Here is a 115343-nt window from a genome sequence, read left to right as displayed (position 1 = left end):
GTCTTAATGAAGTTTGAATTTTCATTGACTATTTCCATAAAAAACACCTCGCTAAAATCCAAAACTATTGCAATGACTGCGCCTTTTTATATTAATAAAAATCTATTTTTAGATTATATCATAACTATAGAATACATAGTAACATTATTCCACTATTTCCAATGAAAAATTCGTCATTTGTCCAAATCGTGTAAATAAGTCTTTAGCTAATTTCACATCCTGTAATAATCCATCTACTCCGTTAAAAGAAGTAATAAAGACTAAAATATTTTTTGTCGTTTCCGTAATTCTTGTACGAGGGGTATCTGATGTAGGTGTCCCAAATGGACCTACTTCATCACAATAAACAGGTATATTTTCAATATTAATATTACCTCGACCGATTCCTTCGTACAGCTCATCTTTACCAATACGAATTAAAATATCTCCCTCGATTTTATCTTCATCAAGTACTGCAACACTACGTTGTGTTTGTGCTGATAAAATATTTCCAATATCGACTGCATTATTAACATAATAAAGTCCATTTCCTTTGATTAGTCGTCGAAGTAACGCCTCTGTTGATAAACGATAACGTGAAGGATCCTTTCCTAATGATTTATATCCTGCACGAGCTGCTGCAATACGAGGTTCTTTCAATAGAGTTTCTAGTGTTAATTGCTTCATCACTCGCTGTTCTAATAGAGCCATTTCTTCTTTCAAAGAATCCGATGTCGGTTTTACAATCATTTCAAAAGACATGACCGCTAAACAATAACCGGGAACTTTTTCTTTTAACTGTTCGTCAAGTGTAATATGTTTCATATAAAACCCTCCAAATCTACTATTTAATTTATTATACAATTAAAAAAAGATAGTTTTAAACTATCTTTTACTCTTTTTCCAACAATTCATCTTGCCGATCTTGCTCTTCTTTTTTTAATAAAGCGTAAGCAATAGCTAGTTCTTTCAATTTATTTTCTCGCTCTCTTTCAATACAATACTGATGAACGTAGATCATCATTCCAAAAGAGATGATGATTAGAATACTTAAATTAACCGCATCAAGCATAAATGAACTTGCACGTTCAAAGTAGTATTGATTTGAGGATAAGACATAATAAAGAACTAAGCAAAGCGCATACCACTTTAACCATGAATATAAGTGTGTTGGAGAAATTTGCGTGATACGTAGCTGATTAATAAAAAATAAAAATAAAATAGATATAGATATTAGTAAAAATAAAATAACAACCACATTCATCACCTCAAACACCGACCAATTAATGATAGTATAGGTTAATTTTTATTTTTTTATTCTTTAACTATAAAATTTTCTAATTCCTCAATCGGTAAAGGTTTGGAGTAGTAATAACCTTGAATATAAAGATGTGAATAGTCATAATTTTTTATCGCTTCTTTTTGCTCCTGTCTCTCGACACCTTCTATAATCATAACCTTTTCAAGATTAGCCGTTAATTGAGCAAGAAAGTCAATCATCTGACTAACGATACTTGAATTTTTCATTTCGTCCACAAAATACTTATCCAGCTTCAACAAGTCAAAATCTAAAACTTCAAGAACTTTTAAGTTAGAGTAATCCACCCCAAAATCATCAATTGCCACCTTAAATCCACTTTTTTTCAAGCGAGAAATACCAGCTTTCATTTTATTAATATCACTAATTCCAAAGCGCTCGATTATTTCTAAACAGATAGATTCCCTCGGAAGATTTGATGCTTTCAATTGTTTAATTAATGTCTCCACTACTTTTTCATCTTCAACCTCTTTTGAAGAAATGTTTAGTGAAATATAAATAGGATTAGACTGTGCAAAACTAAAATCCTAAATCTTCCTATAATCTTTCAAAACTTGACAAAACAAAGACAGGGTAACCTCTTGAAGCATATCATATGTTTCAAGCTGATTCATAAAAAAGTATGGACTTAGTAGAGGCCACTGAAAATCTATTCTGATTTTTAGTACTCAGGTAATCCCAAATAAAAAAGTTAGAAAATCAGGATTTAAATTCCTATATTTTCTAACTTTTTTTATGTGTTATGACTTAAGAGCGAAATCCTTACGCTTTTTCATGGATTAATTTTAGAATTCTTTTTAAATTAACTCCAAATAATGTTGTGGCTGCTTGCAGCTGCATACCAAAAAGACCTGATGACGTCGCTCGATCGTAACCATGTCTACACTTTAACTCACTATTTTTCGCTTCAATCATATAGCGATACTTTGCTTCTTCTTTAAAAGCGTCCGTCTCTTGAAACTCAGCTTGTGCTTGATGTGTGTTGGATTTGATGGAAACCGAATATGACTTTGTTTTCGCACCCTCTTTGTAACACCCATCTCTTAATGGACACACCTGACACTTCTCTACATCAAACCCATAAGACTCAACAGTTCCTTCACCCTCTTCTTCATGTTTTTTAGGTCGTGTACTTGTCTTTTTAATGCTCATGTGGCCTGCAGAACAAACATACATCTGTGCATCTTTGTTGAACTCAAACTTTTCTGCATTTTTTCGATTGCCATGTGTGACTGTTTTACTTAAACGTGAAACTAACTGTATCTTTTCTTTCGATGTAAACTTTAAATTATCTTTTTCCGAATAGGCTGCATCACCGATAATTGTTTCAACTTTCATTCCTGCAGTTCTTGATTTTTCTACTAATTCTTGTAGTTGTTTTCCATCATGTTTCTCCCCTGTTGTCACAATAGCCCCCACCATGATTCGTTCCTTTGTCATGGCAAGATGTGTTTTATATCCAAAATAATGACTATCCGCTGTCTTATGTCCCACGCGTGCATCTTTATCGTGCATGGATTGGATATGTTCTAAATCATCCTCGATGACTTCTTTTAATAAATTAAGTGTTGATTTAACAGCAGGCATATTTGAGACAATTTCATTTCTTTCAATGACTTCAACGACACTTTGAGCATCATTTAATTCTTCTTCTAAATTATTATCAGGATTTTTATCAGGCATTAATTCTTTCATTGTTTCATCAACTTCATAAACCTGACGACGAAGCTTTTTAGATAACTCAACTAAGTAATCCTTAGGTGATTTTTGATGGTAACGACTTTGAGTGTGGGTGGAATCCACAATAATAGCTTTACTTTTAATTAAGTCATGTTCAATCGCAATCTCTACCGATTTCTTCATTAATAAATCTAATAGTTCAACATCCTTTAAACGTAACTTTCTAAACTTCGTTAATGAACTGGGATGAATAACATCTTCTTCTGGTGCCATTCCTAAAAAATACTTAAATGACAGATCATAACGCGAACGCTCCACCACATCTACATCAGATAGTTCATAAATGACTTTTAATAATAGATATTTAAATAAGCGAATGGGATCAATTGCATTTCGACCATTATCCACACAATATTTTTCTTTTAACTCATCGTAAATAAATGAAAAATCAACCACTTCATTCATTCGTCTTAATAAATTATCTTTTGGAACCACCATATCATATAATCCTGCGTATGCGCTAAGTGGTAAAGCATTTTGTTTAACTAACATAAGCACCTCTCGACAAAGTTTGACGTTAGTTCAATTTTACCGTAAATCAAAAAAACATCCAACACTTCTATTGAAATGTTAGATGTTTTCAGATAGAGGACTTTTTCAGTGGCCTCGACTTAGTACTCCTTTTTTATGATGTCGAAAACGTAATAACGCTTCAACCCCTACAATAGCTCCTGTCATTGGATTAATAATTGGTTGATAATAAGGTAAGTACTGACCATTAATCATTTGACGACGGATTAGATTCCTAAAATACTTACGTTTTAAAGTTGGGTGCAATAAACAATAAAATAAAGACAAACTAAAAGTACCAAATAAAATAATAGTTAAATTATTTTTAGTTGAACTACTGTCTGGTAAATAATCATTATAAATTTCATTAATTGGATTTACTTTTAAGTACTCGTACTCTTTAAGTTGATTGCTAATTTTATTCATTAATTCTACATTTTTTGAACTTCCTCCGATGTAAACACTACCTGAAGAATAACGATAAAGTTGTTGATCAGGCGAAAAAATATGATTATAAACTGTTGCGATAGTTGCATCAACCTGTCCTAATAATAGAGTTTGAATGGCTTCACTATACGTATTCACATAAACAACTGAATCAAATTCAATTCCCTTTCGAGTTAAAAAATTTTCAATCCATTTTGAGTTTTCTTCATTTCTGATTAAAGCAATTTTTGCTCCATTTAACGATTCTATGTCACCATAACCTAACTTAGAGGTCGTATAAATAGCTACTTCTTCTGAACCAATACTCGTATCACTATAAATTAAGTTATTTTGTCGATCTTTAGTAAAGTGTAAGCCTATAATTAAATCTAATTCATTATTTTTTAATCGCTCAACAGCATCATTCACACTAATCATTTGATAGTCTACTGAAAAACCTAAATCTTTGGCAATGAGTTGAATAATATCATGATAAATTCCAGATACATTCCCTTTACTATCTAACTGAAAATATGGCTCATAATCATAATATCCTACTGTAACAACCGGCCGATTACTTTGTGCACAACTTGAGGATTGATTTCCTAATAAAAGAAGCGTTAGTCCAATGACTAATAAGCCTATTCTCTTCATTTACTCTAGTCCCTCCATAGAAAATATTCATTCTTATTATAACATATCAAATAAAGGAATTCCCAAACTTAGCACTCAGATAAAACTTGTTTAGTTATCAATTAACGATAAAAAATATTTAGCAACGCTCTTAAATTAGAATCAGTGTACTAGTTTATTTTTAATTAATGAAATCACGTCTATTAAAATAAAAAATGATCAGTTAATTCCCGATCATTTTAATAACATTTATTTGAATATGTTCTATTTTCAGTAATCATCTAATCTATCAAAAATCATCCAAATCAAGACTTCCTATTAATTTTATTAAGTTCTTTAAAATGTTAAAGTCTATATCTAATGGCTACATAACTATAAGTTAAGTTTTCAAACTCTTTAGTTTTTAGTAAGGCGATTAGTAAAAATTTATCAATAATAAATAGATTAGTTTAAGAAATTACGGCTTTAAAGATAAAATCTGCGCTCTTCTTTGAAGACTTTTGATTTTGACACTCCTCATAATTCCACCATCTTCACCGTCGAGTGTCCACTTCACATCTTGTTCGCTTTCAACAGTCATACGATCGGTTTTGAAAGTAACAACATATTCTGGATCGTACTGAGTATTTAAGAAATCATTGAGTATTCGATGGATATCAATTAAATTTTTTGGTGCACGAATTAATGTCACTTCAAATAATCCATCACTTAAATCCGCGTGATTTCCAAATGCATTTTTAATTCCAGCAACTGAATCTGAATTAGAAATCATTCCAAAAATATAATCACCTTCTAAAAATCCATCACGATATGTAATTTTACATTTATAAGATTGAATGGTTGGTAACTTTAGTAACCCTTCAATTAAATAAGCTAATCCACCTAACATATTTTTTCTTGGTTGTGGTGTTTCATAAGCCACATCTGTAAATGCTCCAAAAGCTGCAACATAAGTAAAATATCGATTCCCAAATTGACCAATATCGATAGACATTGGTTTTCCTTGAATACATAACTCTAAAGCCTTGGGAATATTTTTAGGAATCCCGAGCGTCATCGCAAAATCGTTAGTTGTGCCTGTTGGAATATAACCAATTGGTGTTGTTGCGTTTGCTTCAATCAACCCAGTAATTACTTCATTTAATGTTCCATCTCCACCACTGGCAATAACTAAATCATATCCTCTAGCTTCCTTCATCTTCTCAACCGCGTCATACTTAGCTTTCGTTGGATAAACAACGACTTCGTAATCGGCTGCACTTAATTGACTGACGATGAGAAGTAAATAATCCTTAATCATTCCACGTCCAGAAGTTGGATTAATAATCAACAATACCTTCTTACGCACAGAGGCACTTCCTTTCAAATACTAAAACTTCATTTTACATTATATTATATCATCTAATCTAAAAAAAATGTTGTTTATCACCGAATATCTTTTTTCATAGTAATGGAAAACAAAAATATCTTTAGTTACTGTGGATAAATCTTAATTAATCCCTTGGTTTCATACGAACATAAATGTTGATAAGTTACCTGCGATTAGTAACGAAGCACCTATTCCTTGATCACTAGCGAAAGAACGAACTAAAAATATATCATTCTCAGTTATATAAAAAACCTGATTCACTAAATGAATCAGGTTTTTTATATTAAAGTTGAGCTTTTAACACTTCAACTTTATCTAAACGTTCCCATGGTAAGTCTACATCTGTACGTCCAAAATGTCCATACGCAGCAGTTTGTTTATAAATTGGGCGACGTAAATCTAACATTTGAATAATTCCTGCTGGACGTAAATCAAAGTTTTGACGAATCACTTCTACAATTTTAGTATCCGATACTTTTCCAGTTCCAAATGTATCAACCATAATCGAAGTTGGTTGCGCTACTCCAATAGCATAAGATAATTGAATTTCAATTTTATCAGCATATCCCGCTGCAACTAAATTTTTAGCCACATATCGTGCGGCATAAGCCGCTGAACGATCGACCTTAGTTGCATCTTTTCCAGAGAAAGCTCCACCACCATGTCGGGCGTATCCTCCATATGTATCAACAATAATCTTACGTCCTGTTAATCCTGCATCTCCATGTGGTCCACCAATCACAAAACGACCTGTTGGATTTACTAAATAACGTGTATTTTCTGTGATAAGCTCTTGTGGTAAAACAACGTCAAACACATGCTTTTTAATGTCAGCTTCAATTTCTTCGTGACTAACTTCTGGTGAATGTTGAGTCGAAATAAGGACAGTATCAATAGAAACTGGTTTTCCTGCTTCATCATATTCTACTGTCACTTGTGTTTTACCATCTGGACGTAAATAACTTAATGTTCCGTTTTTACGAACTTCTGTTAAACGACGTGATAATTGGTGTGCTAATGAAATAGGTAATGGCATATATTCTTTTGTTTCATTAGTAGCAAACCCAAACATTAATCCTTGATCACCAGCTCCGATTGCTTCAATTTCTTCATCTGACATTGTTCCAGTACGTGCCTCTAATGCTTGGTCAACTCCCATGGCAATATCAGCTGATTGTTCATCGATTGCTGTTAATACTGCGCAAGTATCCGCGTCAAATCCATACTTCGCACGATCATAACCAATTTCACGAATCGTTTCACGAACAACTTTTTGAATATCAACATATGAAGAAGTAGTAATCTCCCCAAATACTAAAACTAATCCTGTCGTAACAGATGTTTCACAAGCTACACGAGCCATAGGATCTTTAGCTAAAATAGCATCTAAAATTGAATCAGAAATTTGATCTGCAATTTTATCTGGATGCCCCTCTGTTACAGATTCTGATGTAAATAAACGACGTTCTGTCATAATTGTCCTCCTTCTATTACACTAAGGGATACTCTATATTTTTAATGAACTATTTAAAGATAACGCTAGGGTCGGTTAATTTTTTATTAACAAAATCAATCATTCTTCCTTTATATTGTACACTTCAAGAAACATTATCCAAATGATCAGATAAAATTCACAACTGGCAAGTTAAGTATTAATCAATGATACGTCAATAGTTTAATAATCAAGTCTAATTAACGCTTTAATGATAACAACTCCCATAAGCCAAATATAATAAAAAAGTCCGCTATAAGCGGACTTGAATAACTGATTCAAACCCTCTTATTGCTCGAGTTAAACTCGCTTGGGTTGGCACCTTCCCGTCAAAGGGAGGTTGCCGCGACTTCACAGGCCCCTATGCCTCCATCGCTCTTAATAAGAGTATATTATTGTATTTATTTTTTAGCTTTCCTCTTTATTATAAAAATAAACGTTTTATTTGTCAATTACTAACACTTATTCTTTGAAATCTAGTTCGACATTTGAGATAGCATCAAATCTTGTTCCAATTTTCTCAGTTGTAATATGGATCTCTTTGACATCTTTTGAAACACTGTCTATATGTCGACTTAGCTTATCCCAGCGATCTTTATATCGTCTAAACTCTTCTCCGAGTTTATTTAATTCTTGTTGAATCACTAAAGCATGTCGATCTCGTTCTAAGTTATTTAAAATCACTTGAATCGTTGTTAAAGTAGACATCAACGTTGTCGGTGAAACTAGCCAAACTCTTCTATGCTGAGCATATTCAATTAAATCCACATGATACGCATTAATCTCTGCAAAGATTGCCTCAGCGGGTAAAAACAAAATCGCTTGATCGGATGTTTCCTTTGGTGTAATGTACTTACTGGCAATGTCATCAATATGTTTCTTGACATCTTGTTTAAACTGTTTAGTTGCAATCTGTCGTTCCACTTCCATTAATGTTTTATCCATCATTCGTTGATAATTTTCTAACGGGAATTTTGAATCGATCGGTAAATTTCCAAGCGGTTCTGGTGCGAATAAAATGGCATCTACCATTGTCGCATTAGAAAGCTTATACTGCGTTTGATATAAGCGATCATTTTTTTCTCCGAACACGGATGCTAAGATTTGATATAACTGAACTTCTCCATAGGTTCCACGACTTTTTTTATCTGTTAATAAAGTCTGCAACGAAACAATATCGGTTGATAAATTTTCAATCTTTTTTTGTGCCTCATCAATTTTAGCTAAACGAACTAAAATATTTTGAAATGTTTCATTTGTCTTACTGAATGACTGATCTAAACGTTCATTCACTTTATCATTAATTCGCATTAAGTTAACTTCGATTCGTCCATTTAACTTCTCAAAATCACGTTGTAACTCCTCTGTCACTAATGTACTATGTTGATGAAGTTGCTGACGAATCGTTCGCTCAAACTGACTGTAGCGCTCTAAAACACGCTCATTATTTTGACTGACCGTATCTAACATTTGAAAGTTGGACTGTTGTAATCTTTTTTCCATTCGCTGTTGCTCATCAATCACGTGTTTGACTTGTTGTTCAAGCAATGAATACTGACGTGTTTCTCTATTTGGCGTTTCTTTAATTAGTACTAATATGACTAAAATAATTAATACAATCAATAATAAATATATACCTATCATCTTATCCCCTCTTTCAATACTTCTTTATTTTACCATAATCATAAAAGGTTCTATAATATTTGGTGTTGCTAATGGAGCAGCGCCTTTTTTCATGGCATAAAAAAGAGACATCTCGTCTCTGTCCTGTTACAATGTTATCGGCTAAGAAAAAATTGAAAGGATTGAGTTTGATGTCCCACTCATATTTTACTAGAAAACTCTTAAACATTAAAGACAAACATATCACATTTGAGAAAGATTATTTAGAAGAAGTTAAGATGAAGGGTGTCACTAGCTTTATTTTTAAGGGCATTCTATCCTATCAACCGACTCATTGCGAGCACTGCGGCACTCTTTTTGATTCTAAATTTAAAAAGCATGGATTCAAAACCTCTCGAATCGTCATTCCAAAAGTTTCACTTCATGATACTTATCTAGAATTAAAGAAGCAACGTTATTACTGTGGGCATTGTCAGTCCACGTTTACCCTAAAAACAACGATCGTTGAAAAGAACTGCTACATCTCTTACCACACGAAACATGCCATTGCTTTAGAGGCTCAAAATAAAATATCTGAGTCTGATATTGCTCGTCGCCATCAAGTCTCTCATTCAACGGTTAATCGTGTCATTCATAGCTTCTATGAATCTCAAACCTTAAATCTTAATTATTTACCTGAAAATCTTTGTTTTGATGAGTTTAAGTCTGTTAAGTCTGCCCAAGGACATATGTCTTTTATCTTTTGTGATGCTGACTCCAAACAAATCATCGACATCATTGAAGATCGCCGTTTAAGCTCCCTTCAGACTTATTTTAAACGCTATACAAAAGAAGCACGTTCTCGTGTAAAACACATTGTGATTGATATGTATGCCCCTTATATCAGTTTAATTAAGGAGCTGTTTCCTCATGCCAAAATTGTGATTGATAAATTTCATCTCGTTCAACATCTCTCTCGAGCACTCAATAAAACCCGTATTCGATTCATGAAAAAGTTTAAAAAACATTCTCGAAAATTTAAACGTTACTGGCGCTTGTTACTTAAATCTCATTCCTTGCTTAACACCACCACTTATCACTCCGTTCACTGTTTCAAACAACAGATGCGTGAAATCGACATCTTAAACTTTTTACTTGATTTAGACCCTGAATTAAAAGCCACCTATGATCTGTATCAAGACCTACTTTTCGCTCTTCAAACCAAAAACTTAGAACGATTCAATCACTTACTTCAAGAAACCCCCTCTCTGATTTCTCTTGAATTCCAAACCGCTTTTCAAACGTTTAAAACGTATCAATCTTATATTCAAAACACAATGACCACCTCATATACGAATGGTCCTATTGAAGGAATTAACAATAAGATTAAAGTCATTAAGCGTATTGCCTTTGGGTACCGTAGTTTCTACCACTTTAAATCACGTATTCTCATGGTTCAAAACCTAACCAAACCAAAAGTAAAAATCCTAGCAGCATAGCTACTAGGATTTCACTTCGGCTATTCATTGTAAACAGGTTACAAATTAATTAGCAATATTATTTGACAAAGAACCTCATAAAAAAGAGAACTTGAAGATTAGTTCTTCAAATTCTCTTTTTACTATTCAGCTTCTGATTCTTCTAAATCAGCAATCTCAATTTTAACACGTTTAATGCGTCGATCCTCAACTTCAATAATCGTAAAAATGAGATTATGGTATTGATACATATCACCTATTGTTGGAATATCTTCAATTTTTGAATACATCCAACTTCCTAATGAGTAAGCATCTTCTGGAATATCTAAATCAAGATTCATGACATCAAATAACTCATCTAATTCAATGTCAGCTTTAACTTCATATAGTGTATCACTTTTTTTTGTAAAAAATTGCTCTTCTTCATCGTGCTCATCGTAAATTTCACCAACAAGTTCTTCAAGCACATCTTCCATTGTGACAAGACCAGCTGTTCCACCATACTCATCAGCAACAATAGCTAAGTGTTGCTTTTCAAGTTGTAAACGGGTTAGTAAATCAGACACACGCATCGTATATGAGACATACATTGGTTCTCGCATAACTTCAGAAATAATAATTTCTTTAGCTGATCCTTTTTCGATGATGGCAGAAAATAAATCTCGTTCGTATAAAATCCCTACAATATTATCTCGTGATTCATCATAAACAGGGATTCTTGAATACTTCTCTTCTAAAAAGACGTTTTTTATTTGTTCAGTAGAATCGTGAACATCTACAGCAACAACATCAACTCGAGGTGTCATAATGTCCTTAACAAACGTTTCACTTAAATCAAGAACACTTTGAAGCATCTCAACTTCATCTTGCTGTAAGACCCCCTCTTCTTCCATTGTATCAATGATTACGTTCAGTTCATCTTCAGTTACCGATGGTTCATCTTCTTTTTTACGATATAATTTGGCCACTGATTCTTTTAAAATCATAAAGATTTTAATTAATGGCTTCATAATAATAATCATATAATAATAAATCGAACCGATAGATAAGGCTAGTGATTCAGAATTTTCTTTTGCATATGACTTAGGTAAGATTTCACCAAAGATAATAATTAAAACTGTCATTACAGCTGTTGCAATGGGTGCACTAGACGCTCCTAAATGTAAGACCTCTGTTGCGACTACCGTTGCAAGTGAAGCTGAAGCTAAATTAACAATATTATTCCCAATTAAAATGGCTAATAAAACTTCATCAAATCGCTCAGCAACACTTAGTGCTTTTTTTGCACCTGGTCGATCATCTTCTGCGTATTGACGCAAGCGAATTAAATTCACACTTGAAAACGCCGTTTCTGACGCACTGAAGAATGCCGATAAAATAATCATGACAGTAAGTATTATGTAATACATGGACGGGTCCAAAACAATTCACACTCCTATAATTTTCAAAATTTACTATTTTTGTATGTAATTTACTATATCAAGTTCAACATTATTTGTCAATAAACTAGCTAGGTTTATACACTTTCATTACAAATCAAATAAAGCTCATTTGTACATAAAAACCTCTAGCCTAATATACTTTATAGTATGTTCTTAGCTAGAGGTTTAATCCGTAAAATTAATAAAAATCTAATGGATTTGGTGCATAGCTTGGCTGACTACCTGTATTTGTTCGAATCTCAAAATGTAAGTGTGGTCCAGTTGAATTTCCAGTATTCCCTGCTAATCCAATCGTTTGTCCAGCTTCAACCGTTTGTCCACTTGATACGTTTAAAGAACTTAAATGCGCATAACGTGTATAATATCCATTTTTATGATTAATTAGAATATTATATCCATATCCACTACTATAACCCGCACTAACAATGACACCACTATCTGCAGCATAAACAGGTTGTCCAACATATGCAGATATATCGATGGCGTAGTGACCACTATAGCATAAATATCCACAAGTGACATTACGAGTTGTTGTTGGCCAAACCCAATTTCCACTACCTACACCAGAAACAACCTTTGTCCCACGAATGATGATCTCATTCACAGGTTCTGATACCGTTGTTTCCTCTACAAGTTCAGAGGAAACTTTTGTTCCATTTTCATAAAAAACTTGAGTACGCTCTAAATGCTCTCCATCTTTTCCCTCTTGCTTGATTGTTGTTTGTCCCTTTAGCATCGTATCATCATCGATGTATTCTGTCTCATAAGCAATCGCTGAAACATTAACCGTTTCTTTTTCGGTTTCAACCGTGACAATAGGGTTTAATGGCGTAACATCTAGTTCCATTCCTAATAAATCCGCCCATTTTAATCCTTCGACCTCAGGATTTAATAAAATTAGTTCCTCTTCTGTCAATCCATGATCATTGGCAATATACCAAAGTGATGAATCCTCATCAAAGATAACTGTTTCTTTTGGTTCAGCTTGTCCATATAGCATCATGCGTCTTGTTTGTTCAGGCGTTAAAATCTGTTCAGGTGAAACATATGTCGTTTCTACTTTAACAGGTTCCACAATTTTAGCTCCAACGTACTGAGATCCTGATTCCATCAACGGTACAATCGATGTTTCAACATTCATAATTTTCTTTAAATCTTCTTCACCTGTATAATAAGTCATTAACTCTAACATCGTATTTGAAACAACATTTGCATCTTCTACAGAAAAAGTTTTATCCCCGATTGTTACTTGTTGTGTCGAGGCTTCAAAATTTGCTTTTTGTTCAATAGTTTTTAATACAGATTCACTATCTATTGTTTCAATAGGTAATAATGTAACTTCTTCTTCAATACGTACATTCGTTGGAGCTTTAATTTCCTGATTAGGATATTGTTTAGACAACACTTCGGTACGTTTTTCAATCAATTTTTCATAATCTGATTCGTCTGTGATCAGTCCGATAACTTCATCGTTTATATATACTCGATAAACAACATTAGGCGATATTAATGTCGAGGCTTCTGCTACTTTTATATGATTCCCTGTAAACATAAGGGTAGCAAGAACAGCTCCTATAATATTTTTCTTCATATCATTACGACCTCCATACTTTATTACTTACCGCAATAAAGTTTCTCTCTAGTCTTGGTGACTGTTTAGAATGTTTCAATTTTTTTCATTCTCTCTGTTTCTTCTCTAATTCTTTCATATTAATATGTCCAAGTTGTGTCCTTTTGCTGAAATTCTGTCCAAAATACACATAAATATATGATTTTATCAGATTTTATACGCTTTTTCCATTAATTTGTTTCAAAAAAATAATTTTTTATCCGCTTCTTTTTGTATTCGCTTACAGCACATTTGATTGATAACTAATAAAAAAAGATACCGCTTTAAAAGTTAACGGTATCTCTTCTTATTAAATTATTTATTTAATTCAAAGACAATCGCTTCATATGGTCTAAGTTCTAAGTTTGATAAATCTAAATTTGTCTCATCGTAATTTGAAAGAATGACGTCCTTAACCTCACCTTCAAGCGTTCTCACGATTTGTTCTTCGCTAAAATTAGCGACGACTAATAATCTATGTTGTTGATCCTCTCTAATATAGGCAAATACTTGTTGATCCTCTGGTAGTAATAACTGATAATCTCCATAAATAATTGTCTCACTATACTGACTATTTTTACGTAATTCAATTAATGATTTGTAATGATAAAAAATTGATTGTTTATCTTTTAATGCATTTTGAACATTAATCGTTTTATAGTTTGGATTAACTTTTAACCAAGGCATTCCCGTTGTAAATCCAGCATTTTTAGATTCATCCCATTGCATCGGTGTTCTTGCATTATCGCGCCCATTTTTCCAAATAGCTTCCATCATCTGTTCATGTGTATAACCTTTTTTTAAATTATCATGATAGAATTGATGAATTTCAATATCATTATACTCTTCTAGTGATTCAAACTGAACATTGGTCATTCCAATCTCTTCACCTTGAAAAATATATGGTGTTCCTTGCATTAAATGTAAAACAGAAGCAAACATTTTAGCGGTTTGAACACGATATTGTTGATCATTTCCCCATCTTGAAACAATACGAGGTAAATCATGATTATTCCAAAATAACGAATTCCATCCTTCTCCTTTTAATGAAGTTTGCCACTTACTCATAATCTCTTTAAATTTAATAAAATCAAATGTAGTTGGTCGCCACTTTCCTTCCTGTGGATGCCAATCAATTGAGACATGTTCAAATTGAAAAACCATCGATAATTCATGACGGCTTGGATCAGAGTATAACTTTGCGATTTCAGGTGTTGCCCCCCATGTTTCACCTACTGTTAAAACATCATAATTTCCAAATGACGCTTGATTCATCTCCTGAAGATATGGATGTAATTGAGGACCATTTCCTGTAATTAATTGATCAATCTCTTTTCCTATTAAATCAATAACATCCATACGGAATCCACCGATTCCTTTTTCAAGCCAAAAATTCATCATTTGATAAATTTCTTCTCTTAACTTTTGATTTCCCCAATTTAAATCTGGTTGTTTTTTACTAAATAAATGTAAGTAATACTGTTGTGTGGTTTCATCGTACTGCCATGCCGTTCCAGAAAACGTTGAATTTAACTCATTTGGAACTCCATCATCTTCTGATGCATCTCGCCAAATATAATAATCACGATATGGATTATTTTTTGATTTTTTTGCTTCTAAAAACCAGGGATGTTCATCACTTGTATGATTAACGACTAAGTCCATTAAAATACGAATTCCTCGTTGATTCGCTTGCTCGATTAACTCGTCCATATCTGCCATTGTTCCAAACTCGGGTGCTATCCCCTGATAATTTGAAATATCATATCCGTTATCATCCATTGGTGATTGATAAACAGGAGATAACCAAATAACGTCAATTCCTAATTCTTTTAAGTAATCTAACTTTTCGATGACTCCTCTTAAGTCACCAATTCCATTCCCACTTGTATCTTTAAAACTTCTTGGATAAATTTGATATACTACTGATCGATGCCACCACTTTTTCTCCATAAAGCTATCCCCCTTTTATTAAAACCCTCAAAATCACTATAATTATATCTACCTCTTATTTTAAAAACAATAAAGAACTTTCTAAAACCGATTACCTATTTTCAATAAAAAAGTAGGACGATAAGTCCTACCCTTATTTCATTATATTTTCTAATTCTTCATTAATTTGATTCACCGTATCGTCCATAATCTTTTGAATTTGGTTTGGAACAACTAAAAAATGCGTGGCAGCTTCAGCAAATGGTCGATATAAATAACTAAACTCAGCTTGATTAGGTAACGGTACGGAGCGATGTAATTGTTTTTTAACAACCCCATAGTAAGCATCCTGTGAAATGATATTTTCATAATCAACAGGAGCAATCGATTGATTTTTTTCATAACGCAAAGCTGCTACATCTTCAGTTAATAAAAATCTTAAATACTCGATCGCTAATTCTTTATTTTGACTTAATTTTGTCACTTGGTAAGTATCAATCTTCATATAAGTATACGGCAAAAGATCGTCTTTGAAATTAGGAATAGCTTGGTATCCTAAGCTAGGATACACCTGTTCTAGTGATGTAATTAATGAGGCTGGAGCAATCATTAAATTAGCTTCTTTATTAATAAACGATTGATAGATATCAAATTCATCATCATAAATCACTGTTTTATTAAGCAGCCCAAGCATTGTACTCAATCCTTGTACAGATTCTTCTTTGTTAATTCCAATATCATAAAAATTAGTGTCACCAAAATTATCAACCCCAATTGTATATCCACCAAAACCAGTGATAAACGGATTAATATGATAAATATTTTGATAATCCATCACTAAAGACATCTCGCTATCTTCATCAAAATCATAAAACGAACTAATGCCTTCAGGATAAACCTCTTGATCATAAAATAAAATATCAGTTTGAGCATTATAAGGAATTCCATAATATTCTCCCTTTACTTTAAACCCTGACATAACAATTGGCAAAATATTAAAGGTTTCAAAGACTTCACTGATAGGACTAATCGCATTTTTAGAGACTAATTCTGAAATCAACGTATGAGATGCGGTAATCACATCTGGATATTCTAAAGATGCGGTATATAACGGGAGCGTTGAAATAACTTGTTCAGAACTAACGATTTGCATCTTTATCTGGGCCTGATGCAACGATTCGAAGATAGGATTGACTTCTTTTAATACGTCATATTCTTCGCGACTTACCCAAATATGTAAGACTTTATCTTTAGAGTCTGACAGCCTGTTCATATTTTCATATACTCCAATAACTATTAAGATAAATCCTATGATATAGATTATCTTCTTCATAAAATCCCCTCTATCCCCATTATCTTACCTTCTTTTCATTAACTCTATTTTTTCCTTTATTTATTATATCAAAAAAAGAGAAGGCCATCACCTTCTCATCAAATTACATCATCATTTATTTTATTTTGACACGATTAATCTTGTTTTATTGATTTTTACAATCTTTTGAATGGCTTCTAACAAGCGGGGTGCAATTAATTCATAAACGCCTAAGACTAATAATCCTTTAATCATGTTAAACGGAATATAAGTAAATAATACAGCTGCTCCATATCCTAGATTAAATGGAAGTCCTGGAATGAATTGATTTAGTGTCACCCAATCTCTAACATCTAAAAATGTTAACTCACCAAAATAAATAGGCGTAATAAACAAATAATTACAAAGTGTTAAAACAGCCGTAAACCCAAAAATAATCATTAAAATACGAAAAAATTTATAAGACGATTGCTTCGTTAAATAATATAAACATGCAATAGTAGAAGAAGCGATAAACGCCGTAATAGAACCAATATGCATAGGGGTTGCACTCATTCCTAACATAATATTGACAAGTGATTTAAACAAAGCAACTATAATCGCTGGAATTAATCCAAAAACCTCTACCGTTAACAGAACAATTAATTCACTTAAATCAAACTTTAAAAACGGTGCAATTGGATACGGAATCTCAATGAGCATTAAGATTGTTCCTAGGGCAATGAAAACACCTAAAATAACTAAGTTTTTTGTGCTACTAAATAAATGTTTAGAGTTTTTCATATACTCTCCTCCTTAATTAGATAAATTTTGTGAAATGCAAAAAGATCTCACGTAATAAATCTTCGTGAGATATATCTAAAAAAGAGTATATCAAAAACGAATCTTCTCCCATCCAGACTCTAACTGTCGGCTCTGGAATTTAACCAGATCAACCATACGGCTTGCGGGCTATACCGCCGGTAGGGACTTTCACCCTGCCTCGAAGATTTATTAAATGGATTCAATTTACAGTTATATTTTAGCTTCTTAGTCATCATCTGTCAACTCTATCTTATATGAAACGCATTTCATTATTTATAATGATTTAACTAATCTTACTTTTTAACGAAGGGTAACTCTCTTTTGTAGTATTAAAAACATATTTAAACTACATCTCTAGCATTAACGACTTACCACTTACGCCTAGAATGAATCATGACTTTATAGTTTTGAGGATTTGCATAGGTCTCAACAAATTCTAAAACTTGTCCATTCATTAAAACTGACGTTAATTCAAGATAAATCAACGGATCATGAAGCGGAACTTCCAGTAATTCTGAAATCTGTTCATCTGCCTTAATCGCAGATACCATCTGTGAACCTGATGCGATTTTAACATTTAGTTCACCATCTAAAAATGCATAAATAGAACGATGAATAACTGACTCAGGTAATTCTTTGACAACAGAAAGCGGAATGTAAGTATGTTCAAGCGTCATTGGGCGATTATCTGCCATACGTAAACGCAATAAACTATGAACACGATCATTCACTTTAATTTCTAAGTGCTTGGCTAATCGTTCATCTGCTTGAATAATTTCATAATTAACTACCTTAGTATGGGGTCTCATTCCTTTACTAATGATTTCAGACGTAAATCCTACTAACTCAGCAACAGGTTCATGTAACTTTCCATCTGCAACAAACGTTCCGACCTTATCTTTACGATACAATTTTCCCTCTTTAATCAGTTCTTCAATGGCTTTTCGAGCTGTCATTCTTGAAACATTATATTTTTCAGCTAAATCACGCTCAGATTGAATCATTGCATTTGAAACTAAGTGTTTAATTTCTTCCTCAATTAATTGTTTTACCCTTAAGTAAACCGGTTGTGCCATAAACAATCTCCTTTTTAAACTCAAAAGGGACTCTTCGAGTCCCCCTTCCTCAATTAATCGTTTGTTTCTTCTTCTAACTGCTCATAGACAGAAGCAATATCGTGATAGTCAAATCCTTTTCTCATTAACGATTGAATAACTTTGACCTTTTTTTCATAGCCTGAAAGGCGCTGATGTTTTCTATAAAGCTTTTCGACTTGTTGGGCTAAAATAGAATTTTCTTCATCTTCGATTAAAACGATTTGATTAACTACTTTCTCAATCACAGAGCGACTAAATCCTTTTAACATTAAAGACTGAGAAATCTTTTGTTTAATAAAATGCGGTCCGTATTTTTTATTCGTTCGAACAAGTTGATCGGCTATTTTGAGCGCATTTTCAACTTGTGTTTCTTCCTCATAGAGATTTAAATATTGATTAATCAAGCGCTCCGCGATTCCCTTTTGTAATAATTCTTGCTTAATTTTATTCGGTCCCTTTTTTCCCATCACGACTTGATGATTCATATAGGAAATCGTGTACTGTTCATCGTTTAATAATCCAACATCAACTAAACGTCTTAGCACGTCTTGAATAATATCCATCTCATATTCTTTTGCTTCTAACTTCTCATAAATTTGAGCTGTCGTATAAGATTTTTTAGATAATAAGTTTAAAGCATATTGATAAGCCCGCCCTAAATCAAGCTTTCCATTTAACTCGGTAACTTGTGATTGATCAAGTTCTTTTCCAACGACTAAACGAAACTTTAAAACTAATTCTTCATGAACAGGTAATAAAACAACTTGTTCAGTTGGTGTTTGAATCGCTACTTCATAATCTTGAGCTTTTAAATGTGTTAATTTTAAAACTTTATAATGGTTGTTTGTAGTATTCATCGCTATCTTTTAGCACATCCTCAACGATAGTTTTAGCTGAATATGGTCGAGATAATTGTTTAATATTGTCCTTCATCTCCTCTAGTAATCCATCTTCATTTAAAATAATTAAAACATGATAAATGAGTTCTGATTCACTTGAAACAATGACAGCTGCTTTTTTATCTGAGAAATACTTGGCATTTTCAAGTTCTTGACCATAAACAGGGTTATACAAAATGACAGGAACTCCTTTAATGGCTGCTTCAGTTAATGAAATTCCACCTGGTTTTGTCACCATTAAATCCGCAATCTCTAATAATTCATGCATTTCCCTGCAATATCCTAAAACTTTTAAATTACTAAATTCTTTCGTTAATTCAATCGTTTGATTATATAACTTTTCATTTTTACCACAAACGACAACGACCTGAATTTCTGGCTGTGCAGCTAAACGTTCAGCAATTTCATCGACACGTGAAACCACACCATGCGTTCCCGCTGCAACAAGCACTGTTCGTTTAGTTGGATCTAAATCATACTTTTTATATAAAGATTCACGATTTAACGATTGATAAAACTTATCATGAACAGGGATACCTGTTAACATAAACTGATTTTGTACTAACCCATTTGCTACTCCCCAAGCAATCATTCGGTTATTAGCCACATAGTGACGACGAGCACCTTTGTATAACCATAAACCACTCGCGTAGTAATCTGTAATAACAGTATAAATCGGAATTTTGAATGCTTTTTCTTCTAAAGTATATAAAGAGGTCACAGGAAAAACACTAATAATCGCATCCGGTTCAAATGAACGAATCTTATTGCGAAGTGAACGAATACCGAATTCTAAATAGGGTTTTAAAATCTTTGCGTGAAATGAATCATAAATGGCATAGTTTGAACCGTAATAAAGCATTCGATAAAGATCTTTTCCAATCGGTTTATATGTTTTTAAATAAGCTTTTTGTAGTGTTTTGGATAAGGTCGGAAATTCTTCAGAATATAAATCATACTCCTCAACAATGACATGATCATGTTTCAAAAATTCCTCTGTTAACGAACTAGAAACTTGTAAATGCCCACTACCAAAAGGAGCTGTTAATATTAATATTTTTTTTGAATGATCCATTATTTCCTCTCCTTTTTAATAAACTACTATTACTATAAAATGTTAAAATTCTAAACAATATGATAACATAAAATATATTTTCTATCTATTATTAAAAATCACTTTTAAAAAACATCCTCTACTGGTCCTACATTAAGTTTGTGCAAATATGATTTTTCTTATGTTATATTTATGGTTTATTTCATGGATTGATTATAAACAAAACTCATTTATCATTGAAACTCAACTTTTGATGGTTGAAAGATTTTCAATTAAAAGATAGTTAATCTTTTAATGAGTGTGTTTTATAGATAAAAAGTAAAAGAGTGGATAACCACTCTTTTACTTTTTATACTCAATTCCTAAATAGTCTACTGTTGCTTTAACAACGGCTTCTCCATAAGATTTCCAATTATTAATCCACTTACTATAGTCATTACTATTATCTAAATAAGCATATTCAATTAAAAGCGTTTCTGATCCGTAGTTAGGAATGTCTTGATATTTGTCGTTATACTCAACTAAAGTGGATGCCTGCGAAACCTTTCCACCCGTTTCTCGAATAATATACAAATAATCCATATAATCACTTGTACATCCATAATCAATATCATAGCTTGTTCCTGTGCATAAATAATATTTCTTATATGAACCTTCTGAGACTCTAAATTCACTTTTTTCCGAGTCACGAGCTTTTTGTCCCGCTTCAATGAGAGCTTGTGAAACTCTTGAAGCCCAATCATTATTGACAAAAACAGAGCTATAGACTTCAAACCCTTCAAGTGAGCCATCAAAAGAATTCAAATGACTCGATAACATATATTTCGTTTGATAACGATAAACCTGCTCGACACGTCCTTCGTCAAAAAATGCTGATTTTCCATAATCAAAATTACCTGGACCAGCTGGATCAACATCTTCTGTTCTTGTTAATTTAACTTTTAATCCGTGTTCCTCTAGACGACTTGCAATATATGTTGATATTTTTAAAACTTCTTCGGCTTCTGTTAAGTCTTTCGCAACCGTTCCCCCATCTAATCCCCCATGTCCGGGATCGATTAAAATATCATAAACATCTTCTGGTAGCTCCTGCACTTTTTCCACTTTTAAAGAGAGCTGTCCATTTTTTGATTGAAGTGTTATTTGGTTAGACTCTTTGTTTCTCGTAACAGTGTACCACACCTCATTTAAAGACTCGGATACATACACTGGAAGTTGATTAAATTGAATAAAATATTGTCCTGGGGATAAGTCTACTAAGTTAATTCCTGAATGATCTTGAGAATTATATCGTTCATCCTTAATTAAATCACCAGATAAATCAGTTAATTGATACGTTGCATTCTCAGTCTCAGAATTCAGATTAACATAAAGCGATTCTGCATAAAAATCATGACTTTTATACTCATAATGTTCGATATTGTCGTTAACCAATAATAGCTGGCTTCCTTCAAATACAACACGATACGATTCTGTCTTCAGTTGATCAACCTCTAAATTCATATCTTTAACAGGTGTTAATAAGATAATATCATTAATCTCTGTTTTCATATTAATTGAAATCGTTGGACTTTCTTCAAATTGACTAAATGGAATAATAACTTTTTGCCTAAGCTTTTCTGAATCCTCTTCAAGAACCTCAATGGTTGCCTCAGAGTGAATATTATTGATGACATCAATAGCTTCATAGGAAATTGATTTTGATTTAAACGAAAGATCTGAATTTTTTTGAATGAGATGCTCAAATGATAATTGATCCTTATCAATTTCAAAATTAGAGACGTCCTGAGAAAGTATTTGATTATCTTCAAACGTCTTTACTACTTTTTTAAGTTGGCGTGAAAAAACTAATCCTTTTTTCTTAGCTTTAAACGTAATTTCATAACTCTGCTCAGGTTCCGTTAGATCGACTTCAAATTGAGTTGAACTTGGTGTTAATTTATATTCCTTTTCATCAACGGTAATTTGAACTTCTTTATAGTCATCTACTTCTAATGGTTCCCAAGAGAGTAACACTCGGTATAAGCTCTCACCTTCAACAGGATTTAAATCATCGGTCATACTAATTGTTAAATCTACACGATCTGTCAGTAATGCTTTAATCCCAAATCCCGCTAAGAAAAGAATAGCTGAACAGCAAAAAATAAAGATTGTAAATCGCACTTTATTAATTCTGATTCGCTTTTTACGTTTTTGTGGACGATGCCTGTAACGGCTATTATTATATCTTTTCATTGCTATCACTCTTTCAAATTAGCATTGCTTTTCGGACATCAAGAATTTTTTCAATAAATCCTTAGCTTTAAATCTGACAGTATTTTACCATATCTATGTAGATAATTTGCTATTTTACAAACTTTTTCTAAAATTTTGTATGCGACGAACGCCTTCTTCTAAAACGTTAAAATCACAACAATAAGATAATCTCACATATCCTGAATCAGTCGCTTCAAAAGCTAAACTTGGTACAACTGCTACTCGTTGTTCTTTTAATAATTCAATGGCAAACTCAGATGAAGTTAAACCATAATTACTTACATCTAAATATAAATAAAAGGCTCCTTCTGGTTTGACCACATGATTAAAATAAGGTTTTAGCTGTTCATAAACATAGTTTCGATTCGCTTGATACAACTCATGAATAGACACTGTTAGTTCAGGGTGCTTTAATGCTTCAAGTGCTGCATACTGAGAAATCGTTGAAGCAGAAGCAACGAAGTTTTGATGAACAACTGCAATAGTTGGCATATATTCTTTTGGTCCTAAAACATATCCAAGTCGCCACCCTGTCATCGCAAATGATTTAGAAAATCCATTTAAAATAAATAGGCGATCTCTTAGATCCTCATACTCAGAAAGAGAAGGACACTCAACTCCATCAAATACAATTTCTCGATAAATTTCGTCCGAAATCACAAAAATCGGATAGTCCTTAATACACTCATAGATAATTTGATTCTCTTCTTTAGAGAAAACTTTTCCCGTTGGATTACATGGTGAGTTGATTAAAATGGCCTTTGTTTTAGAGGTAATTAACTCACTTAGCTTTTCTTTATTAATTTTCATTTCATTTTGAACCATATCATACAAAACGGGCTTTCCACCATACATTTCAATATTTGTATTATATAAAGAGAAAGCTGGTGAAAAAAGAATCACCTCATCATCTTCTTCTAAAATTGTTTTTAAAACAGCACTAATAGATTCAGAAACACCTGTCGTGATAATAATCTCACAACTTGCATCGTACACTTGATGATAATGTTCTTTGCAGTACTGAGTAATAGATTCTCTAAGCTCCATTACACCGTAATGATTTGAGTAACCGATATGATTTTGAATTATTTGCTCATTAAAAGACTCCTTAATTACCTCATACGTTCGATGAAAAACATGAGGTTCTCCTAAGGTAAAATCAACCACATTTTCATATGTATCAGCCAATGCCTTCATTTGGCGGATGATCGATGGCTTTACTAAATTTGCTTTCTCATTAATTTTAATTTTCATATCATAATCCCCCTCTTACAGTTAGTTAATAAAATAGTCATTTGTTTGACACAAATGACTATTTTACTTCCCCTCTATTAAAACGAACAAACAATCTATCTCTAAGATAACAGATAGAAACGCATATTCCTTTTATTCATTATATTAAATTAAATAGATTTTTTGCATTATAAAAAATATTTTAATTAAGAAATATCTTAGAATAAATGCATTTAAATATTTAGAGTTATTCATCAAAATCTGGATCAATGTTTAAGTCAAAATAAAATTTGACTCCTCGATCCGTATTCATCACACCATATTTACTGTGATGCATTTGTAGAATTTTACTTGTTATCAGTAATCCAAGACCTGTTCCCCCACTGTCTCTATTCCTAGATTTTTCAAGGCGATAAAACGGTTCCCAAATTCGATCAATCTCAGCTTCAGGAATAAAAATACCCGTATTTTCAATTTCTAACTTCACCTTATTTCCTTGACGTTTCAGCGTGACATAAATATGATCGCCATCAGGCGTATAACGAATCGCATTTGAATACAAGTTCGTCACCGCCGTCATAATTTGTTCTGAATCAGCTTCTACGTAAACATCATCTAAATCAAGATGAATATGAAGACTTTTTTCTCCCATCAAGTGTTCGACCTTCTTATTTAAATGCTCAATTAACATTTTTAAATTAAAACTACTATACTCTAATACATCTTCTGGATTTTCCATCTTCATATAATTTAAGGTATCATGAACCATCATCGTCATTCGATCGACTTCTTCTATAATAGATTCCAGCTGTCCCTTGACATCTTCTTGCGACATTGGTTTCGACTTTACACGAGTTGCAATTCCCTTAATAATCGTTAAAGGCGTTTTCAGCTCATGAGAAATCGTTGCGAAGAAATTCGAACGCATTTGCTCAAACTCTCGTTCTCTTGCAATATCATCTTGAAGACGTTCGTTTGCATCTTTAAGTTGAGTCAATGTCTTATTTAAGTTATCACTCATCATATTAATATTAGTCGCTAACTCTTTTAATTCATCATCTGATGTCACTTGACATTTCTCCGAGAAATTAATGTTTGCAATATTAGCAGTTACACGCTTCATATGAAGTAATGGTTTTGTGATATGTTCTGTTAACCAAATCGCAAAAAATAAGACTAAGATAGCGAGTACCATAAAAATAAAAATATAATAACTCGTAAACACCGATAACATTTCGCCAAGAACTTGTAATGAATATGAAATCTCAATAATCCATTGTTCTCCACCTTTAAAGGTAATAATCGTGTAATAATGATAAACGGTCACATCTTCTTCACTTGTAGATTCAAAAAAGATATCATTATCCATTAAGACATCCAAGTTTAGCTGCGAAGTATCTGAACTATGAAGTTTATATTGAATTAAATATTCCCCTTTAAGATCATTCATATAAGAAAAAAAGTCATTGGTGTATCTTTCAAAATTCGGAACTTCTTCTTTTATTTCATGCACCAGTTGATAAATTTGATTTTGTTTATAACCAGGATAAGCAAAGTCATAAAAGTAGTATTGAGCTGCAATATCTAAACTAATTGTTGCAAAAAATAAGCCAAAAAGTAATAAGAAAATCTTTGTAGCTAAACGCAACGTTAAATCACCTCAAATTTATACCCAACCCCGAATACTGTATGAATATATTTAGAATAAATTCCTAATTTCTTACGAATCTTTTTAATGTGTGTATCCACAACACGCGTATCACCAAAATAATCAATTCCCCATACCGCATCTAAAATACGATCTCGATCTAAGGCAATACGATGATTTTCGATTAAAAAAACTAATAAATCAAATTCCTTTGGTCTAAAGTCGACTAATTCATTATCAATACGAACCGTTCTTGATAATTTATTCACCACTAATCCATCAAAAGCAAGTTCATATGTTTCAACGTCATCGGCCTCGTTGACACGTGTCAATAAACGATTAATCTTGGCTAATAGCACTTTATTGTCAAATGGTTTAGTCACATAGTCGTCTACCTTTAAGTCATATCCTTTCACTTGATCTTCTACGCTAGAGCGGGCGGTTAGAATCATGATCGGAACTTTAGAAACTGAGCGAATTTCTTTTAAAACAGAAAATCCATCTTTTCCAGGCATCATTAAATCTAATAAAACGAAATCAATCTGTTGTGAATGAAATAAGCGTAGCGTTTCATCCCCATCTTTTGCCTCAATAACGTCATAATAATCCGCTAATAAATCAACTAAAATCTCTCTGATTTTCACTTCATCTTCCGCTACTAATACTTTATATCTTATACTCATCCTAACACTCTCCAATGATGAAAAAATATCTATTTAAAATTTAACATAAATGAATACATTTTGTACACACGAAAAACACAGTTTTTTTATGAATGTCATCTAAGGAACTTCTTTTCATATAAGAGATGTTGTAATGAAAGATATAAGCCTTAGCAAAGTTATGCGATCTGATAGAAGATACTAAAAGTTAAACAATTAATCATCCTTAATAGAATATGTTGTTTTCATGCAATTTATTCTTAAGGAAGAAACTTATCGCCAATAATAACACCAGTAGTGGACAGTATTAGATTTATAGCTTTGTACATAAATATTATAGTAAAAAGACGAGATACACTCTCGTCTTTTTATCAATTATTTTTCTGAAAGGCCAGAAACTGATGCTGCAACTGAAACTAATTCATCTGAATCTAATGTTTCAGAAACGATGAAACATTCAACTCCACCTTCAACCCATGTTAATGAATTGTCGCTTAAAGCTCCAACTGTTCCGTTGATGAATACAGGTTGTCCAGCAACAGGTTCTACACCCATTGATTCATTATATGAAACTGGCTCTTGAATAATCGTGAAGTCTTGATCACCACTAAATGTCATGATGATACGTTGACCTTCTTCAATTTCAATTGCCTGTTTATTTACTAAAGTTGTTCCTTCCGGTAAGTAAGCTGGGTATAATTCATCATCTAATACATTGATCACACCTTCACCCATTGTTTCTTGAGAATATTCCATTGTTTGTTGACAATCGAAATATCCATCTGCTAGTTTTTCATCAAACTTAAATGATGTAAATTTCATTGTAACGCGTGGTTCTCCTTCACTATCCACTACATAAACTTCAGCTGGTGTTAATGATTTTTTATCAAATGTCATTTTTTGTGAAACTAAATCACGATTACCATGATAGTTTGCTTTTGTTTCAAACGTATAAGCATCGTCACCTGCTTCAAATGTAGCTTCTGTGTCATTTAAAATATCAGTTAATAATGACTGATATAAGTAAACTTGTGAACTTGATAATGGCCAATCACTTTGGAATTTAAATTGCTTATTTAATGCTGGTGTTAAAACGAAAACACCTTCATCATTCTTTAGTATGATTTGCTCATTGTTTGTTGTTTCATTTTTCAACGTTACTTTGTAGTTTTCTGGTTGTTGATAAGCTACCTCAACATTATATTGATACACTTGTCCATTATTATCAACTTCCATTACACCCGTTGCATAATAAGACTTTGCACCTTCTAAGTTGCTTGTTAGCTTGTCAACAACATCTTGTTGAGACATTTCTCCGCATGCTGCTAATAGCACGGTAAGCACTACTGCGAACATTAAACATAATTTCTTCATCGCTATCCACCTCTTTTATTAAGTTCAGTTTCAATTAATACTATGAACTGTTTAATTAATTTATGCTTTCTGATGAATAAAACTAGATGATTTATTAAATACTATAGATATCCAAAACAGGAAGGAGCGAAAACTATGTCGTTAATTCAACGTATTGCTTTAATTTTAACAATAATTGGTGCAATTAACTGGGGTCTTATTGGATTCTTCCAATTTGATCTTGTAGCATTCATCTTTGGTGGACAAGGTGCACTTTTATCACGTGTCATCTACGCCTTAGTTGGTATTTCTGGATTAATTAATCTTGGATTACTATTCACACCAGACAGACACTAATCACTAAATAAAAAAATCAGCTATTAATAGGAGGCCACTGAAAATCTATTCTGATTTTTAGTACTCAGGTAATCCAAAATAAAAAAGTTAGAAAATCAGGATTTAAATTCCTATATTTTCTAACTTTTTTTATGTGTTATGACTTAAGAGCCAAATCCTTACGCTTTTTCATGGATTAATTTTAGAATTCTTTTTAAATTAACTCCAAATAATGTTGTGGCTGCTTGCAACTGCATACCAAAAAGACCTGATGACGTCGCTCGATCGTAACCATGTCTACACTTTAACTCACTATTTTTCGCTTCAATCATATAGCGATACTTTGCTTCTTCTTTAAAAGCGTCCGTCTCTTGAAATTCAGCTTGTGCTTGATGTGTGTTGGATTTGATGGAAACCGAATATGACTTTGTTTTCGCACCCTCTTTGTAACACCCATCTCTTAATGGACACACCTGACACTTCTCTACATCAAACCCATAAGACTCAACAGTTCCTTCACCATCTTCTTCATGTTTTTTAGGTCGTGTACTTGTCTTTTTAATGCTCATGTGACCTGCAGAACAAACATACATCTGTGCATCTTTGTTGAACTCAAACTTTTCTGCATTTTTTCGATTGCCATGTGTGACTGTTTTACTTAAACGTGAAACTAACTGTATCTTTTCTTTCGATGTAAACTTTAAATTATCTTTTTCCGAATAGGCTGCATCACCGATAATTGTTTCAACTTTCATCCCTGCAGTTCTTGATTTTTCTACTAATTCTTGTAGTTGTTTTCCATCATGTTTTTCCCCTGTTGTCACAATAGCCCCCACCATGATTCGTTCCTTTGTCATGGCAAGATGTGTTTTATATCCAAAATAATGACTATCCGCTGTCTTATGTCCCACGCGTGCATCTTTATCGTGCATGGATTGGATATGTTCTAAATCATCCTCGATAACTTCTTTTAATAAAAGCTGTGTTAGATAAAATTGTTGTTATATTCATTTATAAAAGAGACTTATCATACAAGTCTCTTTTATTTAGTGTAATATTTGTTATACTTTTCCTGGAACATACTTTTAAACTGAGGTAGTTTTATTGTCATAATAATCGAAATTACTAACCACATAACTAAAGCAGCTAATTTAGCATTTTTAAATCCGATAAAATTAAACCAAAAACAAGATAAAGGAAACATTACTAACATAGATATTAAATAAGAATATAGTAATATTAAATATAATTTACGCCCCTTGTTATCCATCAAACTTTGGTTCCACTCTTCGTTATTTTTTTGTTGTAAATAAGCTTTTTTTTGACTTATAAAAATGCCTGTTAATACAAATAAGGTAAAAATAACCCCTAACACTAAAATTAATAAAATATAGGAACCCCCGAAAATTAAGATGTTCAAACCTAATCCCCTCCTTTACTCAATTTATATCTTTATTATAGAGTTTTAGGAAAAAATTAACAACTTTTTTAGCGAAATAAAGCTTGGCGAGTTCTATAATCATTGATATTTAGCTCTAATTGACTGGATACCATTTGGAGAATCATATTTTTTCCTTTCAAAACTTCTTTATCATCTTTGAAATATTCTAACCATTTCATCCAATATAAATAGTTAACTAAATACTTAGTCGAAACTCCTTTGAATCGAGACATCCAAAGTTTTAGACGACTATGAAAAGAATTAAGACGTTGAATGTTGTAGAAGTCATCAGTTCTACGTTTTCCACTCTCAATGCGCTTATGCTCCAATTCAAAATCTTCAACAAATTGAATATAGCTTTGATGACTATCCGTACACAAAATAGAGCCAACTTCAATGTGACCTTCTAATGCACGACTTAAATCAGAGCTTTTCATACGTCCCTTACAGACGAGCTCCGTATAGATATTTCCTTGGCGGTCTAAACCTGTTAAGACACAAACCTGTTCAGAACTAATCCCACGTTTCTTTACTTCTCCACCACGTTTACGAGACGGACGAGGCATCGTAAATCCACTCTTGATATGGTTTCCTTTAAAGGATTCAGCAAAATATGTTTCGTCCATTTCAATAACTCCCTCTAAATGTCCCATTCCAATATACGGACGAATAGCGTCTAAAATACGATGACGCATATAAAAAGAGGTCTTTACGCACACCCCAATTTGAATAGCTGCACGACGAATACTAAAACCTAAAATCATGCATTTGGCATATTCTAACCAGTCCTCTAATGGCAACTTTGAGCTTGATAAAACCGATTTTGAAAGGTCAGTAAATGTTCGACGGCAAGATTTACATTTATAACGTTGTTTGCCACATGTGATTCCATACTTACAAACCTCATGACTTTCACAATGAGGGCAAGCCTTTCCTTTTGAAAAACGGGCTTCTCGACAATCAGTTATAGAAACTGGGCTAAGTGATAGAATCTCTGAAAGATAACTTAATAAATTAGCTTGTTGTTCATCATTTAAAGTTAAAATATCGGCTTTGATGGAACTTAACGTTGTCATAAACTCACCTCGAACATTTGTTTATTATTAGTTTACCATATTCGGGGAGTTCTATTCTACCTATCAACAATATTGTCTAACACAGCGTTAATAAATTAAGTGTTGATTTAACAGCAGGCATATTTGAGACAACTTCATTTCTTTCAATAACTTCAACGACACTTTGAGCATCATTTAATTCTTCTTCTAAATTATTATCAGGATTTTTATCAGGCATTAATTCTTTCATTGTTTCATCAACTTCATAAACCTGACGACGAAGCTTTTTAGATAACTCAACTAAGTAATCCTTAGGTGATTTTTGATGGTAACGGCTTTGAGTGTGGGTGGAATCCACAATAATAGCTTTACTTTTAATTAAGTCATGTTCAATCGCAATCTCTACCGATTTCTTCATTAATAAATCTAATAGTTCAACATCCTTTAAACGTAACTTTCTAAACTTCGTTAATGAACTGGGATGAATAACATCTTCTTCTGGTGCCATTCCTAAAAAATACTTAAATGACAGATCGTAACGCGAACGCTCCACCACATCTACATCAGATAGTTCATAAATGACTTTTAATAATAGATACTTAAATAAGCGAATGGGATCAATTGCATTTCGACCATTATCCACACAATATTTTTCTTTTAACTCATCGTAAATAAATGAAAAATCAACCACTTCATTCATTCGTCTTAATAAATTATCTTTTGGAACCACCATATCATATAATCCTGCGTATGCGCTAAGTGGTAAAGCATTTTGTTTAACTAGCATAAGCACCCCTCGACAAAGTTTGACGTTAGTTTAATTTTACCGTAAATCAAAAAAACATCCAACACTTCTATTGAAATGTTAGATGTTTTCAGATAGAGGACTTTTTCAGTGGCCTCCTATTAATAGCTGATTTTTTTATTCCCAAATAACGAATGCTACCGCATAATGTTCACAATGACTAATGCTAATATGTAATCCTTCTAGCTTAGGTGTTAATAAAAAAGGTTTTCCTATTTCATCATTTATAACACTGAATTCTTGATATGATTTTCCATTACAGTATGTTCCTAAAGCTTTATATAATGCTTCTTTAACCGCCCAACGACCCGCTAAAAATTCATTTTGCCTTTTAATATGTTTAAATGATTGATATAATTGTAATTCTTCTTCACTCAATAATTTATGAACAAATCGTTCACGTTGTTTAAGTTGTTCAATACGCCTGATCTCAATGATATCTGTTCCAATTCCCTTCATGGCTCACCTCTAATCTTCATTTCTTTTATTATAGCTTATCTTGAAATCATCATAAAAAAATCTCTAGACTAATCTAGAGATTTTTTTATTACATCATTCCCATTCCGCCCATATCAGCTGGTGACTGAGGTGCTTGAGGTTTTTCAATCTCAACAACAGCCGCTTCAGCCGTTAAGAATGAAGCTGAGATACTTGCAGCATTTTGTAAAGCTGAACGAGTTACCTTAGTTGGATCAACAATTCCTGATTGGAACATATCAACAAACTCATTTGTTGCAGCATTATATCCGAATCCTGGTTCTAACTCTTTTAACTTATAAACAATGATTGATCCTTCAATTCCTGCATTTTCAGCAATTTGACGAATTGGAGCTTCTAATGCTTTTAAAACAATTTGAACACCCGTTGCTTCATCACCTGTGGCTTCAATTTTTTCAACCTCATTATAAATATTCATATACGCTGTTCCACCACCGGCAACAATTCCTTCTTGAACGGCAGCACGTGTCGCGTTTAGCGCATCTTCAATACGTAATTTACGTTCTTTTAACTCTGTTTCAGTAGCTGCACCTACTTTAATAACGGCAACTCCTCCACTTAGTTTTGCTAAACGTTCTAATAATTTTTCTTTATCAAACTCAGAAACTGTATTTTCTAACTCCGCACGAATTTGAGCAATACGTGCTTGAATGTCCATTTGTGACCCAATTCCCTCCACGATTGTTGTATGATCTTTCGTGACAATCACACGACCAGCGTGTCCACATTGATCTAATGTTGTATTTTTAAGCTCTAATCCTAATTCTTCAGTCACTAATTGAGCTCCTGTTAAAATAGCAATGTCTTCAAGCATACGTTTACGACGATCTCCAAATCCAGGTGCTTTAACAGCAACTACATTAAACGTACCACGTAATTTATTCACGACTAATGCAGCTAAAGCCTCATTTTCAATATCATCAGCAATAATAATCATTGAACGGCCTGTTTGAACTAATTGTTCAAGAATAGGTAAAATATCTTGTAAAGCAGAAACTTTTGAATCTGTTACTAAAATATACGGATTATCTAAAACAGCTTCCATTTTATCTGTATCCGTCACCATATAAGATGATAAATATCCACGATCAAATTGCATTCCTTCAACAATGTCCATTGTTGTCTCGAATCCTTTTGATTCTTCTAACGTAATGACACCATCGTTTCCTACACGTTCCATCGCTTCTGCAATTAATTTACCGATTTCTTCATCAGCAGCAGAAATGGCTGCTACACTAGCGATTGATTCCTTTCCTTCAATCGGCTTAGAATTTGCTTTTAATGCTTCTACTGCTACTTTTACAGCACGTTCTATTCCACGACGAATTGTCATTGGATTAGCACCAGCTACAATGTTTTTATTTCCTTCTCGAATCATTGCCTGAGCTAATACCGTTGCAGTTGTTGTTCCATCTCCTGCTACATCGTTTGTACGACTAGCTACTTGAGCGACTAAACGTGCTCCCATGTTTTCAAATTTATCTTCTAATTCAATTTCTTTTGCAATAGATACTCCATCATTAATAATTTGAGGTGTTCCAAATTTTTGTTCTAAAATAACATTTCGACCTTTTGGCCCTAAAGTAACCTTAACGGTATCCGCTAATTTATCTACCCCACGAATCATCGCGCGACGCGCATCTTCAGCAAATAAAATCTCTTTTGCCATAAACTTAAATCCTCCTTTAAATGAAAATAATATCTATTAAAAACTCTATTGAACTTACTCTACAATTGCTAAAATATCATCTTGCGCTAAAATAACTAATTCTTTACCTTCATGCGAAACTTTTGTCCCACCAAATCCGTTATAAATAACACGTTGTCCGACCTCAACGACTAACGGTTGGCGTTTTCCATTGTCTAATAACTTTCCTTCACCAACTGCAATCACGACACCCTCTGAATGCTTTGGTTTTGACGCTTCTCCTGAAAGAATAATCCCACTAGCCGTTGTCTTTTCAACCTCTACAATTTCAAGAACAACATGATGATTTAATGGTTTTAACATGACCGTTCCTCCTCTTTTATCACTCTTTTATACAGAGTGCTACTAAATAAATTATACAAATATGAATAAATAATGGCAATAGTTTCGGATAAAATCCTTCTTATTATAGTCCACCTATTGATTAATATGCTTAAAATTAACAAATATTCCTATTGTTCTATGACTATTGTATTAAAAGCATTCATTTCATCGAATCATAAGTTTTAATGTTTAATCAAAATGAACGATAACTTTTAACATACTCTATAAATTTATAATTTATTAAACAAAAAAGACTTATCAGATAATGATCTGTATAAGTCTTTTTTTATTACTATATGCTTAAGCCTTATTTTTTTGATAAATAACTTTCATTCCTTTAAAAGCTAAATCTGGATCATAGACATCAATCATATCAGTCTCATTATAGATAATACGCCCAAGTCCTCCAGTTGCAACTACTTTGATTTCCTTGCCTACGGCTTCTTTTACTTTTTGAATAATATATTCCGTCTGTCCAATGTAGCCATAAACTAATCCACCTTGCATACTTGTAATGGTGTTACGACACATAATCGTTGCGGGTTTTTTAATTTCAATCTCAGGCAATTTAGCAGCTTGTGTCCATAAAGCTTGAGCTGAAATCTCAATCCCAGGTGAAGTAACCCCAAATTCAAACTCACCGTTTTCATTCACATAGTCGTATGTTGTTGCTGTTCCAAAATCAATCACTAAAGCTGGACCTCCATAAATATGATAAGCCGCTGCAATATCCACAATACGATCTGCTCCTACTTCACGAGGATTTTCTGTTTTAATACTAATTCCTGTCTTAATTCCAGGACCAACAATCATTGGTTCAATATTAAAATATTTTCTAATCGCATTCGTTAATGAGTGCATAATTTTAGGAACCACACTTGATATTAAAACATCTTCAACTGCTTGTGGATTAATATTTTTTGTTTGAAAAAATGAGAATAAGGTAATTCCAAACTCGTCTGATGTTCGTTGGAGCTTAGTCGTTAGTCGAAAGTTTGCGATTAATTCATCACCGTTATAAACCCCTAGTGTAATATTTGTATTTCCAACATCGATAACAACTAGCATACTGCTCCTCTTTTCTTTATTAAAATATGTAATAATCGATTCATAATTTCATAACCGAGTGCTTCTTTTGACATCACATCTAACGTCTCAACATGATCAGGAGTTAAAAATGTCACGATATTAGTATCTTTTTTAAAGCCTGCTGACTGTTCATTTAATTGATTAGCCACAATTAAATCAGCCCCTTTGTTCACTAATTTCTTAGTGGCGTTTTCAATTAAATTCTGTGTTTCCATTGCAAAACCACAAACGACTTGATGTGGTTTTTTAGAATGTCCCATATGAGCTAAAATATCGGGATTCATCACAAAGTCAATCGCTAAGTGATCACCTTGTTTTTTCATTTTTTGATCACTCACACACTCTACTCGATAATCGGAAACAGCTGCTGATTTAATTAAAATATCATAATCATTCGTGAATGCCTCTACTTCTTTAAACATTTCGGCTGCTGTTCTTACCTCAACAACATCCATAAAGATTGGTTTTCTCAATGTCACAGGTCCTGTAATTAGTGTCACATCTGCTCCTAAATTACGAGCGGCACGTGCAACTGCATATCCCATCTTACCACTTGAATGATTCGTCATAAAACGAACAGGATCTAAATCTTCTTGTGTCGGTCCAGCAGTGACAACAACCTTCATTCCTTTTAGTGGTTTTTCTTCAATTAGTAAACACTCAATCGCATCCTCAATCTCTTCAATTTCAGCTAATCGGCCTTTTCCTACATCACCACATGCTAAATATCCACTATCTGATTCAACAAATGTCATACCGTACTCTTTACAGATGTCAATGTTTCTTTTCGTGATAGGGTTAGTTAACATTCCTGTATTCATGGCAGGAGCAATTAACTTTGGACAAGTAGCAGCTAAAAACGTTGTGGATAACATATCATCTGCTAAACCATGGGCAAACTTGGCAATACAATTTGCTGAAGCTGGCGCGACAACAAATAAATCAGCACGTTTAGCTAATGAAATATGATTAACATCATATTGAAAATTTCGATCAAATGTACCAACAGAAACACGATTATGAGTTAACGTTTCAAACGTTAATGGAGTAATAAATTCAGTTGCATTTTTTGTCATGATGACATGAACATCATAACCTTTTTTATATAAATTACTAGCTAATTGTGCACTTTTATAAGCAGCAATTCCTCCACAAACACCTAATACAATTGTCTTTTTACTCAACTAAATCACCTTCTTCGTAATGGGTTCTAACACTTTTGTCAGTGGTGTAATAATAACTGTTGCTAATACTGCCTCTAAAATACTATTTGTTGTAATAATGGTGAGTAATAATCCAAATAAAGCTGAGGCTTCAACTCCTTTTGCTTGAGCATAACTCGGACCAAAGAAAAGATAGATCATTCCAAGCACCAAAATCGAATGAATCATTGTACAAACTAAAGCCGTCAACCCGCTACCAATTAATCTAACTTTAAGCTCTTTATTTTTAAACCATTTATAAATAAACGCCGCTAGTACTCCTAGTAAAACTCGCGGTCCAATCGCAATAACTAAGCTCATCAAATTCCCGTGATAATCTCCTAATGAATAAAACGGAGTAAAGACAAATGATGTAATGGTTGGCATGATCGTATTCGTAATGACACTGCTAATCCCAAATACTAATCCTGTGATTGCCCCTCCCTTTACGCCCAATAAAATTCCGGCTAAAATAACAGGAATATGCATGGTTGTCGCACGAACAGGACCAATTGGAATATAGCCAAGTGGTGTTAACATTAAGACAACTTGAATACTACAAAACATCGTTAATAAAACTAAAAATTTCGTTTTCCTTCTTGATTTATTCATTTTTCTTCTCCTCCACTGTCGCTTCTTTTAGAATGCAACGTCTTGAATATTAAATCAGATATCGTTAGTATTCCCTTAATTGATGTTCGAAAATCATCATTAAATCACCAACGCTATCATGGTTCATAATTATACTGATGTCGTTATTATTTTTCAATGAGAATAGAATAAATTCCCACTGATTGATTAAGAAAAAAAAAAGCTTATAACCATTTTGATTATAAGCTGACAACAACCGACATTTATAATAAAAAGTACTAATGTTTAGCTTGTTCTTTTTGGAAGACATAAAAGAATAATGTCTCTAACTCCATGTTTAGATCGACTTCATGAACCGTAATATCTTCACTTACATTAATAACTGTTGAAGATAAATTTAAAATTCCTTTAATTCCTAAACCTTCTAATGAAGAAGCAACACTTTGCGCCACTGTTGGTGGAACCGTTAAAATAACATAAGTCACATGATGTTCTTCAATATAAGTCTTTAAATCATTTAAATGATAAATTGGTAAATCACCAATACACTGTCCAACTAGACTTTCATCCGTATCAAAACCTGAAATTAAATTAACCGGTGTTCTAAACATACGTTTTTTAAACTTATCTGAACTAAAATATTTTAATAATGCACGTCCTAAGTTCCCAACCCCAATTAAAACACAACTTTGTGCATCCTCTGTTTTTAATAAATTATTAAATGCTTCTAAAACAACACGTACTTCATAACCATAACCTTGGCGTCCTAACTCACCTAAATAAGAAAAGTCTCGTCGAATAGTCGCTGAATCAATTCCAATTTTTTGACTTAACTCACCTGACTGAATTCTTTTAACTCCCATTTCATCTAATTCAACGAAACAGCGACGATAAAGTGCTAATCTTTTAATTGTTGCATTTGGAATATGTGATAGCATAAAAAACCTCCTTTATCCTAGTTAAATAATAACATGAAACTAATTTAATGTGAATACTCACCGAGACATAAAACATCTATATGTTAAAATGTTTTTAAAATCGATGATTATTTCATCTAGTGTCCGTTGCTTATCTCTTCCTTAAGCTTTATACTTATAAATAAATACTATAAAAATTGAAGTAACTTGTAAGTTTAGACATAAAAGGAGAAATAAAATGATTTTATTACAAACTAGCAAATTGACTAAACTTTATTCAGGAACACCGATTCTTGAAAATGTTCAATTTGAAGTCAAAAAAGGTGAACGTATTGCTGTTGTTGGGCGTAATGGTGCTGGAAAATCAACCTTATTAAAAATGATTGCTGATGAAATTGACTTTGATGGTGGTGAAATTCATAAACCACAAAGTGTTGTTCTAGGATATTTTGCCCAATCTAGTCATGTTAATTCTGATGATACCATTTATAATGAGATGCTTAAAGTCTTTGAAGAAACCATTAAATTAAAAGGACAACTCGAAGAACTTAGTATTAAAATGGCTGAAGAAGATCCAAATAGTGAACAATACTTAAAAATTATTGAACACTATCAAAACTTAAATCATCGTTTTGAATTAATGAGTGGCTATACTTATGAATCTGAAATTAATAATATACTAAACCGATTCAAGTTTAATGAAATTGGTTTTGATCAAAAGATCTCTAATTTAAGTGGAGGGCAAAAGACTCGTTTAGCTTTAGCTAAATTATTACTTCAAAAACCTGATGTTTTAATTCTCGATGAGCCGACCAACCACTTAGATATTGATACGATTGAATGGTTAGAAGGTTATTTAAAAAAATATTCAGGTGCTGTTGTTATTGTCTCTCACGATCGTTACTTTATTGATCAAATCGCAACAACGGTATATGAGATTGAGTATCGTAAATGTACAAAATATAAAGGAAACTACTCTGATTATATGGATCAAAAAGCGGTCTCTTATGCATCACTAATGAAGCAATACGAAAAACAACAAAAAGAAATTTCAAAGATGGAAGATTTCATTAGTCGAAATATCGTTCGTGCTTCAACAACTAAACGAGCACAATCTCGACGAAAATTACTTGATAAAATGGAACGAATCGAAATCCCAAAAATTAATGATAAATCAATCGGGATTACTTTTGAAATTGATCGCCGTAGTGGAAATGACGTTTTAAAAGTTGAAGATTTAACCGTTGGTTATGAAGATCAAGTCATTTCAAATCATTTAGATTTTCACCTGAATCGTCTCGATCGCGTCGCATTAATTGGTCCTAACGGAATTGGAAAATCAACTATTTTAAAAACAGTCGCTGGAGACTTACCTAAAATAAGCGGAGAAATTTACTATGGAAAAAGTTTAGACATGGGATATTTCGATCAGGAACAAGCAAATTTAACTTCTAATAATACCGTTTTAAATGAGGTATGGAATTGCTTCCCTACTAGACTTGAAAAAGATATTCGAACATTATTAGGAAACTTCCTGTTTACGGGTGACGATGTTTTCAAAACAGTTAATCAACTTTCTGGTGGTGAAAAAGTTCGATTAACTTTATGCAAACTCATGCTTGAAAAAAATAATTTCTTATTACTAGATGAACCAACTAACCACTTAGATATCGATAGTAAAGAAATGCTCGAACTGTCTCTTGAAGATTATGAAGGAACTGTCTTTTTTATTTCACATGACCGCTACTTTATTGATAAAATTGCCACTCGAATTTTAGAAGTTACTCCAGAAGGTGTCGTTTCTTACTTAGGAAATTACTCTGATTATATCGAGAAAAAGCAACAATTAGCGGAACTTGAAGCTGCAAAATTAGCTGAACAATCAAATGTAGATACCTCAAATAATATAACAGATTATCAAAAACAAAAAGAACAACGTCGTTTGGAACAACAACGTAAACGACAACTTGAAGAAACAGAGACAAAAATTGCAATGTATGAAGAAGAATTAGAGTATAAAAAAGCGGAGCTATTTCAGGAAGAAGTTTATTTAGATTCTCAAAAATCTGCACAAGTTCAGGCTCGTATTGAGGAATTAGAACAGTTAATTATGGAAGCTATGGAAATTTGGGAAGAACTTAGCCTATCGTAAAAAAGTCGTCTAACCGGACGACTTTTTTGAATATCGACAATTCCTTTTGAATATCATGTAGTAAAAGGAGGGATTTTAAAGAAGCTAATAATCATTTAACAAAATAAATCATTTATTAGCAAGGCTAACTTGATTAAGTAAATAAAGGGGGTAATTAGTCAAACCGCCAAGTCATAAAATCTCTTAACTCTATCTCATATGAGATAGAGTTTTTTCATATAATTAATTATCACATAAAATGGAGGAATTATATGAAAACCAAAAGACTCACCTTAAGATCGATTGAATTAGAAGATGCTGAGTTAATAGCTAACTGGAAAAACGACCCTTATAATCAAACAATGTCTACTGGAAATCAACAATACACTGTTGAATCAGAACAAGAAGATATTAAAGCTAATGAAGATCCTTATTATATAATGGTTATTACCGAGACCAATACTCCAATTGGATATATTCGTATTAATTGGATGGATAATTTAAAATCTTGTGCTTGGTTAAGATTTGGTCTTGGCTCACATCGAGGAGAAGGATATACAAAAGAAGCTCTTGAGGCACTCATTCCACAGTTATTTGAACAAGGAGTTCATCGAATTGAAGCTGAGGTTTATGCCTATAATCAATCTAGTTATCATCTTCTCAAAGCTCTTAATTTTGAGATGGAGGGGGTTCGACGTCAAGCTCATTACCATAATAATACTTATCATGATGTTTATCTTTTTGGACGTATTAAAAGTACTCCTAGCACTAACCTAAATGACTATTTAACCTTCGTTGCTCCTTATTATAAACAAACGGAGATGTTAAATGCGATAATTAATCATCTTAATCAATTTGATTTATCAAATTTAAATCTTTCAAAATTATATTTTCTAGCCTCTTTTCATGGTTTATTAACAGAACTTCAAAGGGATACTCAATTGATGACTCAAACGCTAGCTAAATTAGGTCGATTGAATTGGACATCTGAGCAAATTAAAGAAGCTCTTTTTGGCCTTGAAAGACAACTCTATCAACCTGTAAGTGTAGAAGAAAAAATCATCCATGATTTATATATCATCGAAAAAATTAATATTTCAAATGCATTAACACTAGATGAAGCTAATCAGAAACTTATCACCTCAATCGGTAAAAATCTTGCCAAAGAAAAAATCAAACATATAGAGCAACTCAAACAATCATAAAAAAAGTAGCCTTTGGGGAGGCCACTGAAAAAGTCCCTTTAATTAAAACAGGTGACGCAAATAAAAGCTAAAATGATTAAAAACCTTAGAAAAATAGGCTGAATTAGCTTGTTTTTCTAAGGTTTTTTGTGTTATTAGAGGTCTTTTTAGTCTTTCTTTATAAATGATTTTAGTTTTTCAGTGGCTTCCCTTTTAGTAGCTACTTTTTATAATGAATTTAATTCCATTCCTGATGAACCGTTCATATCCATTGAACTACGATGTCCCTTTAAAAATGCCATTGTTCCAGCGGCTCCGATCATCGCAGCATTATCTGTACAAAGAGATAATGGGGGAATTGTTAACTTAACACGACCCTCTTTTGCAACAGCTTCATCTAATCCTTGGCGTAATCCTTTATTAGCAGATACTCCACCAGCAACAATAATCTGCTTAACATCATATTCACGTGCAGCACGCATCGTTTTTTCAACTAACACCTCAACAACACTCGCTTGAAAACTTGCAGCTAAATTTTTTGGAATAATTTCTTCACCACGTTGTTTTGCATTATGAACTGTATTAATAACAGCTGATTTCAGTCCTGAAAAACTAAAATCATAAGACTCTTTATCTAGCCATACACGAGGTAATTTATATGTATCCTCTCCCTCAGCTGCTAATCGATCGATATGTGGTCCTCCTGGATAAGGTAAGTTTAATGTTCGAGCAACTTTATCATAAGCTTCCCCTACGGCATCATCCAATGTTTCTCCAATCACTTCAAACTGATAATGGTCCTTCATATAAACTAATTCGGTATGTCCACCTGATACGACTAATGCTAATAATGGAAACTCTAACGGTTCAACTAACTGATTAGCATAAATATGTCCAGCGATATGATGAACACCAACCAGTGGAATGTTATGAGCAAATGCTAATGCTTTTGCAGCATTGATTCCAATTAAAAGTGATCCGATTAATCCTGGCCCTTCAGTTACTGTTATAGCATCAATATCGTTCCAGCCAATATTAGCCTTCTGTAAAGCCTCTTCAAAAACTAATGTTACACTTTCGACATGATGACGACTAGCTACCTCGGGTACTACCCCACCAAAACGCTTGTGACTTTCAATTTGAGACGCAACAATATTCGATAAAATCTCTTTACCATTTTTAATGACTGCTACACTCGTTTCATCGCAACTACTTTCAACTGCTAATACTAAAATATCTTTTTCCATGACTATCACCAACTTCTATTTTAAATTACGAGTCATTAACAGGGCATCCTCTCCATCTGCATAATATCTTTGACGAATTCCGACAGAAATGAATCCACACTTTTCATATAAACGAATAGCTGCCTGATTACTTATCCTAACTTCTAACGACATCGTATCACCATCATTTTGACAAGCCTCATTAATAAATTGCTCAACTAACAAATTCCCATATCCTTTTGAACGATAATTAGGATGAACAGCAACATAATATAAATCCGACATTTCAAAAATCATTTGCCCAACTAAATAGCCTACCATTTGATTATTCTCTTCTATGACAATGCCATAATGAAACGGCTTGTTTTGAACATAATCTTCAAAGTTAAATTCTTGTTTAAATAACTCGTGATGTAGTGAAATAACTTGAGGTAAATCTTTCTCTTCTATCGATCGAATCATCGTTATTTTCCTTTATTCTCTTGTTCTAACATCCAGTTCATTTCTGCTTCTGGTAAGCGATGATACTTCGGTGTGAAGTGATGAACATTTTCAACAGCCTCTTTTTCTAATGCAATATTAGCTAAAGTGCTTGCGTGCGGCACATGTAAAGATTCATCATCTATCTCCACTACTCGATCCCCTAAGACAGATTTAATTAAAGCTTCATATTTTACAACATCATTACCCAGGAAATACATTTTTTTATCACTATTTGATAAATTATTTAATAAATCTGTTAATTCATAATGTCCGTCTGGAACAATTACTTCCGATGATTCACCATTATAAACTCCTGCAAAAACAGTTTGACGACGTGCATCAAATAAAGGAATAATATAACCCTCTGTTTTTAAATTACGTGCTAAAATTTCTAGACTCGATACGCCTACTAATGGTTTATTCAACGTCCAAGCTAATACTTTTGCAACCGTTACTCCAATACGAACACCTGTATATGAACCGGGACCTTGTGCAACAGCGATCAAATCAAGCTCTTTTGGTGTACGATTTATTTGTTTAAATAAAGCTTCAATCGTTGGCATCAAACGTTTTGAATGATCATTTTTTGTTGTTTCCATGACCTCTGCTAGCGTTTGATGATTTTCAACAAGCGCAACTGATAAAGTTGTATTTGATGTATCAATAGCTAATACGAACATTTTTATAACACCTCACAAACCGATTCATAAAATTCTCCTACAGGAGTTAATTCAATTCGACGACTCATTTCATCCTCACGATAAACCTTAATATCTAAACGATCTTTAGGTAGAATATCTTCAATCATACTTGCCCATTCAACGACACAAACACCTTCACCAAATAAATAGTCATCAATTCCCATATCTTCTGCACCGTTTTCTAAACGATAAACATCCATATGATATAGTGGTAAGCGTCCTTGATATTCTTTGATAATTGTGAATGTTGGACTATTAACATTTCGTTTAATATCGAGTCCTCTCGCAAATCCTTTAGTAAAGGTCGTCTTTCCAGCACCTAAATCACCTTCTAACGTTAAGATCATTCCAGGTTTAACCCATCGACCAATTTTTTCAGCTAACAGCTGCGTTTCTTCTACAGAATTTGTTTTAATTATATATGTCATACTATCACCTATAAATTCTAAATAAAGATTATGAATTATTATGGATATAATCTATTCTAAATATCTTAATAAATTAGAAAGTTTATTCTAACTTTTATTATAACATAACAAGCTAAATCCATTATCATTAATCATACAATAAAATATAAAAGGATGAAGCAAAAACTTCATCCTTTTATATTTTATTTAGAAGAATAATTGGTAAATCGCTAATAACATGATAATTAAACTTGATATATATTCAGCATATTTCACCGTATTTTCACTTAAAAAACTATAAGTTAAGCGACATCCAAACTCAATAAATAAAATACTTAAAAGTAAACATGTTAATGAAGTGATATATATATTAAGCCCCGTTAGAGCTGCAGCAATTCCTAATCCAAAATTATTTAAACATAAAAATAATCCTAATACAGATGCTTCCTTTATATCTATTGACTTAGAATGATCCACATCAAAATTCTCTGCTAAATCAGCAGTATCATTAATGGTTGTAGCGTCATCGCTTGATTTTATTTGTTTATATAGTGCTTGATAAAACATATAAAAACCAAATAAAAAGAGTAATCCACTTCCTAGATACTGTGCAATTGATCCAATTATAAAATAATCGAAAAGATTTCCTATATACATACCAAGTAATGTTCCTAAACAAGAAATAATTCCTACGATTAAGTTACTAATAAAAGAGATTTTTATTCTTTTCGCTCCATAACTCAAACCAATAATTAAATTATCACATGTAGCAGATACAGAAAATAATAGTATAGCTAAAAAATTCATAGTTATCCCTACCTTTAGTTTGATACATAATAGTATATGTTAATAAACTAAAAGTGGACATATATACAAAAAAAGCACCCTTGCGGTGCATCATCATCAATTGGAGCGGGTGAAGAGAATCGAACTCTCACAGTCAGCTTGGAAGGCTGAAGTTCTACCATTAAACTACACCCGCAGGTATTTAATGAAAGGCCCAGCGACGTCCTACTCTCGCACTTGCGTACTACCCTCGGCGCTAAGGAGCTTAACTTCTGTGTTCGGTATGGGAACAGGTGTGCCCTCCTTGCCATCATCACTAGACCTCTGAAAGATTCGTTAATCTTCCAAAACTAGATATCTTCTTCAGTTTCGTTGGTTAAGTCCTCGATCGATTAGTATCAGTCCGCTCCATGTGTCACCACACTTCCACTCCTGACCTATCCACCTCGTCGTCTTCAAGGGATCTTACTTCTTTCGAATGGGAAATCTCATCTTGAGGGGGGCTTCACGCTTAGATGCTTTCAGCGTTTATCCCGTCCACACGTAGCTACCCAGCGATGCTCCTGGCAGAACAACTGGTACACCAGCGGTGTGTCCATCCCGGTCCTCTCGTACTAAGGACAGCTCCTCTCAAATTTCCTACGCCCACGACGGATAGGGACCGAACTGTCTCACGACGTTCTGAACCCAGCTCGCGTACCGCTTTAATGGGCGAACAGCCCAACCCTTGGGACCGACTACAGCCCCAGGATGCGATGAGCCGACATCGAGGTGCCAAACCTCCCCGTCGATGTGAACTCTTGGGGGAGATCAGCCTGTTATCCCCGGGGTAGCTTTTATCCGTTGAGCGACGGCCCTTCCATTCGGTACCGCCGGATCACTAAGCCCGACTTTCGTCCCTGCTCGACTTGTAGGTCTCGCAGTCAAGCTCCCTTCTGCCTTTACACTCTTCGAATGATTTCCAACCATTCTGAGGGAACCTTTGGGCGCCTCCGTTACTCTTTGGGAGGCGACCGCCCCAGTCAAACTGCCCACCTGACACTGTTCCCTGACCCGATGAGGGCCACGGGTTAGAACCCCAGTAACACAAGGGTAGTATCCCAACAGCGACTCCACCAAGACTGGCGTCCTGGTTTCTTCGTCTCCTACCTATCCTGTACATGTGCCACCAGTGCTCAATATCAAGCTACAGTAAAGCTCCACGGGGTCTTTCCGTCCTGTCGCGGGTAACCTGCATCTTCACAGGTACTATGATTTCACCGAGTCTCTTGTTGAGACAGCGCCCAGATCGTTACGCCTTTCGTGCGGGTCGGAACTTACCCGACAAGGAATTTCGCTACCTTAGGACCGTTATAGTTACGGCCGCCGTTTACTGGGGCTTCAATTCAAAGCTTCGCTTGCGCTAACCTCTCCTCTTAACCTTCCAGCACCGGGCAGGCGTCAGCCCCTATACATCACCTTGCGGTTTAGCAGAGACCTGTGTTTTTGATAAACAGTCGCCTGGGCCTATTCACTGCGGCTTGCTTTCACAAGCACCCCTTCTCCCGAAGTTACGGGGTCATTTTGCCGAGTTCCTTAACAAGAGTTCTCTCGCTCATCTTAGGATTCTCTCCTCGCCTACCTGTGTCGGTTATCGGTACGGGCACTTACTAAATTAACCCTAGAAGCTTTTCTTGGAAGCGTGACGTCAGTTGACTTCGCCTATTGGCTTCGGCATCACAGCTCAATGTTATGCCATGCGGATTTGCCTACATGACCACCTCACTGCTTACACGTGAATCCATTCACACGCTCAACTTAGCCTTCTCCGTCACTCCATCAGTTTAATAAGTGGTACAGGAATATCAACCTGTTGTCCATCGGCTACGCCTTTCGGCCTCACCTTAGGTCCCGACTTACCCAGGGCGGACGAGCCTTCCCCTGGAAACCTTAGGCTTTCGATGGATAGGATTCTCACCTATCTTTCGCTACTCACACCGGCATTCTCACTTCTAACCGCTCCACAGCTCCTTCCGGTACTGCTTCTCCGCTGTTAGAACGCTCTCCTACCACTGACTCTAAAGTCAATCCGCAGCTTCGGCGGTCCGTTTAGCCCCGGTACATTTTCGGCGCAGAGTCACTCGACTAGTGAGCTATTACGCACTCTTTAAAGGATGGCTGCTTCTAAGCCAACCTCCTAGTTGTCTGTGCATCTCCACATCCTTTTCCACTTAACGGACACTTGGGGGCCTTAGCTGGCGGTCTGGGCTCTTTCCCTTTTGACCATGGACCTTATCACCCACAGTCTGACTCCCGATGATATCTATCTGGCATTCGGAGTTTGATTGAGATCAGTACCCCGAGGTGGGGCCATCACCCATTCAGTGCTCTACCTCCAGTAGACTTAACATCGAGGCTAGCCCTAAAGCTATTTCGGAGAGAACCAGCTATATCCGTGTTCGATTGGAATTTCACCCCTAGCCACAAGTCATCCAAGCACTTTTCAACGTGCCCTGGTTCGGCCCTCCAGTCAGTGTTACCTGACCTTCAGCCTGCTCATGGCTAGCTCACACGGTTTCGGGTCTACAACATCGTACTCATCGCCCTATTCAGACTCGCTTTCGCTACGGCTCCGCATCTTCTGCTTAACCTCGCACGATATCGTAACTCGCCGGTTCATTCTACAAAAGGCACGCCATCACCCATGAACGGGCTCTGACTAGTTGTAGGCACACGGTTTCAGGTTCTCTTTCACTCCCCTTCCGGGGTTCTTTTCACCTTTCCCTCACGGTACTGGTTCACTATCGGTCACTAGGTAGTATTTAGCCTTACGAGATGGTCCTCGTTGATTCCGACGGGATTCCACGTGTCCCGCCGTACTCAGGATTCCTTCCATGCATTTCACAATTTCACCTACGGGACTCTCACCCCCTACGGTTGGCCTTCCCAGACCATTCGGCTATCATGATTTGTCAATTCTGAAGGTCCTACAACCCCGGACAAGTCCGGTTTGGGCTCTTCCCACTTCGCTCGCCGCTACTACGGGAATCGATCTTTCTTTCTTTTCCTCCAGGTACTTAGATGTTTCAGTTCCCTGGGTCTGTCTCCAATCTGGCTATGTATTCACCAGATGGTGCTAGCGTATCACCACTAGCGGGTTTCCCCATTCGGATATCCCCGGATCAATGCTCACTTACAGCTCCCCGAGGCGTTTCGCCGTTTGTCGCGTCCTTCGTCGACTCCTAGTGCCAAGGCATCCTCCGTGCGCCCTTATTCACTTAACCTATTTTAAATCTATTGATTGTTTCTTCTGAATGAAGATATCTAGTTTTCAAAGATCAACCTTGGAAGAAATTCTTCCAAAACTAAACAGAACGTCGCTTTCTCCATAGAAAGGAGGTGATCCATCCCCACCTTCCGGTAGGGATACCTTGTTACGACTTCACCCCAATCATCTACCCCACCTTAGGCAGCTCCCTCCTTGCGGTTAGGCCACTGACTTCGGGTGTTGTAAACTCTCGTGGTGTGACGGGCGGTGTGTACAAGACCCGGGAACGTATTCACCGCGACATTCTGATTCGCGATTACTAGCGATTCCAACTTCATGTAGGCGAGTTGCAGCCTACAATCCGAACTGAGATTGGCTTTATGAGGTTTGCTCCACGTCACCGCTTCGCTTCTCTTTGTACCAACCATTGTAGCACGTGTGTAGCCCAGGTCATAAGGGGCATGATGATTTGACGTCATCCCCACCTTCCTCCAGTTTGTCACTGGCAGTCTCGTTAGAGTCCCCAACTGAATGCTGGCAACTAACGACAGGGGTTGCGCTCGTTGCGGGACTTAACCCAACATCTCACGACACGAGCTGACGACAACCATGCACCACCTGTATCCATTGTCCCCGAAGGGAAAATCCTATCTCTAGGACGGTCAACGGTATGTCAAGACCTGGTAAGGTTCTTCGCGTTGCTTCGAATTAAACCACATGCTCCACCGCTTGTGCGGGTCCCCGTCAATTCCTTTGAGTTTCAGTCTTGCGACCGTACTCCCCAGGCGGAGTGCTTAATGCGTTAACTTCAGCACTGAGGTTCGACCCCCAACACTTAGCACTCATCGTTTACGGCGTGGACTACCAGGGTATCTAATCCTGTTTGCTCCCCACGCTTTCGCGCCTCAGTGTCAGTTACAGACCAGGAAGCCGCCTTCGCCACTGGTGTTCCTCCATATCTCTACGCATTTCACCGCTACACATGGAATTCCACTTCCCTCTTCTGCACTCAAGTTGACCAGTTTCCAATGACCCTCCACGGTTAAGCCGTGGGCTTTCACATCAGACTTAATCAACCACCTGCGCGCTCTTTACGCCCAATAATTCCGGATAACGCTCGCCACCTACGTATTACCGCGGCTGCTGGCACGTAGTTAGCCGTGGCTTTCTCATAAGGTACCGTCACACTCTAGCCATTTCCTACTAAAGTCGTTCTTCCCTTATAACAGAATTTTACAACCCGAAGGCCTTCATCATTCACGCGGCGTTGCTCGGTCAGGCTTTCGCCCATTGCCGAAGATTCCCTACTGCTGCCTCCCGTAGGAGTCTGGGCCGTGTCTCAGTCCCAGTGTGGCCGTTCACCCTCTCAGGTCGGCTACGCATCGTCGCCTTGGTAGGCCGTTACCCTACCAACTAGCTAATGCGCCGCAGGCTCATCCATCAGCGGTGCCAGGAGCACCTTTAAACTTTCGTCCTATCCGGTATTAGCGATCGTTTCCAATCGTTGTCCCCGTCTGATGGGCAGATGACCTACGTGTTACTCACCCGTTCGCCGCTCACCACCGAAGTGGTTCGCTCGACTTGCATGTATTAGGCACGCCGCCAGCGTTCATCCTGAGCCAGGATCAAACTCTCCATATTAAATGTTTGTTTTTATCCTAAGCTTCTGTTCGAAACTTTATCTTAAAAGTAAATGTTTCTTGACGTTCTGTTTAGTTTTCAAAGAACTTCTCATCACCTTGTTTTGGCGACTTTATTAGTTTATCATGTCTCACTTTTTCTGTCAAACACTTTTTTAAACTTTTTTAAATGGTGACCCGTACGGGATTCGAACCCGTGTATGCATGCGTGAAAGGCATGTGTGTTAAACCGCTTCACCAACGGGCCATTTATAAATGGCGGTCCAGACGGGAATCGAACCCGCGATCTCCTGCGTGACAGGCAGGCATGTTAACCGCTACACCACTGGACCTCTTATCAATTCAGCTTTTACATTTTATCATTGTGAAATCAAATTGTCAAATTCTTTTGAAAGTTTTTTTCTCTTGTTCTTTCGACCTGTATATAATATCATCGCTGTCGAAATTCGTCAATATATTTTCTAAAAAATTTAGAAAAAAGATTAATTTATCTCATCTATACAAGATTTTAACATTGACTACTTCTAAGATAATAAGATTTTGATTAAGTTATTGTACTTCCCCTTCTCTCATCTAGTAGATAAATGCTAAAGTAATTATAGACCTAAATAAAGGAGTAAGATTATTTAAAACGTTTAAACCATTTATTTCATTCTTTCATCTAACAAAAATATATTTGATTTCCAATCATTTAGATATAAATTTTTTATTATATATATAAACAGATAAGTTTTTCACATTTTTTCGCATAGTCTCTGGATCACTTCCGAAGGTCTCTCATTGATATGTCGAATAAATCCTTGAACAGCTTTTCTAATCTCATTTATATTTTTATAAAAGACGTTATGAATCACAGATTGTTTTAACCATTTCCATAATCCTTCAATTAAGTTTAATTCTGGACTATATGGTGGTAAAAAGATTAACCTTAATCTATTTTTGTGTTCGTTTAAAAAAGGTTGGATGAGTTTAGCGTGATGAATTCTTGCGTTATCTAAAATCATGACAATCTTTCCCGTTGGATATTGTTTCAGTACTTTTTTGAGGAATTCTAAAAAGATATCTGCTGTATAACGTTCTTCCTCCTGGACATAAACATGACCTGTCTCATAGTTAAGGATTCCTATTAATTTGACACTTTTATTATTTCCGTAAGTAGGAATAATCCGTTGTTTTCCTTTAGGAAACCAATTGTTGACTAATGATTGATAATCTCTGATAGAACTTTCATCTTGAAACAATAAAATGATCAATCTCTCCACGAATCAAAATTTTTTAATTGTTCAAATTCCTGTTTAAATCCCTCTTGTTTTTCTTGACTAGCTCTCGCTAATGAGTAAGTCGGGCGTGTGTAGCTAAAACCTAAGCGTAACAACATGTCACGCATTCCACCTTTAGAGAATGAAATTCCAAAGGTTTGCTTCACCCAGATGCATAATAGCTTACAATCCCAAGTCATGTACGGTTCAATCCCAACATCAGCGGGCGTTTTATGGATGAGGGTATGGATTAACTCAGCTTCTTGCTTAGGTGAAAGTTTCTTCGGACAGCCTGATTTTGGGCGTGGGTTTAATCCCTCAAGTCCATATTTTTTATAATTTCTAACATGTGTTCCGATGGTCTGAGCAGTGAAGGGAACCATCTTAGCGATTTCTACATTTTTATATCCTTGTAAGTGTAAATAGATGACTTGATAACGAGTATAAAGTTGTTTCGATAATGTTTCACGCATCGCTGTTTCAATTGATTTTAATTCTGTCTGATTCATAGTTGCCTCAATTTCTATCCTAAAATGTATAGTTAATATCTACTATTTTAACATACATTTTAACGAATTTTGACTACAAGTATTTAAATTAAAAAACTATGAATTACATTTCTGTTTATATATATATCCATCTTTGCTAATTGAGATTATAGTACCCAAAAAAACAACCATTGTTCTTACTACAAGAAATTAAATCTTAATTATTAATCAATTATAAATTAAGAATATTTAAAGGTTCTATAATATTTGGTGTTGCTGATGAAGCAACACCTTTTTTCATGGCATAAAAAAAGAGACATCCCGTCTCCGTCCTGTTACAATGTTATCGGCTAAAACAATATTGAAAGGATGGATTGGATGTCTCACTCATATTTTACTAGAAAACTCTTAAATATTAAAGACAAACAGATCACATTTGAGGAAGATTATTTGGAAGAAGTTAAAATTGAGGGTGTCACTCGCTTTGTTTTTAAAGGCATTTTATCTTATCAACCGACTCATTGTGAGCGGTGCGGAACTCTCTTTGATTCTAAATTTAAAAAGCATGGGTTCAAAACGTCTCGAATTGTCATTCCTAAAGTTTCACTCCATGATACTTATTTAGATTTAAAGAAACAACGTTACTACTGTGGGCATTGTCAGTCGACGTTCACTCTAAAAACATCGATTGTTGAAAAGAACTGCTTCATTTCTTACAACACCAAACATGCCATTGCGTTAGAAGCACAAAATAAAATCTCGGAGTCTGATATCGCTTGTCGTCATCAAGTGTCTCATTCCACTGTCAATCGGATCATTCATAGCTTCTATGAATCTCAATCATTAAATTTTAATTCCCTTCCTGAAAATCTTTGTTTTGATGAATTTAAATCGGTTAAATCTGCCCAGGGGCATATGTCCTTCATTTTTTGTGACGCTGATACGAAACAAATCATCGATATCATTGAAGATCGTCGGCTAAGCTCCCTTCAAACGTATTTTAAACGCTATACCCAAGAAGCACGTTCTCGCGTTAAACATATTGTCATTGATATGTATGCCCCTTATATCAGTTTAATTAAGGAGCTGTTTCCTCATGCCAAAATTGTGATTGATAAATTCCATCTTGTTCAACATCTCTCTCGTGCACTGAACAAAACTCGAATTCGATTCATGAAAAAATTTAAAAAACACAGTCGTAAATTCAAACGTTACTGGCGCTTATTCTTAAAGTCCCACACGTTAATTAATACCACCACTTATCGCTCCGTTTACTGTTTCAAACAACCGATGCGAGAAATTGATATCCTAAACTTTTTACTTGATTTATCTCCTGAGTTAAAAGCCACCTACAATCTCTATCAAGACTTACTTTTCACCCTCCAAACCAAAAACTTAGAGCGATTCAATCACTTACTTCAAGCCAAACACCCTCTGATTTCTCCTGAATTCCAAACTGCTTTTCAAACGTTTAAAACGTATCAATCTTATATTGAAAACACACTGACCACTTCGTACACCAATGGTCCCATTGAAGGCATTAACAATAAAATTAAAGTCATTAAACGAATCGCTTTTGGCTATCGTAGTTTCTACCATTTTAAATCAAGAATTCTTATCACTCAAAACCTAACTAAACCCAAAGTAAAAATCCTAGCAGCTTAGCCACTAGGATTTGGATTTAAGTCACTCATTGTAATAGGTTAAAAATTCATCAGCAACACTATTTGACAAAGAGCCTATTTAAAATAAAGGAGTACTTAGATCGATCTCATGACAGTAAAAATTCAATTCAATGAGTAATATATCCCGTACAAGGATTAATCATAAACCATTTGATGCTTTTTATAAGTACAAATTTTTTTATTGCTAATAAACAGTACTTAGAAAATAAAAAAAGAGCTCTTTCGAACTCATTGTTATCTTATTATGGCGCGCCCAAGAGGAGTCGAACCCCTAACCTTTTGATCCGTAGTCAAACGCTCTATCCAATTGAGCTATGGGCGCTTTTGTTGATTCTTGATGAGGTTTATTAGACATTCATTATGGTGCGGCCGAGAGGACTCGAACCTCCACAGGATTACTCCTACCAGCCCCTCAAGCTGGCGCGTCTACCATTCCGCCACGACCGCCTATCAGCTTTTCATGGCACATCACAATGAAGTTAATGGAGCGGGTGAAGAGAATCGAACTCTCACAGTCAGCTTGGAAGGCTGAAGTTCTACCATTAAACTACACCCGCATTTTGAATGGTCGGGAAGACAGGATTCGAACCTGCGACCCCCTGGTCCCAAACCAGGTGCTCTACCAAGCTGAGCCACTTCCCGTTCTCAATGGCGGTCCAGACGGGAATCGAACCCGCGATCTCCTGCGTGACAGGCAGGCATGTTAACCGCTACACCACTGGACCTTTTTAAATGGTGACCCGTACGGGATTCGAACCCGTGTATGCATGCGTGAAAGGCATGTGTGTTAAACCGCTTCACCAACGGGCCATACAACTAATTCACCATTTTATTTTTTATAATGGCGGAGCAGGAGGGATTTGAACCCTCGCGCCGGTTGCCCGACCTATACCCTTAGCAGGGGCACCTCTTCAGCCACTTGAGTACTGCTCCATTTTGTTTTTTTAACCTCGTCCCTGACGACTTCTATATAATAACATGGTACTAAATAAGAGTCAACACTTTTTATTAACTTTTTTTATTTTTTATTAATTCATAAATAAAAGACCGTATTTTCAGTGGATTACGGTCTTTTATCCTGACTATTGTTTCTCTTTTTCCCAACGTCTTAAATGTGGATAAGGATTAAATGCCCATTCACAACGTCCATCATACTTGTATAAACCAAAATGTAAATGAGGTGGAAATTTACCACTTGTTCCTTCTTTTCCGTATCCTGTACTTCCAACATAACCTATGACTTGACCCGGCTCGACAATATCGCCTTCTTTTAAATTACCTTCGTAGCCTTGTAAATGTGCATAGTATTGATAAGTATTATAGATGTCTCGAATACCAATACGATATCCTCCAAAATCATTCCATCCCATTACTTCAACAACTCCATAAGCTGTCGATAAAACTGGAGTTGAATATCCTGCAAAGATATCAATTCCTTCGTGAGAACGTGCACCTCCCCAACTTCTAGCTGTTCCATAGTTATCTTGGAAACTGTAACTATAGCGCTTTGAAACCGGTAGCGATCGCTTATCTAAAACAATAGTATCAAAGTGTTCAAATAATGATGAAATTTCCTCAATGATCATGACCGCCTGTTCATTTTGATAATAAGCAACAATAGCAGATTCAAACTCTTCAAAAGATCTTAAATACTCTACCATTGTATATAAGACGTCTTCTTCATTATTTATATCTGCTAATCCGTCACCGTCACCATCTTTACCAATACCACCGAATAAATTGATTGTATAGTAGTCACTATCATAATAATATGGATTTTCAGGCCCTGACCATCTCTCATTTAAAATACAAATCGAAATAGTATCATATTTTAGATTACCGCACTCTTCTCTAAACTTATGAATATTTCTTTCATATTGATCAACGGCTGCAATTTGATACCACGGAACTCCTGAAGCTACTTCATAATCTTTATACATTTTTAATCTTGCTTCATGATTACTACTATCTTCTGCTCTAGCCATTATACTAGGTAATATCGTAATAATTAATGATAAAATCATTATAGAGAATTTACGTTTCATGTTGTCCACCCATTTCTAGACTAGTTTCTATTCTATTAATAAAAAGGGAGACTACTGTTTTTTTATGAGTTATTCATTAATTTTATAAAACACTAACATTAATAGACGAATACATCCAAAAATATAAATCTAATTTAAAATAATCGTAAATAATATTAATTCTAAACTGATAATATTATAAACAATACTAATTTTAATTCGAACTAGTCAATTCCCTTTTCATTAATTAACTGTTCATAGTATGCTAATTTTTAATCATTGTATTCTACATCTAACCAAATACGTCTAGATATTTTTGAACGTCAACAAGTCGTTCCGTAAATCCAAAGTTGTAAAACCAAAAAGATAATAAAGAAAAATGTACAAAATGATATACCAATAAATCCGTACTTTTCATGATTATGATTATAGACGTAGTAACAAAAAATACTAATGACAAACCATATCATAATAAAAATAGTTGTTATTCCAAATCCACATATGATTAAGAAGATTAGTGTTATTAATAGATTAACGATGAGTTCAATCTTTAAAATGATTCGTTTATTATTAAATTTTAATTTTTTTGATCGGATTAGAAAGAAAAAAAAGCCAATAAAAATAATAATCATTAATAAAATACTACTTATAAAAAACATTTTAACACCCGCTTTTTTTAATGATACTTTATTATAGCAATTATTTAAACTTAATAATTAAAAAGGGAGAGAAAATTTTAGTTTTCTCTCCCTTTTAAGTTATCCAATCGCAAATGTCAGTTCAGCTTCTACTGCAATCTGATCTCCTAGTTTAGCCACAGCTTTTCCAACACCTATGTTTCCTTTCACTTTAATTAACTCTGTTTCTAAAGTTAAACGATCACCAGGAATAACTTTTTGACGAAACTTTGCTGACTTAATTCCTGCAAAATAAGCGATTTTACCTTTATTGGCTTCTAAACTTAAAATCGCAACTGCTCCGACTTGAGCTAACGCCTCAATAATAAGGACGCCTGGCATGACATGTTGTTGAGGAAAGTGTCCCATAAATTGCATCTCATTAGATGAAATACACTTTACACCTAATGCGCGTTTTCCTGGCTCTAATTCATCAATACGATCAATTAATAAAAACGGATATCGATGTGGAATGATTTCTTGAATTTGATTACTGTTTAGTACCACTACTTCACCTTCTTTGTTTTATATATAATATAGAAAGAGTTTTTTATTATCCTACATATTTTTTAAGAATAATACATGCATTATGTCCACCAAAACCTAATGAATTTGATATAGCGTATTGGATTTCTTCTTCACGACCAAAATTTGGAATAATATCTAGATTACACTCTGGATCCGGTTGTAAGTAGTTAATCGTTGGTGGAACAAATCCATCTTGTAATGCTTTAACCGTAATAATTGCCTCTACAGCTCCCGCTGCTCCTAAAAGATGTCCTGTATGTCCTTTTGTTGAACTCACCATAACTTTTGTATGATCACCAAAAACCTTTTTAATACCTAACGTTTCTAGCTTATCGTTAAGAGGAGTTGACGTTCCGTGAGCATTGATGTAATCAATGGCATCTGCTGATAATTTAGCATCCTCAAGTGCCATATTAAAACAAGCCGCTGCTCCGTTAGCTTCGGCATCTGGTGCTGTCATATGAAAAGCATCACAGCTAACGCCATATCCGATCATTTCTGCATAAATCGTTGCTCCACGTTGTTTAGCGTGTTCATATTCTTCTAACACTAATGCTCCTGCCCCTTCACCCATAACAAATCCACTACGTTCGGCATCAAATGGAATAGAGGCACGATTTTTATCTGTCGCTGTGGATAAAGCTTTCATAGCTGAAAACCCTCCGATTCCTAGTGGCGTAATGGAAGCTTCTGCTCCTCCAGTTAGCATAATATCTGCATAACCATCACGTACATACTTAAATGCTTCTCCAATAGAATTTGTCCCCGCTGCACAAGCCGTAACAATATCTAGACATGCACCTTTAGCCCCTAGCATAATCGCAACATTTCCCGCTGCTAAATTTCCAATAGCCATAGGAATAAAAAATGGAGAAATACGCTCATATCCTTTTTGCATTCCTTTTTCTTTTTCATTTTCGATTGTTTGTAGTCCACCAATTCCCGAACTTAAAATCACACCAAAACGATGTTCGTCCATTTCGTTTATATTTAGTTTTGAATCTAAAAAGGCTTGTTTTGAAGCAATCATAGCTAACTGACTAAATCGATCTAATCGTTTAGCCTCTTTTTTATTCATATAAGACTCAATATCTAAGTTCTTCACTTCAGCTGCTAATTTCACTTTAAAATCTGTTACATCGAAACGAGTAATTTGATCAATTCCGCAAACTCCGTTTTTAATGTTTTCCCACATCGTTTCAACATCATTTCCTACTGGACAGACGGTTCCAAGTCCTGTAACTACGACTCTTCGCTTACTCATAAAATCACACCTTCCTTTTTAAATTGCCATTCCGCCATCAACAACTAAAACTTGTCCGGTAATGTACCGGGCGTCATCACTTACTAAAAATGCAACAGCGTTCGCAATATCTTCTACCTCTCCTAATTGGCCTAATGGAATATTCTCTAAAACTTTGGCTGTAATCTCTTCTGATAGATTAGCGGTCATATCTGATTTAATGTAACCAGGTGCCACTGCATTCACACGAATGTTTCTTGAAGCAAATTCTTTAGCTAATGATTTGGTTAATCCAATGACTCCAGCTTTAGAAGCTGCATAATTAGCCTGTCCAATGTTCCCACTCATTCCAACAACTGAAGATAAGTTGATAATGACACCTGATCGTTGCTTCAAAATAAAACGCGTCACGCTTTTACAAACATTCCATGTTCCTTTAAGATTTACATCAATAACAGAGTTAAAAGCTTCTTGATCCATCCGCATCATGAGATGATCTGATGTGATACCTGCATTATTAATAATAATATCTAAGCGACCAAAATCTTTAATAATTTGTTTGGTCATGTCCTCTACTTCTTCATAATTTGCCACATTTGCCTGATAAATCTTAGCATGAACACCATAAGACTTGGCTGATTGTAACGTTTCTTCTGCTTTTTGAATATTTCCAGCATAGTTAATTGCAACATTACATCCAAGTGAAGCTAATTTTAAAGTAATTGCAGCACCGATTCCACGTGATGCACCGGTAATCAGAGCGACTTTTCCGTCTAACTTCATTAAAACTTCCTCCTAATTCTTTAAGGCTTTAATTGTCGCCTCTAACGATTTCATATCTTCGACATTTAAGAGTTGAACGTTGCGATCAATTTTTTTAATGAATCCACTCAACGTTTTGCCAGGTCCAACTTCAATGAATGTCCCTACCCCATCTGCAATCATTTGACGAATACTTGCTTCCCATTTCACACTTGAGGCCATTTGTTTAACCATTAAGTTTTTTAAGTTTAGTGGGGGGTCATAGTAATCACCTAAAACATTTAAGACAATTGGAATTTGAGGTTCTTTTAAGTCTTTTTCATTTAAAACTTGCTCAAATATTTGTGCTGTTTGTTTGAGTAATGACGTATGAAAAGGTCCGCTCACTGGTAAAGTCAAAGCACGTTTTGCTCCGTGATTTTTAGCGATCTCACACGCATAAGCAACAGCATCTACTTCACCACCAATAACAATTTGTCCGGGACAATTTAAGTTAGCTATCTCGACAACGCCTTTATCTGATGCTACTTTGCAAACAATCTTTACTTTTTCCAAATCGAGCCCTAATATAGCTGCCATTTGACCATGATTAGAAGCAGCACCCATTAACTCTCCACGTTTAGCTACTAATTTGACACCTTCTTCAAAACTAAAGACATTAGCTGCACATAAGGCTGAATACTCACCTAAACTAAATCCAGCTACTACATCTGCCTGAATTCCTTTTTGTTGTAATAAAGCTAATGCCATTTGTGAGACAACAAAAATAGCTGGTTGTGTATAAGTCGTTTCATTAATTAATCCTTGTGAGTCTTCAAAACAAATTTCTTTTAAATCAAATGATAATAATGCATTGGCTTGATCCATTAAATCACGCGCTGTTTCACTCGATTCGTAAAACGACTTTCCCATTCCTACCGTTTGTGCTCCTTGGCCTGAAAAAATAAATGCGACTTTTGACATTATTAATTCTCCCTTGCAATTAACCGATTTTTAAATTTTTGCAAACTAGTGATGCATGATGATAAATATCTTCAATAATTTCTGCAACGGTTTGAATTTCAGAAAGCATTCCCGCTACTTGTCCAACCATAACGGATCCAGATTTTATATCGCCTTCTAACACAGCTTTACGTAATGATCCTAACGTTAAGTATTCTAAATCTTCCGCCGACACACCTTGTTTTTCAAGGGCGATATATTCACGCGTCATTGGGTTTTTTAAACAACGAACAGGCACACCTACACTACGACCCGTTACAACTGTGTCTGTATCTTTAGCTTTAATGACTGCTAACTTATAGTTTTCATGGACAGGACATTCTTTAGCTGTTAAAAAGCGACTACCGATTTGAACACCGCAAGCTCCTAGTGCTAAAGCAGCGATAAATCCACGTCCATCAGCAATTCCACCGGCTGCAATAACAGGTAAATCAACTGCATCAACGACTTGTGGAAGTAGAGTCATCGTTGTTAGTTCACCTACATGACCGCCTGACTCTGTTCCTTCAGCAATAATGGCATCAACCCCTAATCGTGCCATTCGTTTAGCAAGCGCAACGGATGGCACAACTGGAATAATTTTAATATTAGCTTCCTTAAACATGTTGATATATGGACCTGGACTTCCAGCCCCTGTTGTCACAACATGGACTCCTTCTTCAACAATGACTTTTGCTAATTCATCACAATGTGGATTCATTAACATCAAGTTAACACCAAAGGGTTTATCCGTTAGCTTTTTACACCTTCTAATTTCATCTCTTAGACGATCTGCATCCCAACCACCAGAACCAATGACACCAAGACCACCTGCATTTGAAACAGCAGCAGCAAGTTCTGCTAATGAGATATTTGCCATCCCGCCTTGAATTATTGGATATTTTATATTTAATAAAGTTGTCAAAGACATCTTTTTATTCTCCTTTATCATTCAATCTAAATAGAAATAATACATCCGCCCCATGTTAATCCGCCACCAAATCCAATCACCATCACTTTATCTCCATTTTTCAATCGTTGCTTTTTAATTGCATCATGTAATGCAATTGGAATACTTGCTGCTGACGTATTTCCATACTCAGAGACATTTAAAAAGAATTTTTCACTCGAAACTTTTAAATCTTTAACAACTTTATCAATAATTCGTTTGTTCGCTTGATGTGGAATAATTAAAGAAATATCATCTAAAGATAAGTTAGTTTGTTCAAGTAACTTCGTGATCGTTTCCTTGATCGCTGTAATAGCGAACTTAAACACTTGTTGCCCATTCATCTGTAGGTAAATGGGGTGCACTTTGGATGGAATAAACGGATGGTTTAACGGGATTTGAGTTGTTATTAAGGAATCTTGTTCATCACCTGCTGAATTAAGATAAAAACTGTTTTCTAAATCCTGTTCATATTCAACAACAACAGCACCACTTCCATCTCCAAATAAAACACAAGTTCCACGATCATTCCAATCTATGATTTTTGATAAGACTTCAGCTCCAATAATTAATGCTTTTTTTACTGTTTTTGTTTTAAGAAATTGCTCGGCTACACTTAACGCATAAACAAACCCACAACATGCTGCATTCAAATCAAATGCAATTATCTGTTGATCATTTAATCCAAGCCTTGCTTGTACGAGACAAGCCGTAGAAGGAGTTAATCGTTCAGGTGTAAAGGTTGCAACAATAATTAAACCAATATCAGAAGAATCAATATGACTTTGCTTTATTGCACGATGAGCCGCCTCATAAGCTAAATCAACTGTGTTTTCAGTGGTTACGATGTAGCGATTATGAATACCTGTTCGAGTTGTGATCCATTCATCAGTTGTTTCAACAATTGATTCCAGTTTTTGATTACTAACTTTAAAACTTGGAACGTACATACCGGTTCCAATAACTTTAATTGCCACTAAACTCACCTCCACTTTCTCATAAATTAACGATGGTTATAATCATACTTTCCTATTGAACGATACTTTCTATAACGCTTAGCTAGTAGTTGTTTAGTAGATACTTTTTTTACTTGAGATAAGTAGTCCTCTAAATCCGTTTTTAGTTGATCAAAAACATACTGTGGAAACTGATGAGCTCCACCAACAGGCTCTTTAATTACTTTTTCGATCATCCCCATTTCTAAATAATCTTGTGCGGTTAGTTTCATCACTTCAGCGGCTTCTTTAGCTCGCGAACCATCTTTATATAAAATAGAAGCAAATCCTTCAGGAGATAAAATGGAGTAGATAGCGTATTGTAACATCCAGATTTGATCACTTACTCCTAAAGCTAGTGCGCCTCCACTTCCACCTTCTCCAATCACAATCGATAGTGTGGGAACCTTTAGACTCGACATCTCCTTAAGACACTGTGCAATCGCATGACCTTGGCCTCGTTCCTCTGCTTCAGCACCTGGATAGGCACCTGGTGTATCGATAAATGTAATCACTGGACGATTAAACTTTTCAGCCTGCTTCATTAAACGTAAAACTTTTCGATAACCTTCAGGATGCGGCATTCCAAAATTACATTTGATATTTTCAGCTGTGGTATTTCCTTTTTGATGAGCAATGACAGTTATCACTTTGTTTCCAAGTTTAGCAATCCCACCAATAATGGCTTCATCATCTGCGTATAAACGATCCCCATGAAGTTCAATAAATGAATCAAAGATATAATCAATATAATCACGAGCTTTTGGTCTTTTAGGATGACGTGCAAGTGTTACATGATCCCAAGCGCTTAAATGTTCATAAGCACGAGTTTTGTAAAGGCGTAATTGCTGTTGAAGTTCTTCTACTTCTGCATGATTTTCAATTGATATTTCATCTAAACGTGCCTCTATCTCTGCTATTTTCGTTTCAATATCTAAAATACCCACTATCTCTCACTCCCTTCATGTAAGGCAATAAGCTGTGAAATCATTTGTTTAAGTCTATGACGACTAACCACTAAATCAATAAGTCCTTTTTCTTGTAAAAATTCTGCCGTTTGAAAATGATCAGGTAGTGATTGTTTAAGTGTCTGTTCAATCACACGTCGACCCGCAAACCCAATAGCAGCACCTTTTTCAGCGATTAAAATATCTCCAAGTGTTGCAAAGGAAGCAGTCACCCCTCCCATCGTTGGTTGAGTTAAAACACTAATATAAAGTAATCCTGCTTGATGATGCTTAGCAATCGCTGCTGAAGTTTTAGCCATCTGCATTAATGAATAAATTCCTTCTTGCATTCGTGCTCCACCTGAAGCGCAAATTAAAACTAACGGAAGCTTGCGGGAAGTGGCTACCTCGATGAGACGTGTGACTTTTTCACCAACAACCGATCCCATACTCCCCATCATAAAATAGCTATCCATAATACCAATTGCTACTGTTTGTCCATCAATTTTAGCAATTCCTGTCATCACTGCTTCATTCATTTGATTAACTTCCATTAATCCTTCAATTTTTTGTTCATAGCCCGGAAACTTAAGTGGATTAAGACTAACTAATCTAGCATTAATTTCTTTAAATGATCCCATATCTACAAGACTATTTAACCGTTTGGTCGCAGACATACGGTAATGATATCCACAGTTTGAACAAACCTCTAAATTAGAAGAGAGTTCTCTAACAGGAAGAACTTCTTTACACGATTCACATTTAGTATAAATTCCCTCGTTCACATCGCGTTTAGTTGTGGCTGATTTAACTTTTTTTTGACGTTGTAAAAAAAATCCCATGCTCTAAATCACCTCCAGTTCGTGCATATGCTTTTGAATAAAACTGGTATCATAATCATTTTCAATAAACTTTGGATGCTCCATAATCGCATATTGAAAGTCAATATTAGTCTCAATTCCTTCAACAACAAGTTCTTCTAAAGAACGTTTCATCTTAGCGATAGCTTCTTGACGATCTAATCCATGAACAATAAGTTTTCCAACCATCGAGTCATAAAAAGGAGGAATATGATACCCTTGATAAACAGATGTATCTACTCGAACACCTAATCCACTTGGAATATTTAACGTTACAATTTGTCCTGGGGAAGGTTTAAAGTTTTGTGAAGGATTTTCTGCATTAATTCGGCATTCCATCGCATGACCGCTTATTTTAACATCTACTTGTTTAAAAGCTAAAGGTTGTCCTGAGGCAATTTTAATTTGTTCTTTTATTAAATCAATTCCTGTAATCATCTCAGTAATGGGATGTTCGACTTGAATACGTGTATTCATTTCAATAAAGTAAAAATTATGGTGTTTATCTAGTAAAAATTCAATCGTTCCTGCATTTTCATATCCAACAGTTTTTGCTGCACGAACAGCTATTTCTCCCATCTTATCTCTCGTTTTAGCATCTAATACTGGAGAAGGTGCCTCCTCGATTACTTTTTGGTTACGTCGTTGAACAGAACAATCTCGGTCAAATAAATGAATCACATTTCCAAATTGATCGGCTAAAATTTGAAACTCAATATGACGTGGATTTTCGATGAATTTTTCAAGATACATTGAATCATCTCCAAATGCCATCTTTGCTTCTAGTTTTGCCGTTTGAAATAAATCTGCAAACTCTTCTTCGTTCCTAATGATACGCATGCCGCGTCCACCGCCACCAGCCGATGCTTTGACTAAAACAGGATAACCAATTTGCGAAGCAATCTCTTTTCCTTGCTTTATTGTTTGAACAAGTCCATCAGATCCCGGTACAACCGGAATACCAGCTTCTATCATCATTTCACGAGCTTTCGATTTATTTCCCATATGATCGATAACAGTACCTTTGGGACCAATAAACTTTAATCCTAGTTCCTCCGTTAAGGCAGCAAACGTACTATTTTCTGATAAAAATCCGAAGCCAGGGTGAATGGCGTCGCATCCAGTAGCTACTGCTGCACTCAAAATATTATTCATATTTAAATAACTATCTTGAACTCTAGCTGATCCGACGCAAATAGCTTCATCTGCTAAGTCCACATGAAGTCCACGATGATCAGCCGTAGAAAAAATAGCTACTGTCTCAATTCCCATCTCTTTGCAAGCACGGATAATTCGAACAGCAATTTCACCACGATTAGCAATTAATATTTTTCGTAGCATGTTTACACCTCACTTTTTTCACTTTTAAATTAAGCACTATTACTCAAGAATCATTAATAATTGATCAAATCCTACCGCTTCTTCGTTTTGAACTTTAATTTCTTTAACGACACCCTCGTATGGTGATTCGATTTCATTCATCACTTTCATTGCCTCAATAATACATAGAGGTTGCCCCTTTTTCACTGTATCTCCGACTGATACAAAAGGCTTTCCACCTGGTTCATTTGAACTATAAAATGTTCCTACGAGAGGTGCTTTCACCTGTTTTCCATGATTAGAGGTTGTGCACTCAATGGTTTCAGGATTGACAGACACAATTTGTGTTTGATTAATCGGCACCATATCTACTGTTTTTAATTGTCCTGCATGAGCTACCTCGATCATTTCTTTCGTTTCACGCTGCAAAGAAACTTTGAATCCTTCGACTTCGACTTGAAGTTTAGTCATATCACTATCCGAAAAACGATCCATCAGTTGTAACACTTGATTCATATAATCATCTTTTTTGTTATCTTTGATAGATGCACCATCTGCTAGGTTCATCTTGATCCCTCCATTAGTTTTAAATTCAAAAACTTTTCAATTCAAATAGTTTGATTTTCAAATATAGTAACTAATATAAAGGACAGATTCTAATCTGTCAATCATTTCCACACTATTCACATGAATTATTTTAATTTGCTAATATTTCATCTTTTAACGTTTGCATTAAATGTTTAACGGTAACTAACTCATTAATCCGATAAGCATTTGATCCACAAAATAATAAAGCATCATCAATCTCACCACGAACCGCATGAATCAATGCTTGACTTATACAATAAACAGTCGTAGCTGGGCGACATGGTTTGATACAGTTATAACATTTTTTTATCTTCCCACGCTTAGTTCCATATCTTTCACTAAATTGATTTCGTATAGCGCGACCTGGCATTCCTACTGGACTCTTGACTAAAATGATATCTTCCTCCTTTGCATCAATAATCGCTTGCTTAAAATTCGGATGGGCATCGCATTCTTCTGTTGCAATAAATCGGGTTGCCATTTGAACACCTGATGCACCTAACTTCAAATAATGAACAATATCTGAACCATCAAAAATACCGCCAGCAACAATAACTGGAATCTCTTTATTATATTTCGTGGCATAGGCATTAGTAATTTCAATCACTTCTTTTACAATTTGATCTAAGTCAATTAAGTCTGATTCAATATCTTCGGCTTTAAACCCTAGATGTCCACCAGCTTTTGGGCCTTCAATTACAATCATATCCGGTGCAACCTGATACTTGCGATCATAATTTTTAAGTAAAACCTGTGCTGCACGAGCGCTTGAAACAATGGGAGCAAATAGAGTCTGACTTCCTTTTAAGTGAGCTGGTAGCGTTAATGGTAACCCAGCCCCAGAAATAATAATATCAACTCCTGCGTCAACCGCTGCTTCAACGTGTTCTTCATAATGTTCCATAGCGACCATTAAGTTAATTCCAATCATTTTTCCTTTTGCCATTTCTTTTGCTTTTTTTATATGTTTTTTTATTGCTCTTAAGTTTGCCTGTAATGTATTAACTTCAAAATCAGGCTCGTCATGTCCTATTTGAGCTCCAGATAAAACACCAAGTCCTCCGCAATTTGAAACAGCTGCTGCCAAATTCGATCGTGATATTCCAATTCCCATTCCACCTTGAACAATAGGAAGTTCCAATGTAAAACTACCGATTTTTAATGGTTTAACATCCAATTCATTCACCGCCTTATTTTATTTAGTCTTGTAAACTATATCATAAGCTTAACAACACTATTTTAATTATTTCGAGATGGATTATAGCACACTTTTTAATAACCATTCATTATTTTTTTTGAAAATCAAAGTATTTTTTAAATTTAAAAGGTGATTGTTAACGCTTTAACACTTGTAGATTAACTTTCAAGCACTTAAATGTCGAAAAAAAGAGATTACTTTTGAGAAACTTTTTTAAAGATTTTCACGTCTATCTTTTAAAATTTAACAATATGATTTAACATAAAGAAGATGTCATAAATGTTAAAAATGAATCTTGATCAATAGAGCTGTTCATCATTAACAAGCCGAAGTAAGCACAGGATAGTTATCCACAGTTTTATATGTTAGCAAGAGGGGAATAAATATGGACTTAAAAGAAACTTTACAACGAATGCATCACCAACAATTGTACTACTGTAATAATGATAAACTAATGGAAAAACAAGAGAAGTGTTTAGAGCGTTTATATGATTTTAATCAAACACGGCCAACTGAATCTCAAAAACGAGCTGAATTGTTAAAAGAAATGTTTGCTGAAATTGGAGAGGGATGTTACATCGAACCCCCACTTCATGCCAATTGGGGAGGACATCATGTTCATTTTGGAAATTATGTTTATGCAAACTTTAATTTAACTCTAGTAGATGATACACACATTTATGTCGGAAATCATGTTATGTTTGGACCGAACGTCACTTTAGCAACAGCAGGTCACCCTATTCATCCTGAGCTTCGAAAAAAACAAGCTCAATTTAATGCTCCGATTACGATTGGCAGTAATGTATGGATTGGTGCAGGTGCTATTATTTTACCCGGAATTACAATTGGGGATAATACCGTGATTGGTGCTGGAAGTATCGTGACAAAAGATATTCCAGCCAATGTTATTGCTGTTGGTAATCCATGTAAAGTATTAAGAACGATCAACGAATATGACTTTCAATACTATTTTAAACAAATGGAAATAGATCTAAAGTAAGAGAGCTTAAGCTCTCTTTTTTAACTTATATGATAGTGATTAGCCATCATCTCTAAAAATAATGTTTAATCTCATCATCATACTAAAAAATTGGTATAATAAAAAAGATTCACAAGATGCCCCATTACTTGTCTCGTCTTGGCATTTACAACTAACCTTATCTATTAAAATCATTAACAAAAAATTTTTGTTTATCATTTGTAAAAAAAAGATTTTTCTCTTTAAAACTTAAAAATTTTCTAACGTAAAAATATCATTTTAAAATTGCAATATTTGACGTATAAGTAATCCTGAATAAAAATGTGAGGTTATATTTATGAAACAATACCTTGAAGATTATGTAGATGTTATTAGGAAACTTCCTCTCAAAAAAAAGTATACGAAAGATGAACTTCTAATTTCTGAATTTTTAATTGAAAAACAAGATGATCTTGAAATTTACTATGCACCACACAATGACTATTTAAATCCTAACGCTAAAATTTTCATTGTTGGTATTACTCCTGGATTTGAACAAATGAATACGGCAATATCAGAGGCTAGACAGTGTATCGCTGATGAGATGTCACTAGACGAAATAAAATATCGTTGTAAAGTAGCGGGACGTTTTAGCGGAAGTCTTCGTCGAAACTTAATCACATTATTAAATGAATTAAATTTAAATAACTATTTAGGAATTACTCATGCCGAACAACTATTTAATGAACACGATGAACTACTGCATACAATTTCCTTAATCCCATATCCCGTCTTTGTTAAAGGAAAGAATTATACGGGACATAGTCCAAAGTTATTAAAGACTCCTCTTTTATTAGAGTATATTACAAAGCATTTTATCGACGAGTTATCTAAGCTAGATGATGTTTTCATTATTCCACTTGGTAAAGGCGTTGAAGAGGCACTTCTTTATCTAGCCAATCAACACTTAATTAAAAAAGAACAAATACTACAAGGATTCCCTCATCCATCTGGAGCTAATGCCCATCGCTTTAAACAATTTGAGGAGAATAAAGAATCCATGCTTCAACAAATTGATCACTGGTTTAATAAAGACTCTAATTCTACTACTAAAACTAACAATTTAGTTAGAACCATGCAATCTGAGGATATTGAAAGAGTAATGGATATCTAGTTAAAAAGTACGATTAAAGCACCCCCTTTTATTTCAACTGACTACTGGGATCAAAATTATCAGATTGTTAAAGATATTTATTTGCCAAATGTTAAGACAACACTCTTTGAAGAAGATGGCATCATTAAAGGATTTATTAGTATCTTTGATCATTCTTTTATTGGAGCTCTGTTCGTCGACTCAGCCTATCAAGGTCACGGTATTGGGCGTACACTTCTTAATTATGTTTTTAGTCAATATCAACATTTAAGCTTGACAGTATATAAAGATAACTTAGCTACTGTTCAATTTTATCAAAAGCAAGGTTTTAAAATTATAAATGAACAACTGAATCAAGATTCACACAAGTTAGAATATCTCATGCAAAAATAGGACCCCAACTGGGGTCCTATTTAATTAAATAACGAAAGTCCCGTTTCAGGAATTTCTCAAACTTCAACTTCTATCCTTAAAGTGGCCGTAGCCCCTTGTTCATCTTTTAATTGATAAGTGACCTCATAATTCCCTACTTCATCAATATCTATAGTATTATGAATCACTTCGATCTTAGATGTTAAATCGTTACCCTCAAAATCATAAGCTGGTACGCCTTGTAGTAAATTAAACGGTTTATCAGAAGAAATAGTTAAATCCTCTACTCCACTTAAAATAGGTGCTTCCCCTTGTTCGACCACAACATCTACGTCAATCGTGCCTGGAAATTAGATAAACTCACTAGCATAGACTTGAAAAGAAGCTATAAATAAAATACTGATCATACTAATCATTATAAATAATTTATTCCGCATATGAGACTCCTACCTTTCAGAGAATAATTGCTTATAATATGAGAGTTTAACTGATGATTTATGTCATTTCACAACAAAAGTGGACAGTTCATACTGTCCACTTTTTAATTTAGCCTTTGCTATTAAAGAGTACCTTTTTTAAAATTAAAATGGAAAATCCTATAACAACTAAAACGCCTAAAAAGGATAAAATCGTACAAATTCTTGAGAGCCATATCCCTACATCAAATAATAGCGTATCTGTTTTACTTGGATCAAATAATAAAGATACCTCATTAATACTCTCTTTAATCATCCCATGATTTAAAAGAATTAAAGAAAAACCACTAATTAAGCCCATCAACAATCTTTTATAGTCCCCCACTTTAAATCCCCCTATTTTTTTCAAACTAATTTTTAGAATATTTTTCTTTTTTTATCGTATAACAAAATAGTCAGTATTTTCAACATAAAAAAATCATCCATATACAAATTGAAAAAAACTCACATCTAATCAAAAAAGATTGGCGATCATGATATAAAAAAAAAAGCACGATGTGCTTTTAATCTGGAACCTATGTCAAGGACATTTAAAAAAACATGAGTTATGCTGCATTTAAAAGATGATTTCTGTATCCTACAGGAGTCATCTTTTTTAAATTCCACTGATATCGAGCTGTATTATGGTACATCATATAGCGTTTAATTTCGCGTTTTAACTCTTCTAAGTTCTGGCATTCTTTAAGTAAGGCTTCATCTTTAAAATGCCCAAAGAATGATTCTTGGGGGGCATTATCCCAACAATTTCCCTTTCTGGACATGGATTGTCCTAATCCTTTTTTCTTTAATAAATTTTGGAACGTTGGACTGGTGTAATGGGCCCCTTGATCGGAGTGGATAAACGCTTCTGGATGAAGGGGAATTCGTTTATTCCTAAATAATTTTTCAATCGTCTCTGTCACAAGTGGCATTTTAAGATGATCTGAAACATGATAAGATAAAATTTCATTCGTAGAACCATCTAAAATCGTGGATAAGTAAGCTAATTGCCCCTTTCCGTAATAAACATACGTAATATCGGTCAATAACACTTTACCAGGAACCTCTTGTCGGAATTCACGATTTAAACGATTAGGAACGACTCGGTGTTCTTCTGTCCCTTTAACTATTTTTTTATAAGGATTTTTTCGGCGATGTGGGCAGATGATATCGAACTTTCTCATGATACGTCTAATTCGTTTCAGACTATAAATAATCCCCAGTTCATTCTCTAATGTCATCTTAATTTGACGAGAACCTTTTTTATAACCACGTCGATGGAATACATTTAAGATAACATCACGAACCTTTAAGTCATCCTCTTCACGTTTCAATCGATGATATTTAGCTGATTCACTGAAATAACGATAATACCCTGAACGAGAGACGTTTAGGGTATCACAAAAATAGTGAATAACGCCAGTTAAGTTAAAGCGTTCAATCACTTGGTGAATTAACTCATATTTTTGAGCAGTCGTCAGGGACTTAACTACTTGAGTAACCCCCTTTCCATCAAATAGACCTTTTTTAACAATTCATTTTCAGCCTCTAATAACTTCATTTTAGCTTCAAGCTTAGCCATTTTTTCTTTATCTGTTAACTCTCTATTTTATCGTCTTCCAGAGTTCGTTTGACGGGTATCTTTCAATCCTAATATGCCTGACATTCGATAAGCCTTCTTCCAACGTGAAGCAGCCGCTTCAATCCGTTTCATTCCTATGATGTCAATATCAAATCCTGCTTGTTCAAAGATCATTCTCGGTGTTTTTGACTCATGGATTTGTCGGACGACTAACTCTTTAAATTCATCGCTGTAAGTGATTGATTTGTCGGATACTTTTTTAACATAGGGGTTTTTAGTTAACAGCTTCATCTCTTTTTCAGTAAATGTTTTTTGACTCATTTTCTTCACCATTCTTCTCTAAAGTTGTCTTTATTCTATTATAAAATAAAAGAACCTATAAGCTCACACTTTTTTTAAGTGTCTAGCTTATAGGTTCTATTTTATTTTTTTAATCCATATAATTTGTTGTTTCCGTTGGTAGACCTTTATATTTTAAACGCGCTTCAATCACATCTTTAATAATTGAATAAATTAAAGCAAACATTGGAACACCAATAATCATTCCTACTAATCCGAATAATTTTCCAGCGACTAAAATCGAGAATAAGATCCAGAAAGCTGAAATTCCAATTGAATCTCCTAGGATTTTTGGTCCGATAATGTTTCCATCAACTTGCTGAATAACAAGTACGATGACTAAAAACCAAATGGCTTGAATTGGGGAAACAAATAAAATGATAATCGCTGATGGAATAGCCCCTATAAATGGACCGAAGAATGGAATAACATTCGTGATTCCAATGATGACAGAAATTAATAAAACATAGGGCATTTTAAAAATTGTTAAAATGATAAAAGTTAAAACTCCAATAATAGCAGAGTCAACAATTTTTCCACCAATAAAACGACCAAATGTTAAATTCGTGCGCTTAGCTAAATCTAAAATCACTCTTGTATGTTTTTCATTAAATAATGAAGCCGTCACTTTTTTTCCAAGTGCAAAGAATTTTTCTTTATCAATTAATAAGTAAATAGAAATAATAATTCCTAATACAATGTTCCAAATACTTGATGCAACAGACATAATACCATTTCCGATAATCGGTAATAAATTCGTTAAAACCTGTATCAATAGATTTGTCAATTCCGTGAATTTTTTACTGATGATCGCCATGTATTCTTCATTAATATCCATATCATACAATTGACTTTCAACCATGATCGTTAGTTCTTTTACATACTTAGGAATGTCATTAACTAAACCAACTAAACTTTCAATCAATTGCGGTAAAACAAATTGCATAAAGACATAAATGATAATTCCAGCCGTTATATATGAAAGAAAAATACCAATTCCTCTAATAGAAGATTTCTTTGCTTTATTTAATCCTTTTACTTTAAAAATTTTCTCTTCGTAAAACTTTAAAATAAAGTTTAGAAGATAGGCGATAACAAAGCCAATCATAAACGGTTGAAAGATCCCCACAATTTCATTTAGTTTTCCTGTAAAAGCCTCCAATTTCGAAATAACGTTATAAAAAATAATACTTAAACTAACGACAATGAACGCATATACAGCGATTGTATTATATTTCTTATCCCAGTTGATTTTCATGTGTCCTCCTATGACTTTTTGTCTTTCTAATAACTATCTATTCATCATTATATATCATAAGTAGAATAAATTTACACCTTTGTCCTCATATTTCTACTATTTTTATATATATGTAAAAACCACCTTAAAAAGGTGGTTTTTTATTATTTTAGCTTAACTGCTCCAGATAATACATCATATCCTGTGTAAGCTAAAGCAACTGCTGCAATGACTAGACGTTCATGTGCTAAGTCCGTTACTGTTGCATCAACCATTTGTTGTGAATGTCCTGTAATTTCACAATCAGCAATACCGATATAAGGATGGATGGTTGGACAAATATTACTAATATTTCCGATATCCACTGATCCAGTACTTGATTTATGTGGATGAATTTCTTTAATTCCTAGTGAACGAATATTTTCGTTAAACGTTTGTGAAAGAATCTCATTTGTTTTTAAATCATCGTAAGATAACTCATAGTTACTTACTTCTAACGTTGCTCCTGTCATTAAAGCTGCTCCTTGAGCAATCCCTAACACTTTTTCCTTAACAACTGCTAAGTATTCTTTAGTAGCTGCGCGAATATAAAATTGTGCTGTTGCATGTTCAGGTACAATGTTAGCAGCGACCCCACCATTTGTAATGATTCCATGCATTCTTACATCTGATGTTACGTGTTGACGTAACGCATCAACACCATTAAATAATTGAATGACTGCATTTAAAGCATTAATTCCATCTTCAGGAGATGCTGCGGCATGTGAAGGACGCCCTGTATAATCAAATTGTAAAGCTTCCATTGCAAGTGAAGTTCCACTTTCTGTTGTATAGCCAGAAGGATGAACCATCATGACCGCATCTAATCCATTAAAGACCCCTGCTTCTGTCATCGTTACTTTAGCACCATTTGTTTCTTCTGCTGGTGTACCAAAGACATAAACTTTTCCACCCACTTCATCGATTACTTTGCTAAGAGCTACCCCTGCCCCAACACTAATCACACCGATCATATTATGACCGCATCCATGTCCTAGTTCAGGTAACGCATCATATTCACAAAGATAAGCGACTGATAATCCTGGTTTTCCACTATCATAAACAGCTTCAAATGCCGTCTCTAATCCTGCTACAGGACATTTAATTTCAAAGTTATGTTCTTTTAAAAATGTTGTTAATGTTTCAACTGCTTGATACTCTTGATTTCCAAGTTCCGGATGATCATGAATAAAGCGATTCATTTGTACTAAACGTTCTTTTAAAGATTCCCCAATTGTTAATAACTGCTCTTTCATTCTAACATCTCCTTATGACCATCCCATTAAGATGGCAACTGTAATAAAGATTATAGCTAATACTCCAAAAATTAATTGTAACGGTAAAATCCATTTAACCCATTTTGACCAAGGAATACCTGATACCCCTAAACAAGCCATTAATACTGCACTTGTTGGGAAAATAGCATTTGAGAATCCATCACCAAATTGGAAAATTAAAATAGATGTTTGTGGTGTAATACCTACTAACTCTCCAAGTGGTGCCATAATCGGCATTGTTAAGGCTGCTTGTCCAGAACCTGATGAGATAAAGAAATTGATGAACATTTGAACAAAGAACATGACATATCCAGCAACTAATGAAGGTAATTGACCGATGAAATTAGATAATTGATAAAGAATCGTATCGATAATTTGACCATTTTCAGCTAAGATCACAATCCCGCGAGCAAACCCAACAACAACAGCTGCTCCAATCATATCTTTTGCTCCGCTAACAAATGAATTAGCCATATCATCTAAACTTAAGCGTCCAATAAGCCCAGACACAATCCCAGTTGCTAAAAATAATGCTGCAATTTCAGAAATTCCAAAATCAAACTTTAAAACTCCAACGACAATTCCCGCTAAACAAAGTAAAATTAACGATAAAATCAATTTATGTCTAGTCGTAAATTCAAGATGCTCATTCTCTGATTCTTTTAATTGTTCACGTCGAGCTTGATCAATTTCATAAACTGGACTTAACTCTGGATTACGTTTAATTCGACGACCATACCACATTAAAAATAATGTAGCAGCAATCGTTGTTACAGCCCAAACTAATGTACGATATCCAACACCTGATCCAGCTTGTACGTTAGCAATATTTTGTGCGACACCAACTGAAAATGGATTAATCATTGCGGTAGCAAAACCAACAATACATCCCATATAAGAGATGGCCATCGCCATAATACTATCATACCCTAAAGCTAAGCATAAAGGAATGAGCATTGTAATAAATGGAATGGCTTCTTCCGTCATTCCAAAGACAGCTCCACCGATTGAGAACAATCCTGTGATCACCGGAATCATTAACATTTCTTTTCCTTTGAATGATTTGACCGCATTTGTCATTCCGGCATCAATGGCACGAGTTTTTGTAATAATCGCAATTGATCCACTAACTACAAATAAAAATGCGATAATTTCAGAAGCACCCATCATTCCTTCTAATGGAGCTTGTAGTAAACTAAAAATTCCTTGTGGTGTCTGTTCAACATAACTAAATGATCCGTCAACAACGACTGTTCTCCCTGCATCATTAACGATACGATCATAAGCTCCTGCTGGTAAAACCCAAGTTGCAACAGCAACAATCGCTAAAATAAAAGAAATAATAACTAATGTATGTGGAACTTTAAACTCTTTGGTTCCCTCTTTTTCGTGTGTTTTTGCTCTTTTTAAGCTTAACATATTTCTCTCTCCTTTTATTTCATGTTTAAATAGCTTTTAGTTTAAGGAGGTAAGTAAAAAGTCTTGAGCCATTCACTCAAGACCTTCAGAAAAGAAAAGTACCACCCTTAACTTCCAGTTCTTAAATGATAATTCTCCACAGTAATTAAAGGGACTTTAACATCGCAATCAAAAAGTCCTGAGTATCACTCAAGACTTTTATCATATAACCGAATTAAGTTAGGATGATTTAAATCTGGAATGATAGCTCTCCACAATAGTTATTGTGACAATGTTAAGCATATTATACTTAACACCAGCTCTATAGCCTTAAAGTATCAGCTATAGACTTCGGCGAGAATTCCTTTCCTATTGAATCAACGTCTTCACTCCTCAATAGTACTCTTAATTACCGCACCTCTATCTAAAACCTATTTAATTTATAATTTTATCTTATCTTATTTTATACATAAAAACAACATTATTTTATAAAATACTATTAATTATCCGATACTTTTTAGTGTTGTAGATAAAAAAACTCTTATTTTCGACCCATTTTTACATCCCTATATATCAATTATAAGAAAAATTTCTTTCTATATTAATATAACTTCAAATAAAAAGGAGTCTCAAGGAGACTCCTTTTTTACTTAAGTAAAGCTTTGATTGCATCTGAGACAAACTCTACATTTGTACCGACAATTACTTGAACATTCGTTTTATTTAAATGAACAATTCCACGAGCACCCACTGATTTTAAACCTTTTTCGTCAATTAGTGATGAATCACTAACTTCTAAACGTAAACGCGTGGCACAATTATCTACCGATAAAAGATTATCAATTCCACCTAAGTATTTAACGTATTGTCTTGCTAGATCTTTATAATCTCCGCTAATAACTGTATTTTCTGTAAATTCATCCTCGTCGTCCTCACGACCAGGAGTAGGCAAGTTAAACTTAATAATTGCAAAATAAAAGACAGTAAAGTAAATGATGGCTACAACTACTCCAACCACTAAGAGAAGTAATGGTTTAGTGGCAAAGTTAAAGTTTAAAATATAATCAAGAAATCCAGCTGAGAACGTAAAACCATGTAAAATGCCTAATAAATCAACAATAAATCCTGAAATAGCTGATAGTAAGGCGTGTAATACTAATAAGATAGGTGATAAGAAAATAAACAAAAATTCAAGAGGTTCAGTTACCCCTGTTAAAAAAGCGGTGAATCCTAATGAAAGTAACATTCCTCCAATTGCTTTTCGTTTTTCCTTTTTAGCAGCAAAATAAATAGCTAACGCTAGAGCTGGAAGACCAAACATCATAACTGGGAAAAATCCAGCCATAAAATGTCCCGCTGTTGGATCGCCTGCAAAGAATCGATTTAAATCTCCGGTTGCTCCATTGAACTCTCCTAATTGGAACCAGAAAAATGAATTTAACACATGATGTAATCCTAACGGAATTAATAAACGGTTAAAGAACATGTACCCTGCAACTCCAAATGCTCCTAATCCTGCAATTTGAATGGATACGTTAGCTAAAAAGCCTTGAATGACTGGCCAAACGATAGCTAGTGGAATAGAAACAACAAATGAAATAAGTCCTGTCATAATTGGGACAAAGCGGCGTCCCCCAAAGAAGGCTAAAAATTCTGGTAATTTGGTGTTTCTAAACTTGTTATAGGCTAAACCTGCAATAACACCAGCGATGATTCCACCTAAAAATGAAATATCTAGTGTTCCAACGATATCTACTGCATAATGTTGTCCCCAATACTCTGCACAAACATTTGTTAGCGTTAAGTATGAAATAACTCCAGCTAATCCCGCTGCTCCATTTTGATCATCTGATAACCCAACAGCAACACCAACCGCAAATAACAGTGGTAAGTTATTAAATAAAGCTGATCCGGCTGCTGCTAAAAATGGTAAAACCATATCAACACCTGGAATAAAACCTAATGCTTCAATGACATCTGCTTGGCCAAAACGAAGCATTAAACCTGCAATCGGTAAGCAGGCAATTGGTAACATTAACGATTTACCGATACGTTGTAGGAACTTTATCATTTGTTCATCCCTCCATAAGATATCTTATATTTATAAAAATACTGTGCGAATCGCATCAATATTTTCATAACCCACTTCATGTTTATACTCTTTTATAATCACCATCGAGTAATAAAGATGCTGCTTCCTCATCAAGTATTAGAACAACATCATGATGAAATTGTAAGATAGATGCTGGGACTTCGGGTTGTACTTTTCCATAAACCATATCATGAATGGCTTGAGCTTTACTAGTTCCTGTCGCTAATAGCATAATTTTGCGACTTTTAAAAATCGATCCAGTCCCCATGGTAATCGCATATTTAGGAACTTCATCAATATGATTAAAAAATCGTGCATTAGCTTGACGAGTCGATTCATCTAATTCAACAATATGTGTTCCTTTTTCAAAGTTAATCGTCGGTTCATTAAATCCAATATGAGCATTATGTCCAATACCAAGAACTTGAATATCAATACCACCTACATCTTTTATGAGCTGCTCATATCTTATGCACTCTTCTTGCATTGAGTCAGCCATTCCATTTGGGATGTGAATGTGATTTTTATCAATATTCACATGATTAAATAAATATTCATTCATAAAGTAATGATAACTTTGTTCATTAGTAGGTGATATCGATAAATATTCATCCAAATTAAAAGTTTGTACTTCTGAGAAATCAACCAGTCCTTGCTGATACATAGTAACTAGATTTTCATACATTCCAATTGGTGTACTTCCCGTCGCAAGACCTAACACACAATTTGGTTTTAGTGTAATTTGACTTAATATCATCTGTGCTGCTTTTTGACTCACTTCATTATAATCTTTGCAAACTAAAATTCTCATTCTCTCACCCCTTAATGAAGTTGATTATAGACTTCACGCCCCTCAACAATCGTTAAATAACAATTCATTTGTTCATCAAAAATCGAAATATCAGCATCTTTCCCAATCTCTAAACTTCCCTTACAATTTGAAATTCCGATCGATGTCGCAGGATTTAAAGAAGCTAAATGGATAGCTTCACCAAGTGTCATATTTGTATGCTTTAAAAAGTTATACACAGCTTTATTTAACGTTAAAATACTACCTGCTAGATTCCCACTTTCTAAGCGTGCTGCACCATCTTTAACAAATACAGCTTGTCCACCTAAATCATAAACACCATCTTTCATACAACCAGCACGCATACTATCTGTGATTAACACGATTTTATCTTTGCCTTTATTGTCTAATAAGAATTGAAATAGTACTGAATTGACATGAATCTTATCTGCGATGAATTCAGTAAAAACATCACTTCCAAGTGCTGCCCCAACGACTCCAGGTTCTCGATGATTTAACGGCGTCATCGCATTAAATAAATGAGTCACATGTGAGCATCCGCAACGAAATGCCTCTTTCGCTTCATGATAAGTAGCATTAGTATGTCCTATCGATAAAGTAATGTCTGTTTTTTCTTTGACTTCTTTAGTAAATGAATAATCCTTATCCATTTCAGGAGCATACGAAACTAGTTTGATGACATCGGTATAGTTTTTGATAAACTCATAGTTTGGTTTAAGAATATACTCATCAGACTGAGCCCCTTTATAAATCGCATTAATAAAAGGCCCTTCCATATGAGCACCTAATACTTTTGCCCCTTTTAACGGTTGATTCATACATAAACGAACGATATCTAAAGCTCGATAAATATCTTTTTGGCTCATGGTCATAGTCGTTGGTAAAAAAGCTGTTACTCCGTTTTTAGAAATTCCTGTACTAATGATTTCAATTGCTTCTTTTGTTTGATCCATTGTATCTGCACCACAGCTTCCATGCACATGAACATCTATTAAACCTGGAGCAACATACATTCCTTTGACATCGATTATCTCACAATTGTCTGGAATCTCAGTTTGAATCCCTTGAATGGTTTCATCAAAAACTAAAACTTTGTTTTCTATCATTCCACTAGGTGTAATAATTTTTCCATTAATGATCGCTCTCATACCTCACCTCGTCTAATTAATCTTCGTGTAAAACAATCTCAAAATCATGTTTATTACTCATAAAAATAGAAACAGTATACTCCATCACTTTTTCATCAGATGTATAAACAATACGATCTATTTTTAAAGCGAGTGTATTTCGAGGTTGTTTTAACAATTTAGCCTCTTCTTTATTAAGCATGATTGGTGTGATAATTTGTTCAGCTTTTATCACCCTATACTGATAGATTTCTTTATAGATATGATATAGAGAATAGTTTTGAATTAAATCTTCTGTTAAATTTGAACACATTTTCGGATTTAAATAAACGGTTTCTAAAACAACTGGATCTTCATTAATATAACGAATACGTTTAATCTTATAAGCGACAGATTGATCCATTTGGAGTTTTCTCTGTATATTTTGACTTCTTTCGCCTAAACTAAATTCTAATAATTCATTTGACACATCAAGTCCCTGTTTTTTTAGAATTTGTGTCAATCCTTCTAACTTTTCATACCGATGTCTTTTCTTTTTAAAAGCTACAAATGTTCCTTTCCCTTGTTGACGGTCTAATAATCCCTCGTTTACTAAATTTACAATCACCTTATTTACCGTCATTCGACTAATTCCTTGTAGGCGACAGATTTCACGTTCTGACATTAAAGCATCTCCCGGTTGAAGTTCACCTTTATCAATCATTTCTCGGATAATTTGTGAAAGTTGCAAATGTAGCGGAATATCTAGTTGTTTATCTACTTTTTTCAATAAAGGATCCCTTCTTTCCTCTTAGGCTAGATGGTATATACCAATTCCAATACACCCCTATTGTAGGTGATATCGTTTACTTTATCAAGTTGTTATTGGAAAAAAATTCAAAATATTTCCACAAAAAAAGGCGCGATGAAGTGCGCCTAGTTTTTATTAATTAGTGTCATTATTCTTTATCCTCTAGGAATAAACTTTAAGTTGATTGCTTAAGGTGAAATAACGAGCTTATTGCTTCTTTCCAAAAAGCAATAACTAAATTCATACAAATTAAATTCCTTAGTGTTAAGAATTATAATAAAAAGACTGTACTCATCAAAATCTCTACTTTATTGACTCTGAGATGGTTACAAGTACTTCACTTTCTAGTGTGGCCAGTACATCGTGTTCAACACAAGCGTTAAATGATAAAAAATCTCCTGTCAATAATTCATAACTTTGTCCATCACTAAAACTCATACTAATTTCGCCTTTAATGACATAAATGGTAGCATAACCATTATGATTATGTTTAGGTAAGCCACGCCCAACCTCAAATTTAAAATAAATAGTTCGAAACTTAGCATTGTTTGCAATGACTTGTTTGGCTTCTTCTAAGTTTTTTAAACGATAAAATTCATTTTTTTCACTCATAGTTTACCTCCATTCTACTCTTTTAGTATGTGCGATTCTGTTGTTTATAATCTTCACTAAATAGGCTAACCCACATACGATACAGTAAGGAGGAGATGAAATGAATAAACTAGATTTAAATAAATTATGGATCAATTATCGATTACCTAACTTGAGTCAACTCTGTCCAAGACGGTACACGTTAACTCATTCAGATGAAACAGCTGACTTATTCTTAGTTGTTGGATCTGAATTTGCTTATGAAAAATTCACAGCAATGCGTGATGAGGTGATTGGTGAATGGTTAACTAATAGTGCTTCACAATACTATTTTTATATTCGCGTAAGAGTTGACGGTGTTGATGGCACTGAATCATCAGCTAAAAGAAATGAAATTTTTATTAAACATCTTCCGCTCACCTTATCTGCGATCAAACAAGGCGATCCACACCTATTTTATTTTTATCCACAATTTCTTAAAGCTCCTATATATGTTTATTTTCAATCACAAGATCTTAGTTTGAATCGTACAGAGTGCTATGGATCATTTACCGATTATTAAATCATCTTAACAAATCCAGTACATTCATGAACCCGTTTATATCTTTTTTTAATCATATCCGGGTCACTACCTATATACTGACAAAATGACTGGATTGGAACTAAATCTTTGATCTGTGAAGCAACCCCATTTGTTCCATCAATGTAAACATGCAAATAAGTACTTAACTTCATAAAATTTTGTTTTAAATACCAACGATGAATCCACTCATCATCACGCGTCCACGCCTCAAGATAGGTAATTTCTTTTTCTTTCAATCGATGTTCGACTTCTTTTAATAAAGCCACTCCAATTCCTTGATGACTATAGTCAGGATGAACAGCTAAATGCCAAATCATTGCACCTCTCGTTTCATGAGCAGTACAAATTTTATTTGGCTCTTCTTCATACTCAACATCGATTAAACCAACCACGATTCCATCCTCTATGGCGACTAGCTCAATCGATGGATATTGATAAACGTCCTTTTCTTTGATGACTATATCATAGTAAGCCGTATCTAAAAAAGCTAAAACTCGGCAACGTAACCAACTGATTTGATCGTCTGATTGATAATCTCTAATTTCCAAGCTAATCCCCCCTACCTATGAACATTATACTCACCTTATTCACCAATCATGTTTTCTTTTCATTAAAAAGAGGTATCGTTAAGATACCTCTTTTTAACTATTCTTCTATATAATTCACAGATGCTAAAGGTTCAGATGTATTCTTTAAATCTAAGACATGATCTAAGACAATCGTCACTACCATTGCTCCTAGTGCAAGACTAACCCAACCTAGACCTTCGTGATATAAAGGTAATCTCTCACAGAATGTTGTTAATAGTCCTAAATGAATACCCACTTGATTCAACGCATAAATGACACTTACAATTCCAGTCACTAAAATCGTGACGCGATAAACAAGAAAACTTTCTTTAATCAAACGATTCATCATTGATAATACAATTAATACGATGGCAACTGGGTAAATAGCATCTAAAACAGGAACTGAGAGCGAAAGAATTTGATTTAGTCCCATATTAGCTAATGTCATACTACATAAAGCTAAGATAGACGCCCATCCGTTATAGCTTATCTTAGGTGTTAAAGAAGCGAAGTATTGACCACATGAAGTAATTAATCCCACACATGTTGTTAAACATGCTAATGTAAAAACGATCGCTAATAAAATAGCGCCTGGTGTCCCAAAGATATCATTCATCACATACGTTAATGTCTGAGCACCATTTTCTGTTTCACCATGAACTGCACCACTCATTGCCCCTAAGTGTCCTAAAATTAAGTAAATAAAGATTAAGAGTGATCCCGCTACTAATCCTGATTTAATCGTACTTTGAATCACTAACTTCTCATCTGTAACACCTTTTGTTCGAATGGCTAACGCAATAACAATTCCAAAATTCAAAGCTGCAATGGTATCCATTGTTAAGTACCCTTCTAAAAATCCTTTAACAAAAGGGATCGTTTGATAATCATGTGTTGGCATTCCATATTCGCCTATTGGTTTAATAATTGAGCCAACAAAGATTAAGACGATTAGGGTTAATAAAGTAGGAGTTAAAACTTTTCCCATTCGGTCCACTAACTTTGTTGGAGATAAAGCTAACCAATACGCACAAGCAAAAAATAAGGCTGTAAATAAAAATCTTGCTAATACGATTGAAACCTCAGCAGGTAAGTAAGGTGCTACTGCCATTTCAAAAGGAAGACTTCCCGCACGTGGAATTCCAAGTCCAGGTCCAATTGATAAATAAATTAAAACTGTAAAAATTGAAGCGAAAACTGGATTGACGCGCGCTGCTAAGTTATAGAGTCCTTTCGATTTAGCTACTGCAATCACCCCTAAAACAGGAAATCCAACAGCGGTAATAAAAAAACCTAACATTGCAATCCACATCTGATGGCCTGCACTTTGCCCTAGAAAAGGTGGAAAAATTAAATTTCCTGCTCCAAAAAATAAAGAGAATAACATTAAACTAACTAAAATAAAATCTTTTTTTGATAAATTACCCATGACGCTCTCTCCCTTCAAAGTTTATCCTTTCCCCTAGAATAAACTTCCTTTCATTTTAATATTCATTGATACTCCCACTGTCTTTAATCATCTTGATTGATCCCGTCACTCCCCCCTCTACATATTCATGCTTAACCCGAAGAACTAAGTTAAATGTTTGTCGCTTAAAACAAAAAAATCCCATGAATCTCACATTCATGGGACGAAGTTCTCCGTGGTACCACCCAAATTCTATAAGCTTAAAACTTATAGCACTTTACACATCTTATCTTTTACAAGAGTTCAATGGCTTATTTTGATAACGGGAAAAGACGCCCGATAAGACTTACTACTCGTTCAGTCTTACTTCTCAGAGATGATTTTCAATTAGTTCGTAACCATCGACTCTCAGCAATCATCGACTCTCTGTAAGGACTTAAACTAATCTACTCGTTCTCTTCATCGAATTTAAATTTGTTGTTGTGATTATATTAGCATCTCAATTCATCAAAGTCAATTTTATTTTTACATTTTATGGTAATTTTTTATTGTAAGTGTTACGTATTCACATCTTGATTTACTCACTTCATTCACGCATCATAAAGAAGCTAACTAATATTTCATATAGTCTCACCTGATGTTAAAATGTTATAATATAATCTTACCCTGTGTCGTAAATTGACGAAAAAGGGTCTGAAATCTAATATATGAGGTGAAAAATTGATGACTGGTGTTGAACAGATTGTTAAAGATAAGACATTAACTTTCGAACAAAAAGTTGTCGCATTAGCACGTTACGCTGAAAACAGTGTTGAAGTCCTAAATATTTCAGAAGATACACAAGCTTTACGTGAAGCGGGAATCATTTGTGATTTATTTGAAGGAAATGTTCCTTATCGTCCACGTTACATTCTTCCAAATTACGAAAAATTTATGAAGGAAGGGTGTAAGTTTTTACAGTTAGATCCTCCGACAAATATTTGGGAAGCTACAAATTACTTATTAATTTTTTATAAACATGTTCCTTCAATTACAACGATGCCTGTTTATATTGGGAATATTGATTACTTATTAGAGCCATTTATTGAGGATGAAGAAGAAGCAAAACTTGCGATTCGCCTATTCTTTACTCAACTTGATCGCACGATTACAGACTCATTTTGCCATGCTAACTTAGGGCCTAAGGCAACACGTGCTGCAAAAATCATCTTAGAAGTTGAACGTGAATTAGAAAATGCGATTCCAAACTTAACTTTAAAATATAATGAGGAAACCCCTGATGATTTAGCTATTGAAGCGATTAAAACGGCTTTAGCTACAGCTAAACCAAGCTTTGCTAATCACAATATGTTCACTGAAGACTTAGGTGAGTACGGAATTGCAAGTTGTTACAATGGACTTCACGCCGGTGGAGGTGCACATACGCTCGTTCGTATGCGTTTATCTAAATTAGCTGAAACGGCAACAAGTATTGATGATTTCTTTAATCATAAATTGCCTCACGCCATGACTTGTATGGCTGATTATATTAATGAACGTATTCGTTATATCGTTGAAGAAAGTACCTTCTTTGAAACAAACTTCTTAGTGACTGAAGGTTTCATTTCAAAAGATCGCTTCACATCAATGTTTGGTTTAGTTGGTCTTGCAGAATGTGTTAATACGTTATTAAAAGCTGAAAAACTTGAAGATAAATTCGGTCACTCACAAATTGCAGACGACTTAGGAGTTCGTATCATGGAAACGATGGAGGCATTTATTCATCAATTTGAGAGTAAACATTGTAAAGTGACGAATGAACGATTATTACTACACGCACAAGTGGGAATTGGTGATGACATCAATACAAGCCCAGGTGCACGTATCCCAATTGGTGAAGAACCAGAGTTATGGAAACATTTAAAACAAACGGCTCGTTTCCATAAATACTTCCCATCAGGAACTGGAGATATCTTCCCATTTGAATTAAACGCTGTTAACAATCCAGAATTCATTTTAAATATTATTCAAGGAGCATTTAAAGAAGGAATGCGTTATTTCTCACTTTACTCATCAGATGCAGATGTGATTCGTATTACTGGCTATCTTGTTAAACGCAGTGAAATTGCCAAATTAGATCAAGGAATAGCAACACTTCAAGATACAGTTGTTCTTGGACAAGGACAAGTTCGTAATGGAAAAGTGTACGAGCGTAAAGTACGTTAATGAACGGTTACTTAAATAAGATTATTCCTTTTAGTTCAGTCGATGGACCTGGAAATCGTACAGCGATTTTTTTACAAGGATGTAATTTCGACTGTATTTACTGTCATAATCCTGAAACGATTAATCACTGTATTAATTGTAGCTTCTGTGTAAAAGCTTGTCCGGTTGACGCATTAACGATTAATCGTGAAAACAGACAAATTGTTTTTAACTCAAACTGTTGTATTGAATGCGATGCTTGTACAAAAACATGTCATCGCAACAGTACGCCTAAATACAAAGTAGCGACTGCTGATGAGATTATTAAGGAAATCGAAAATTACCGTCCTTTTATTCAAGGAATTACTGTGTCTGGAGGGGAATGTACCCTTCAAGCTGAGTTTCTAATCGAGCTATTTACGAAAGCAAAAGAAATAGGCCTCACTTGCTTCATTGATACAAATGGATCAACAGATTTAAGTCAGCAAGAAAAACTTATGAACTTATGTGATGGCGTAATGCTTGATGTAAAAGTATGGGATAAAGAAAGACATAAAAAATATATTAAAGCAGATAATGAGATGGTACTAAAAAACTTAGATTATCTTGTAGACTGTGGAAAACTTTATGAAGTCCGTACCGTTGTAGTTCCTGAATTATTTAATAATGAAGAAACTGTCACAAACGTGGCTCATAAAATCAAAAATTCAACTGCCCGTTATAAATTAATTAAGTATCGCCACCTAGGAGTTCGAGAAAATAATTTAAATCTGACTACTCCTACTGATCATGATATGAATCACTTAGAACGTCTAGCTCATGAAGTAGGATGTTTCAATACCATCATTGTGTAACCATAAAATTACAAAATAAAGCAGACCAATAAGGCCTGCTTTATTACGTTCTACTTCAAATGAACATCATCCTCTTTAACTGAAAAATCACATATTTTTTTTGATAACTCTTAAATCATGACTAAATAAGTTATTCTTTTTAATCTTTAACCTTCCACTTACTAAGGTTCATATCATTTATTTTAAAACTCATGCATATCCTTTAGACAGGAATAACATTTATCCTTCATAAAAAGGAAGTGGTCTTATGGGGTGGTTTAATCAAAAAACAGCAGCCATCTGTTTAATCTTATTTATCGTATTTGTCCTACTATACACAGACTTCTTCGGTGACATCGGGGGATGAGACTACTTTAGACTCATCTCCTGATTTTTTAGTGATTTTAAAATACCCTATTTAAAATAATATTCTTATTTTTCACCTTTTAAAGACTTTCTAAAACAAACAATTCGATTAGATTCTTCAAAACCTACACTACGGTGGAAATTTAAAATTTGATCATTTGATAATTCGCAATCGCTTGTTAATTCTTCACACCCTTGTTCGATTGCCCAATGTTCACAAGCTGTTAATAACTCTTTAGCAATTCCTTGTTGACGATATGCTTCAACGACAAAAATTCCTTTTAAGTAGCCAACTGGAACACCATTTTCTTCATCGACAGAGCTATGGATTAAGTTAATCTGTGCAAATCCAATGACCTCACTTTCATTATAAGCTAAAAAATAAGCCCCTTCTTTACGTTGAATCATCTCTGAAATTTCTAAAGCAATAGCATGCATCGAATGATATGGCCATAAGACTAAAGCTAATCTTGCGACTTCTAACACTTCATCTAGATCCGCTTGTTTAATTCTCATAATATCTCCCTCCTAATTTCTCTTATTTAACTACTTCCGTTTTGGATTCTTTTTAATGATTTTATTCACTTATGTCTTTAAATGAGGACATTTAAAACTAACATGATTCTTTATTTACAGATCAACTAATGCTCTTTTAATTTTATGAAAGCGTATATAAAATTATATCTTTATTATACAACAAATATAAAAGTGCTTTCAATCAATATTACATAAAATTATCAAAATATGGTATAATGTCCTCAGATAAAGAGGGGGTTATAAAGTATGCATTGTTTCAAGCCAAAGGCTGATTACTCTAGACTAGACTTTATGCTTTATCATTGCGGAAGCAGTGATTGTGAAAAAAATCAATCATGGGGACCTGGTATACGTGATTACTACAGTTTGTATTATGTGACAGAGGGATCAGGATACTTAACAATAGATGGACAAGATTATACAATTGTAGAACAAACGTGTTTTTTAGTTCCTCCACACGTTGTGATTAATTATAAACCTGATTTATTAAATCCTTGGTCTTATCATTTTATTGGATTTAATGGTGAGGCAGTAAATGAATATTTAGAGCGAATTGGTCTGTCTACTTCATCTCCAGTTTTAAGTTTTGAAAATGGTCATAAAATAGAACAGTGTTTTGAATACATCTTAAATGCTAGCAATTATCCTAAAAGTGCTGACTTACAAGCAATTAGCGGATTTTATGCTCTGATTGGGACACTTTGCGATCACACAGAACCACAAATTCCAAAAATTCAGACGACAAGTCGTCAATCTGATTATATTAGACAAGCGATTGAATACATCGAAACGAACTATTCTCGACAAATTACGGTTGAAGAGATCTCAAACCATGTGGGAATTAATCGTAAATATCTAACGAAACTCTTTAACGAAAAGATGAACAATTCTCCAAAAAATTACCTCATTCAATATCGTATCAACAAAGCTTGTCGTTTATTAAAACAATCAACGCTAAGCATTCAAGAGGTTTCTCATTCAGTAGGTTATACAGATGCTTTAGTCTTTTCAAAAATATTTAAAAAAGTGATTGGAATCTGCCCTCGCGAATATCGAAGTGCTCATTTCATCTCTTAATGATTATCTATAGGATATAGTCTCTTTAACTAAAACAAGTGCTATATCCCTTTTTTGATGATAAATGAAGGACTTAAAATAACGATTAAGAAACTTTATCTAATGAACTTTTATCGGTTTGTCCTTCATTTTAATATCATTTTATTACGATAACTTTTATGTCTTCATGACTTAAAATAATTGATGAATCAAAAAGGAGTTTTTAAATGGCAATTAATATTAAAGAGTTATTAGCGAATGCCTTACTCGATTTATGTGAATCTACTTCTTTAAAATCTATAACCATCAAAGATCTTCTTAATCATACTGGCGTCAGTCGTCAAACCTTTTATAATCATTTTAAAGATAAAAATGATTTAATTCAGTACATTTATGTTAGTAAAATTATTCCTTGTTATCACGATTCAAAAGTTGAAATTGATTTTTACACATCTTTACTAGACTCCTTTAATCGTATGAAAAAATATCGTATCTTCTTAAAACAAGCGTGTTTATTAGAAGGACAAAATTGCTTAAAGGATTATATTTTTGAACACTGTAAACAATTTGATTTAGATTGGCATCAACATCTATATGGAAAAAATCCAATGCCTGATACTTTACGTTTTGCAACGGAATATCATTCGTTAGCATCGAGTAGTATGACGTTATCTTGGATTTTATCCGACTTCCCTATCTCTTGCGAAGAAATGGCTGATCTAATTACTGAGCTAAGAAGTGTTGGGATGGATCAACTATTTGCAGATGGTGACTATAAAAAAAATCCTTATACCAAACTAGACATTTAATAAAAAAAGTCAATATATAGACATCTCTTTTTAAAGTATAAATTGTATGCCCTTCTTTAATCAACTATCATAGATACTAAAGCATAGGTGATCGATCAATGAGGAGGTAGTTAAAGTGGAGTATACAAACTTAGGAAATACTGATATTAAAATTTCAAGAATTTGTATGGGGTGTATGGGATTTGGTGATCCAAATCAAGGTCCACATAGCTGGACTTTAAACGAAGATGAGTCTCGATTAATTATTAAAAAAGCATTAGAGTTAGGTATTAATTTTTTTGATACTGCTATCACCTATCAAAATGGAACAAGCGAACAATATCTTGGACGAGCGTTAAAAGATTTTGCTAAACGAGAAGACGTTGTCGTGGCAACAAAGTTTCTTCCAAGAACTCAACAAGACATTGAACAAGGAATTACCGGACAACAACACATTGAACGAATGCTTAACCAAAGTTTAAAAAATTTAGGAATGGATTATGTAGATTTATATATCTATCATAAATGGGACGATAATACGCCTCTTTATGATATTATGGATGGATTAAATAATATGGTGAAGGCAGGAAAAGTAAAAGCTATCGGGATCTCAAATTGCTTTGCCTGGCAAATCATAAAAGCAAATGCATTAGCTGAACAATACGGATTTGCTAAGTTTGTTTCCATTCAAGGACACTATAACTTAATTTTTAGAGAAGAAGAAAGAGAAATGGTTCCTTATTGTAAAGAAGAAAACATTTCATTAACACCTTATAGCTCACTAGCAGGTGGTCGCCTATCGAAGCATAAAGATGAAAGTTCAAAACGACTAGTCGAAGATACATATGCACAATCTAAATACATTCACACCAAAAAACAAGATCAAATCATTATTAATCGTGTTGCTGAACTCGCAAATAAAAGACAAGTATCTATGACTGAAATTTCATTGGCTTGGCTTTTAATGAAAGTAACATCTCCAGTTGTTGGGGCTACTAAACTACATCATGTTGAGGGCGCAGTTAAAGCGGTGCAGTTAAAACTAACTGAAGAAGAGATCAAATATTTAGAAGAGCCCTATATTCCTCATAAACTAGTGGGGATGATGGCTTAGTTAAACAAAAGGCTCTGTTTTAGAAAAATATTGATATTTAAGAAAAAATAAAAGTCTCTCACGAGTGAGAGACTTTTATTTTAATTTATCTGCTAAAAATTGTGTGCATGTTATAACAGTTGAAATGGTTGTAGAAAAACCAAGAATTTGCAATGCATCTTCCCAAACAATTGTTGTTACCTGTGTGTTAGTAAATAATGATGCCCCAAAAAACAAAACAAAAGAAACTACTAATACAATGATTATCCAACTAATTACATAATGAACAAGTGATTTATTTTCCTTCTCTTGCACAACTTATCACCTACCAATATTTTCAATATTAATCATATCATTATAGGATGATTAATTCAACATTATAAAAATGATGGTTGTCGGTCGCTAATCATTTCATTAGATATTAGAGGATAACTTGCCTGTGATTGTACATAAGCTTTCTGGATGAATCAGAAGTTCTTTTTCATTCTTAAAAAGCTCAATCCACTTGAACCATTTTAAATAACTATTTAGATGCTTAGTTGATACCCCTCTAAATTTTTATAAGAAAGCTTTAAAATTACTGTGAAATGCATTAATGTGCTGGATATGATAGATACCTTTCATGTTTTTTCCAGATGGAATTGCTTGATGTTCTAAATTCAGTTGTTTAGCTAATTTTCCATATCCATGAGCACTATCCGTACACAAAATAGAGTGGGGAACGATATGTCCTTCAAAGAAACGTTTTAGATTATCATATTTTGCTCGTCCCGTTCCAACCATACCAATTAGAATTGCCCGTTCTATCTAAAGCAGTTCCAATACAGACTTATTCGCTTGATACTCCACGCTTACCTACCGACTCACCTCCACGTTTGCTTTTAGAATGATTTCCTTCATAGCTATAACGAAGATAACATTCGTCTGCTTCAACCCATCCATCAACTTCTCCCGTTCCCATAAATCAACTGAGTGCATCTAAAATTTTATGTCGCCAGAAAAAAGGGCATTTATACTGCCCTGATGAATATCTGGTTTCTTGAATTTCATTTTGAAGCTTAGATAAATCTGATTTAAAAATTCCTTTTTCAACTTCAACTAAGATTTCTGGCAAATCAATAGATGCTACTCGCTTTAAAAGTGCTAAAGTAACTGCTTTTGGAATGAATCCAACTTCCCAAACATTGGTTCTATTACTATTATAGTGGATAATTCAGAAGTTAGTGATTCAAATTCTGTGTGAAATATCAACATTTTCTAAAACACAGTTAAACAAAAAAAGAGCTTGAATTAATCGAACGCTTAATTTATCGTTCTAATCATTCAAGCTCTTTTTTATCAGACTAATTTAATGATGTTTTTAGTATTCACCTAAAAAATTAAGCGTATCAGTCACCATTTGATTTTGTTGCTCAATCACTGAAATAGTAGCTTCTAAGTCACCACTTTGTTCACCATAGATTCCAAACTGAGCATGATTACCACCTAAAATTTCTGTGTATACAGTATCCTCTGGTAAATTATCAGCTTTATTGAACACTTTCTCTTCTGTTGATAACCCATCAAACTCTGCATAAAGACTTAAGACATTTAAGTCAGTTGTTGATAAGTCAGTTGAAGACGCAGGATAAGATCCTAATAAAATCACACCATCGACTTGATCTAAGTGATTTGAGGCATAAGTTGTAGCACTTACTCCACCCATTGAATGTCCTCCAACATACCATGAATCAATTTCTGGATGTTTTTCAATGAACTGACCTGCTTTTTCATTATCTGAAATCGAGAGGTTTAAGTTCACTTCTGGAATAGCTACTAAATAACCTTTTTTTGATAATTCATTAGCATAATACCCGTAACTTAATGGTTCAACTAAAGCTCCTGGATATAAAACAATCCCGACTCCATTTGCTTCGTTTTTTGGTTCAAATACGTAAAAATCATCGACTTTTTTATATTCATCGTCAGACACTAGTTCAAATAATTGATCCGTTGGTTTATAAGTTTGATTTAACCAAGTAAATCCACCGATCAGTAGAACAAGAAGAATCGCTAAAAACCCAAATAAAGTATACTTTATTCCCTTCTTTTTCAAATGCTTTCCTCCTCAATTTTAAGCTTAGCTCTTCCTTATTATATCATATTGAGAATTAGCGTCTATTGGCTTTCATAAAAGTCTACAATTTTTATTCAATTAAACATTGAATTAAATTAACTGATAAAATAGTCCATGTTCATTACAGTGAAAATATAATTTTCCTCGCTTACGTTTTTCTAATCGACACTGCATACTCCATTCAGGATATTGCTTAGTAATCGTAACTGTATCTCCCGTTACAACAGCTATAAACGTAATATAATGTTTTTTGCTCATTTCATGATTTGAAGTAACATATAACTCTCCATCAGCATCTTCAATCATTAATTTATGTTCCGGTTCTACTTTTTTAGGAACTAATGGTTCGAGTGTTTTACCACAGCAACTTAAGGTTGCCTGTGCCGTTGCTGTCATTAGATTGCCACACTGTGGACAAATATAAAATTTTACATTTCTCATATTCCCACCTACTTGTTCATTAATTTTTAACTCTCCAACTAATAACTGATCAACACTAATTCCAAAAATGGACGCTAATTCACGAAGTAATGACACGTCGGGACACCCTAAGCCACGTTCCCACTTACTAATAGTTTTATCTGTTATATTTAAAAGATCTGCTACTTGCTTTTGTGTCATTTTTTTCTCTTTTCTTAACTCATAAATTAACTGACCTATTCTTTCACAGTTCATCTTCTTAACCTCCTTTCTCATTTTAGTCGTTATCATCGATTTCATTTTAACAACTTTTTTACTTAATTCAATAAACGCTCCGTAGAGTTAAAGAAGAAAGCATTTAATTCATCTCATTTGACCTTGTCAAGTTAAGTGTGTAAACTAATTTTTTAAAATTATATAAAGGGTGTTAAACGATCGGGATATAAGATTAATAATTGATTTAATATTTGACTCCAGTTTGAAAGTTGACGTTGCCATTTCTTCGTGACTTTCATTCCCTAGCAGTGGAGGATTGTTCACTTCGTTCTCTGCCAGGGGACCCATGGTTTGAAGATAGATTAATTTCATCACAGAAATTTCATTTGGGAAAGCTCCTTTACCTTTTAGAACTTTTCTTAATTGACTATTGTAGCTTTCAATAGAGTTTGTGGTGTAGATCATTTTTCGTATTTCTTGAGGGAAATGAAACAGTTGATAAATCTCTTCGATGTTATTTTCCCACACTCTAACGGCTAAAGGCACCTTAGGATTCCATTTATCCTTAAAGGTCTCAAAGGCTTGTTCTGCAGCTTGCCGATTGATGGCTTGATAGATTTGTTTTAAATCATAACAGAATGATTTTCTATCTTGATAGGAAACGAATTGGGTTGATTGTCGGATTAAATGAACTAAGCAACGTTGAACGAGCGCATGAGGAAAAACAGCTTGAATGGCTTGTTTAAAACCACTTAAACCATCGACACAAGCGATACAAATATCTTGCACACCACGAGCCTTTAATTCATCTAATAAACTCATCCAATAAGAGGCACTTTCTGATTCTCCGATCGAGAGACTTAAAACGTCTTTACGACCATCTAAAGAGACGCCTATGATACAATAAACAGCTTTAGTTGAGGCTCCTACTCCGTCCTTTACTTTGACATGAAGAGCATCTAAATAAATGATCGGATAGACAGCTTCTAAGGGACGTTTTTGCCAATCTTGAATTAACGGAATGATTTTATCCGTAACATTGGAAATCGTTTCATGTGACGCTTCAAAGCCATAAATCTCTTCTAAAGCTTTAGAAATATCGCGTGTTGATAAGCCTTTCGCATAAAGCGCTAAAATTTTATCCTCAATTCCAATAACATTCGTTTGACGCTTAGGAATGATTTGAGGCTCAAATGAACCTTCTCGATCTCGTGGAGCTTGGATGGTTGTTTCTCCGAGTCGAGTCTGAACGGTTTTAGGTTTCCGTCCATTTCTTGTATTTGAAGTGGCTTTGTTTCGAAAATCGTAACGGCTGTATCCAAGATGTTGGTCTAATTCAGCCTCTAATGCTTTTTCGATAAAACTTCCAAACATGTCTAATAGAGCAGCTTCGATATCCCCTGCTGATTTAATTTCGTATTCATCTTGAATAAGATTAAATAATTGATTCATTGCAGCTTTTCTTGTCATAACAATAAACTCCTTCGAAAATAGTTAACTTATTATGGTAACAGTTCTAAGAGTTTACACACTTTATTTTACAACCTCTCATTTTTTTTGATTTTTTATTACCCATTTAGTCTATATAAATCTAGAGTAACTAATCCCTATATGATAGAATGCCTATCTTCCTCTATCATGAATAAGATCTTTATATTAAATATAAAAAAAGCTTAATGACCGTTAATGTCATCAAGCTTTTTTCTCTAGTTTATAGTATTTATTACAAAATCAATCGCTTCTTTTACTGTGTCCATTTGATGATCTAACATCATCGATTTAGGATTAGCTGTAATAACCTCTACCTGATAAGCTGTTCCCGTAAAGTGAATACGATAAATTGTATGTTTTTCTAAGTCTTTTACATCACAAATAGTTCCTTTATGATCATTGACTTCATCTAAAAATTCATGAATAACAATATCTAATCCCTTTTCTAAGTTAAAAATATCTTTTTCCATTGGTAAAGCTTTAATTCTTTCATTAATTGATTCTACATTATATTTCAATTTTCTTCCTCCTTTATCCCTCTTATGGGGATTATATCACGGTCATAGTAAAAAAAATCGACTTTTTAGTCGAAAAAAATATTTTCGCATTAGTTAACTCAATAAGTGACTCTCTTTTTCATAAATCCTTTATCTTTTAATCTATGGCTGTTCATAACCGGTTAATCAGTAAATAATCTGTTGAATAAATATTTCATTTTTTAATTTACAAACGCCTCTACTCACCATATAATAAAAGTATCAAATAGGTGATGGAGTTCACCTTTAACCGCGAAAGCTAATGACTCCTACTCTTCAATCCTTTTTTGTCATGGATTAAAGAGTAGGAGTCTTTTTTTTGCAAACCATATAATAAGGAGGATGTATTATGACATTAGTTATTATGATCATGAGTTTAGTGATCATAGGAAGACTTGCTTACTACTGTGGAAGATTAGTTGAATATGTGAAGTTACCTTCATTAATAGGAATGATGCTTTTTGGAATGCTGATAGGTCCGGCATTTTTTAATCTTGTTCCTGAAGACACCCTAACACTTGCGCCCACTTTAAAAGATATCGCCCTAGTAGCGGTATTATTTATTGGAGGTCTTGGCATCAGCTTATCTCAAATGAAACAAATTGGTCGACCTGCTATTTTACTAAGTATCATTCCCGCTACACTAGAAGGATTTACGGTTGCTTTAATGGCCATGTTACTTCTAAATTTTAGTTTTATTCAAGGGGCTATTTTAGGCTTTATTATCGCAGCAGTTAGCCCTGCTGTCTTAATTCCTTCTATGATTGACTTAATTCATCGACGCGTTGGACAAGATAAGGCTATTCCACAAATGTTATTAGTTGGTGCTAGTGCAGATGATACGATTGCTATTACGTTATTCACCACGTTTTTAAGTATTTATCTTCAAAAAACAACTGATCAAACATTTTCAATTTCTACACAATTACTTCTAATTCCACTAACTATCATCATCAGTATTATCGTTGGGATTATCACTTACAAACTCTCAAAACCTATCATTGAACGTACTAAGTCGTCAATTGGGAAAGTGATGATCTCTTTTGGATTATGTTTGATGATGCGTCTAATTGAAACCCACTTTGGTCTTGAACTATTTAACTCATTATTAACTGTAATGATTTATGGTTTTTTTATTCGTAATTATATTATAGATAGCTCTCAAATGATTTTAGATCAGATGAATACCATTTGGAAAATAGGAAAATTATATCTATTTGCTTTCGTCGGGATGGCTATCAATCCAACACTTGTAGGAGAATTCTTTTGGATTGGATTGGGCATTTTATCAATTTCATTAACTATTCGCTCACTTGGGGTGCTTGTCTCATTAATTGGAACTGATTTATCATTAAAAGAAAGAGTCTTTTGTATGATTGCTTATTTACCTAAAGCAACGGTACAGTCGGCTAAAGCAGCGATTCCATTACAAATGGGAGTTGTAGGAGGCGAGATTATGCAAGCCATCGCTATTTTAAGCGTCTTAATTACAGCTCCAATCGGTGCTATTGGAATTAAATTAACAAGTGATCATTTACTTCACACAGAAGATAAAAAAAGGATTAACGACCATTAATCGTTAATCCTTTTTTAGTATTGATTATAAAAAGATTCCCAAAATAGCTCCTGTGATTAACGTAGAAATAGTTCCACAAATCAAAGCTTTAATTCCTAAAGTAGCAACCTCACCTTTACGTTCTGGAGCTAACGATGCGAACGCACCTACTTGAATTCCAATCACCGAGAAGTTTGCAAAATTACATAAAACAACTGATAAAATGGCAATCGTTCGAGGTGATAACATATTCATGACATTAACCATCTCTTCATAAGCAACAAATTCATTAATACTTAGCTTTGTTCCAATTAATGAAGCAAACGTAAAGGCCTCACTTGATGGAATATGAAATAAATAAGCAACAGGTAAAAAGATATAACCGAATAATGTGGATAAGTTCACACCGAATAACCCTAAAAAGGCATTGACAATCGCAATTAGCCCGACAAAGGCAATTAAACTCGCTCCAACATTAAGCGCTAATCCTAGTCCATTACTTGTTCCTTCTGAAATAGCTTCAAATAATGTTTTAGACTCTGATCCAACAATTTCAGCATTCACTGTTTTTGAGGTTTCTGTTTCAGGTAGCATCACCTTTGAAACCATTAACGTACTAAATGGAACAGTAAATACGGCAATTAATAAATATTTCATATCAATTCCCATCATACTGTATCCACCTAAAATACTAGCTGATGCTGAACCAAAACCACCAACCATCACAGCAAAAAGTTCTGATTTTGTTAGTTTTGGTAAATACGGCTTAATAACTAGTGGTGCCTCTGTTCCACCTAAGAAGCTATTAGCAACGGCACAAAATGTTTCTACTTCAGTTGTCTTCATTAAACGAGCAATAAATTTCCCAACATATTTAACTAAAAATGGGATAATTTTTAAAAAGTATAAAACAGAAATTAATGCTGAGGTGAAAACGATGAGTGATAATACATTAATCGCAAAAACGTAGCCATCTGAGATTCCTCCAAAAACGAAATCGACACCTTCCATTCCCATTTGAATGAGTTGATTCACACTAAGTGCTAATTTCTCTAATAAAAACTGACCAATAGGTACTTTAATCACAAAGAAAATTAAAATAGCTTGCAGTAAAAGCCCCATAATAACTGTTTGTAACTGAATTTTCTTTTTATCTGTTGATAAAATAAACGCTAAGGCCAATAAACTAACAATCGCAACTAAACTAAAGATGATATTCATGATGTCTCCTCACTTTTTGGTTAATGCTGACGAATTTCATTTAATTTTTCTTCAATCATTAACAATACTTTTTTCTTATCCTCTTCATTATTAACATAGTCAATTTCATCGATATTAATCACAAGTACTTCACTTGCATCATAATGTTTCTCGATCCAGTTGTCGTACCCTTTCCATAACTCATAGTAATATGAAACTAAACTTTCATCTAGCTCATACTCACGACCACGTTTTTTAATGCGCTCAATAATTGTTTCAAAACTTCCAGATAAATAAATCATTAAATCCGGTGATTTTTTAGGCAATCCATTTAATTCTTCCATCATATTATTTAAAAGACTTTCGTATAAATTTAACTCTAACTCTGAAATACGTCCTAAATCTTTATTAACCTTTGCAAAATACCAATCTTCATAAATACTACGATCTAATACATTATTATCATGAACTAAAGCTTCTTTAATACTTTTAAATCGAGTATTTAAAAACCACAATTGTAATAAAAACGGATATCTCTTCGTTTGAATTTCTTCATCAGAAGCAGTATAAAACAATGGTAAAATCGGGTTATCATCTACACTTTCATAAAATACTTCTGAATTAAAATGCTCTGCTACAAGCTCCGCTAAACTTGTTTTTCCTGCTCCTATCATAGCTCCGATTGTAATCAACATTCTTCACCCTTACCTTTCATAACGTTATCACTATCTCATCATTTTTTTGAGAGGAATAAATTGATAAAGTTCCTCAAAAAAATAGCACGTTCTACATAATAGCATAAAAAAATAATAAAATCACATGATATTCATCGTCCAATTTTCACCATAAACTTTATCCACAACTCACTTTTTTCACTTCAAATATCATTAACTATTTGATCAGATATGAATCCTTTTAGTCGTATCAACTTTTTTAAAATTAAAAAATAAAAAATAACCTTTACATTTCATTTTTAAAAATAAAATTATCCACAAATAAAATTTTTTCGTTTCATCGACAAACTTCATCGTCTTTTATTTGATAAGATATTGAATCATAACTAGCATTTTGTTTTTGGGGGATATTTTATGATCAATTATTTAAGAATTCTTCGCTTCATTAGCATCATCGGAAGCTTGCTAAGTGTTAGTTTTCTTCTTTTTAATGTAGCACTTATCTTTTTATTCAAAAATACTCAAACGCTATTAACTCAAACATGGAAGTTATTTTTTTACTGTACCACTTTAACGTTACTCGCTTCTGTTTTAGGATATTTATTTCATCCTAAACGAGTAAAATAACAGCATTTTAGCCCATGTAGCTATACTAAAAGGATACTAGTTTTAAATTAGTATCCTTTTAATATATAACCTTATCAATAAAAACAAACCGCTTTTCCTTTTGATCTGAAGATTTACCTGATTAAGCATTAAATCTTAAAACGTTTATCTTACGAAAATCGATTTGAATGAATCAGTCAAAAACAGGGTATTTTTTATGCTTTGGTATTTAAATAAATTCCTTTTAGTGTTTGTTTATCCAAAATATGACCCTCCATTTGATGATAAAGTTCATTGTAATTAAATCCTGGCTTTAAATCAAGCAGCGTATCTAAAGCATAGACATGTAGTTCATAAGTATGCGGCTCACTCGGCGGCGCCATTCCTCCGTAATAACTACACGCTTTTGCTGGAACGCATCCCCCTTGTTCACTGATCCAACTATTCACACCTTGAATAAAATCAGTTGCGTGTTGACTCTCATTTTCTTGAAGTTCCGTCTTAGTAATATTTGCAGCTGTCCAATGAATCCACGAAAATCCACAAACAGGAAAAGCATCTTTATCTTCTAGGACTAAGGCATAAGAAATTGTATTTTTTGGAGCATCTTCAATCTTTAACGGAAGTGAAACGGTTGGCATGTCATACTCGTTCATTGGTCCACGATCTCCGTATCGATCCCCAATTATTCCATTAATAATTCCTGTACTACTTAGTTTCATCGTACTCTCTCCTTTCTTTATTATTTTTATTATAGGCTACTTTCTTTTAAATTAATAGAAATGCTTCAACAAAATGAAAGAGAGATTATCTTAACTAATCTCTCTTAATGTCTAATTATTTTTATGAACACATACTTTTTCATAAACCATTTGATACTCAACGTCACATATAAAATCGTTTCGATCGCATAAATACAATTTATTAGTCATCGAGTCCTTTTTTAATACACCAGAAATCGTCACATATTCACCATATGGCTCAATTTCAACAAATTCCCCTAAGTTGACACAAGCTAACGGTTCACGACTAAAATAATCATATATTCTAAGTTCATCGCTATGTTGAAGTAAAAAAACATCATTAAACATTCAATTAACACCCCTTTTTAATATTAGTAGTCTTTTTATCTAATAACTCAGCATTTTTAGTTGGAGTTAAAGTCTGTATTATCTATTCATAACTATAGCACACCCCCTCATACAAAATTAAGCGATATGCTATCTAAATTAATGTCATTAGTTCTGTTGGTGATCATCAAATTGGATTCTTTTTTTTATCTTCCCCTACTATGACTCTCTTTTTATTTTCTTCATAATTTCCTCATATTTTTGGTATTTTTTTCTTAATATTTACATGTTATACTACTCACATACAAAAATTTGAAAGCAATAAAGGAGAGTATTCATGCTTGAATTAAGGAATGTCACAAAACGTTATGGAAGAAAAGTCGTCCTCGATAATATTTCCATTAAATTTAAGAAGGGGGCGATTACATGTTTACTTGGATTAAATGGTGTAGGAAAAAGTACAACGATGAAATCAATTATGGGACTTACACCTATTAATCGCGGAGAAATCTTAGTTGATGGGGAAAAAATTAATCAGAAAAATATAAATAAATTAGCTTATGTGCCAGATGTTCCAATTCATGATTTAGGTTGGACGGCTCTTCAAAATCTAGAGTTTGCAAAGATATTTTATTCTGGCTTTGATATGAAAAAAGCTGAACGGATGATTAAATTCTTTAAAGTACCTACGAACCAAAAGCTAAAGGAATTATCAAAAGGTAATTTAGCTCGATTTAATCTCATTGTTGGCATCTGTCAGAATGCCCCTTATCTCTTATTAGACGAGCCGTTTAGCGGTATTGATGTCTTTACTAGACAATCCTTTATAAGCATCTTAAAATCTGAATTTTTAGAGGAAAATCAGACGGTGATTATTACAACCCATGAAATTGATGAAGTTCAAGATTTAGCCGATTATGTCATTTTACTTGAAGAGGGACAAATCTTTGCTAACTTCTCAAAAAAAGAAGCGGAAGCCGAAGGGTTAAGTATTGTTGAAAAAATGAGAACTTTATATGGTGAGGTGTAAAAATGAAATTTTTAACGTTAGTTGAGATTGAAATAAAAAAAATATTACCTTGGTTAGCTACATTGTTTATTAGTTTAACTGCTTTATCAACACTCCTATTTTATCGATCAATTAGTAATTTCAAGACTAATATGTTACCTCAAATTATAAATACATCAGTCACCGAATATGTTGAGGAATATGGAAAATTAAGCTTAAACCAGGTTTTTGATCAGACAGTATCTTTACCGTTATCTTATATATTTTTCGCTTTATTACTCATTTGTGTTACGTTTTATTTATGGTATAAAGAGTGGTTTGGAACATCAAAACGTATTTATTTGCTTCTTTCCTTAAAAGGACATCGCTTTTCTATCTTGTTATCCAAACTAGTTGTCATCTTAGGTTCTTTTTTCACTTATTACGGTGTTATTTTATTAAATCTAGGAATCGGTGCCTTACTCATGAAATCTATTCTTCCTGAAGGAACAGTGAATCATCACCTACTCAGTCAAATGCTAAGTCAATCTTACTATATTGAGATGATTTTGCCTCTCTCAATCAGAGATTTTATTTATAAGACGTTATTTATTATTTTAATGTTTAGTTTGATTTCAGTTTTTGTTTTATGTGATCGTTCTAAAAAAGTCATTGGTATTATTGCGGGAACAATTTTTGGAATCATGAACATCGTATTATACGTTTATACTCAAACGCTAAACTTATTCTTTGATGAACGATTCTTTGTCAATTATGGATTTGTAATTGGAGCAAGTGTCATCAGTTTATTTATTTGTTATTGGTTATTAAACAAAAAAGTTTCAATTTAAAGTGAGGTTAATAGAATGAAGCTATATCATATCATTGCATTAACTAGTGCAAGTTTACTATCATTAGGCGCTTTAGGTCTTATCAGCCATCAAGACTCAACGAGTTATTCAACGGATTATCGCTTAGAAACATTAGTCGGTGACATTGAAGTGTTAAATGAAATAAAATTAGAGGGGATCACTAAGGTTGATCAAAACAATTATTCAAAAGTAACCATTACCGGTGAAAAAGTTGAAGTCACCCCTACTCAATATGATTCTAGGTATTTAGTAGGCGAAGACGTTTTAGAAAATAGAGAATTATACCGAAATATGGTGTGGGCGCAACACTTAGAAACGGATCAGTTATTACTGACTGCTCAATTTAATTCTTCCTACTTTTATAACCATACAAAACCTGTTTTATTCATTCGTTCTAAAAACAAAGAAACCAATCAAATCAATACTCAAGAAGTGATACTTGACTCTGTTAAATACGGTGAAAATATTATGAGCGAATTTTTAACTGAGCATAATGGGAATTTCTATTATATTGCAACTGTTTATGGTTATGACGGTAATACAAATGAACGTGTTTTGACCTATGAAATTAATCCTGATACTTTAGCCTTAACACTTAAAAATGAAGAGGAGATGCCTGATTGGTCATCGATTACCATTCACGACGGATTTATCTATAGATTACCATATGAATCTAGCCAACTAACCGCTACTAATATTGAAACAAATGAACAAAAAACCTATCAAATAAATGGGATAAATGAATATGCTTCCATCTATCACATGGCTACCGTCGAAGATGAACTATTTTTCTTAGTTGACTACTCTGGATTAATGAAAGCAACGTTTGATGATCAAAATCAAATCATTGAGTTAACTCCTATGCAGACTCCAACTTTTATGAATGATTTTTTATCAGCAGAAGAAGTAATCGTAAACAACGGTTTAATTTATACGATTTATCAAGAATATCAAATTAATCATCGATCACAATATATCTCAGTCCTTGACCCTAAGGCTAATCAAATAGTATACGAAGGAAAAATCAATATTCAACCTAATCAAGTTTTAGTGTCTAGTTATCAATTTAAAAATAAGGATTAAGACGTGAGAATTCAACAAAAAAAGTCATCATACACAAAAGGTGTTATGATGACTTTTTTTATTTCACGGTTCTCATATCTAAATTAAAGGCGTTTTGGGTAATAATACATCATATTGGGAGTTATTAATTTAAAATGGGCAGTTTTTAAATTAATGAGAATAAGTAAAACAGATAACGAGTTGGGAGCTCGTATTTTACTTATTATTTTCATTCAACGTAATTGGGAGTTAACAGTGAATGAATTGGTTATCTATTGATATAAGTCTATCGTCCGTGATTACTAAAATAGAATCAATACGAAAACAAAAAAGCTACTTTTCTTTTAGCAGCTCGCACCGATATTTTGATCTGTGACCACTACCTAAAACGGAAAAACGTTTCTTGATTCTCATACGTATTATAACACGAAATGCCATATTTCGTCAATTTTTTCCGTTTATTTAACTATTTAATAGTTAAATAACTGACAGTAAAATCAGTGAAAAAACGATCTGTAAATAAGTTTTTACAGAAGTATCAAAATCTATTTTATTAACAACTGATTAATTTTTAAAATCTATAAATAATTTGTCAAATTCCGTAGAAACTATTAATGGTTAGTCTATAGCCAAACATCTAACCAGAGTTCCTCCTTTTATCTGATTTTGCGCTCCTATTTCGAAGTCCACACTAAATTTAGTGTGGACATTTTTAATATGAAATAAAGGCTACTATTAAGTAGTTATTTCATATTAAATGAAGATGGTAGGACATTAGGATTGGCTCTAACAGCAAATTCAACGAATTTAAATCGATCGGCACGATGTTTTGAGATCGTATATTGGAATAAGCGCCCGTCAGTTAAATACGTGTAACTTTTAACAACGACAATCATTTCATCATCCTTAATATCTAAGTATTTACGATCAAGTTCTGAAACTTTTTGAACTGTAATCTCTTTTTGTGCATAACCCACCTGAATATTTAATTCTTCTTCAATATATTTATAAATCGAATGAGTACATATGTCCTCAGTTAAGTCATTAATGACATCACGCATAATATAGTCTTGATCTAAGATCACACGTTCCCCATCGATTTGACGTGATCTTAAAATACTCCACACCTCTTGTTCCTCTGTCAAATTTAACTTTTCCATAATGTATTTATTGTTTTTAACGACTTGGAATTCTTCTAATAGTGTTTTACTATCCATATGCTCTTGATTAGATAACTCTGAAAAGCTTGTAATTTTAGCAATGGGAAAATTAAGTTTATGAATATCATTAACAGTGGCTAACTTTCCACGTGCTTTTGTAATATAACCATTGGTCACTAACATATTTAATGACTTACGTACAGTATCTCGTGATGCTTCATATTCTCTCATTAAATCAGCTTCTGATGGCAAACTATCCCCAATTTTATAAATGCTATTTTCTATTTTATTTAAAATATCATCATATATTTTAATATATTTACTTTTCATTCTTAATCACCCCATCTATTCTATCATGTGGATAACTATATCTCAACATACAAAAGGGACTACACACTTATCATGCAGTCCCTTTCATTTTATCCTTTTTTATAAAACACAACTGATTCATACGGACGAAGCGTTAATTGTTGAGTTAACTCTTTTGCCTCATAATTAGATAATAAACATTGATAATCTTTTACATCTTCAAGATCTAATGTCACTTGTGTATCTTTTCCATAGAAGTTGTTTAAAACAATTAAAACATCATTATTTAACGTACGACGATACGCATAAACAGCTTCATGATCCGGTAACATTGGTTCATATGTTCCTTCGGCAATAACTTCATATTGCTTTCTTAATTCAATTAATTTTTTGTAGTGATAGTAGATTGAATTTTCATTTTCTAAGTTGTTTTTCACGTTAATTGTTTCATAGTTATCGATTACACTTAACCATGGTGTTGCTTCACTAAATCCAGCATTTACTTCATCATTCCATTGCATTGGAGTACGTGAATTATCACGAGAACGCGCCATGATAATATCGTATGTTTCTTCCTCTGTATGCCCTTGTTCTCTTAAGATGTTGTAGTAATTTAAACTTTCAACATCACGATATTTATTCATATCGTTAAAGTAAGCATTTGTCATTCCAATTTCTTCACCTTGGTAAATATAAGGTGTTCCGCGTAAGCAATGAACCGTAGTTGCTAACATCTTAGCGGATTGTTCATGATAGTTTTTATCATCACCTAAACGAGAAACAATTCGTGGTTGATCATGGTTACACCAGAAGACTGCATTCCATCCATTGCCTTCCATCATACTTGTTTGCCATGTATTAAATAAGTGTTTTAACTCTTCGAAGTCGAATTCTTTTAATTTCCACTTATCCCCATCTTTATAATCAACTTTTAAGTGGTGGAAGTTAAAGACCATGCTTAACTCTTTTTCATCAGGATTTGAATATTTTAAACAGTTTTCAATCGTTGTTGAAGACATTTCCCCAACTGTAATAATATCTTCATGTTTACCAAATGTATTTTCATTTAATTCTTTTAAATGTTTGTGGATACGTGGCCCATCTGTATAGAAGCGACGTCCATCTCCAACATAATCATTTTCAAGTGTATCTGGTTTTGAGATTAAGTTGATAACATCTAAGCGGAATCCTTTAACTCCTTTTTCAATCCAGAAATTAACGACATTGTAAATCTCTTGGCGTAACTCAGGATTTTCCCAGTTTAAGTCGGCTTGTGTTACATCAAATAAATGCAAATAATATTCATCTAAATGTTCTACATACTCCCATGCATTTCCACCGAATTTAGAAACCCAGTTTGTTGGAGGATTTCCATTTTCACCTTTTCTAAAGATATAGTAATCTTTATACTTTTGGTCTCCTTGTAACGCTTTTTTAAACCATTCATGATACGTTGACGTATGGTTAAATACCATATCTAACATGATTTTAATGTTACGTTTTGTTGCTTCTTCAACAAGCATCTCGAAATCTTCCATTGTCCCATAAGCTGGATCAATGTTGTAATAATCCGCAATATCATATCCGTTATCGTTTTGTGGTGATACGAAGAATGGTGTTAACCAAATATAATCAACACCTAACCCTTGTAAGTAGTCTAACTTTTCAACAACTCCGCGTAAATCTCCAAATCCATCATTATTTGAGTCATTAAATGATTTGGGATAAATTTGATAAACAACACTATTCTTAAAATCTTTCATTTTTCAAGCTCCTCTACATTAACATGAAATGGATAATACAGAATCCCCTCTTTTTTCTCAGCACATGAAGAATGAACAAGGTACTACTATATTATCCATCTGTTATTTTTTAAAACAATTTTTTATTTTCATTACACAACTAATAAAAGATAAGTTATTGAAACTGATTCTTTCATTGTAGTTTTATTTCTTTTTAGCAGCAAAGATAACTGTTAAAACGAATGAGACAACAATCGCTACAAGTGATGCTACCGCAAACATTAACATATGTTGTGGTTGAATCGATAAGATTCCAGGTAATCCACCAATTCCAACTGAATTAGCCATAACACCTGTTCCAACCGAAATAACTGCTGCTACTGCTGAACCAATCATCCCTGCTAAGAATGGGAAGCCATATTTCATATTGATTCCGAAGATCGCTGGTTCAGTTACACCTAAGTAAGCTGAGATACAAGCAGGAATTGAAACTTGTTTTTCTTCTTCATTTTTACGGTTAACATAAATCATTCCTAAAACAGCTGATCCTTGAGCAATATTTGATAAAGCAATCATTGGCCATAACATTGTTCCATTAAATTCTGCTACTAATTGTAAGTCGATAGCATTTGTCATGTGATGTAATCCCGTGATAACTAATGGTGCATAAGCAAATCCAAAGATTCCAGCAAATAACCAAGAGAATGTTGATGTTAAACCAGCGTAAACCACATTAGAAATCCAAGAACCGATTGTCCATCCAATTGGACCAAGTACTGTATGAGCTAATAAAACAGTTGGAACTAAAGCAAAGAATGGAACAACGATCATTGAAATCGCATTTGGAGTGATTTTTTTGAAGAATCGCTCTAAATAAACTAACGTAAATCCGGCTAACATAGCTGGAATAACTTGAGCTTGATACCCAATCATTTCAACTTGTGCAAATCCAAAATCCCAAATTGGTGCAACAGAATCTCCACCTACTGCATAAGCATTTAATAATTGTGGAGAAACTAATGTAATCCCAAGAACAATCCCAAGAATTTGTGTTGTTCCCATCTTTCTTGTAACTGCCCATGTAATACCAACAGGTAAGAAGTGAAAAATAGCTTCACCGATTAACCATAAGAAGTTATACGTTCCAGACCAGAACTGAGACATTTCAACTAAAGTCTTCGTTCCATCTTCGAACATCTTAACATCACCAATGATATTACGGAATCCTAAGATTAACCCCCCGATAATGATAGCAGGAATTAATGGTGAGAAAATTTCAGCTAAATTTGCCATTAAGCGCTGAATCCCACTCATGTTCGATTTAGCCGCTTCTTTGACATCATCTTTACTCGCTTCTTCAATTCCTGCAACTTCTTTGAAATCATTGTAAAACACTGATACGTCATTTCCAATAATAACTTGGAACTGTCCTGCTTGTGTAAATGTTCCTTTAACTAATTGTAACGCTTCGATTTTTTCAATGTTCGCACGTGATGGATCAACTAATACAAATCGCATACGTGTCACACAGTGTGTAACCATTGAAATATTATCTTTCCCACCAACAAATTCTAATAATTGTTGTGCTTCTACTTGATATTTCCCCATAGTAGACCTCCTGAAGTATTTAATCAATTTTCGACACTATATTCAACATATACGTACATGAATACGTTTTTAAATGAAAATTTTATTTAAGTATACGTACATGTTAGAGTTTTTTATGACGCTTTCATTGTATCTTATACGTATATGTTTGTCAATCTTTATTCGTATAGCGTTTACATTTTTTTATTATTAAATTTTGTTTGATAACGATGAGACTTGATCAAACAAAAAAATCAATGCCAACAGGCATTGATTTTTTTTACTTAATTAAAGAAAGCAACTCATTATCTGACTAACTATCGTGTGTTTTAGATTTCGCATCATCTTTATACACGGCAGTTTTCGTTAATGTACTACAGCGTTTCAATTTCAATTCATTAAGACTGTGTAACTGAGCAGGTGCTAACTTCATAACACTCGCCTCCTTTAAAATTAAGTTACACACTTAATATTCCACTAAATGAGTGCGTTTTATTCATCTAATTAATGAGATGATTTAAAGTCTTTACTAATGTTTCAATCATATAGTTATCGACTCCTTTAAAGCTTCGAAGCGCACGAATAGGCATGTCTTGAATCATCGCTAGTTTCATCTCTTTACTAATCGCATCGTTATCATTTTTCTCACCCATAATCTCTAAGACACTTGAAATCATCTTATTTAATGGCTTATACTTCATCAAATCCCCCAAAGTTGTATTTTGGGTAACTTTAGAAGGTAAACTTTTTGTACTTTCAATAAAAATTTTCGTTTGAAGTCTAATATCTCTTGAAGAGGATCCAACTAATAAATGATAATTTCCGGTTGATACATACCAATCAGAAATTTTAACTTCATAATAAGCAAAATCTCGTTGACTTAACTCAAACGTAATTATTTTCGTCTCACCCGGTTCTAAGGCAACTTTTTCGAAATTCTTTAACTCTTTTATTGGACGAATAACTGAAGATGTTAAATCTTGCACATATAGTTGAGCGACTTCTTTTCCAAACACAGAACCTGTATTAGTAACTTTAAAACTTAAGGTTAAGGACTCGTCATCACGCATTGACGTTTGACTAACAACAAGATCATGATACTCAAACGTCGTATAGCTACATCCATGACCAAATGGAAACAAAACAGGTAGTTCCTTTGTGTCATAATAACGATAACCGACAAATAACTTTTCATCATAATAAATCTCATCATCAATGACTTGATACGATAAGTATGCAGGCGTGTCCTCTAGTCGAAGTGGAAATGTTTCGGCTAATTTTCCAGAGGGATTCGTGTGACCAAACAATAAATCAATCGTTGCTTCACCTACCGCTTCTCCTCCAAGATACATTTCTAAAATCCCCTTAACTTCATTCACCCAAGGCATTTCAACCGGTGATCCGTTATGTAAAACAACGACCGTATTCGATTGAACAGCGCATACCTTTTCAATCAATTCATTTTGACAATTTGGAAGTTTCATATGTTGACGATCATAAGCCTCAGATTCAAAAGCATCTGGAAGTCCCGCAAAAATAACAGCGACATCACTTGATTTGGCTAATTCAACAGCATCATTTAATAAATCAATTTGCGTTTCATCAACATCAGTAACAAATCCTTGAGCATACGAAATACACCCAACCTCTGATACAGCGTCTAAGGCACTGCTTACCCTGTAAGGTTTAATATGAGAACTTCCTCCCCCTTGAATACGTGGTGTTTTAGCAAATTCACCGATAAATGCAATTTGACAATCGTTAGCTGATAAAGGTAAAATGCCTTCATTTTTTAATAAAACGGCACTCTCATTAGCCAGTTGACGAGCCACTTGATGGTGAGCTTCTTTATTAAACGTCATCTCTTTTTTGTTATCCACATATTCGAAAATTTTAGTTAAAATTCGTTCAATACTTTCATTTAAAATCTCTTCACTAAGTGTTTTATTTTTAATGGCCCGTTTAATCTTTGCATCATTTGTTCCTCGACTTCCCGGCATCTCTAAATCAAGTCCTGCTTTTAATCCAGCGACACGATCATTAACAGCTCCCCAATCACTCATCACACATCCATTAAATCCCCATTCGTTTCTTAAAATATCAGTTAGTAAGTAAGAGGATTCCGACGTAAAGATTCCATTCAATCGATTATAAGATGTCATAACACTCCAAGGACTAGCCTCTTTAACTGCTTTTTCAAATCCAGCTAAATAAATTTCTCGTAATGTTCGTTCATCTACTTCTGAACTAGCCGTCATTCGGCGATTTTCTTGATTATTACAAGCAAAATGTTTTAAACTTGTTCCGACTTGATGACTTTGAACGCCTTTAATATACGTCGTTGCTAGTTCTCCTGTTAAATAAGGATCTTCTGAAAAATATTCAAAATTACGTCCCCCTAATGGAGACCGCTTAATATTGATAGATGGCCCTAAAATAAAAGCAATATTTTCAGCTTGGCACTCTTGTCCTAAAACATCTCCTAATCGATATAATAAATCTCGATCAAATGAACAAGCAGTCGTTACGCCACTTGGAAAACAAATCGCTTCAATACTATTATTAATATCCGTATACTTCGCATCATCTGATTGCTTTCTTAAACCATGGGGTCCATCACTTACCATGACTGATGGAATTCCTAAACGTTTAATTGATTTTAGTCGCCAAAAATCTAGTCCTGAACAAAGACTAACCTTTTCTTCAAGCGTCATTCGAATTATGAGCTCATTTAAGTCTCTCATCCTTAAAACCTCCCATTTCCTTATATTATATTCTGTCGTTAATTAACATATTTACATTAATAAAAGAATTTTAAGACTTAAATGTACAAAATTTGTTTCTATCAAAAAAGACCACTCAAGTGGTCCTTTTTACTTATAACTCCGCACTGTTTAACTCATGATTTAAAGGAAATACTTTTATCTTTCGCATGGAGTGATATTCATAAAGCACTAATGTGTTAACGAGTCCTATAAAGGGAGCAAATAATTGATCAACAACTGGCAATGTCTCTAGTACTGTATGAGGTTCACTGCTCATTAATAACGTGACATGAGGAACCCAATTATTTGACTGAATTGTATAGTTATATCCAATCTCACCATAATCATTATCATAGCGTTCGTGAATGATTTGATGCATCTCAACAAGTTCATTAGAAGGCTGTGGAGCAATAAACAAAACCTTTAATGCGAATAATCCTAAGTGATTAAAATTAAGTTTGATTGGATAAAGTCGTTGGCACTGACCATCAATCCACTCACAAAGTTCAAATTCGTCAACATCCATGTAAGCCCCTAGTGTTAAATGTGGTAAAAAAACTGAAGGTTCGTCTTTAGATGATGGAATGGCCTGTTTCATTGAATGAAATATGTCATTTGTTTGATCATCAAAAAGTGCCATTAAATAATAGTATGGTTTCTCCACAATAATCTCCTCCTTTTTTAGTTATCTCTAATCAATTTCAATTATAAAAAGCAAATGAACGACTGATTATTTAAAACGATTTTTAAACCTATATAAACCATCTAGTGTTGAATTAAAATATTAGAACTGTAGCAACATTAAAAATTTTTTATCCATGAAAGATTGACCGTAACCTCTGTATAGTTATATGCAAAATCAATAAACTCATCAATATTCTTATCAGTATAATATGTCTAGTAAAACGAACAGCTACTGATAAAAGGGTTCTTCAATCACTATAGCTTTTTAATAACTTAAAAAAACTTAGATACTTATGGATTAGACATAAAATGCTTTACTATGTCTTTAAAAGATGTCATACTGTTAAATAATAACTTTTTTCAAGGAGTGATAGGATGCAGCGTATTCAAATTAAAGAAACAACACTTTCACTATGTCCAATTGGTTTTGGAACAGCAAATGCAGGAATTGCATGGGATAAAGAAGACGCCTTTAAAATGCTAGATCGGTATGTTAGCCTTGGAGGAAATGTCATTGATACAGCTCGTATTTATAATGACTGGGTTTTAGGTGAAATTGGTCGTTCAGAACGTGTTATTGGAGATTGGATTGAGTATCGAGGAGGACACGATGATTTAGTTATCATGACAAAAGGAGGACATCCTCCACTAGATAACATGAATCAAAATCGACTAAGTAAAGAAGAAATGCGTTCTGACTTAGAAAAAAGTCTAAATGCTTTACGTATTAACTGTATTGATATTTATTTTTATCATCGTGATGATGAAAGCTTACCTGTTTCACAATTAATCGAGACAATGGAAGATTTCGTTCGTGAAGGAAAAATTAAATACTATGGTTGCTCAAACTGGAAAACATCACGTATGAAAGAAGCTATGGCATATTGTCAGGAAAAAGGATATCGCGGATTTGTTGCCAATCAAGCGCTATATAATATTGCATCAAAAGCTATGAAACCTTATCCAGATGAAACAATGGTTGTCATGGATGAAGAAATGCTACAATTTCATAAAGAATCAAACGTTTTAGCGATGCCTTATTTTAGTTTATGTAGTGGATTTTTCACTAAATTAGAAGCTGGTTTAGATGTAACAGATAGTCCTTACTACACAGAAGAAAACTTACAACTAGCTAAAAAATTAAATACATTGACTAAAAAATACAATTGCTCTTTAACACAAATCATTATGGGATTTTTCTTAGTTCAAGACATGCCTTTTTGTGCATTAGCTGGAGCTAGTCGTGAAGCACAGTTACTTGATTTCATGGAAACATTAAATATTCCATTTGACTTAAACGACTTTAAGTAATTGTTCATTTAAAAGCTGATTTTTAATGATTCAATACACAAAAATTTATTATCTCTTCAATTATCATCCATTATTTTGGCATAATCTTAAAAACAGTGATTAAAGAGAATAAATTTAATAAATTTGGCTATGATAAAAATGGCTACATGTCTCAGTACACTAAGTGAATTTATTTACTAGCCTTCTTTCTACTTCCTAAACAAAAATCCACAAGTTACCTAACTTGTGGATTTTTATCTTCAATCATTTAAATGACTAGACTGAATTTATTCAGTCTCTTTTTACGCTTTTATAAATAAATCGACATTAATATAACAATTGCAAGATTTAAAATAGGAATCAAATGATCTACGATATAATCAACAACAAAATATTTTGTCTTTTCTTCACCAAACATAATTTGTTCTAAACAATAGTTTCCAATTAAATATCCCATTGATAAAACAAATGAAATAAGCGTTAGTAACGGCTGATCATAAATAAAAGCTCCTACAAAAGGATGCATGATAAAAAATACGCCTGTTAAACGTCTTAAGTTGTGAACAAGTACTGTTGCATCGACAAGCTCCCCTGCTTCATCATACATTTGAGCTACTTCTTGAACCATATATGTGTTAATCTCATCAATCGCTCGTTTAACATGTGTCATATACTTTGGATAAGACACAAATCGTTTACGTTGTAAGATGGATTGAAAGTTTTGAATCGTTAAAAAAATAAAACTACATAAAAAAACTGCTTTTAAAATATACATAGGCTTCCCTTTTCCCTCTATCCGTCAAATTTCGATAATCTATGATTATCATAAGAGATTCACTTCTGATAATCAAGTCCTTCCTAAGTTTTTAATAGGATTTCATCTAAAACTTCATCTCTTAACTTTCTTTATTATCAATCATATCTCTTCCCTTTACATCTTATGATTGAAAACTCTAAATCATTAATTTTTTTAGAAGTTGATGAACTAGTATACAAGTTAGCATTTATTTTTAATGTATTACCTTGTTCTGTCGATTTATGGTAAACTAGCGCTAGAAATAATGTGGAGGAGATTGTATGAGAAAATTTATTATTGATACAGACACAGCATCTGATGATGTGATTGCTATTATCACAGCACTTCGTGAACCAAGTATTGACGTATTAGCATTAACAGTCGTAGCTGGTAATATCGGAATTGATCAAGCTGTTCAAAATGCGTTAGTGGCTATTGATGTGGCCAACACTTATCAACCACGCGTTTATAAAGGAATGGGTAAACCACTATTTCGCGATTTATTTACAGCGGATAATGTTCATGGTGCAGATGGATTAGGAAATATGTTTTTAAACATCCCTGATATTCCTGTGGAATCAGAACACGCTATAGATGCCTTAATTCGCTTAATTGAAGAAAATCCTTATGAGATTGAACTAGTAACGCTTGGACCGTTAACAAATATCGCGATGGCTGCGTTAAAGGCACCAGAAACGATGAATAAATTAAAATCAATCACCTTAATGGCAGGAACAGGACTAGGGGCTGGCAATACAACTGAAACGGCTGAATTTAATGTTTATGTTGATTCAGAAGCACTTGCTATCGTACTCAATTTAGAGGTTCCAAAGCTATTCGTAGGTTGGGATGTCATTGAAAAAAGATCATTTATTACTGAAAAAGATTTAAACGATTTAAAGAACAGTCAGTCAGACACAGCCAAATTTGCGGTTCGATGCACTGAATCACTTTATGAATATTGTAAAAAACTTGGACTTAATGGATTTGAATTAGCCGATCCTACGGCTATGATTTGTGCCATTTGGCCTGAAGTCATGACAAAGTGTATTAATGCTTATGCAACTGTTGAGACGAAAAAAGATGAGAATTATGGTCAAATCTTTTTAGACCAACAATCCAGTACACCAAACTCTGTGACTTGTATTGATCTTGACAGTGACTTATTTAAAACTTATTTATTTAATAGTTTATTAAAACAGTAAAGACAAGTCTTTCATTCCTAACATGGGGGCTTTTACTTAACTCATTAGTAAAAAGACAAACGAATTCATCTAAATTTATGAGTAATTCAGATTTTAATTTGAATGATACATATTTCCCCATAAATCCTATTTATTTAGAGTTATACTAAGATAAAAATCTTAAAACGGGAGTGAGTAATATGAATCAGCTGGAACGATTTAAAGCTTATATTGTTGGAGACTTTGATAATAAACAACAAATAGAAAAACAAATCAAGGAAAGTCAACTGACTCATCCTTATGCTAAACATATTAATCGCGTTGTTAATGATCGCATTAAAAACTTACCAGATGAATTAAATGGATTTTTTGTTTTAGAGGAAAGTTATTTTACAACACTAAAGCTATCCGATGAAGGGTTAGTGCAAGAAGATCGTCACCGTCAATCTTCCCATCTGTTTTTCTTTACATTAACTGAAGAGAATAACGTTCAATTAATCTCTTACGAGACTCCTAAAAACTTACCTTCTCGTGAATTTACCAATGATAATGAGAACCTAGAACTAGATTATTGCACGTTAAGCATTTCTGAAAAATTTACTCCTTTAGTTTATCACTATGAAAATGACGTCTTCTATGGAAAATGTATCAGTCACTTTACAACAGATACTACTTTTACTTTAGAGGAATGGATTAAAAAAGATGCATTATTAGTGACTGAAATTTTAGAAAAAAAAGGACAGATTCTAATTGGCGTTCCTTCCCCAATTGAATACTGTCGCATCATTCAGTCAAAAGAATAAGCTAATGCTTATTCTTTTTTATGATTCATTATTTTAATAGCTTCTAAAATCGTGTAACTACAATAAAAAATCGTAAAAATAATTCCTAAAAAACAACTTAAAATCAGCCACGTATTTGCAAGATCAGAAGCGACTGAACTCAGCAAGGCATTAAGTCCCATAATAAAAACTAAAAATACAATGAGGGTACTGACTATCGATTTTCCTATCTTTTTATAAAGACGATGTCCCTCCTGATAAAACTCTTTTTCTTTTGCATCCATCAATCGTTCTCCCCTTTTTTAGATCATCTTCATTTATTCTATCATAAAATATATCGATATCATTTAACTATAAAAGCGATAGCCCCTTTGCTATCGCTTTTTCATCTAATTATAAGTGAGAATATCTAAGCGGTCTTGTAATAAACCTAAAGAACTTATAAATGATATATGCCCAAACTCCATACTGAAATCC

99 protein-coding genes, 10 tRNA genes, 3 rRNA genes, 5 pseudogenes, 4 riboswitches and 1 other annotated feature (1 of these 122 running past the window's edge) are annotated in these 115343 nt (G+C 34.0%); of the genes and pseudogenes, 22 read left to right on the top strand and 95 right to left on the bottom strand.

Annotation, left to right across the window (positions count from 1 at the left end; translation table 11 throughout):
* The 9 genes from JRC48_RS11645 to JRC48_RS11605 form a co-directional block, all read right to left on the bottom strand.
* A protein-coding gene (locus JRC48_RS11645) for a glutamine--tRNA ligase/YqeY domain fusion protein (RefSeq protein WP_235069656.1) crosses the window boundary here: on the bottom strand, positions 1-38 show its beginning. Its footprint begins 1615 nt before the window's first position; 38 of the gene's 1653 nt are visible here — the first part of the coding sequence; its start codon is at positions 36-38; its stop codon lies off the left edge, out of view.
* A 106-nt stretch (positions 39-144) separates the two neighbouring features.
* Positions 145-804, bottom strand: a complete 660-nt coding sequence (locus tag JRC48_RS11640; protein WP_235069655.1) for a B3/4 domain-containing protein — start codon at positions 802-804, stop codon at positions 145-147.
* Between the two features lie 67 nt (positions 805-871).
* Entirely contained in the window at positions 872-1243 is a 372-nt protein-coding gene (locus tag JRC48_RS11635) for a hypothetical protein (protein ID WP_235069654.1), read from the bottom strand.
* A gap of 50 nt (positions 1244-1293) precedes the next feature.
* Positions 1294-1746 carry an EAL domain-containing protein gene (locus JRC48_RS11630; protein ID WP_235069653.1) on the bottom strand — a complete coding sequence of 151 codons (453 nt, stop codon included), beginning with the start codon at positions 1744-1746 and terminating at the stop codon, positions 1294-1296.
* Between the two features lie 313 nt (positions 1747-2059).
* On the bottom strand, positions 2060-3529 hold the full coding sequence (locus tag JRC48_RS11625) for an IS1182 family transposase (protein WP_235069652.1): 1470 nt from the start codon (positions 3527-3529) through the stop codon (positions 2060-2062).
* A 105-nt stretch (positions 3530-3634) separates the two neighbouring features.
* Positions 3635-4627 (bottom strand): ABC transporter substrate-binding protein, encoded by a 993-nt coding sequence (locus JRC48_RS11620; protein ID WP_235069651.1) that lies wholly within the window; start codon positions 4625-4627, stop codon positions 3635-3637.
* Between the two features lie 436 nt (positions 4628-5063).
* The gene (locus tag JRC48_RS11615; protein ID WP_235069650.1) at positions 5064-5954 is read right to left on the bottom strand and encodes a diacylglycerol kinase family protein; all 891 of its coding nucleotides are present in this window, start codon (positions 5952-5954) and stop codon (positions 5064-5066) included.
* 304 nt (positions 5955-6258) lie between these two features.
* A complete protein-coding gene (gene metK / locus JRC48_RS11610) occupies positions 6259-7449 on the bottom strand; it encodes a methionine adenosyltransferase (RefSeq protein ID WP_235069649.1) in 1191 nt (396 codons plus the stop codon).
* A 303-nt stretch (positions 7450-7752) separates the two neighbouring features.
* Positions 7753-7855: riboswitch (SAM riboswitch) on the bottom strand.
* A gap of 74 nt (positions 7856-7929) precedes the next feature.
* Positions 7930-9111, bottom strand: a complete 1182-nt coding sequence (locus JRC48_RS11605) for a DNA recombination protein RmuC (RefSeq protein ID WP_235069648.1) — start codon at positions 9109-9111, stop codon at positions 7930-7932.
* A 170-nt stretch (positions 9112-9281) separates the two neighbouring features.
* On the opposite strand from JRC48_RS11605, the gene JRC48_RS11600 reads away from it, so the two are divergent.
* Entirely contained in the window at positions 9282-10568 is a 1287-nt protein-coding gene (locus JRC48_RS11600; protein WP_235069647.1) for an ISL3 family transposase, read from the top strand.
* Positions 10569-10690: 122 nt separating this feature from the next.
* Here JRC48_RS11600 and JRC48_RS11595 read toward each other — a convergent pair whose 3' ends face one another.
* From JRC48_RS11595 to JRC48_RS11535, 13 genes are all read right to left on the bottom strand, one after another.
* Positions 10691-11968 (bottom strand): hemolysin family protein, encoded by a 1278-nt coding sequence (locus tag JRC48_RS11595; RefSeq protein ID WP_235069646.1) that lies wholly within the window; start codon positions 11966-11968, stop codon positions 10691-10693.
* A gap of 199 nt (positions 11969-12167) precedes the next feature.
* Complete coding sequence (locus tag JRC48_RS11590) at positions 12168-13580, bottom strand: peptidoglycan DD-metalloendopeptidase family protein (RefSeq protein WP_235069645.1); 1413 nt, start codon at positions 13578-13580, stop codon at positions 12168-12170.
* A gap of 333 nt (positions 13581-13913) precedes the next feature.
* A complete protein-coding gene (locus JRC48_RS11585) occupies positions 13914-15551 on the bottom strand; it encodes an alpha-glucosidase (protein ID WP_235069644.1) in 1638 nt (545 codons plus the stop codon).
* A gap of 133 nt (positions 15552-15684) precedes the next feature.
* Positions 15685-16863 (bottom strand): extracellular solute-binding protein, encoded by a 1179-nt coding sequence (locus JRC48_RS11580; protein ID WP_235069643.1) that lies wholly within the window; start codon positions 16861-16863, stop codon positions 15685-15687.
* Positions 16864-16983: 120 nt separating this feature from the next.
* Positions 16984-17625 (bottom strand): ECF transporter S component, encoded by a 642-nt coding sequence (locus JRC48_RS11575; protein WP_235069642.1) that lies wholly within the window; start codon positions 17623-17625, stop codon positions 16984-16986.
* Between the two features lie 96 nt (positions 17626-17721).
* Positions 17722-17836, bottom strand: a riboswitch (FMN riboswitch).
* Positions 17837-18014: 178 nt separating this feature from the next.
* Positions 18015-18722, bottom strand: a complete 708-nt coding sequence (locus tag JRC48_RS11570; protein WP_235069641.1) for a GntR family transcriptional regulator — start codon at positions 18720-18722, stop codon at positions 18015-18017.
* Between the two features lie 53 nt (positions 18723-18775).
* Positions 18776-19600 (bottom strand): RecX family transcriptional regulator, encoded by an 825-nt coding sequence (locus tag JRC48_RS11565; protein ID WP_235069640.1) that lies wholly within the window; start codon positions 19598-19600, stop codon positions 18776-18778.
* Entirely contained in the window at positions 19575-20717 is a 1143-nt protein-coding gene (locus JRC48_RS11560; protein ID WP_235069639.1) for a glycosyltransferase, read from the bottom strand. Before JRC48_RS11560 ends, JRC48_RS11565 begins: the two co-directional genes overlap by 26 nt.
* Before the next feature lie 321 nt (positions 20718-21038).
* Positions 21039-22931 carry an N-acetylmuramoyl-L-alanine amidase gene (locus JRC48_RS11555; RefSeq protein ID WP_235069638.1) on the bottom strand — a complete coding sequence of 631 codons (1893 nt, stop codon included), beginning with the start codon at positions 22929-22931 and terminating at the stop codon, positions 21039-21041.
* Positions 22932-23045: 114 nt separating this feature from the next.
* The gene (locus JRC48_RS11550; protein ID WP_235069637.1) at positions 23046-24206 is read right to left on the bottom strand and encodes a pyridoxal phosphate-dependent aminotransferase; all 1161 of its coding nucleotides are present in this window, start codon (positions 24204-24206) and stop codon (positions 23046-23048) included.
* Between the two features lie 226 nt (positions 24207-24432).
* A complete protein-coding gene (locus JRC48_RS11545) occupies positions 24433-25833 on the bottom strand; it encodes a HAMP domain-containing sensor histidine kinase (protein WP_235069636.1) in 1401 nt (466 codons plus the stop codon).
* A gap of 2 nt (positions 25834-25835) precedes the next feature.
* Complete coding sequence (locus JRC48_RS11540) at positions 25836-26516, bottom strand: response regulator transcription factor (RefSeq protein ID WP_235069635.1); 681 nt, start codon at positions 26514-26516, stop codon at positions 25836-25838.
* A 354-nt stretch (positions 26517-26870) separates the two neighbouring features.
* Complete coding sequence (locus JRC48_RS11535) at positions 26871-27869, bottom strand: outer membrane lipoprotein carrier protein LolA (RefSeq protein WP_235069634.1); 999 nt, start codon at positions 27867-27869, stop codon at positions 26871-26873.
* A 135-nt stretch (positions 27870-28004) separates the two neighbouring features.
* On the opposite strand from JRC48_RS11535, the gene JRC48_RS11530 reads away from it, so the two are divergent.
* The gene (locus JRC48_RS11530; RefSeq protein WP_235069633.1) at positions 28005-28205 is read left to right on the top strand and encodes a DUF378 domain-containing protein; all 201 of its coding nucleotides are present in this window, start codon (positions 28005-28007) and stop codon (positions 28203-28205) included.
* A gap of 158 nt (positions 28206-28363) precedes the next feature.
* On the opposite strand, the pseudogene JRC48_RS11525 reads toward JRC48_RS11530, so the two are convergent.
* The 11 genes and pseudogenes from JRC48_RS11525 to JRC48_RS11475 form a co-directional block, all read right to left on the bottom strand.
* Positions 28364-29161 (bottom strand): annotated as a pseudogene (locus JRC48_RS11525) (transposase); the annotation flags it as partial.
* Positions 29162-29226: 65 nt separating this feature from the next.
* Positions 29227-29604 (bottom strand): hypothetical protein, encoded by a 378-nt coding sequence (locus JRC48_RS11520; RefSeq protein ID WP_235068880.1) that lies wholly within the window; start codon positions 29602-29604, stop codon positions 29227-29229.
* Positions 29605-29672: 68 nt separating this feature from the next.
* Positions 29673-30701 carry an IS1595 family transposase gene (locus tag JRC48_RS11515; RefSeq protein WP_235068879.1) on the bottom strand — a complete coding sequence of 343 codons (1029 nt, stop codon included), beginning with the start codon at positions 30699-30701 and terminating at the stop codon, positions 29673-29675.
* Between the two features lie 88 nt (positions 30702-30789).
* Positions 30790-31467, bottom strand: a pseudogene (locus JRC48_RS11510) (transposase); the annotation flags it as partial.
* Between the two features lie 135 nt (positions 31468-31602).
* Positions 31603-31944, bottom strand: coding sequence for a holo-ACP synthase (gene acpS / locus JRC48_RS11505; protein ID WP_235069632.1), 342 nt, complete (start codon positions 31942-31944; stop codon positions 31603-31605).
* 88 nt (positions 31945-32032) lie between these two features.
* A complete protein-coding gene (gene groL, locus JRC48_RS11500) occupies positions 32033-33652 on the bottom strand; it encodes a chaperonin GroEL (RefSeq protein WP_235069631.1) in 1620 nt (539 codons plus the stop codon).
* Between the two features lie 54 nt (positions 33653-33706).
* The gene (locus tag JRC48_RS11495) at positions 33707-33994 is read right to left on the bottom strand and encodes a co-chaperone GroES (RefSeq protein ID WP_235069630.1); all 288 of its coding nucleotides are present in this window, start codon (positions 33992-33994) and stop codon (positions 33707-33709) included.
* A 321-nt stretch (positions 33995-34315) separates the two neighbouring features.
* Complete coding sequence (locus tag JRC48_RS11490) at positions 34316-35083, bottom strand: type III pantothenate kinase (protein ID WP_235069629.1); 768 nt, start codon at positions 35081-35083, stop codon at positions 34316-34318.
* Positions 35077-36288: a bifunctional phosphopantothenoylcysteine decarboxylase/phosphopantothenate--cysteine ligase CoaBC gene (coaBC, locus tag JRC48_RS11485; RefSeq protein WP_235069628.1), complete on the bottom strand. Its 1212-nt coding sequence runs from the start codon at positions 36286-36288 to the stop codon at positions 35077-35079. Before coaBC ends, JRC48_RS11490 begins: the two co-directional genes overlap by 7 nt.
* Positions 36289-36918 carry an ECF transporter S component gene (locus tag JRC48_RS11480; protein WP_235069627.1) on the bottom strand — a complete coding sequence of 210 codons (630 nt, stop codon included), beginning with the start codon at positions 36916-36918 and terminating at the stop codon, positions 36289-36291.
* Between the two features lie 257 nt (positions 36919-37175).
* Entirely contained in the window at positions 37176-37835 is a 660-nt protein-coding gene (locus JRC48_RS11475) for a redox-sensing transcriptional repressor Rex (RefSeq protein ID WP_235069626.1), read from the bottom strand.
* Positions 37836-38052: 217 nt separating this feature from the next.
* Between JRC48_RS11475 and JRC48_RS11470 the strand changes: the two genes are divergently transcribed.
* Positions 38053-39966 carry an ABC-F family ATP-binding cassette domain-containing protein gene (locus JRC48_RS11470; RefSeq protein ID WP_235069625.1) on the top strand — a complete coding sequence of 638 codons (1914 nt, stop codon included), beginning with the start codon at positions 38053-38055 and terminating at the stop codon, positions 39964-39966.
* 251 nt (positions 39967-40217) lie between these two features.
* On the top strand, positions 40218-41150 hold the full coding sequence (locus JRC48_RS11465; protein WP_235069624.1) for a GNAT family N-acetyltransferase: 933 nt from the start codon (positions 40218-40220) through the stop codon (positions 41148-41150).
* A gap of 206 nt (positions 41151-41356) precedes the next feature.
* Here JRC48_RS11465 and tsaD read toward each other — a convergent pair whose 3' ends face one another.
* The 12 genes and pseudogenes from tsaD to JRC48_RS11405 all read right to left on the bottom strand — a co-directional run bounded on the left by tsaD (position 41357) and on the right by JRC48_RS11405 (position 51387).
* Positions 41357-42376, bottom strand: coding sequence for a tRNA (adenosine(37)-N6)-threonylcarbamoyltransferase complex transferase subunit TsaD (gene tsaD, locus JRC48_RS11460; RefSeq protein WP_235069623.1), 1020 nt, complete (start codon positions 42374-42376; stop codon positions 41357-41359).
* 15 nt (positions 42377-42391) lie between these two features.
* Positions 42392-42817 (bottom strand): ribosomal protein S18-alanine N-acetyltransferase, encoded by a 426-nt coding sequence (gene rimI / locus JRC48_RS11455; protein ID WP_235069622.1) that lies wholly within the window; start codon positions 42815-42817, stop codon positions 42392-42394.
* 2 nt (positions 42818-42819) lie between these two features.
* The gene (tsaB, locus tag JRC48_RS11450) at positions 42820-43518 is read right to left on the bottom strand and encodes a tRNA (adenosine(37)-N6)-threonylcarbamoyltransferase complex dimerization subunit type 1 TsaB (protein ID WP_235069621.1); all 699 of its coding nucleotides are present in this window, start codon (positions 43516-43518) and stop codon (positions 42820-42822) included.
* 2 nt (positions 43519-43520) lie between these two features.
* On the bottom strand, positions 43521-43967 hold the full coding sequence (tsaE, locus tag JRC48_RS11445) for a tRNA (adenosine(37)-N6)-threonylcarbamoyltransferase complex ATPase subunit type 1 TsaE (RefSeq protein ID WP_235069620.1): 447 nt from the start codon (positions 43965-43967) through the stop codon (positions 43521-43523).
* A 186-nt stretch (positions 43968-44153) separates the two neighbouring features.
* Complete coding sequence (locus JRC48_RS11440) at positions 44154-44753, bottom strand: manganese efflux pump (protein ID WP_235069619.1); 600 nt, start codon at positions 44751-44753, stop codon at positions 44154-44156.
* A gap of 101 nt (positions 44754-44854) precedes the next feature.
* Positions 44855-44928, bottom strand: a tRNA-Gly gene (locus JRC48_RS11435).
* 16 nt (positions 44929-44944) lie between these two features.
* Positions 44945-45053, bottom strand: a 5S ribosomal RNA gene (gene rrf / locus JRC48_RS11430).
* 51 nt (positions 45054-45104) lie between these two features.
* Positions 45105-47995, bottom strand: a 23S ribosomal RNA gene (locus JRC48_RS11425).
* Positions 47996-48103: 108 nt separating this feature from the next.
* Positions 48104-49620: ribosomal RNA gene (locus JRC48_RS11420) — 16S ribosomal RNA — on the bottom strand.
* The 16S, 23S and 5S rRNA genes sit together here with 3 tRNA genes alongside, the layout of an rRNA operon.
* A 169-nt stretch (positions 49621-49789) precedes the next feature.
* Positions 49790-49866: transfer RNA gene (locus tag JRC48_RS11415), tRNA-Glu, on the bottom strand.
* A gap of 9 nt (positions 49867-49875) precedes the next feature.
* A tRNA-Asp gene (locus tag JRC48_RS11410) sits at positions 49876-49951 on the bottom strand.
* A 402-nt stretch (positions 49952-50353) separates the two neighbouring features.
* Positions 50354-51387: pseudogene (locus tag JRC48_RS11405) on the bottom strand (IS630 family transposase).
* A 357-nt stretch (positions 51388-51744) separates the two neighbouring features.
* Between JRC48_RS11405 and JRC48_RS11400 the strand changes: the two are divergent.
* The gene (locus JRC48_RS11400) at positions 51745-53031 is read left to right on the top strand and encodes an ISL3 family transposase (RefSeq protein ID WP_235069617.1); all 1287 of its coding nucleotides are present in this window, start codon (positions 51745-51747) and stop codon (positions 53029-53031) included.
* A 265-nt stretch (positions 53032-53296) separates the two neighbouring features.
* Here the strand turns inward: JRC48_RS11400 and JRC48_RS11395 are convergent.
* From JRC48_RS11395 to JRC48_RS11305, 19 genes are all read right to left on the bottom strand, one after another.
* Positions 53297-53373: transfer RNA gene (locus tag JRC48_RS11395), tRNA-Arg, on the bottom strand.
* Positions 53374-53412: 39 nt separating this feature from the next.
* Positions 53413-53498: transfer RNA gene (locus tag JRC48_RS11390), tRNA-Leu, on the bottom strand.
* Positions 53499-53534: 36 nt separating this feature from the next.
* Positions 53535-53608, bottom strand: a tRNA-Gly gene (locus JRC48_RS11385).
* Positions 53609-53616: 8 nt separating this feature from the next.
* Positions 53617-53693 (bottom strand) — tRNA-Pro (locus tag JRC48_RS11380).
* Positions 53694-53700: 7 nt separating this feature from the next.
* Positions 53701-53776 (bottom strand) — tRNA-Asp (locus JRC48_RS11375).
* Positions 53777-53784: 8 nt separating this feature from the next.
* A tRNA-Glu gene (locus tag JRC48_RS11370) sits at positions 53785-53861 on the bottom strand.
* A gap of 32 nt (positions 53862-53893) precedes the next feature.
* Positions 53894-53984: transfer RNA gene (locus JRC48_RS11365), tRNA-Ser, on the bottom strand.
* Positions 53985-54133: 149 nt separating this feature from the next.
* A complete protein-coding gene (locus tag JRC48_RS11360; protein WP_235069616.1) occupies positions 54134-55096 on the bottom strand; it encodes a M23 family metallopeptidase in 963 nt (320 codons plus the stop codon).
* 737 nt (positions 55097-55833) lie between these two features.
* Entirely contained in the window at positions 55834-56259 is a 426-nt protein-coding gene (gene fabZ, locus JRC48_RS11355; RefSeq protein ID WP_235069615.1) for a 3-hydroxyacyl-ACP dehydratase FabZ, read from the bottom strand.
* A 46-nt stretch (positions 56260-56305) separates the two neighbouring features.
* Complete coding sequence (gene fabF / locus JRC48_RS11350) at positions 56306-57544, bottom strand: beta-ketoacyl-ACP synthase II (protein ID WP_235069614.1); 1239 nt, start codon at positions 57542-57544, stop codon at positions 56306-56308.
* Positions 57545-57562: 18 nt separating this feature from the next.
* Positions 57563-58306 (bottom strand): 3-oxoacyl-[acyl-carrier-protein] reductase, encoded by a 744-nt coding sequence (fabG, locus tag JRC48_RS11345; RefSeq protein ID WP_235069613.1) that lies wholly within the window; start codon positions 58304-58306, stop codon positions 57563-57565.
* Between the two features lie 12 nt (positions 58307-58318).
* Positions 58319-59248 (bottom strand): ACP S-malonyltransferase, encoded by a 930-nt coding sequence (gene fabD / locus JRC48_RS11340; protein WP_235069612.1) that lies wholly within the window; start codon positions 59246-59248, stop codon positions 58319-58321.
* A gap of 19 nt (positions 59249-59267) precedes the next feature.
* Positions 59268-60197, bottom strand: a complete 930-nt coding sequence (gene fabK, locus JRC48_RS11335; RefSeq protein ID WP_235069611.1) for an enoyl-[acyl-carrier-protein] reductase FabK — start codon at positions 60195-60197, stop codon at positions 59268-59270.
* Positions 60198-60223: 26 nt separating this feature from the next.
* The gene (locus JRC48_RS11330; protein ID WP_235069610.1) at positions 60224-61192 is read right to left on the bottom strand and encodes a beta-ketoacyl-ACP synthase III; all 969 of its coding nucleotides are present in this window, start codon (positions 61190-61192) and stop codon (positions 60224-60226) included.
* A gap of 26 nt (positions 61193-61218) precedes the next feature.
* A complete protein-coding gene (locus JRC48_RS11325; protein WP_235069609.1) occupies positions 61219-62157 on the bottom strand; it encodes an acetyl-CoA carboxylase carboxyltransferase subunit alpha in 939 nt (312 codons plus the stop codon).
* A complete protein-coding gene (gene accD / locus JRC48_RS11320) occupies positions 62157-62999 on the bottom strand; it encodes an acetyl-CoA carboxylase, carboxyltransferase subunit beta (RefSeq protein WP_235069608.1) in 843 nt (280 codons plus the stop codon). Before accD ends, JRC48_RS11325 begins: the two co-directional genes overlap by 1 nt.
* A gap of 3 nt (positions 63000-63002) precedes the next feature.
* Positions 63003-64358: an acetyl-CoA carboxylase biotin carboxylase subunit gene (locus JRC48_RS11315; protein ID WP_235069607.1), complete on the bottom strand. Its 1356-nt coding sequence runs from the start codon at positions 64356-64358 to the stop codon at positions 63003-63005.
* A gap of 39 nt (positions 64359-64397) precedes the next feature.
* Positions 64398-64904, bottom strand: coding sequence for an acetyl-CoA carboxylase biotin carboxyl carrier protein (gene accB, locus JRC48_RS11310; RefSeq protein WP_235069606.1), 507 nt, complete (start codon positions 64902-64904; stop codon positions 64398-64400).
* Between the two features lie 130 nt (positions 64905-65034).
* Positions 65035-66102, bottom strand: a complete 1068-nt coding sequence (locus JRC48_RS11305; RefSeq protein WP_235069605.1) for a nitronate monooxygenase family protein — start codon at positions 66100-66102, stop codon at positions 65035-65037.
* Positions 66103-66508: 406 nt separating this feature from the next.
* On the opposite strand from JRC48_RS11305, the gene JRC48_RS11300 reads away from it, so the two are divergent.
* The 3 genes from JRC48_RS11300 to JRC48_RS11290 all read left to right on the top strand — a co-directional run bounded on the left by JRC48_RS11300 (position 66509) and on the right by JRC48_RS11290 (position 68627).
* On the top strand, positions 66509-67123 hold the full coding sequence (locus tag JRC48_RS11300) for a sugar O-acetyltransferase (RefSeq protein ID WP_235069604.1): 615 nt from the start codon (positions 66509-66511) through the stop codon (positions 67121-67123).
* A gap of 316 nt (positions 67124-67439) precedes the next feature.
* Positions 67440-68255 carry a hypothetical protein gene (locus JRC48_RS11295; protein WP_235069603.1) on the top strand — a complete coding sequence of 272 codons (816 nt, stop codon included), beginning with the start codon at positions 67440-67442 and terminating at the stop codon, positions 68253-68255.
* A gap of 12 nt (positions 68256-68267) precedes the next feature.
* Positions 68268-68627, top strand: a complete 360-nt coding sequence (locus JRC48_RS11290) for an N-acetyltransferase (RefSeq protein WP_370630403.1) — start codon at positions 68268-68270, stop codon at positions 68625-68627.
* A 56-nt stretch (positions 68628-68683) separates the two neighbouring features.
* On the opposite strand, the gene JRC48_RS11285 is transcribed toward JRC48_RS11290, so the two are convergent.
* From JRC48_RS11285 to JRC48_RS11235, 11 genes and pseudogenes are all read right to left on the bottom strand, one after another.
* Positions 68684-68929, bottom strand: a complete 246-nt coding sequence (locus JRC48_RS11285) for an immunoglobulin-like domain-containing protein (RefSeq protein ID WP_235069602.1) — start codon at positions 68927-68929, stop codon at positions 68684-68686.
* A 223-nt stretch (positions 68930-69152) separates the two neighbouring features.
* The gene (locus JRC48_RS11280) at positions 69153-69407 is read right to left on the bottom strand and encodes a hypothetical protein (protein WP_235069601.1); all 255 of its coding nucleotides are present in this window, start codon (positions 69405-69407) and stop codon (positions 69153-69155) included.
* 220 nt (positions 69408-69627) lie between these two features.
* Positions 69628-70964 (bottom strand): annotated as a pseudogene (locus JRC48_RS11275) (IS3 family transposase).
* A gap of 109 nt (positions 70965-71073) precedes the next feature.
* Positions 71074-72240 (bottom strand): AI-2E family transporter, encoded by a 1167-nt coding sequence (locus JRC48_RS11270; RefSeq protein WP_235069600.1) that lies wholly within the window; start codon positions 72238-72240, stop codon positions 71074-71076.
* Positions 72241-72383: 143 nt separating this feature from the next.
* On the bottom strand, positions 72384-73514 hold the full coding sequence (locus tag JRC48_RS11265) for a M20 family metallopeptidase (protein ID WP_235069599.1): 1131 nt from the start codon (positions 73512-73514) through the stop codon (positions 72384-72386).
* A gap of 12 nt (positions 73515-73526) precedes the next feature.
* Entirely contained in the window at positions 73527-74954 is a 1428-nt protein-coding gene (locus JRC48_RS11260; protein WP_235069598.1) for a YfcC family protein, read from the bottom strand.
* 236 nt (positions 74955-75190) lie between these two features.
* A riboswitch (Lysine riboswitch) is annotated at positions 75191-75364 on the bottom strand.
* 215 nt (positions 75365-75579) lie between these two features.
* Positions 75580-77004, bottom strand: a complete 1425-nt coding sequence (gene nagE / locus JRC48_RS11255; RefSeq protein ID WP_235069597.1) for an N-acetylglucosamine-specific PTS transporter subunit IIBC — start codon at positions 77002-77004, stop codon at positions 75580-75582.
* An 82-nt stretch (positions 77005-77086) separates the two neighbouring features.
* Positions 77087-77836, bottom strand: coding sequence for a glucosamine-6-phosphate deaminase (nagB, locus tag JRC48_RS11250; RefSeq protein ID WP_235069596.1), 750 nt, complete (start codon positions 77834-77836; stop codon positions 77087-77089).
* A gap of 11 nt (positions 77837-77847) precedes the next feature.
* The gene (nagA, locus tag JRC48_RS11245; RefSeq protein WP_235069595.1) at positions 77848-78984 is read right to left on the bottom strand and encodes an N-acetylglucosamine-6-phosphate deacetylase; all 1137 of its coding nucleotides are present in this window, start codon (positions 78982-78984) and stop codon (positions 77848-77850) included.
* A gap of 16 nt (positions 78985-79000) precedes the next feature.
* Complete coding sequence (locus tag JRC48_RS11240) at positions 79001-79732, bottom strand: GntR family transcriptional regulator (RefSeq protein WP_235069594.1); 732 nt, start codon at positions 79730-79732, stop codon at positions 79001-79003.
* A gap of 324 nt (positions 79733-80056) precedes the next feature.
* The gene (locus JRC48_RS11235) at positions 80057-80365 is read right to left on the bottom strand and encodes a cupin domain-containing protein (RefSeq protein WP_235069593.1); all 309 of its coding nucleotides are present in this window, start codon (positions 80363-80365) and stop codon (positions 80057-80059) included.
* A 100-nt stretch (positions 80366-80465) separates the two neighbouring features.
* Here JRC48_RS11235 and JRC48_RS11230 point away from each other — a divergent pair, with 100 nt between their 5' ends.
* A complete protein-coding gene (locus JRC48_RS11230) occupies positions 80466-80906 on the top strand; it encodes a staygreen family protein (protein ID WP_235069592.1) in 441 nt (146 codons plus the stop codon).
* Here JRC48_RS11230 and JRC48_RS11225 read toward each other — a convergent pair.
* A complete protein-coding gene (locus JRC48_RS11225) occupies positions 80903-81475 on the bottom strand; it encodes a GNAT family N-acetyltransferase (RefSeq protein WP_235069591.1) in 573 nt (190 codons plus the stop codon). The two genes, JRC48_RS11230 and JRC48_RS11225, sit on opposite strands and share 4 nt — an antisense overlap.
* A gap of 97 nt (positions 81476-81572) precedes the next feature.
* Positions 81573-82925, bottom strand: coding sequence for a branched-chain amino acid transport system II carrier protein (gene brnQ / locus JRC48_RS11220; RefSeq protein ID WP_235069590.1), 1353 nt, complete (start codon positions 82923-82925; stop codon positions 81573-81575).
* A gap of 195 nt (positions 82926-83120) precedes the next feature.
* Positions 83121-83376, bottom strand: a binding site (T-box leader).
* 251 nt (positions 83377-83627) lie between these two features.
* Between brnQ and JRC48_RS11215 the strand changes: the two genes are divergently transcribed.
* Together JRC48_RS11215 and JRC48_RS11210 are read left to right on the top strand one after the other, a co-directional pair.
* Complete coding sequence (locus JRC48_RS11215) at positions 83628-85109, top strand: YjjI family glycine radical enzyme (RefSeq protein ID WP_235069589.1); 1482 nt, start codon at positions 83628-83630, stop codon at positions 85107-85109.
* A complete protein-coding gene (locus JRC48_RS11210) occupies positions 85109-85942 on the top strand; it encodes a YjjW family glycine radical enzyme activase (protein ID WP_235069588.1) in 834 nt (277 codons plus the stop codon). Before JRC48_RS11215 ends, JRC48_RS11210 begins: the two co-directional genes overlap by 1 nt.
* A 411-nt stretch (positions 85943-86353) precedes the next feature.
* On the opposite strand, the gene aac(6') is transcribed toward JRC48_RS11210, so the two are convergent.
* The gene (aac(6'), locus tag JRC48_RS11205; protein ID WP_235069587.1) at positions 86354-86803 is read right to left on the bottom strand and encodes an aminoglycoside 6'-N-acetyltransferase; all 450 of its coding nucleotides are present in this window, start codon (positions 86801-86803) and stop codon (positions 86354-86356) included.
* Between the two features lie 267 nt (positions 86804-87070).
* Here aac(6') and JRC48_RS11200 point away from each other — a divergent pair, with 267 nt between their 5' ends.
* The 3 genes from JRC48_RS11200 (at position 87071) to JRC48_RS11190 (ending at position 89782) form a co-directional block, all read left to right on the top strand.
* Positions 87071-87901, top strand: coding sequence for an AraC family transcriptional regulator (locus tag JRC48_RS11200; protein ID WP_235069586.1), 831 nt, complete (start codon positions 87071-87073; stop codon positions 87899-87901).
* Positions 87902-88107: 206 nt separating this feature from the next.
* Positions 88108-88689 (top strand): TetR/AcrR family transcriptional regulator C-terminal domain-containing protein, encoded by a 582-nt coding sequence (locus tag JRC48_RS11195; RefSeq protein ID WP_235069585.1) that lies wholly within the window; start codon positions 88108-88110, stop codon positions 88687-88689.
* Between the two features lie 115 nt (positions 88690-88804).
* Positions 88805-89782, top strand: coding sequence for an aldo/keto reductase (locus tag JRC48_RS11190; RefSeq protein ID WP_235069584.1), 978 nt, complete (start codon positions 88805-88807; stop codon positions 89780-89782).
* A 75-nt stretch (positions 89783-89857) separates the two neighbouring features.
* Here the strand turns inward: JRC48_RS11190 and JRC48_RS11185 are convergent, their stop codons facing one another.
* From JRC48_RS11185 to JRC48_RS11160, 6 genes and pseudogenes are all read right to left on the bottom strand, one after another.
* The gene (locus JRC48_RS11185) at positions 89858-90076 is read right to left on the bottom strand and encodes a hypothetical protein (protein ID WP_235069583.1); all 219 of its coding nucleotides are present in this window, start codon (positions 90074-90076) and stop codon (positions 89858-89860) included.
* A gap of 62 nt (positions 90077-90138) precedes the next feature.
* Positions 90139-90926 (bottom strand): annotated as a pseudogene (locus tag JRC48_RS11180) (IS1595 family transposase).
* A gap of 195 nt (positions 90927-91121) precedes the next feature.
* The gene (locus JRC48_RS11175) at positions 91122-91856 is read right to left on the bottom strand and encodes an alpha/beta fold hydrolase (protein ID WP_235069582.1); all 735 of its coding nucleotides are present in this window, start codon (positions 91854-91856) and stop codon (positions 91122-91124) included.
* Positions 91857-91967: 111 nt separating this feature from the next.
* Positions 91968-92552, bottom strand: coding sequence for a helix-turn-helix domain-containing protein (locus tag JRC48_RS11170; protein ID WP_235069581.1), 585 nt, complete (start codon positions 92550-92552; stop codon positions 91968-91970).
* A gap of 144 nt (positions 92553-92696) precedes the next feature.
* On the bottom strand, positions 92697-93983 hold the full coding sequence (locus tag JRC48_RS11165; protein WP_235069580.1) for an IS256 family transposase: 1287 nt from the start codon (positions 93981-93983) through the stop codon (positions 92697-92699).
* A 236-nt stretch (positions 93984-94219) separates the two neighbouring features.
* Positions 94220-94522, bottom strand: coding sequence for a hypothetical protein (locus JRC48_RS11160; protein WP_235069579.1), 303 nt, complete (start codon positions 94520-94522; stop codon positions 94220-94222).
* Between the two features lie 238 nt (positions 94523-94760).
* Positions 94761-94819, top strand: a riboswitch (Fluoride riboswitch).
* Positions 94820-94889: 70 nt separating this feature from the next.
* On the opposite strand from JRC48_RS11160, the gene JRC48_RS11155 reads away from it, so the two are divergent.
* Positions 94890-96116: a cation:proton antiporter gene (locus tag JRC48_RS11155; protein ID WP_235069578.1), complete on the top strand. Its 1227-nt coding sequence runs from the start codon at positions 94890-94892 to the stop codon at positions 96114-96116.
* Between the two features lie 24 nt (positions 96117-96140).
* Here JRC48_RS11155 and JRC48_RS11150 read toward each other — a convergent pair whose 3' ends face one another.
* Both JRC48_RS11150 and JRC48_RS11145 read right to left on the bottom strand, forming a co-directional pair.
* A complete protein-coding gene (locus JRC48_RS11150; protein ID WP_235069577.1) occupies positions 96141-97316 on the bottom strand; it encodes a NupC/NupG family nucleoside CNT transporter in 1176 nt (391 codons plus the stop codon).
* Between the two features lie 20 nt (positions 97317-97336).
* Positions 97337-97987, bottom strand: a complete 651-nt coding sequence (locus tag JRC48_RS11145; protein ID WP_235069576.1) for a deoxynucleoside kinase — start codon at positions 97985-97987, stop codon at positions 97337-97339.
* A gap of 396 nt (positions 97988-98383) precedes the next feature.
* Here JRC48_RS11145 and JRC48_RS11140 point away from each other — a divergent pair, with 396 nt between their 5' ends.
* Positions 98384-98596, top strand: a complete 213-nt coding sequence (locus tag JRC48_RS11140; RefSeq protein WP_235069575.1) for a hypothetical protein — start codon at positions 98384-98386, stop codon at positions 98594-98596.
* A gap of 194 nt (positions 98597-98790) precedes the next feature.
* Here JRC48_RS11140 and JRC48_RS11135 read toward each other — a convergent pair whose 3' ends face one another.
* Positions 98791-99297, bottom strand: coding sequence for a YbhB/YbcL family Raf kinase inhibitor-like protein (locus tag JRC48_RS11135; protein WP_235069574.1), 507 nt, complete (start codon positions 99295-99297; stop codon positions 98791-98793).
* 111 nt (positions 99298-99408) lie between these two features.
* Positions 99409-99666: a hypothetical protein gene (locus JRC48_RS11130; protein WP_235069573.1), complete on the bottom strand. Its 258-nt coding sequence runs from the start codon at positions 99664-99666 to the stop codon at positions 99409-99411.
* A 316-nt stretch (positions 99667-99982) separates the two neighbouring features.
* Here JRC48_RS11130 and JRC48_RS11125 point away from each other — a divergent pair, with 316 nt between their 5' ends.
* From JRC48_RS11125 to JRC48_RS11115, 3 genes are read left to right on the top strand one after another with little or no spacing between them, the layout of a single operon-like run.
* Entirely contained in the window at positions 99983-100675 is a 693-nt protein-coding gene (locus JRC48_RS11125; protein ID WP_235069572.1) for an ABC transporter ATP-binding protein, read from the top strand.
* A gap of 2 nt (positions 100676-100677) precedes the next feature.
* Complete coding sequence (locus JRC48_RS11120) at positions 100678-101484, top strand: hypothetical protein (RefSeq protein ID WP_235069571.1); 807 nt, start codon at positions 100678-100680, stop codon at positions 101482-101484.
* A 15-nt stretch (positions 101485-101499) separates the two neighbouring features.
* Positions 101500-102588, top strand: a complete 1089-nt coding sequence (locus tag JRC48_RS11115) for a hypothetical protein (RefSeq protein WP_235069570.1) — start codon at positions 101500-101502, stop codon at positions 102586-102588.
* A gap of 722 nt (positions 102589-103310) precedes the next feature.
* Here JRC48_RS11115 and treR read toward each other — a convergent pair.
* The 5 genes from treR to JRC48_RS11090 form a co-directional block, all read right to left on the bottom strand.
* Positions 103311-104057 carry a trehalose operon repressor gene (gene treR / locus JRC48_RS11110; RefSeq protein WP_235069569.1) on the bottom strand — a complete coding sequence of 249 codons (747 nt, stop codon included), beginning with the start codon at positions 104055-104057 and terminating at the stop codon, positions 103311-103313.
* Between the two features lie 89 nt (positions 104058-104146).
* Entirely contained in the window at positions 104147-105799 is a 1653-nt protein-coding gene (gene treC / locus JRC48_RS11105; protein WP_235069568.1) for an alpha,alpha-phosphotrehalase, read from the bottom strand.
* 183 nt (positions 105800-105982) lie between these two features.
* Positions 105983-107386: a PTS system trehalose-specific EIIBC component gene (gene treP, locus JRC48_RS11100; protein ID WP_235069567.1), complete on the bottom strand. Its 1404-nt coding sequence runs from the start codon at positions 107384-107386 to the stop codon at positions 105983-105985.
* Positions 107387-107865: 479 nt separating this feature from the next.
* Entirely contained in the window at positions 107866-110109 is a 2244-nt protein-coding gene (locus JRC48_RS11095; protein ID WP_235069566.1) for a glycoside hydrolase family 3 C-terminal domain-containing protein, read from the bottom strand.
* Between the two features lie 133 nt (positions 110110-110242).
* The gene (locus tag JRC48_RS11090; protein WP_235069565.1) at positions 110243-110794 is read right to left on the bottom strand and encodes a 2'-5' RNA ligase family protein; all 552 of its coding nucleotides are present in this window, start codon (positions 110792-110794) and stop codon (positions 110243-110245) included.
* 395 nt (positions 110795-111189) lie between these two features.
* Between JRC48_RS11090 and JRC48_RS11085 the strand changes: the two genes are divergently transcribed.
* Entirely contained in the window at positions 111190-112125 is a 936-nt protein-coding gene (locus JRC48_RS11085; RefSeq protein WP_235069564.1) for an aldo/keto reductase, read from the top strand.
* Between the two features lie 289 nt (positions 112126-112414).
* Here the strand turns inward: JRC48_RS11085 and JRC48_RS11080 are convergent, their stop codons facing one another.
* Positions 112415-112879, bottom strand: coding sequence for a hypothetical protein (locus JRC48_RS11080; protein WP_235069563.1), 465 nt, complete (start codon positions 112877-112879; stop codon positions 112415-112417).
* A gap of 302 nt (positions 112880-113181) precedes the next feature.
* Here JRC48_RS11080 and JRC48_RS11075 point away from each other — a divergent pair, with 302 nt between their 5' ends.
* Positions 113182-114105 carry a nucleoside hydrolase gene (locus JRC48_RS11075; RefSeq protein WP_235069562.1) on the top strand — a complete coding sequence of 308 codons (924 nt, stop codon included), beginning with the start codon at positions 113182-113184 and terminating at the stop codon, positions 114103-114105.
* A gap of 179 nt (positions 114106-114284) precedes the next feature.
* A complete protein-coding gene (locus JRC48_RS11070) occupies positions 114285-114887 on the top strand; it encodes a hypothetical protein (protein WP_235069561.1) in 603 nt (200 codons plus the stop codon).
* Positions 114888-114895: 8 nt separating this feature from the next.
* Here the strand turns inward: JRC48_RS11070 and JRC48_RS11065 are convergent, their stop codons facing one another.
* Entirely contained in the window at positions 114896-115150 is a 255-nt protein-coding gene (locus JRC48_RS11065; RefSeq protein ID WP_235069560.1) for a hypothetical protein, read from the bottom strand.
* Between the last annotated feature and the right edge of the window lie 193 nt (positions 115151-115343).

Source organism: Turicibacter sp. TJ11, from assembly GCF_021497505.1.
Lineage (GTDB): Bacteria > Bacillota_I > Bacilli_A > MOL361 > Turicibacteraceae > Turicibacter.
Note: the sequence above shows the minus strand (reverse complement) of the source record. Positions and strands in the feature narration are given on the sequence as shown.

What these genes read in the sequence shown, in the direction of transcription:
- JRC48_RS11400 (WP_235069617.1), top strand. Translation starts at nt 51,745, where the DNA reads ATGTCTCACTCATATTTTACTAGAAAACTCTTAAATATTAAAGACAAA.
- JRC48_RS11270 (WP_235069600.1), bottom strand. Translation starts at nt 72,240, where the DNA reads ATGAAAATCAACTGGGATAAGAAATATAATACAATCGCTGTATATGCG.
- JRC48_RS11165 (WP_235069580.1), bottom strand. Translation starts at nt 93,983, where the DNA reads ATGACAAGAAAAGCTGCAATGAATCAATTATTTAATCTTATTCAAGAT.
- JRC48_RS11565 (WP_235069640.1), bottom strand. Translation starts at nt 19,600, where the DNA reads ATGAATACTACAAACAACCATTATAAAGTTTTAAAATTAACACATTTA.
- treP (WP_235069567.1), bottom strand. Translation starts at nt 107,386, where the DNA reads ATGGGGAAATATCAAGTAGAAGCACAACAATTATTAGAATTTGTTGGT.
- JRC48_RS11200 (WP_235069586.1), top strand. Translation starts at nt 87,071, where the DNA reads ATGCATTGTTTCAAGCCAAAGGCTGATTACTCTAGACTAGACTTTATG.
- JRC48_RS11155 (WP_235069578.1), top strand. Translation starts at nt 94,890, where the DNA reads ATGACATTAGTTATTATGATCATGAGTTTAGTGATCATAGGAAGACTT.
- JRC48_RS11265 (WP_235069599.1), bottom strand. Translation starts at nt 73,514, where the DNA reads ATGAAAGAGCAGTTATTAACAATTGGGGAATCTTTAAAAGAACGTTTA.
- JRC48_RS11560 (WP_235069639.1), bottom strand. Translation starts at nt 20,717, where the DNA reads ATGGATCATTCAAAAAAAATATTAATATTAACAGCTCCTTTTGGTAGT.
- JRC48_RS11585 (WP_235069644.1), bottom strand. Translation starts at nt 15,551, where the DNA reads ATGGAGAAAAAGTGGTGGCATCGATCAGTAGTATATCAAATTTATCCA.
- JRC48_RS11170 (WP_235069581.1), bottom strand. Translation starts at nt 92,552, where the DNA reads ATGAACTGTGAAAGAATAGGTCAGTTAATTTATGAGTTAAGAAAAGAG.
- JRC48_RS11150 (WP_235069577.1), bottom strand. Translation starts at nt 97,316, where the DNA reads ATGAATATCATCTTTAGTTTAGTTGCGATTGTTAGTTTATTGGCCTTA.
- JRC48_RS11620 (WP_235069651.1), bottom strand. Translation starts at nt 4,627, where the DNA reads ATGAAGAGAATAGGCTTATTAGTCATTGGACTAACGCTTCTTTTATTA.
- JRC48_RS11230 (WP_235069592.1), top strand. Translation starts at nt 80,466, where the DNA reads ATGAATAAACTAGATTTAAATAAATTATGGATCAATTATCGATTACCT.
- JRC48_RS11580 (WP_235069643.1), bottom strand. Translation starts at nt 16,863, where the DNA reads ATGAAGAAGATAATCTATATCATAGGATTTATCTTAATAGTTATTGGA.
- treR (WP_235069569.1), bottom strand. Translation starts at nt 104,057, where the DNA reads ATGAAAAGTAAATATATTAAAATATATGATGATATTTTAAATAAAATA.
- JRC48_RS11515 (WP_235068879.1), bottom strand. Translation starts at nt 30,701, where the DNA reads ATGACAACGTTAAGTTCCATCAAAGCCGATATTTTAACTTTAAATGAT.
- JRC48_RS11080 (WP_235069563.1), bottom strand. Translation starts at nt 112,879, where the DNA reads ATGTATATTTTAAAAGCAGTTTTTTTATGTAGTTTTATTTTTTTAACG.
- JRC48_RS11130 (WP_235069573.1), bottom strand. Translation starts at nt 99,666, where the DNA reads ATGTTTAATGATGTTTTTTTACTTCAACATAGCGATGAACTTAGAATA.
- JRC48_RS11640 (WP_235069655.1), bottom strand. Translation starts at nt 804, where the DNA reads ATGAAACATATTACACTTGACGAACAGTTAAAAGAAAAAGTTCCCGGT.
- JRC48_RS11470 (WP_235069625.1), top strand. Translation starts at nt 38,053, where the DNA reads ATGATTTTATTACAAACTAGCAAATTGACTAAACTTTATTCAGGAACA.
- JRC48_RS11300 (WP_235069604.1), top strand. Translation starts at nt 66,509, where the DNA reads ATGGACTTAAAAGAAACTTTACAACGAATGCATCACCAACAATTGTAC.
- JRC48_RS11490 (WP_235069629.1), bottom strand. Translation starts at nt 35,083, where the DNA reads ATGCTAGTTGTTATCGATGTTGGAAATACAAATATTACACTAGGGGTT.
- JRC48_RS11260 (WP_235069598.1), bottom strand. Translation starts at nt 74,954, where the DNA reads ATGTTAAGCTTAAAAAGAGCAAAAACACACGAAAAAGAGGGAACCAAA.
- tsaD (WP_235069623.1), bottom strand. Translation starts at nt 42,376, where the DNA reads ATGGAAAAAGATATTTTAGTATTAGCAGTTGAAAGTAGTTGCGATGAA.
- groL (WP_235069631.1), bottom strand. Translation starts at nt 33,652, where the DNA reads ATGGCAAAAGAGATTTTATTTGCTGAAGATGCGCGTCGCGCGATGATT.
- nagE (WP_235069597.1), bottom strand. Translation starts at nt 77,004, where the DNA reads ATGATAAAGTTCCTACAACGTATCGGTAAATCGTTAATGTTACCAATT.
- treC (WP_235069568.1), bottom strand. Translation starts at nt 105,799, where the DNA reads ATGAAAGATTTTAAGAATAGTGTTGTTTATCAAATTTATCCCAAATCA.
- JRC48_RS11295 (WP_235069603.1), top strand. Translation starts at nt 67,440, where the DNA reads ATGAAACAATACCTTGAAGATTATGTAGATGTTATTAGGAAACTTCCT.
- JRC48_RS11635 (WP_235069654.1), bottom strand. Translation starts at nt 1,243, where the DNA reads ATGAATGTGGTTGTTATTTTATTTTTACTAATATCTATATCTATTTTA.
- JRC48_RS11625 (WP_235069652.1), bottom strand. Translation starts at nt 3,529, where the DNA reads ATGTTAGTTAAACAAAATGCTTTACCACTTAGCGCATACGCAGGATTA.
- rimI (WP_235069622.1), bottom strand. Translation starts at nt 42,817, where the DNA reads ATGATTCGATCGATAGAAGAGAAAGATTTACCTCAAGTTATTTCACTA.
- fabD (WP_235069612.1), bottom strand. Translation starts at nt 59,248, where the DNA reads ATGTCAAAAGTCGCATTTATTTTTTCAGGCCAAGGAGCACAAACGGTA.
- JRC48_RS11600 (WP_235069647.1), top strand. Translation starts at nt 9,282, where the DNA reads ATGTCCCACTCATATTTTACTAGAAAACTCTTAAACATTAAAGACAAA.
- JRC48_RS11495 (WP_235069630.1), bottom strand. Translation starts at nt 33,994, where the DNA reads ATGTTAAAACCATTAAATCATCATGTTGTTCTTGAAATTGTAGAGGTT.
- JRC48_RS11070 (WP_235069561.1), top strand. Translation starts at nt 114,285, where the DNA reads ATGAATCAGCTGGAACGATTTAAAGCTTATATTGTTGGAGACTTTGAT.
- JRC48_RS11590 (WP_235069645.1), bottom strand. Translation starts at nt 13,580, where the DNA reads ATGAAGAAAAATATTATAGGAGCTGTTCTTGCTACCCTTATGTTTACA.
- tsaE (WP_235069620.1), bottom strand. Translation starts at nt 43,967, where the DNA reads ATGACATATATAATTAAAACAAATTCTGTAGAAGAAACGCAGCTGTTA.
- JRC48_RS11550 (WP_235069637.1), bottom strand. Translation starts at nt 24,206, where the DNA reads ATGAAAATTAAAATTAATGAGAAAGCAAATTTAGTAAAGCCATCGATC.
- JRC48_RS11075 (WP_235069562.1), top strand. Translation starts at nt 113,182, where the DNA reads ATGAGAAAATTTATTATTGATACAGACACAGCATCTGATGATGTGATT.
- JRC48_RS11140 (WP_235069575.1), top strand. Translation starts at nt 98,384, where the DNA reads ATGATCAATTATTTAAGAATTCTTCGCTTCATTAGCATCATCGGAAGC.
- JRC48_RS11360 (WP_235069616.1), bottom strand. Translation starts at nt 55,096, where the DNA reads ATGAAACGTAAATTCTCTATAATGATTTTATCATTAATTATTACGATA.
- JRC48_RS11570 (WP_235069641.1), bottom strand. Translation starts at nt 18,722, where the DNA reads ATGGCACAACCGGTTTACTTAAGGGTAAAACAATTAATTGAGGAAGAA.
- metK (WP_235069649.1), bottom strand. Translation starts at nt 7,449, where the DNA reads ATGACAGAACGTCGTTTATTTACATCAGAATCTGTAACAGAGGGGCAT.
- fabK (WP_235069611.1), bottom strand. Translation starts at nt 60,197, where the DNA reads ATGTCTTTGACAACTTTATTAAATATAAAATATCCAATAATTCAAGGC.
- JRC48_RS11555 (WP_235069638.1), bottom strand. Translation starts at nt 22,931, where the DNA reads ATGAAAAGATATAATAATAGCCGTTACAGGCATCGTCCACAAAAACGT.
- JRC48_RS11210 (WP_235069588.1), top strand. Translation starts at nt 85,109, where the DNA reads ATGAACGGTTACTTAAATAAGATTATTCCTTTTAGTTCAGTCGATGGA.
- nagA (WP_235069595.1), bottom strand. Translation starts at nt 78,984, where the DNA reads ATGAGAGCGATCATTAATGGAAAAATTATTACACCTAGTGGAATGATA.
- tsaB (WP_235069621.1), bottom strand. Translation starts at nt 43,518, where the DNA reads ATGTTCGTATTAGCTATTGATACATCAAATACAACTTTATCAGTTGCG.
- accB (WP_235069606.1), bottom strand. Translation starts at nt 64,904, where the DNA reads ATGAACCTAGCAGATGGTGCATCTATCAAAGATAACAAAAAAGATGAT.
- JRC48_RS11120 (WP_235069571.1), top strand. Translation starts at nt 100,678, where the DNA reads ATGAAATTTTTAACGTTAGTTGAGATTGAAATAAAAAAAATATTACCT.
- JRC48_RS11475 (WP_235069626.1), bottom strand. Translation starts at nt 37,835, where the DNA reads ATGCTATCACATATTCCAAATGCAACAATTAAAAGATTAGCACTTTAT.
- JRC48_RS11540 (WP_235069635.1), bottom strand. Translation starts at nt 26,516, where the DNA reads ATGAGTATAAGATATAAAGTATTAGTAGCGGAAGATGAAGTGAAAATC.
- JRC48_RS11440 (WP_235069619.1), bottom strand. Translation starts at nt 44,753, where the DNA reads ATGAATTTTTTAGCTATACTATTATTTTCTGTATCTGCTACATGTGAT.
- JRC48_RS11135 (WP_235069574.1), bottom strand. Translation starts at nt 99,297, where the DNA reads ATGAAACTAAGTAGTACAGGAATTATTAATGGAATAATTGGGGATCGA.
- JRC48_RS11095 (WP_235069566.1), bottom strand. Translation starts at nt 110,109, where the DNA reads ATGAGAGACTTAAATGAGCTCATAATTCGAATGACGCTTGAAGAAAAG.
- acpS (WP_235069632.1), bottom strand. Translation starts at nt 31,944, where the DNA reads ATGAAGGGAATTGGAACAGATATCATTGAGATCAGGCGTATTGAACAA.
- JRC48_RS11465 (WP_235069624.1), top strand. Translation starts at nt 40,218, where the DNA reads ATGAAAACCAAAAGACTCACCTTAAGATCGATTGAATTAGAAGATGCT.
- fabF (WP_235069614.1), bottom strand. Translation starts at nt 57,544, where the DNA reads ATGAGTAAGCGAAGAGTCGTAGTTACAGGACTTGGAACCGTCTGTCCA.
- JRC48_RS11315 (WP_235069607.1), bottom strand. Translation starts at nt 64,358, where the DNA reads ATGCTACGAAAAATATTAATTGCTAATCGTGGTGAAATTGCTGTTCGA.
- brnQ (WP_235069590.1), bottom strand. Translation starts at nt 82,925, where the DNA reads ATGGGTAATTTATCAAAAAAAGATTTTATTTTAGTTAGTTTAATGTTA.
- nagB (WP_235069596.1), bottom strand. Translation starts at nt 77,836, where the DNA reads ATGAGAATTTTAGTTTGCAAAGATTATAATGAAGTGAGTCAAAAAGCA.
- JRC48_RS11195 (WP_235069585.1), top strand. Translation starts at nt 88,108, where the DNA reads ATGGCAATTAATATTAAAGAGTTATTAGCGAATGCCTTACTCGATTTA.
- JRC48_RS11235 (WP_235069593.1), bottom strand. Translation starts at nt 80,365, where the DNA reads ATGAGTGAAAAAAATGAATTTTATCGTTTAAAAAACTTAGAAGAAGCC.
- JRC48_RS11085 (WP_235069564.1), top strand. Translation starts at nt 111,190, where the DNA reads ATGCAGCGTATTCAAATTAAAGAAACAACACTTTCACTATGTCCAATT.
- JRC48_RS11065 (WP_235069560.1), bottom strand. Translation starts at nt 115,150, where the DNA reads ATGGATGCAAAAGAAAAAGAGTTTTATCAGGAGGGACATCGTCTTTAT.
- fabG (WP_235069613.1), bottom strand. Translation starts at nt 58,306, where the DNA reads ATGAAGTTAGACGGAAAAGTCGCTCTGATTACCGGTGCATCACGTGGA.
- accD (WP_235069608.1), bottom strand. Translation starts at nt 62,999, where the DNA reads ATGGGATTTTTTTTACAACGTCAAAAAAAAGTTAAATCAGCCACAACT.
- JRC48_RS11115 (WP_235069570.1), top strand. Translation starts at nt 101,500, where the DNA reads ATGAAGCTATATCATATCATTGCATTAACTAGTGCAAGTTTACTATCA.
- JRC48_RS11125 (WP_235069572.1), top strand. Translation starts at nt 99,983, where the DNA reads ATGCTTGAATTAAGGAATGTCACAAAACGTTATGGAAGAAAAGTCGTC.
- JRC48_RS11530 (WP_235069633.1), top strand. Translation starts at nt 28,005, where the DNA reads ATGTCGTTAATTCAACGTATTGCTTTAATTTTAACAATAATTGGTGCA.
- JRC48_RS11480 (WP_235069627.1), bottom strand. Translation starts at nt 36,918, where the DNA reads ATGAATAAATCAAGAAGGAAAACGAAATTTTTAGTTTTATTAACGATG.
- JRC48_RS11535 (WP_235069634.1), bottom strand. Translation starts at nt 27,869, where the DNA reads ATGAAGAAATTATGTTTAATGTTCGCAGTAGTGCTTACCGTGCTATTA.
- JRC48_RS11575 (WP_235069642.1), bottom strand. Translation starts at nt 17,625, where the DNA reads ATGAAAAACTCTAAACATTTATTTAGTAGCACAAAAAACTTAGTTATT.
- JRC48_RS11605 (WP_235069648.1), bottom strand. Translation starts at nt 9,111, where the DNA reads ATGATAGGTATATATTTATTATTGATTGTATTAATTATTTTAGTCATA.
- JRC48_RS11215 (WP_235069589.1), top strand. Translation starts at nt 83,628, where the DNA reads ATGACTGGTGTTGAACAGATTGTTAAAGATAAGACATTAACTTTCGAA.